This window comes from Brevibacillus halotolerans (assembly GCF_026891775.1).
GTDB classification, from domain to species: Bacteria; Bacillota; Bacilli; order Brevibacillales; family Brevibacillaceae; genus Brevibacillus_B; species Brevibacillus_B halotolerans.
Genome location: NZ_JAPTNK010000003.1, coordinates 173,015 through 288,357 on the forward strand (window position 1 = coordinate 173,015; position 115,343 = coordinate 288,357).

At 41.7% G+C, this 115,343-nt stretch carries 105 protein-coding genes, 5 tRNA genes and 3 riboswitches (1 of these 113 cut by a window edge); of the genes, 19 read left to right on the forward strand and 91 right to left on the reverse strand.

What is annotated here, in order from left to right:
- Nucleotides 1–11: 11 nt before the first annotated feature.
- The 10 genes from O0550_RS05725 to O0550_RS05770 form a co-directional block, all read right to left on the reverse strand.
- Nucleotides 12–785 carry a LolA family protein gene (locus tag O0550_RS05725; RefSeq protein ID WP_003340381.1) on the reverse strand — a complete coding sequence of 258 codons (774 nt, stop codon included), beginning with the start codon at nucleotides 783–785 and terminating at the stop codon, nucleotides 12–14.
- Between the two features lie 350 nt (nucleotides 786–1,135).
- Nucleotides 1,136–2,305 carry an FAD-dependent monooxygenase gene (locus O0550_RS05730; protein ID WP_258425797.1) on the reverse strand — a complete coding sequence of 390 codons (1,170 nt, stop codon included), beginning with the start codon at nucleotides 2,303–2,305 and terminating at the stop codon, nucleotides 1,136–1,138.
- A 316-nt stretch (nucleotides 2,306–2,621) separates the two neighbouring features.
- Nucleotides 2,622–3,011: a VOC family protein gene (locus O0550_RS05735; protein ID WP_096888357.1), complete on the reverse strand. Its 390-nt coding sequence runs from the start codon at nucleotides 3,009–3,011 to the stop codon at nucleotides 2,622–2,624.
- Nucleotides 3,012–3,477: 466 nt separating this feature from the next.
- Nucleotides 3,478–3,672, reverse strand: coding sequence for a hypothetical protein (locus O0550_RS05740; protein ID WP_003336111.1), 195 nt, complete (start codon nucleotides 3,670–3,672; stop codon nucleotides 3,478–3,480).
- Nucleotides 3,673–3,716: 44 nt separating this feature from the next.
- Nucleotides 3,717–3,950, reverse strand: a complete 234-nt coding sequence (locus O0550_RS05745) for a hypothetical protein (RefSeq protein WP_003340385.1) — start codon at nucleotides 3,948–3,950, stop codon at nucleotides 3,717–3,719.
- A gap of 410 nt (nucleotides 3,951–4,360) precedes the next feature.
- A complete protein-coding gene (locus O0550_RS05750) occupies nucleotides 4,361–4,540 on the reverse strand; it encodes a hypothetical protein (RefSeq protein ID WP_099421465.1) in 180 nt (59 codons plus the stop codon).
- Between the two features lie 128 nt (nucleotides 4,541–4,668).
- Nucleotides 4,669–5,379 carry a purine-nucleoside phosphorylase gene (gene deoD, locus O0550_RS05755; RefSeq protein ID WP_003336108.1) on the reverse strand — a complete coding sequence of 237 codons (711 nt, stop codon included), beginning with the start codon at nucleotides 5,377–5,379 and terminating at the stop codon, nucleotides 4,669–4,671.
- A gap of 109 nt (nucleotides 5,380–5,488) precedes the next feature.
- The gene (locus tag O0550_RS05760; RefSeq protein WP_258425798.1) at nucleotides 5,489–6,424 is read right to left on the reverse strand and encodes a S66 peptidase family protein; all 936 of its coding nucleotides are present in this window, start codon (nucleotides 6,422–6,424) and stop codon (nucleotides 5,489–5,491) included.
- A gap of 126 nt (nucleotides 6,425–6,550) precedes the next feature.
- A complete protein-coding gene (locus O0550_RS05765; protein WP_003340391.1) occupies nucleotides 6,551–7,618 on the reverse strand; it encodes an ATP-binding protein in 1,068 nt (355 codons plus the stop codon).
- Between the two features lie 259 nt (nucleotides 7,619–7,877).
- A complete protein-coding gene (locus O0550_RS05770; protein ID WP_003336105.1) occupies nucleotides 7,878–8,282 on the reverse strand; it encodes a DUF2203 domain-containing protein in 405 nt (134 codons plus the stop codon).
- A 191-nt stretch (nucleotides 8,283–8,473) separates the two neighbouring features.
- On the opposite strand from O0550_RS05770, the gene O0550_RS05775 reads away from it, so the two are divergent.
- Both O0550_RS05775 and O0550_RS05780 read left to right on the forward strand, forming a co-directional pair.
- Nucleotides 8,474–9,178, forward strand: a complete 705-nt coding sequence (locus O0550_RS05775) for a SprT-like domain-containing protein (protein WP_003340394.1) — start codon at nucleotides 8,474–8,476, stop codon at nucleotides 9,176–9,178.
- Between the two features lie 17 nt (nucleotides 9,179–9,195).
- The gene (locus tag O0550_RS05780) at nucleotides 9,196–9,504 is read left to right on the forward strand and encodes a hypothetical protein (RefSeq protein ID WP_181747780.1); all 309 of its coding nucleotides are present in this window, start codon (nucleotides 9,196–9,198) and stop codon (nucleotides 9,502–9,504) included.
- A 135-nt stretch (nucleotides 9,505–9,639) separates the two neighbouring features.
- On the opposite strand, the gene O0550_RS05785 is transcribed toward O0550_RS05780, so the two are convergent.
- Complete coding sequence (locus O0550_RS05785) at nucleotides 9,640–11,337, reverse strand: M3 family oligoendopeptidase (protein ID WP_258425799.1); 1,698 nt, start codon at nucleotides 11,335–11,337, stop codon at nucleotides 9,640–9,642.
- A gap of 328 nt (nucleotides 11,338–11,665) precedes the next feature.
- Between O0550_RS05785 and O0550_RS05790 the strand changes: the two genes are divergently transcribed.
- Both O0550_RS05790 and O0550_RS05795 read left to right on the forward strand, forming a co-directional pair.
- A complete protein-coding gene (locus O0550_RS05790; RefSeq protein ID WP_035318321.1) occupies nucleotides 11,666–12,664 on the forward strand; it encodes a BMP family ABC transporter substrate-binding protein in 999 nt (332 codons plus the stop codon).
- A 22-nt stretch (nucleotides 12,665–12,686) separates the two neighbouring features.
- On the forward strand, nucleotides 12,687–14,543 hold the full coding sequence (locus tag O0550_RS05795) for an ATP-binding protein (RefSeq protein WP_003340398.1): 1,857 nt from the start codon (nucleotides 12,687–12,689) through the stop codon (nucleotides 14,541–14,543).
- An 86-nt stretch (nucleotides 14,544–14,629) separates the two neighbouring features.
- On the opposite strand, the gene O0550_RS05800 is transcribed toward O0550_RS05795, so the two are convergent.
- Nucleotides 14,630–16,072 carry a nicotinate phosphoribosyltransferase gene (locus tag O0550_RS05800; protein WP_022586832.1) on the reverse strand — a complete coding sequence of 481 codons (1,443 nt, stop codon included), beginning with the start codon at nucleotides 16,070–16,072 and terminating at the stop codon, nucleotides 14,630–14,632.
- Between the two features lie 14 nt (nucleotides 16,073–16,086).
- Nucleotides 16,087–16,635, reverse strand: a complete 549-nt coding sequence (locus O0550_RS05805) for a cysteine hydrolase family protein (protein WP_022586831.1) — start codon at nucleotides 16,633–16,635, stop codon at nucleotides 16,087–16,089.
- Nucleotides 16,636–16,899: 264 nt separating this feature from the next.
- On the opposite strand from O0550_RS05805, the gene O0550_RS05810 reads away from it, so the two are divergent.
- On the forward strand, nucleotides 16,900–17,889 hold the full coding sequence (locus O0550_RS05810; RefSeq protein WP_258425800.1) for a phosphotransferase: 990 nt from the start codon (nucleotides 16,900–16,902) through the stop codon (nucleotides 17,887–17,889).
- An 80-nt stretch (nucleotides 17,890–17,969) separates the two neighbouring features.
- On the opposite strand, the gene dacB is transcribed toward O0550_RS05810, so the two are convergent.
- The 9 genes from dacB to O0550_RS05855 form a co-directional block, all read right to left on the reverse strand.
- Nucleotides 17,970–20,855 (reverse strand): D-alanyl-D-alanine carboxypeptidase/D-alanyl-D-alanine endopeptidase, encoded by a 2,886-nt coding sequence (gene dacB, locus O0550_RS05815; RefSeq protein ID WP_258425801.1) that lies wholly within the window; start codon nucleotides 20,853–20,855, stop codon nucleotides 17,970–17,972.
- Nucleotides 20,856–21,158: 303 nt separating this feature from the next.
- A complete protein-coding gene (locus tag O0550_RS05820) occupies nucleotides 21,159–21,791 on the reverse strand; it encodes an NUDIX hydrolase (protein WP_022586827.1) in 633 nt (210 codons plus the stop codon).
- A complete protein-coding gene (locus tag O0550_RS05825) occupies nucleotides 21,791–22,480 on the reverse strand; it encodes a metal-dependent hydrolase (RefSeq protein ID WP_022586826.1) in 690 nt (229 codons plus the stop codon). The genes O0550_RS05820 and O0550_RS05825 overlap by 1 nt, the downstream gene beginning before the upstream one ends.
- A gap of 130 nt (nucleotides 22,481–22,610) precedes the next feature.
- The gene (locus tag O0550_RS05830; protein ID WP_101668449.1) at nucleotides 22,611–24,455 is read right to left on the reverse strand and encodes an LTA synthase family protein; all 1,845 of its coding nucleotides are present in this window, start codon (nucleotides 24,453–24,455) and stop codon (nucleotides 22,611–22,613) included.
- Nucleotides 24,456–24,706: 251 nt separating this feature from the next.
- Nucleotides 24,707–26,524, reverse strand: coding sequence for a SpoIID/LytB domain-containing protein (locus O0550_RS05835; RefSeq protein ID WP_258425802.1), 1,818 nt, complete (start codon nucleotides 26,522–26,524; stop codon nucleotides 24,707–24,709).
- A gap of 386 nt (nucleotides 26,525–26,910) precedes the next feature.
- Nucleotides 26,911–27,114, reverse strand: a complete 204-nt coding sequence (locus tag O0550_RS05840; RefSeq protein WP_003340408.1) for a hypothetical protein — start codon at nucleotides 27,112–27,114, stop codon at nucleotides 26,911–26,913.
- 182 nt (nucleotides 27,115–27,296) lie between these two features.
- Complete coding sequence (locus tag O0550_RS05845) at nucleotides 27,297–28,271, reverse strand: PfkB family carbohydrate kinase (protein ID WP_003336088.1); 975 nt, start codon at nucleotides 28,269–28,271, stop codon at nucleotides 27,297–27,299.
- A gap of 277 nt (nucleotides 28,272–28,548) precedes the next feature.
- Complete coding sequence (locus O0550_RS05850) at nucleotides 28,549–28,731, reverse strand: hypothetical protein (protein WP_163245081.1); 183 nt, start codon at nucleotides 28,729–28,731, stop codon at nucleotides 28,549–28,551.
- A gap of 67 nt (nucleotides 28,732–28,798) precedes the next feature.
- Nucleotides 28,799–30,022 carry an alanyl-tRNA editing protein gene (locus tag O0550_RS05855; protein ID WP_258425803.1) on the reverse strand — a complete coding sequence of 408 codons (1,224 nt, stop codon included), beginning with the start codon at nucleotides 30,020–30,022 and terminating at the stop codon, nucleotides 28,799–28,801.
- Nucleotides 30,023–30,520: 498 nt separating this feature from the next.
- On the opposite strand from O0550_RS05855, the gene O0550_RS05860 reads away from it, so the two are divergent.
- Nucleotides 30,521–32,026: a class I adenylate-forming enzyme family protein gene (locus tag O0550_RS05860; protein WP_258425804.1), complete on the forward strand. Its 1,506-nt coding sequence runs from the start codon at nucleotides 30,521–30,523 to the stop codon at nucleotides 32,024–32,026.
- A gap of 759 nt (nucleotides 32,027–32,785) precedes the next feature.
- On the opposite strand, the gene O0550_RS05865 is transcribed toward O0550_RS05860, so the two are convergent.
- The 11 genes from O0550_RS05865 to O0550_RS05915 all read right to left on the reverse strand — a co-directional run bounded on the left by O0550_RS05865 (nucleotide 32,786) and on the right by O0550_RS05915 (nucleotide 44,187).
- Nucleotides 32,786–33,778: a C40 family peptidase gene (locus O0550_RS05865; RefSeq protein WP_258425805.1), complete on the reverse strand. Its 993-nt coding sequence runs from the start codon at nucleotides 33,776–33,778 to the stop codon at nucleotides 32,786–32,788.
- On the reverse strand, nucleotides 33,775–34,866 hold the full coding sequence (locus O0550_RS05870; RefSeq protein ID WP_258425806.1) for a dipeptide epimerase: 1,092 nt from the start codon (nucleotides 34,864–34,866) through the stop codon (nucleotides 33,775–33,777). Before O0550_RS05870 ends, O0550_RS05865 begins: the two co-directional genes overlap by 4 nt.
- 102 nt (nucleotides 34,867–34,968) lie before the next feature.
- Nucleotides 34,969–35,970: an ABC transporter permease gene (locus tag O0550_RS05875; protein WP_258425807.1), complete on the reverse strand. Its 1,002-nt coding sequence runs from the start codon at nucleotides 35,968–35,970 to the stop codon at nucleotides 34,969–34,971.
- Between the two features lies 1 nt (nucleotide 35,971).
- Nucleotides 35,972–37,465, reverse strand: coding sequence for a sugar ABC transporter ATP-binding protein (locus O0550_RS05880; protein WP_258425808.1), 1,494 nt, complete (start codon nucleotides 37,463–37,465; stop codon nucleotides 35,972–35,974).
- Between the two features lie 80 nt (nucleotides 37,466–37,545).
- Entirely contained in the window at nucleotides 37,546–38,619 is a 1,074-nt protein-coding gene (locus O0550_RS05885) for a sugar ABC transporter substrate-binding protein (protein WP_003340424.1), read from the reverse strand.
- 140 nt (nucleotides 38,620–38,759) lie between these two features.
- Nucleotides 38,760–38,870, reverse strand: a riboswitch (SAM riboswitch).
- Nucleotides 38,871–38,941: 71 nt separating this feature from the next.
- Nucleotides 38,942–40,162 (reverse strand): branched-chain amino acid ABC transporter substrate-binding protein, encoded by a 1,221-nt coding sequence (locus O0550_RS05890; RefSeq protein WP_258425809.1) that lies wholly within the window; start codon nucleotides 40,160–40,162, stop codon nucleotides 38,942–38,944.
- A 66-nt stretch (nucleotides 40,163–40,228) separates the two neighbouring features.
- Entirely contained in the window at nucleotides 40,229–41,026 is a 798-nt protein-coding gene (locus tag O0550_RS05895) for an ABC transporter ATP-binding protein (RefSeq protein ID WP_258425810.1), read from the reverse strand.
- A 5-nt stretch (nucleotides 41,027–41,031) separates the two neighbouring features.
- Nucleotides 41,032–41,943 carry an ABC transporter permease gene (locus O0550_RS05900; RefSeq protein WP_003336074.1) on the reverse strand — a complete coding sequence of 304 codons (912 nt, stop codon included), beginning with the start codon at nucleotides 41,941–41,943 and terminating at the stop codon, nucleotides 41,032–41,034.
- A 34-nt stretch (nucleotides 41,944–41,977) separates the two neighbouring features.
- Entirely contained in the window at nucleotides 41,978–42,976 is a 999-nt protein-coding gene (locus O0550_RS05905; RefSeq protein WP_276564934.1) for an ABC transporter substrate-binding protein, read from the reverse strand.
- A gap of 165 nt (nucleotides 42,977–43,141) precedes the next feature.
- The gene (locus O0550_RS05910) at nucleotides 43,142–43,465 is read right to left on the reverse strand and encodes a thioredoxin family protein (protein ID WP_035318329.1); all 324 of its coding nucleotides are present in this window, start codon (nucleotides 43,463–43,465) and stop codon (nucleotides 43,142–43,144) included.
- A 488-nt stretch (nucleotides 43,466–43,953) separates the two neighbouring features.
- A complete protein-coding gene (locus tag O0550_RS05915; RefSeq protein ID WP_003340437.1) occupies nucleotides 43,954–44,187 on the reverse strand; it encodes a hypothetical protein in 234 nt (77 codons plus the stop codon).
- 154 nt (nucleotides 44,188–44,341) lie between these two features.
- On the opposite strand from O0550_RS05915, the gene O0550_RS05920 reads away from it, so the two are divergent.
- Nucleotides 44,342–44,458 carry a YjcZ family sporulation protein gene (locus O0550_RS05920; protein ID WP_099421450.1) on the forward strand — a complete coding sequence of 39 codons (117 nt, stop codon included), beginning with the start codon at nucleotides 44,342–44,344 and terminating at the stop codon, nucleotides 44,456–44,458.
- A gap of 207 nt (nucleotides 44,459–44,665) precedes the next feature.
- Here the strand turns inward: O0550_RS05920 and O0550_RS05925 are convergent, their stop codons facing one another.
- Nucleotides 44,666–46,267, reverse strand: a complete 1,602-nt coding sequence (locus O0550_RS05925; protein WP_258425812.1) for an acetate--CoA ligase — start codon at nucleotides 46,265–46,267, stop codon at nucleotides 44,666–44,668.
- 165 nt (nucleotides 46,268–46,432) lie between these two features.
- On the opposite strand from O0550_RS05925, the gene O0550_RS05930 reads away from it, so the two are divergent.
- Nucleotides 46,433–47,830, forward strand: coding sequence for an amino acid permease (locus tag O0550_RS05930; protein WP_003340441.1), 1,398 nt, complete (start codon nucleotides 46,433–46,435; stop codon nucleotides 47,828–47,830).
- Nucleotides 47,831–47,956: 126 nt separating this feature from the next.
- Here the strand turns inward: O0550_RS05930 and O0550_RS05935 are convergent, their stop codons facing one another.
- From O0550_RS05935 to O0550_RS05965, 7 genes are all read right to left on the reverse strand, one after another.
- Nucleotides 47,957–48,292, reverse strand: coding sequence for a hypothetical protein (locus tag O0550_RS05935; protein ID WP_003340443.1), 336 nt, complete (start codon nucleotides 48,290–48,292; stop codon nucleotides 47,957–47,959).
- A gap of 17 nt (nucleotides 48,293–48,309) precedes the next feature.
- Nucleotides 48,310–49,440 (reverse strand): tRNA 2-thiouridine(34) synthase MnmA, encoded by a 1,131-nt coding sequence (gene mnmA, locus O0550_RS05940; RefSeq protein WP_258425813.1) that lies wholly within the window; start codon nucleotides 49,438–49,440, stop codon nucleotides 48,310–48,312.
- Between the two features lie 202 nt (nucleotides 49,441–49,642).
- Complete coding sequence (tlp, locus tag O0550_RS05945) at nucleotides 49,643–49,855, reverse strand: small acid-soluble spore protein Tlp (RefSeq protein ID WP_258425814.1); 213 nt, start codon at nucleotides 49,853–49,855, stop codon at nucleotides 49,643–49,645.
- A gap of 303 nt (nucleotides 49,856–50,158) precedes the next feature.
- The gene (locus O0550_RS05950; RefSeq protein WP_258425815.1) at nucleotides 50,159–51,346 is read right to left on the reverse strand and encodes a hypothetical protein; all 1,188 of its coding nucleotides are present in this window, start codon (nucleotides 51,344–51,346) and stop codon (nucleotides 50,159–50,161) included.
- A gap of 360 nt (nucleotides 51,347–51,706) precedes the next feature.
- Nucleotides 51,707–52,261: a DNA-3-methyladenine glycosylase I gene (locus O0550_RS05955; protein ID WP_258425816.1), complete on the reverse strand. Its 555-nt coding sequence runs from the start codon at nucleotides 52,259–52,261 to the stop codon at nucleotides 51,707–51,709.
- A 159-nt stretch (nucleotides 52,262–52,420) separates the two neighbouring features.
- Nucleotides 52,421–52,801 carry a RidA family protein gene (locus O0550_RS05960; RefSeq protein ID WP_022586805.1) on the reverse strand — a complete coding sequence of 127 codons (381 nt, stop codon included), beginning with the start codon at nucleotides 52,799–52,801 and terminating at the stop codon, nucleotides 52,421–52,423.
- A gap of 33 nt (nucleotides 52,802–52,834) precedes the next feature.
- Nucleotides 52,835–54,169 (reverse strand): CoA-disulfide reductase, encoded by a 1,335-nt coding sequence (locus tag O0550_RS05965; protein ID WP_258425817.1) that lies wholly within the window; start codon nucleotides 54,167–54,169, stop codon nucleotides 52,835–52,837.
- 199 nt (nucleotides 54,170–54,368) lie between these two features.
- On the opposite strand from O0550_RS05965, the gene O0550_RS05970 reads away from it, so the two are divergent.
- On the forward strand, nucleotides 54,369–55,073 hold the full coding sequence (locus O0550_RS05970) for a YjjG family noncanonical pyrimidine nucleotidase (RefSeq protein ID WP_258425818.1): 705 nt from the start codon (nucleotides 54,369–54,371) through the stop codon (nucleotides 55,071–55,073).
- 96 nt (nucleotides 55,074–55,169) lie between these two features.
- On the opposite strand, the gene O0550_RS05975 is transcribed toward O0550_RS05970, so the two are convergent.
- Together O0550_RS05975 and O0550_RS05980 are read right to left on the reverse strand one after the other, a co-directional pair.
- On the reverse strand, nucleotides 55,170–56,465 hold the full coding sequence (locus tag O0550_RS05975) for an L-cysteine desulfidase family protein (protein WP_258425819.1): 1,296 nt from the start codon (nucleotides 56,463–56,465) through the stop codon (nucleotides 55,170–55,172).
- Between the two features lie 17 nt (nucleotides 56,466–56,482).
- The gene (locus tag O0550_RS05980) at nucleotides 56,483–57,172 is read right to left on the reverse strand and encodes a helix-turn-helix transcriptional regulator (RefSeq protein WP_003340459.1); all 690 of its coding nucleotides are present in this window, start codon (nucleotides 57,170–57,172) and stop codon (nucleotides 56,483–56,485) included.
- A 274-nt stretch (nucleotides 57,173–57,446) separates the two neighbouring features.
- Between O0550_RS05980 and O0550_RS05985 the strand changes: the two genes are divergently transcribed.
- Nucleotides 57,447–58,472: an ABC transporter substrate-binding protein gene (locus O0550_RS05985; RefSeq protein ID WP_258425820.1), complete on the forward strand. Its 1,026-nt coding sequence runs from the start codon at nucleotides 57,447–57,449 to the stop codon at nucleotides 58,470–58,472.
- A 131-nt stretch (nucleotides 58,473–58,603) separates the two neighbouring features.
- Complete coding sequence (locus tag O0550_RS05990) at nucleotides 58,604–60,256, forward strand: AraC family transcriptional regulator (RefSeq protein ID WP_035318333.1); 1,653 nt, start codon at nucleotides 58,604–58,606, stop codon at nucleotides 60,254–60,256.
- A gap of 188 nt (nucleotides 60,257–60,444) precedes the next feature.
- Here the strand turns inward: O0550_RS05990 and O0550_RS05995 are convergent, their stop codons facing one another.
- The 23 genes from O0550_RS05995 to O0550_RS06105 all read right to left on the reverse strand — a co-directional run bounded on the left by O0550_RS05995 (nucleotide 60,445) and on the right by O0550_RS06105 (nucleotide 81,452).
- The gene (locus O0550_RS05995) at nucleotides 60,445–61,494 is read right to left on the reverse strand and encodes an NAD(P)/FAD-dependent oxidoreductase (RefSeq protein ID WP_258425821.1); all 1,050 of its coding nucleotides are present in this window, start codon (nucleotides 61,492–61,494) and stop codon (nucleotides 60,445–60,447) included.
- Between the two features lie 82 nt (nucleotides 61,495–61,576).
- Nucleotides 61,577–63,292 carry an ABC transporter ATP-binding protein gene (locus O0550_RS06000; RefSeq protein ID WP_258425934.1) on the reverse strand — a complete coding sequence of 572 codons (1,716 nt, stop codon included), beginning with the start codon at nucleotides 63,290–63,292 and terminating at the stop codon, nucleotides 61,577–61,579.
- Between the two features lie 57 nt (nucleotides 63,293–63,349).
- Nucleotides 63,350–64,384: a FecCD family ABC transporter permease gene (locus O0550_RS06005; RefSeq protein WP_258425822.1), complete on the reverse strand. Its 1,035-nt coding sequence runs from the start codon at nucleotides 64,382–64,384 to the stop codon at nucleotides 63,350–63,352.
- Nucleotides 64,385–64,387: 3 nt separating this feature from the next.
- Complete coding sequence (locus O0550_RS06010) at nucleotides 64,388–65,443, reverse strand: FecCD family ABC transporter permease (protein ID WP_101669476.1); 1,056 nt, start codon at nucleotides 65,441–65,443, stop codon at nucleotides 64,388–64,390.
- A 324-nt stretch (nucleotides 65,444–65,767) separates the two neighbouring features.
- Nucleotides 65,768–66,109 carry a DUF779 domain-containing protein gene (locus O0550_RS06015; RefSeq protein WP_003336047.1) on the reverse strand — a complete coding sequence of 114 codons (342 nt, stop codon included), beginning with the start codon at nucleotides 66,107–66,109 and terminating at the stop codon, nucleotides 65,768–65,770.
- A 48-nt stretch (nucleotides 66,110–66,157) separates the two neighbouring features.
- On the reverse strand, nucleotides 66,158–67,678 hold the full coding sequence (gene adh, locus O0550_RS06020; RefSeq protein ID WP_258425823.1) for an aldehyde dehydrogenase: 1,521 nt from the start codon (nucleotides 67,676–67,678) through the stop codon (nucleotides 66,158–66,160).
- A 179-nt stretch (nucleotides 67,679–67,857) separates the two neighbouring features.
- Nucleotides 67,858–68,550 carry a 4'-phosphopantetheinyl transferase family protein gene (locus O0550_RS06025; protein WP_258425824.1) on the reverse strand — a complete coding sequence of 231 codons (693 nt, stop codon included), beginning with the start codon at nucleotides 68,548–68,550 and terminating at the stop codon, nucleotides 67,858–67,860.
- Nucleotides 68,547–69,422: an SWIM zinc finger family protein gene (locus O0550_RS06030; RefSeq protein WP_258425825.1), complete on the reverse strand. Its 876-nt coding sequence runs from the start codon at nucleotides 69,420–69,422 to the stop codon at nucleotides 68,547–68,549. Before O0550_RS06030 ends, O0550_RS06025 begins: the two co-directional genes overlap by 4 nt.
- The gene (locus O0550_RS06035) at nucleotides 69,419–72,508 is read right to left on the reverse strand and encodes a DEAD/DEAH box helicase (protein WP_068792469.1); all 3,090 of its coding nucleotides are present in this window, start codon (nucleotides 72,506–72,508) and stop codon (nucleotides 69,419–69,421) included. The genes O0550_RS06030 and O0550_RS06035 overlap by 4 nt, the downstream gene beginning before the upstream one ends.
- A 63-nt stretch (nucleotides 72,509–72,571) precedes the next feature.
- Nucleotides 72,572–74,191 (reverse strand): ABC-F family ATP-binding cassette domain-containing protein, encoded by a 1,620-nt coding sequence (locus tag O0550_RS06040; protein WP_258425826.1) that lies wholly within the window; start codon nucleotides 74,189–74,191, stop codon nucleotides 72,572–72,574.
- Between the two features lie 263 nt (nucleotides 74,192–74,454).
- Nucleotides 74,455–76,134, reverse strand: coding sequence for a b(o/a)3-type cytochrome-c oxidase subunit 1 (locus O0550_RS06045; protein WP_003340488.1), 1,680 nt, complete (start codon nucleotides 76,132–76,134; stop codon nucleotides 74,455–74,457).
- 25 nt (nucleotides 76,135–76,159) lie between these two features.
- Nucleotides 76,160–76,627: a cytochrome c oxidase subunit II gene (locus O0550_RS06050; protein ID WP_003336039.1), complete on the reverse strand. Its 468-nt coding sequence runs from the start codon at nucleotides 76,625–76,627 to the stop codon at nucleotides 76,160–76,162.
- Nucleotides 76,628–76,662: 35 nt separating this feature from the next.
- A complete protein-coding gene (locus O0550_RS06055) occupies nucleotides 76,663–76,824 on the reverse strand; it encodes a cytochrome c oxidase subunit 2A (protein WP_003340491.1) in 162 nt (53 codons plus the stop codon).
- A gap of 373 nt (nucleotides 76,825–77,197) precedes the next feature.
- Nucleotides 77,198–77,277, reverse strand: a tRNA-Leu gene (locus O0550_RS06060).
- An 11-nt stretch (nucleotides 77,278–77,288) separates the two neighbouring features.
- Nucleotides 77,289–77,363, reverse strand: a tRNA-Gln gene (locus O0550_RS06065).
- 3 nt (nucleotides 77,364–77,366) lie between these two features.
- A tRNA-Tyr gene (locus tag O0550_RS06070) sits at nucleotides 77,367–77,451 on the reverse strand.
- A gap of 9 nt (nucleotides 77,452–77,460) precedes the next feature.
- A tRNA-Thr gene (locus O0550_RS06075) sits at nucleotides 77,461–77,536 on the reverse strand.
- A gap of 41 nt (nucleotides 77,537–77,577) precedes the next feature.
- Nucleotides 77,578–77,660, reverse strand: a tRNA-Leu gene (locus O0550_RS06080).
- Nucleotides 77,661–77,866: 206 nt separating this feature from the next.
- Nucleotides 77,867–78,181, reverse strand: coding sequence for an SCP2 sterol-binding domain-containing protein (locus tag O0550_RS06085; protein ID WP_181747837.1), 315 nt, complete (start codon nucleotides 78,179–78,181; stop codon nucleotides 77,867–77,869).
- A gap of 171 nt (nucleotides 78,182–78,352) precedes the next feature.
- Nucleotides 78,353–78,526, reverse strand: a complete 174-nt coding sequence (locus O0550_RS06090) for a YycC family protein (RefSeq protein ID WP_003336033.1) — start codon at nucleotides 78,524–78,526, stop codon at nucleotides 78,353–78,355.
- 57 nt (nucleotides 78,527–78,583) lie between these two features.
- The gene (locus O0550_RS06095) at nucleotides 78,584–79,153 is read right to left on the reverse strand and encodes a thioredoxin family protein (protein ID WP_258425827.1); all 570 of its coding nucleotides are present in this window, start codon (nucleotides 79,151–79,153) and stop codon (nucleotides 78,584–78,586) included.
- Nucleotides 79,154–79,305: 152 nt separating this feature from the next.
- Nucleotides 79,306–80,259, reverse strand: a complete 954-nt coding sequence (locus tag O0550_RS06100; RefSeq protein WP_003336031.1) for a Gfo/Idh/MocA family protein — start codon at nucleotides 80,257–80,259, stop codon at nucleotides 79,306–79,308.
- Nucleotides 80,260–80,357: 98 nt separating this feature from the next.
- Nucleotides 80,358–81,452, reverse strand: a complete 1,095-nt coding sequence (locus O0550_RS06105; protein ID WP_003336029.1) for a tetratricopeptide repeat-containing glycosyltransferase family 2 protein — start codon at nucleotides 81,450–81,452, stop codon at nucleotides 80,358–80,360.
- Nucleotides 81,453–81,600: 148 nt separating this feature from the next.
- On the opposite strand from O0550_RS06105, the gene O0550_RS06110 reads away from it, so the two are divergent.
- A complete protein-coding gene (locus tag O0550_RS06110) occupies nucleotides 81,601–82,695 on the forward strand; it encodes a CotH kinase family protein (protein WP_258425828.1) in 1,095 nt (364 codons plus the stop codon).
- A 59-nt stretch (nucleotides 82,696–82,754) separates the two neighbouring features.
- Here the strand turns inward: O0550_RS06110 and O0550_RS06115 are convergent, their stop codons facing one another.
- From O0550_RS06115 to O0550_RS06170, 12 genes are all read right to left on the reverse strand, one after another.
- On the reverse strand, nucleotides 82,755–83,402 hold the full coding sequence (locus tag O0550_RS06115; protein WP_181747842.1) for a TlpA family protein disulfide reductase: 648 nt from the start codon (nucleotides 83,400–83,402) through the stop codon (nucleotides 82,755–82,757).
- Nucleotides 83,403–83,418: 16 nt separating this feature from the next.
- Complete coding sequence (locus O0550_RS06120) at nucleotides 83,419–84,126, reverse strand: cytochrome c biogenesis CcdA family protein (RefSeq protein WP_003340508.1); 708 nt, start codon at nucleotides 84,124–84,126, stop codon at nucleotides 83,419–83,421.
- A gap of 307 nt (nucleotides 84,127–84,433) precedes the next feature.
- A complete protein-coding gene (locus O0550_RS06125) occupies nucleotides 84,434–86,200 on the reverse strand; it encodes an aromatic amino acid hydroxylase (protein WP_258425829.1) in 1,767 nt (588 codons plus the stop codon).
- A gap of 256 nt (nucleotides 86,201–86,456) precedes the next feature.
- Nucleotides 86,457–87,365, reverse strand: coding sequence for a hypothetical protein (locus O0550_RS06130; RefSeq protein WP_003340515.1), 909 nt, complete (start codon nucleotides 87,363–87,365; stop codon nucleotides 86,457–86,459).
- 109 nt (nucleotides 87,366–87,474) lie between these two features.
- Nucleotides 87,475–87,849: an ABC transporter substrate-binding protein gene (locus O0550_RS06135; protein ID WP_258425830.1), complete on the reverse strand. Its 375-nt coding sequence runs from the start codon at nucleotides 87,847–87,849 to the stop codon at nucleotides 87,475–87,477.
- Entirely contained in the window at nucleotides 87,837–88,169 is a 333-nt protein-coding gene (locus tag O0550_RS06140) for an ABC transporter permease (protein ID WP_258425831.1), read from the reverse strand. Before O0550_RS06140 ends, O0550_RS06135 begins: the two co-directional genes overlap by 13 nt.
- A 4-nt stretch (nucleotides 88,170–88,173) precedes the next feature.
- Nucleotides 88,174–88,863 carry a thiaminase II gene (gene tenA, locus O0550_RS06145; RefSeq protein WP_258425832.1) on the reverse strand — a complete coding sequence of 230 codons (690 nt, stop codon included), beginning with the start codon at nucleotides 88,861–88,863 and terminating at the stop codon, nucleotides 88,174–88,176.
- Nucleotides 88,864–88,890: 27 nt separating this feature from the next.
- Nucleotides 88,891–89,574 (reverse strand): thiamine phosphate synthase, encoded by a 684-nt coding sequence (gene thiE, locus O0550_RS06150; protein ID WP_258425833.1) that lies wholly within the window; start codon nucleotides 89,572–89,574, stop codon nucleotides 88,891–88,893.
- Nucleotides 89,571–90,347, reverse strand: coding sequence for a thiazole synthase (locus O0550_RS06155; RefSeq protein ID WP_258425834.1), 777 nt, complete (start codon nucleotides 90,345–90,347; stop codon nucleotides 89,571–89,573). Before O0550_RS06155 ends, thiE begins: the two co-directional genes overlap by 4 nt.
- A 3-nt stretch (nucleotides 90,348–90,350) precedes the next feature.
- On the reverse strand, nucleotides 90,351–90,566 hold the full coding sequence (thiS, locus tag O0550_RS06160; protein ID WP_258425835.1) for a sulfur carrier protein ThiS: 216 nt from the start codon (nucleotides 90,564–90,566) through the stop codon (nucleotides 90,351–90,353).
- Nucleotides 90,567–90,654: 88 nt separating this feature from the next.
- A complete protein-coding gene (locus tag O0550_RS06165; RefSeq protein ID WP_258425836.1) occupies nucleotides 90,655–91,449 on the reverse strand; it encodes a thiamine phosphate synthase in 795 nt (264 codons plus the stop codon).
- 209 nt (nucleotides 91,450–91,658) lie between these two features.
- Nucleotides 91,659–91,768: riboswitch (TPP riboswitch) on the reverse strand.
- A 116-nt stretch (nucleotides 91,769–91,884) separates the two neighbouring features.
- Nucleotides 91,885–92,241: a hypothetical protein gene (locus tag O0550_RS06170; protein ID WP_003336012.1), complete on the reverse strand. Its 357-nt coding sequence runs from the start codon at nucleotides 92,239–92,241 to the stop codon at nucleotides 91,885–91,887.
- Nucleotides 92,242–92,780: 539 nt separating this feature from the next.
- On the opposite strand from O0550_RS06170, the gene O0550_RS06175 reads away from it, so the two are divergent.
- From O0550_RS06175 to nadE, 3 genes are all read left to right on the forward strand, one after another.
- Nucleotides 92,781–93,374 carry a GNAT family N-acetyltransferase gene (locus O0550_RS06175; RefSeq protein ID WP_003336010.1) on the forward strand — a complete coding sequence of 198 codons (594 nt, stop codon included), beginning with the start codon at nucleotides 92,781–92,783 and terminating at the stop codon, nucleotides 93,372–93,374.
- A gap of 140 nt (nucleotides 93,375–93,514) precedes the next feature.
- A complete protein-coding gene (locus O0550_RS06180) occupies nucleotides 93,515–95,278 on the forward strand; it encodes a UbiD family decarboxylase (protein WP_258425837.1) in 1,764 nt (587 codons plus the stop codon).
- A 160-nt stretch (nucleotides 95,279–95,438) separates the two neighbouring features.
- Entirely contained in the window at nucleotides 95,439–96,266 is an 828-nt protein-coding gene (gene nadE / locus O0550_RS06185) for an NAD(+) synthase (protein ID WP_003340537.1), read from the forward strand.
- 194 nt (nucleotides 96,267–96,460) lie between these two features.
- Here the strand turns inward: nadE and lplA are convergent, their stop codons facing one another.
- The 11 genes from lplA to O0550_RS06240 all read right to left on the reverse strand — a co-directional run bounded on the left by lplA (nucleotide 96,461) and on the right by O0550_RS06240 (nucleotide 110,882).
- Complete coding sequence (gene lplA / locus O0550_RS06190) at nucleotides 96,461–97,462, reverse strand: lipoate--protein ligase (RefSeq protein ID WP_022586773.1); 1,002 nt, start codon at nucleotides 97,460–97,462, stop codon at nucleotides 96,461–96,463.
- 53 nt (nucleotides 97,463–97,515) lie between these two features.
- Nucleotides 97,516–98,421, reverse strand: coding sequence for a LysR family transcriptional regulator (locus O0550_RS06195; RefSeq protein WP_258425838.1), 906 nt, complete (start codon nucleotides 98,419–98,421; stop codon nucleotides 97,516–97,518).
- Between the two features lie 156 nt (nucleotides 98,422–98,577).
- Nucleotides 98,578–100,701 carry a WG repeat-containing protein gene (locus tag O0550_RS06200; RefSeq protein WP_258425839.1) on the reverse strand — a complete coding sequence of 708 codons (2,124 nt, stop codon included), beginning with the start codon at nucleotides 100,699–100,701 and terminating at the stop codon, nucleotides 98,578–98,580.
- A gap of 181 nt (nucleotides 100,702–100,882) precedes the next feature.
- A complete protein-coding gene (locus O0550_RS06205) occupies nucleotides 100,883–101,152 on the reverse strand; it encodes a WXG100 family type VII secretion target (RefSeq protein WP_003336004.1) in 270 nt (89 codons plus the stop codon).
- A 151-nt stretch (nucleotides 101,153–101,303) separates the two neighbouring features.
- A complete protein-coding gene (essC, locus tag O0550_RS06210) occupies nucleotides 101,304–105,515 on the reverse strand; it encodes a type VII secretion protein EssC (protein ID WP_258425840.1) in 4,212 nt (1,403 codons plus the stop codon).
- 26 nt (nucleotides 105,516–105,541) lie between these two features.
- Nucleotides 105,542–105,955, reverse strand: a complete 414-nt coding sequence (locus O0550_RS06215; protein WP_258425841.1) for a hypothetical protein — start codon at nucleotides 105,953–105,955, stop codon at nucleotides 105,542–105,544.
- A 14-nt stretch (nucleotides 105,956–105,969) separates the two neighbouring features.
- On the reverse strand, nucleotides 105,970–106,785 hold the full coding sequence (locus O0550_RS06220; protein WP_003340546.1) for a hypothetical protein: 816 nt from the start codon (nucleotides 106,783–106,785) through the stop codon (nucleotides 105,970–105,972).
- A gap of 27 nt (nucleotides 106,786–106,812) precedes the next feature.
- Nucleotides 106,813–107,697, reverse strand: a complete 885-nt coding sequence (locus tag O0550_RS06225) for a hypothetical protein (RefSeq protein ID WP_258425842.1) — start codon at nucleotides 107,695–107,697, stop codon at nucleotides 106,813–106,815.
- A gap of 16 nt (nucleotides 107,698–107,713) precedes the next feature.
- Entirely contained in the window at nucleotides 107,714–108,466 is a 753-nt protein-coding gene (locus tag O0550_RS06230; RefSeq protein ID WP_258425843.1) for a vWA domain-containing protein, read from the reverse strand.
- Between the two features lie 283 nt (nucleotides 108,467–108,749).
- Nucleotides 108,750–109,313, reverse strand: a complete 564-nt coding sequence (locus tag O0550_RS06235) for an ESX-1 secretion-associated protein (RefSeq protein WP_258425844.1) — start codon at nucleotides 109,311–109,313, stop codon at nucleotides 108,750–108,752.
- A gap of 261 nt (nucleotides 109,314–109,574) precedes the next feature.
- The gene (locus tag O0550_RS06240; RefSeq protein WP_096886739.1) at nucleotides 109,575–110,882 is read right to left on the reverse strand and encodes a Na+/H+ antiporter family protein; all 1,308 of its coding nucleotides are present in this window, start codon (nucleotides 110,880–110,882) and stop codon (nucleotides 109,575–109,577) included.
- A 241-nt stretch (nucleotides 110,883–111,123) separates the two neighbouring features.
- Nucleotides 111,124–111,234: riboswitch (TPP riboswitch) on the forward strand.
- A gap of 72 nt (nucleotides 111,235–111,306) precedes the next feature.
- Between O0550_RS06240 and O0550_RS06245 the strand changes: the two genes are divergently transcribed.
- From O0550_RS06245 to O0550_RS06260, 4 genes are read left to right on the forward strand one after another with little or no spacing between them, the layout of a single operon-like run.
- On the forward strand, nucleotides 111,307–112,335 hold the full coding sequence (locus O0550_RS06245) for an ABC transporter substrate-binding protein (protein WP_258425845.1): 1,029 nt from the start codon (nucleotides 111,307–111,309) through the stop codon (nucleotides 112,333–112,335).
- A gap of 32 nt (nucleotides 112,336–112,367) precedes the next feature.
- Nucleotides 112,368–112,664: an MTH1187 family thiamine-binding protein gene (locus O0550_RS06250; RefSeq protein WP_258425846.1), complete on the forward strand. Its 297-nt coding sequence runs from the start codon at nucleotides 112,368–112,370 to the stop codon at nucleotides 112,662–112,664.
- Nucleotides 112,661–113,431: an ABC transporter permease gene (locus tag O0550_RS06255; protein WP_096886742.1), complete on the forward strand. Its 771-nt coding sequence runs from the start codon at nucleotides 112,661–112,663 to the stop codon at nucleotides 113,429–113,431. Before O0550_RS06250 ends, O0550_RS06255 begins: the two co-directional genes overlap by 4 nt.
- A 45-nt stretch (nucleotides 113,432–113,476) precedes the next feature.
- On the forward strand, nucleotides 113,477–114,325 hold the full coding sequence (locus O0550_RS06260; RefSeq protein ID WP_138976937.1) for an ABC transporter ATP-binding protein: 849 nt from the start codon (nucleotides 113,477–113,479) through the stop codon (nucleotides 114,323–114,325).
- A gap of 86 nt (nucleotides 114,326–114,411) precedes the next feature.
- Here O0550_RS06260 and O0550_RS06265 read toward each other — a convergent pair whose 3' ends face one another.
- Together O0550_RS06265 and O0550_RS06270 are read right to left on the reverse strand one after the other, a co-directional pair.
- Complete coding sequence (locus tag O0550_RS06265) at nucleotides 114,412–114,984, reverse strand: isoprenylcysteine carboxyl methyltransferase family protein (protein ID WP_003340563.1); 573 nt, start codon at nucleotides 114,982–114,984, stop codon at nucleotides 114,412–114,414.
- Nucleotides 114,978–115,343 carry the final stretch of a type III polyketide synthase gene (locus O0550_RS06270; RefSeq protein ID WP_096886744.1) on the reverse strand. It continues 690 nt past the right edge of the window, so the window shows 366 of its 1,056 coding nt (coding positions 691–1,056); the start codon falls outside the window, past its right edge; the stop codon is at nucleotides 114,978–114,980. Before O0550_RS06270 ends, O0550_RS06265 begins: the two co-directional genes overlap by 7 nt.

Genomic DNA, 115,343 nt, shown 5'->3' on the forward strand with positions numbered 1-115,343 from the left:
AAATCTATGGGTTATTTTTGCGGGTCAAATTGCATATCCTTATACACCTTTACATCAGATGGTAAAGTAAGGGTAAATAATTCCTTTGTAAACGCAGGATAAAAATCTAATTTGGTTACTTCAGTGATCCCTTGTAAGCCAAAAACAGTTGTGATTGACTTCATAGCAACACCTGTATCTTTGTCCATCCACAACTCTACTTGAAGATCATCCTTCTGAGTAGGGATTGCCATGATATGATAGGTTGCACGATTGTTAATGGTTTCTTCGCCTAGAAATTGCAGTTTGTGGTTATTTTTTAATTCACGAAGATAAAAAACATCGTTATTTACCACTTTTTGATCAGGTGCAGCCGTAATTTCACTAGCAGATTTCGTCCCATCACGATAGCTAAGTGAGTATGTACCATTGAATAAATTATAAGTGACAACCCCTGTATGATCTTTCTCCTCAATCCGATATCCTCTGTCTAGCGGACTATACCATTCCTTCGCTGTGGAAGTAACGACCTTTCCTTGTTGCTCACGTTTCACAGTTATTTCTTTATATAGCGGAACCATTTCCATTTTTTTTAATAACTCTTCATATACCTGATCCATTGTGAGTTTACTATTTTTCACCTCTGGTAGGGATTCACTACCTGCTCTCGTCTGCCCAATCACTTTACCCGTTGCATCGTAAACATTGGTCTTCACATATTTATCATATACAGCTTCTTGTGCATACGCTCCTGTTGCTACAAGTGTTGCTCCTACTAAAACCACTGCGATCATTTTCTTTTTCATTTGAAAAATCCTCCCCTATTATAAAAACAAAAATCATTTTGTTATTTTTGTTAATTCATAGTCAAAACAATACTAGATTGCTACTCTATTAGCCCTTCAGCTTGTATGTAGCCATTTATTTTTGCTTGTTTCATAAGCTTTGACGGAGAGATTTGAGAAATGTTACATGACTCGAAAACTTTTTTATTCCCTTTTTGCCAGTAGAAAAATCCTACAGAAATGATGCCTTCTGTAGGTCTGCTCCTCTAATTTCTTATTCAGCCTGTCCCGAGAGGCTGATAAAAATGCTTCCATTCTTCAGAATTTGCAGGTTGTAGGGATCGGCACCTCAGCTCTATATCAACTCAATTTTACAACGTATTTTTGGTATTCTGCGGCTTTACGATGAAGAGATTTTTTAACACAGCATTCATAAGAAAAGGGGGGAAATATTTAAGAAGTGCTTTCTTAAAGTAGACCATTATCTGATTGTCCGATGAGGAGAAATGAGCTGCTTTGATTGACTTTTTCTGTGTTTTCTGAACGGCTTGTTTTAAATAGGATTCATAATTTTGAAATGCTTCATGATGTGTAGAGCAATTCATTAATTCCTCAACTAAATGATAGGCGCCTAGCATTGATTTTCCACCGCCGGTTCCCGACATAAATGTCATAGCATGGGCGGCATCTCCAACTAACACGATTCGTCCCTCGCTCCATTTTGATAGCTTAATGAGAGTCATTGTATCCTGAAAGATGGTAGAGGGATGATCAATTTGTTCAATAATATCCCGAACGCCCCACGTAATGTCTTTGCATAACGCTAGTAAAAATTCCTTGTTGTTTACATCTTTCAGTTGTTCGCGATATTTTTGCTTGTAGATAAACATTCCCCAAATATAGTCCGCATCCATACCGCATTGGACATAATAACCTGGCATTAATGACTCTAGTGTTTGGTTTGTATCCAAGTTTTTGATGAAGATCTCAGGCTTAGGGATCGTAAATACGGAAAATCCGACATCCAACTGTTCTTCAATTTGATTGTCCATCAGTAAATTCCTCGTTTGTGAATGGATGCCATCCGCCCCAAATACGTAATCAAAGGATTCTTCCTTTCCATCCTGAAAACATACCCGAACGCTTTCTTCGTTTTGTGTGAGAGACTGGATTGTCGTATTAAATCTAACATCAATTTGGTTTTTAATAGCTTCATAGAGGATGTTATGCAGAGAAAAACGATGTATCCCAATTGAGCCACCTTGTTGTATATGAAACTTTCTGAAGTCGATATTGCGCAGTTCACTTCCATCTGCCTGAACAAAACGCCGTGTCTCTATTACAACCCCACATTTTTTCACCTGTTCTAGTAAGCCTAGTTTACTTAAAACAAAAAGGGCATCACCGCGTAAACTAATGACCGAGCCTATCGATCGGAACGAACTAGCTTTCTCAATCACAACAGGTTGATGGCCATAAGATAAAAGACAATTAGCCAATGTTAACCCAGCAATCCCACTTCCTGAAATTAAAATTTTCAAGGGTCATTCACCTCCTCTATACATTATTGAAAATCATTATCATTTATTCTTGTCACATGAAAGATTGATGGCGAGAGTTCCTTTGTATGTAGCTAGAAAATTCAGCATCAGAGCATGTTTTTATAAAAAATGCCTGCTGAAACATATGTTTCTAACAGGCTTGCCTAATTCTACAAAGCATAGGCAGTATGCAGGCACCCGCGGAATGTCAAGTATGAAAAAGTTGAACATCTTGTTGTTCATCGCTGTTAGTGGTTGAATGCTTCGTTGTTACTGTTGTGGGAAGTTGAGTCAAGATGTCTTTAACTAAAATCTCTTACTCCGCCGCATTCATGAATACAATTCTCCATCCATCAGGATCTTCTATAGTAGTCCCTTTTTCTTTCCAATAAGGATTCTCTGGCTCAACTGGGTCATAGCCCATTGTCTGCAATCTAGTGGTAATTTTCTGAATTTCATTTATATCAGGCATGTAAAATACCAGCAGATTGTCTTTGGTTGGAGCTGGGCAAGGACTTCCGTTCACATGTCTGGTAAATTCTAAATGATATTCTGCATCAGGTAAGCCAAACATGATTCCATCATAGCCTTCATGGTTTTCAAAGCTCCCAATCCGTTTTAGCCCTATACCTGTTTCATAAAAGCTGATAACCTCTTCATATTTATCCGTTGGTCTTGCTATCCTTACTTGGACCCAGTTCTTCATTCTCATTCCCTCCCTCATATATTTACCCTTTCATTTGTTACTAAGAAGAGCAGATTTTACACGATCCTCCTTTTCATTTGGTAAATTTATATTTTTTTGAAAAAAATCCCAATAGATGACTTACAGACATTGTAAATAAAAATATTTATAAAGTCAATACATATTATACTTTTCAGATATTTTTGTTTAAAAACCTCCAAAACAAACCTTTCCTGCATGTTGTGGCTTTTGGTTGCGAAGCTCACTTTTGTGTTTTGAAATGATGGACAAGGTTATTTGAAATCACGCCTCGATAAATTGGTTCGGCAAGATTTTTCCGATCTAAAAAAACACCCGCCAACTGTGCGAGTGTTTCCAGCTTTATATTGCCCTGCATCTTTTATACTGCCAAGATAAAAACAGCTTCTATACGATGGCACCAATCGCTCTGATACGGGGGCATGTGATGTTGAATGTGTTTCAAGAGCTAGGGAATGGTTACGTAAGAAATATTTAACATAGGTACTTCTACATCCACGTACTCACTATAATCAGGACCATTTAGTATCCTGACCGTTACCGTAGCATTCGTCACCTCTCGCAGGATGCCATAAATAATCCGCTGTAGCACATGAATCTGTACCTCAAAGCCTATATATTCTTCTAGTTCTTTTCTAAACATGGCTGTACCCCTCTCTTACAAGAGAATATTTTTCATTGTTTTCGTTAGTCAGCTACTCGAACCGCTAACACTGCTGAATAGGGTACCAGCACAATATGATTGTTTGCATCAATCCCTCTCATAAAATCGCTTCCTACTTCTACTACAAAAATAACAATTTCACCTGCTGTTGTTGTAATATTCGTATCTACATTGTGGAACCTGTTGCATGCATTTCGCAAAGGAGGAATATAAGGATTGCCACCAAAAAATCTCCAAAAAAATCGACAAAGTCCCATTTTATAACTCCTCTCTATAACAAAATAATACTTACAATAAAAAATTTACAAATGTTTTCCATATACTAGTAATATATTTAAAGGTCAGTCCTTTGGAACCGTACAAGCATACAAGCCGTGAGCCTTTTTCCTGCACAAAAAAAAGACCCAGCTTCTGGGTCTCTATAAAATCCAAAGCCATCTAAAGCAGCTTAAACGGATCATGGCTATTTTATTTCTAGTATTTTTACCAAAGGCTGATCCACTGTCGATTCTAGCCCAAAGCCAACACATTAATCATGTGTATTTCTCCTGCTGAACATGTGCAATCCTTCAAGACTCATCCCATACTTGCTTCGGATTCGCTCCATAAAAGTAAAAAGCCCTATCTCTTTGGAAGATAAGGCTTCATTTTGTGGAATTTGAATAAGTTAACTACAGCCTTTTTGAATGTTAGTTAAACGCCGGTCGATGGTTACTAGTTGACTCCGAATCTTCGACAAACGGTTTTCAGTACTATCCAGTCGTTGATGAATGCCTAAAAGCCTGTGACGAATACGTTCCAATTGTTTCTCTGCACGCTCGGTTTGCTCTAATAATTGAGCTATCAACAATGACCATCTCCCTATTGAATTAAACTCCACAACCTGTTTGTAACCGTTTTAATGAAGTTTGAAACCTTTTTTCATAAAAAAATTGTCCCGCCTAATTCATAGGCAGGACAAGTAGAAGCAGTTACTTACGCTTCTGCAATAATAGCTTCCAATGCAACTTCAATCATTTGGTTAAAGGTGGTTTGACGCTCCATAGCTGTTGTTTCTTCACCTGTCAAAATATGATCACTCACTGTAAGGACAGACAATGCGCGAGCACCAAATTTAGCTGCGATTGTGTACAGAGCAGTTGTTTCCATTTCAACCGCTAGGACGCCGTATTCAGCCAATTTTGGCAAGCGAGCTGTATCATCATTATAGAACGAATCACTTGTAAATACGTTACCAACCCTAGTCGGCATGTTACGTTCAGTAGCTACGTCATATGCTTTTTTCAACAAGTCAAAGTTAGCTGTTGGTGCATAATCGATATTGTTAAAACGTACTTTGTTAACGGCAGAGTCAGAAGAGGAAGACATCGCAATGATAATATCTCTAACCTTTACGTCTTTTTGGATCGCACCGCATGTGCCTACGCGAACCAAATTTTTCACGCCATAAGAGTTAATTAATTCATGAACATAGATAGAAATGGATGGTACACCCATTCCAGTTCCCATAACAGACACGCGTTTTCCTTTATAAGTACCTGTAAATCCTAGCATACCGCGAACATTATTAAAGCACTCTGGGTTTTCCAAGAATGTTTCAGCAATGTATTTGGCACGCAACGGGTCACCTGGTAATAAGATAGATTCTGCAATTTGGCCTTCTTTAGCTTCGATATGTACACTCATGTTCGTGTCCCTCCAGTTATGTAAGAGATAGTTGGACGGGCATCAAAAGAGACGCCTTTCGTATTATACCCTATCCTTCTTACATATCATAGCTAAATTATCACAATCCTCATTCTATCGTTAAACTTTCCTCCACACAAAGTATTCCTTCATGAGCGTTAACAGTACCTCTCACGCCTAATGGCAGCGGGAGGTTAGTTGGATCGTGACCGATTTGCATATTAGCTAGCGTAGGTTTCTGAAAAGGAACAATGATTCTTTCAAAAACCTCCTCGACCGTAAAGCTTTCTTTCCCTTCTTTTGTGGCACAAGCCTCCCAGGAGCCTAAGATAATTGCGCTCGCATCGGAAAATTTACCTGCTAAAGCTAACTGAGTTAACATGCGATCCACTTGATATGGCTCTTCATCTATATCTTCTAAAAATAATATTTTATCAGTCGTATCAAGCTCGTATGCTGTTCCTAGCGTCGTACAAATTAAGCTAAGATTCCCGCCAACTATAGTGCCAGAAGCCGTACCTGGCACAAGGCAACGAGTAGCTATACCAGGTGGATTAACGATTTCACCCAACGGCTCTGCACAAAAGAATATCCGTTCTAAGTACTCTTTGGAAAGGGGATCAAAGCCATTAACCGGTTCTACTGCTGCCATGGGACCATGCAGAGTAGCTAAGCAAGCCTCCTGCATAAATGCCGTATGCAACGCTGTAATATCACTATAGCCAATAAATAGCTTCGGATTCTCTGCTATAATCGAGTAATCCAATAAGTCTAAAAGCTGTGGTGTACCATAGCCTCCTCGAAGACACCAAATCGCTCTCACCTCAGGATCACGAAACATCGCTTCCAGCTCACAAGCCCTATTTTCTGGTGTATCACTTAAATATCCACCAAAGGAACGATAGCTACTAGGCCCTACCTTAACACGCAATCCCATAGCTTCTACCTCGCATATCGCCTTCTCTACCCGATACCCCTCAACTGGACTTGCCGGCGCTATTAATCCAACGCAATCTCCAATTCGTAATGTACATCCTTTATTCATGTACGACTCCCCCTAGATGTCTGATGAAATTATTATTGTTCAAACTCATTTTCTATACGTATGAGCCGTATCAGGCCTTTTATCCCCGTTTCCTACCGAAAAATAACTGTGTCTTCAAAAAGATTTTTAGAAAGGATGAATGGGGAGGGCAACAGTGACAATCGTCCCTTCATTTTCCTGACTATGAATCATGATTCTTCCCTGATGCTGTTTCACTACTTGATAACACATAGTAAGTCCCAGTCCTGTTCCTTTTTCCTTCGTCGAATAAAAGGGTTCTCCTAATCGATGCAAGCGTTCTTCTTCAATCCCGATACCTTCATCCACGATTGCTATGCATACCTCTAGCTCGTTTACATACACTGTCAGAAAAATATCTCCCCCACCAGGCATTGACTCGGCTGCATTCATGAACAAGTGCAGTAAAACTCGCTTCATTAAATCTCGATCGCAGCTAATCAAGGGTATTTCTCCATAGAAATGAAACTCAATGTGGATATCTAGGAACAGGGATTGATTTTCTTCATAAAAAAGCTCTATTGCTTCCTCTACAAGACTTGGAAGATATAGATAGTCACGTTGTATTGGTTCAGGCAAAGACAACTGCATAAATCCATCAACAATCTGCTCGATTCGTTCGAATTCTCCTCCCATGATTTGCAGATACTTCTGTATCCTCTCATCTCTGTTTTCCATTTGCTTCTCCATTAATTTAAGAAAACCCTTTAAAGAAGTTAAGGGATTACGTAATTCATGAGCAATGGCAGCTGAGAGCTGACCTACTACCCATAGCTTCTCAGATTTACACTGCTTCTCTTCCACAAGCTTACGTTCTGTAATATTGCGTACAATCCCAACTACAAATTGAGTTGAGTTTGCATGCTGAATGGGATGTAGGGCAATTTCGTAAGTAGAGGTACCAAGCGGAGCGTTCAGACTTTCTTCATATTCGACCGTAGATTGCTGTTGTACGGCTTCAAAACATTTATCCACAGAAAAAAGCATTGCTTCTTCTTTGAAAGAGGCTTGTATGGGTTTTCCAACAACTTCATCATATTCATATCCAGTAGCTTCTAAAAATGCTTCATTTACCTGTAACACTACGAATTGCTGATCTGCCGTTACCTTTATCAAGAAGATAATGTCTTTTACTTGATTCATCAGAAATGAAAACGTGGCCAACTCAGTTTGCATTGTTTTCCCTCTCCAGCTTTACAATCCTTTATTGTCTACTAAAAAACATCCTCCTCTTACATTCGCCCCTGTATATCCATTTTCTTGCAATCAGCTTTCTCTAAACTGCAAAAACGGATTGCTAGTCTTGTGTCTATGAAAAGAACCGTAATCGAAAGCTATAAAAGAAAGGGACAAGCATTTTACCTCCGCTCATCCCTCGTTCGTTCGTATTATAAAAATGCTTCTGGCCATAGGCGAAAAAGAAGATGTGTAGAAGCTACGAGATTTTTCTTCTACCGAGAAAGCCTTCTTCCATCCCATGATAGTGGCTAACACTCCCCTCTCCTAGCTTCCAACAGAGGTATACCTCTACTCCATCTAGAATGGCCGGAAAATCCACTAACCCAAGCTCTATCTCTTTAACCTTCATGCCATGTCTTTCGATCGCTTCAGCATGCATGGAATACTCCATATGCAAAAACTCTATCTGACATTCTAATTCAAAAACCTCATGATCGGCAAAGTCATTAATCCCAATATGGTCAACATGACTTTTGACAATTTGCAAGCGGTGATATTTCTCAGAAATTTCGCGCTTTTGATCTCGTAAAAAGAGGAGTTCTTTTTCTAGAAACGGGATATATTGATTCGCTTCATCTAGACTAAAGTATTTCTTGCTCATACAGACTTTCTCCCTTCTACGTAATAATTTTACTTATAAATAACAACAGACTTATCACATTATTCATTTTTCTTCTAAACATTTTACATGAAAACGTCTTCTAATGTAATCCAAAGAACTGTAAATACCTGGTCTCTATATCTAGCTATTTTTTCTTGCCATCTTTGTTTTTCTCTCGCTACAATAGAGATATGAATAGTAAACAAAAACCAACTGCCCTCATGTTAAAATATTTATACGCCCACCTTTTTGTTGTGGACCCAAAACGTGAATTGGAGCTGGAGAAGCTCTCCTATCAGGACGTGTATGAATTTATTCAGCAAATAAAACGTTTCACAAAAGAAAAACAACAAACCTTATCACTCTCTGATAGCTTTCAAGAGCGAGCTATTTGGAGAATTGATACTTCTTCCTCCACGGAATTGTATCAAATTGGCAATCAATTAAGCCTTCATTATTTTGGCCGCCCTTGTAAGATTCCTATCGAATGGGATAAATCAGTAAAGGATGCTGCAGGAAGCTTTATATTTGAGCGAACCTATCAAAAGCCTATTAAAATTGTACAAAGCCTATGGCAATACAATCAATTTGGCGCCCAGCATGTCATCGCCACGCTCAAGCATGAGCTGGCTCATTACCATCTGTGCTTGCAAAACAAGCCCTTTGCGGATGGAACACCAGAGTTCGTAGCCGAATGTAAACGTATTGGAGCTCCCTTATTTGCGGTTAAAATGCTGGAAGGATTTCAGACATACTGCTCTGAGTGCGGCAGAAAGGCAGACATTTTAAAAAAAGCGCGTAAAAAAGATAAAAGCCCTTGCTGTAAAGCGGCACTCGTATGCAAAGAGTATGTCATTCGTTTGCCTGATGGACGTCTTGTCCAAGTAGAAGTGTAATGTAAAGGAGAAGGAAAATGAGCCGTAAAGAAATTGAGGACCAGATTATCCGACAATATCAGCATGATGAACATATGATGATTCTAGTCTTTGCACAATGGTGCATCAATCATGGACTTGATCCACATGAGCTATATCAGAGAGCGTATCCCAAGCAAGGTCAAAATCCATTGCTTGACCAAATCATGGAGTTGACCGTTCCCAAGGAAGAAGCCGGCACGATTGAAAATGATACACTGCTTGCTATGCTATCCATGTATGAAAATGATGATCTTGCTTTCGTGGTGAGTGAGGAGATAGAAAGACTAGTAGCACCTAAAAGCTAAGATCTGATTGATTACTTATAAGCAAAGCTTATTACTATGAGGTTAAAATCCTGAATGTGTGAAATGCGGATGATCGGGCGTACGTATTAGCTTGTCGCGTACACCCGATCTTTCTATTTATTCCCCGCTACATTCTTACATTTTTTCATAATCAGCTTGTTCTAACCAATCTACAATATCCTTAACCACTGAATCTAGACAGCCTGCTGTAAATGGGGAGCGCAGCTCTGCCAGCTCGACGATCTCCGTAAAGCTTTTGCTGCCTCCTACTTCGCAAATACGCAAGTAGTTTTTCCATGCTTGGTCTCGATCTTTATTTGCTAATTGCCAAAACTGGAAGGCACAAATTTGAGCAAGACCATAATCAATATAATAAAAGGGATACTTGAAAATATGGCGCTGTTGATGCCAGTAATTTCCACGCTCTAAATAATCATTTTCTTCAAAGTTGTAGTAAGGACGGTACTCCCGTTCTAGCTGCCTCCATGCTTGTTTACGATCCTCGGGGCTTGCTGTGTGGTTTTCGTAAACATAATGCTGGTATTCATCCACCATGCAAATATATAGAATGGAGGAAAGACTATCATGTACATGCTCATATTTAAATTTCTCGGCATCCTCTTTAAAAAAGAGAGACATCCATGGCCAGGTTAAAAATTCCATACTCATGGAATGAATCTCGGCTGATTCACTAGTTGGAAAGATGCATTCTGGCATGGGGATGTGCCTGCTAGAATATGCTTGGAAGGCATGACCTACCTCATGTGTTAGTACAACAACATCATGGGAAGTTCCATTAAAGTTGGCAAAAATAAACGGGACTTTTTGCTCCTGAAAATAGTCACAGTAGCCACCTGTTGCCTTGCCTTTTCTGCTATACACATCAAGCAAGCCTCTATCTACCATCATTTTGAAAAATTCGTTCGTCTCAGGAGATAGCTCCTTATACATTCTTTTTCCGTTTTCTAAGATCCATTCCGGCCCCCCTTTTGGGACTGGATTTCCAGAAGGAAACAACAAAGGATCATCATAATAAGTTAACGTCGAGACCCCAATGTGTTGTCGCTGACGTTCTTTAAGGCGGTTCACGGCTGGTACAATCTGCTTTTTCACTTGTTCACGGAATACGCTAACCATCTCTTGGTTATAGTCAATTCGTTGCATACGAGCATAGCCTAGCTCCACGAAGGATGGGAAGCCCAGCTTATGTGCGATAGTTGTTCTGATTTTAACAAGCTTGTCAAATATGTGGTCTAGTTCTGCTTCATGATCTTTCATATATTGATATTTTGCATCAATGGATTTTTTACGAATATCCCGATCGGTTGATTGCTGATATGGGCCTAGTTCGGGTAAGGATAGTTCCTTGCCATCAAATTCAACCTTAGCACTGGCTAGCAATTTTACATATTCGCTACAATATTTATTCTCCTCCTGCAAATCATAAAGAACATCTGGAGAGAAGGTGCTCATTTGCTTTTCTGCCAATGTAAAATAAACCTTCCCCCACTTTTGCTCATGCTTCTCTCTGTGGCGGGAATGTAAAATTGCACGATAGTATTCGTTCTTCCACTCATCAAAGTAAGGAACCTGCTCATCATAAAATTCTTGTTCTTTCTTATAAAAATCATCTTCCGTGTTTATGCAAAAACGATTGCTAGCGATGCTCCATGCGGTTAGGAATTTTCGCTGTAAGGCAAGTATAGTAGCTATGGCTGCTTCTTCTTGTTCATACGTACTTATTTCCGTAAAATTATTCAATTGTTCAGTAAATTCTTCTTTCAATTGGGACATATTAATTCGTTCATACGGAAAATCCTTAGATTGTAACATGCTGTGTTATCTCCCCCTTATTTAATTTGGATTCGGTTTTTAAAGAAAAACTCCTGCTTTTTTCTCAGATCATTTAAAATTCACTGTCATTACAAAATTTCATTTCAATATGTCTATTTTCCTGCTATATTTGTATCATTTAGCCTATCACTCGTTTTTATTACAATTTATACTTTCAGAGGATAAAATTTACTTATTTCAAAAAAACATATTTTATGTTATTAATATGTATGATTAAACCAAGCAGGAAATTGTTATTATTTGTCGAATCTTGCAAATGGGAACTAATGTTCAAATATGGTATATGTCACCTATGGGAGGAAATGAAGTGACCGAACAATCCAAGGGTTTCGTCTACATTATTGGAGCTTTGGTAATCTGGTTACTTTTGCTCCTAACCTTTCAGTTTCTATTAAATATGAAACAAATCCAAGGGTTCACACGAAAAAATGTAGCCGAACATCAAATTGCTTTACTTTTAGAGGGTCCTACTTTCGATCAAGCTTGGAATAGTGCAGCCCTGCAGACTATGTATAAGCTACAGGACAAGTATCATTTTGATCTAGAGATCGTTCAGGAAGTGGATAGACATAAAATTAAGGCAGTCGCATCCAATCTGGCAGAGTCAGGATATGATTTAATCATGGGTCACGGAATCGTTTTCTCTGAACCCTTTACAGAGGTAGCTGCCATGTATCCACATACAAGGTTTGTCACTCTTAATGGAACGGCCAGTCATCCAAATCAAACAGTCATTCAATTTGATATGGAACCAGCCGGTTATCTTATTGGCAAGCTGGCTACCCTGATGTCCAAAACGAAGACTGTAGGCTTTATCGTTGCAGATATGCCTAATGATAGGCCTCTTGCGAAGGGATTAGTGCGTGGAGTGAAAGAAACAGACCCTTCTGCAAAAGCTTTAATCAGGTTTATTCCAGATTACAATGATACAAAGGCCGCCGTCAAAGCCGCTCGGATTTTGATGACTGAGCATAAAGCTGATGTGATTTACTCTGCAGGTGATAGTATTAATTTACAAGTAATCAATGAGGTGCAAAAACAAAATGTCCTTGCTATTGGATATATTAGTGATCAGCGTTTCTTAGCGCCGAACCATGTAATTTCTAGCCTCGTGCAAGACGTAGAGCAAGTGTATACGACCTTAATTGAACAATATCTTCAAAAAAGACTTGAAAGTGGCACTGTATTGTATGGGCTTAATGAGAATGTAAATTGCTTGGGGCCTTATGGAAAGATGGTTCCTCTTTCCGTCCAACTAGAAATGAATCGTACCATAGAAAATCTAAAACGAGCCAATGCCCATTGATCATGGCTTAGGAGGGATATTAATGTCCCCTTTTCGCAACATGGGATTTCAGATGAAAATGATGTTAAGTTACTTTGTGATGATGCTTCTCATTGGCTCCGTTGCAATTCTGAATAGTTATCAGATCACCAAGGTAACCTCTGAGGAATCTCATTTAACGCAAAAGGTTGTTCCACAAACCAATGCTTTATTAGAACTAAAAAATCAATTGTATACGAAAATGTTTGCCTTACAAATGTATGTATCAACACGTGAACCGAACTATCTGGAAAAATATTATACCGTTTTTGAGATGCGAGATACGTTCACAATGTTGAAACGAAATGAGGAAAACAAGGAATTTTTCCAAATCATCGACCTGATTCATGAATTAGATCTTATTTTCCTAAATAAAGTTGATCCATTACTGAAAGCCAACAACGTAGACGCTGTTACCTTCGTCTTAACAACAGAGGTTGACCCTAAAATCGCTTACCTAGAGAAGTTCGTCAGTCTATCCTTACGAACGATTGAATCGAAAACATCAGAAGAAGTGCTAAACAGCAGCAAACGTCTAAAATTTTCACTCATTATTACATATACCATTTCGGTAGCCTCTATTTTGTTCGGCTTATTTTGTACCCTCTACTTCCGAAGAGAACTAATGCGCCCGATTCGCTCGCTCCTAAGACAGATGCGTGAGGTTTCGAATGGAACTTTTGGTCAGCAAATTACGTACAGTGTACGCGATGAATTTTATGAACTAGCACAAGAATGTAACAAGATGTCACGCAATATTTCTCTCCTTTTTCAACAAGGAGAACGCCAAAATCAAATTTTGGCCCAAGAGAAGCATGTTCGAGAGCAAATTCTTGATTCCTTGCCTGTAGGGATCATTACCCGCCATTTTGTTACTGGTGAGGTTTATATTAACCGCAAGGCCTTAGAATTAGTACAGCTAGATGAAGAATCATATCCGCGTACAGTGACTCCGCAAGTCTGGGTATCAAAAGATGATCCAAGCATGGATTGTAATTCCGTTTGGTTTGAGAATCAAAAAATGGAGCTATTACATAAAAATAACTCTCCTTTCCTTGGTCTCGTTTCCTACGTTCCTTTACGTGATAATGATCAAGGAAATATGGGGTGGATGGTTGTTTTATCCGACATTACCGAACAAGAACAGGTACAACAATATATTAACCAATCCGAAAAACTAGCCTTGGTCGGACAATTAGCTGCTGGTGCCGCTCATGAAATTCGTAACCCTCTAACAGTAATCTATGGATTTATTCAATTGCTACAACAAAAGCTAACAAAAGAAGAACGTAAAAAATATCACCTATCACTTGTCCTGCAAGAGATAGAGCGTGTGAACAAAATCGTTACGGAAATGTTACTTTTGTCAAAACCCTCAACACCTATAAATCGTGAAATTCCTGCCTTAGAGCTATTGAACTCTATTTTTACCTTAACGAAGGGGGAAGCTCTTCTGCATGGAATTGAAATGAAATTTATTTGTCCTCCAACCATTTCGCTTTATGTTGATCAGGAGCAAATGAAGCAAGTCTTATTAAATTTAATGAAAAATAGCATGGAGGCAATGCCACAGGGAGGACAACTAAAGGTTGTCTGCACGGAAACAACATCAGGCGTACGTATTCGCATTATTGATACCGGAAATGGTATCCCTGAAGAATATCTATCTCGTGTGATGGACCCTTTCTTCTCTGTAAAAGAAGGCGGGACTGGTTTAGGCCTGCCTATTACAATGCGCCTTGTGAGCAATCATGGTGGTGAAATGCAAATAGAAAGTAAACTAGGTAAAGGGACTACGATTACCATTGATCTTCCCCACCAACCTAAAAAGGCTGACCAATCAGACCATAATGAGCAGTAAGAAAATCATCACCAGCAGTTACCACCATGCACTTCAACAAATGAAGAGGGCGCTCGGTTAATCGAACGCCCTCTTATCTATTTCCATTATTTTTGTTTATGCTGCGAAATGAGATTCATTTTGGTGTCCCATACTAATTGACTTAAATCAACTGGGTACCTCTCCGGATTTAATTTACGCAGATATTCATCCCAGAACAGTTGATACTGTTGTTTATGATATTCTTTAGTCTCCTCAAGAGTAGGAGACTGATACACTAAGACTCCATCTTCATAGATCGTTTGCAACAATTCGATTGCCTCGTAGTTCTCCACAAATTTATGAAGGTAAACGTGAACTGGATCAAATAGCATAATACGCGGCAGGCCATGGACCTGTTCTTCTGCCATTGCAATATAATCTCCTTCAGCCTTACCCGTATCCTTGTTAATTACTCGATATACACGTTTGTTCCCTGGGGTCGTAATTTTTTCTGGATTTCCTGAGATTTTAATCGTCGGGATGTAGTGATCTTCTTCTTTCTTAGCTACCACCTTATATACTCCACCTAATGCAGGATTATCCTCTGCTGTGATGAGCTTGGTTCCCACACCCCACGTATCAATCTGAGCTCCTTGCATTTTTAGATTGAATATCACATTCTCATCTAAATCGTTGGATGCTATAATCGCAACCTCCGGAAAACCTGCATCGTCTAGCATCTTGCGGGCTTTTCTCGACAAATAAGCAATATCCCCACTATCTAGCCGAATACCTTTTAATTGCTTTCCTTCTTTGCGCAGCTTTTCTCCCACCTTTATGGCGTTCGGTACTCCGCTTTTTAACGTATCATATGTATCAACAAGCAAAACCACATTTTCCGGAAGAGCCTTTGCAAATTTCTCAAACGCTTCCTCCTCTGTAGCATGGTCCTGCACCCACGAATGCGCGTGCGTACCCTTTGTAGGAATTTTAAACAACATACCAGCCCGCATGTTTGATGTGGCATCAAAACCCGCCAAATAGGCCGCGCGTGCCCCCCATACGGCAGCGTCTGCTTCCTGTGCTCGTCTTGTTCCAAACTCCAGCAAAGTTTCATTTGGAGCGATTAAACGAATACGTGCCGCTTTTGTCGCGATTAAAATCTGGTAGTTGATAAAGTTTAGAATGGCGGTTTCAATTAATTGTGCTTCAAAGACACGAGCTTCTACCTGTATCAATGGCTCATTTGGGAAAATGATAGTTCCCTCAGCCATACAACGAAGCTGACCTGTAAAACGCAATTTTGCTAGCTCCTCTAAGAAAGCAGGCTCATAATTTTCTTCCTGCTCAGCCAAATACTCCAGCTCTTGTTTCGTAAAGTGCAGATTGTCAATATATTCAATAACCCGTTGTAATCCGGCAAACACAGCAAAGCCATTTCCAAAAGGAAGTTTTCGGAAATAAGCCTCAAAGACACGAATTTGATTGTGTGTACCATTTTTCCAATGAGCATACATCATGTTGATCTGATATTTGTCCGTATGTAACGTCAAATTCTCATAGTTCACAGCTGGCAGCTCCTTTATTTTGACACGACGGTAGCACCCATCGCATTCTTGAAGTGTTGCAAGGCCCATTGGTGCCCTGTAGCCGAAAAGCTTTGCACGGCATCCTCATGAATGACCACTTGATATCCACGGTTATAGGCATCAACTGCCGTATGAAGTACGCAAATATCCGTGCATACACCAGTCAAATGCACTTCCGTAATGCCTTTTGCCCGCAGGCGAATATCCAAGTCGGTTCCTGCAAAAGAACTGTATCTTGTTTTATCCATCCAGAAAATATGTTCTTTATTTTGTTCGTAAATCGTTTGAATCTCTCCATAAAGATCGCGGCCATGTGTTCCACGAATATTATGAGGAGGATATAATTTTGTCTCCGGATGGTCAGGATCATTCTCCTCATGAAGATCAACAGCCATGATAATCTCATCCCCGTTTTGCAGAAATTCTTCTATTAACGAACGTATGCGATTCTCAATAGCTTGTCCAGGTGCTCCGCATGTTAATGCTCCCTCGTCCGCCACAAAGTCAACCGTATAATCAATAACAACTAGTGCACGATTCATCAGCCACATCTCCTTCCCGAAGTCGGCTCTTCATGTAAATGTGGGCCGCTTTGCATTTATATGCATCATTGTATGATGAGGACATACCGTTGTCAAACCAAGAAAATAGCCTGTTTTCCTTTAGACAAGCACACCCCGGCTTCTAGTATCTGACACCCTAATTTTTGAGGCTTGGTTATGCAGATTCATGTAGGTACAGGTACACAACTTTTCAAATGTGTCATAGACTGAAAAGATAATGACATAGAGGATGTGAGCATTCTCATGAACAAGCTACTTGCCAATCAGGTTAAAAAGCATTTTGGCTTGACAGTACGTTCAAGTAAAAATTTAAGTAGAATTTCAACTGTGCATGTAAGTAAAATCATAACCGACCAAGGCATCTATCTTCTGAAAGGAAAGGAAGAGCAAGAGAGCCGTATGCGTTACATCCGTGCAGCTCAACAGCATCTGCATGAAAAAAAAATTTTGATCCCCCGTGAATATCTAACAGTAAACGGACGGCCATATTTCACATTCGAAAACAAACGATACATTTTACAGGAGTGGATTAAAGGAAAAAGTCCCACTGTTTCCTCCTTGGGAAACATTTTAAAGCTGGGTAAACTTATCGGTCGGTTTCATCACCGTTCCTTAGGATTTTCTCCCCCGGCTGACTGTAGAGCCATGGGGGCCTTAGACTGGGAAAATGAGTATCAAGCGGATAAAAGACGTATCGATCAGTGGTATAAGAAGCATCTACGTTCTGATTCTCCTAAAATCAAGTGGATTATACGTTATTGTAAACGGTTTAGCTCACGTGCCGAATGGGCCTATCAAAAGTTACTTGCTAACTCTTTTTATCACGAATGGAAATCGTACCCAGATGAACAGCATTATCTATGTCATGGCGATTATCATCCTCGAAACACCATGTTTCAGAAAAGCACTCCTTATCTCATCGACTGGGAAGATATCCGACACGATTTTGTTTCCAAGGATATTTCCCGTATGCACTTTATGATCATGCGCAAGCATAAAACCTTTTGTCCCTCACGCTTTGAGTCCTTTTTACAGGCGTATCAACAGCAAAATCCACTACAGTCTCATGAATTAGGGCTTCTTTATATTGACCTTTCATTTCCCCACATGTTTGAACGTTTTCTGCGAAAAAGCCTGTATAAGAAAATGAATACAAAAGAAGTGGCTTCATTTGTGAAGAATGAATGGAAAAAAACACTTTACATGTGCCGAAAAGCCAAGCTCTATTGCTGAGCTTGGCTACTCTTCGTTGCCCTTTTCAGCTTCTAAAAAAATTCGACCTCGATAGTAGAATTTCTTTAGAAGCCCTTTCGTTATTCTTGATAAGAAGCTAGTAATTCAAAGACTTTATCCTCCCATTTGCTCATTTTTTCTGGAGAACGGATATGTCCATTGAGAATAATCGTTACAGCTAGACGTTCATTCTTTTTCGTAGTAATATAGCCGCTTATGCTAGACACACCCTGTGATTGGCTACTCAATGCCCGCAGATTACCTTGAGCATCTGTGCGTTTTAACCTGTTTTTCAGTGTCCCATCCACACCAGCGATGGGTAGGGAGTTATAATATAATGGATATTCCTTTTGTCCAGCTAATGTAAGTAATGCATCGTTTAGTTGCCGAGCTGAAAGTAAATTATAGCGAGTCACTCCTGAAGCATCAAGAATGTCGTAGCTAGTATTTACCCCCCAGGCTTTTAGAATCTCCTGTGTAGCTGCTATCCCTGCCTCAGTCGTTCCCTTGCCAGCTTTGCTTGCCCCTATCGTTTTATTGACCATTTCTGCAATCAGGTGATCATCATTTTTATTTTGCAGGGTCAGGATATCTTGCAGTACCATGGATCGCACTTCACCTAACTTAATTGCCTCTCGTGTCACTTGTCCCAAAAGCACTTCACTAGTAGGCGATATCTTGATACCAGCATCCTTCATTTTCTGTAGAAATAATACTCCTGAATAAAGAGCCGGTTCCTCTACCGAAACAAGCTCCTTCCGCTCTTTGGTACTCATTGGCAATTCTCCAAGAAAATGAAAAATATTTTTAGATCGTTCTTTTTTCAACTGAAAGGTTTGCTGTGCTCCTTTACCGACAGTGGACGCCTTTTGATAGATGACAACGTAATTGGTTTTTGGCCACATATCAAAGATTACTGGATCGCCAATTTTTAATCCAGGCTTATAGGTAAGCTTTACTTTTCCAGCTTCACTTGTAAGAGCGCTGATTTTTGCAAGTTGCTTCTCCGTATCCCACGGCCAGCCCATACCTACTAACTGATGGTCAAAATAGCTCTGATCAACCAGAATATTGCCATTGACCTGTGTAATTCCTTTATCTAGTAAAAAACCAACTAATTGTTCTAATGTAGGCCCTTGCTCCTCATCATTTTGATGATCTGCACGTAGGGTTGGATCACCGTATCCTTTGACAATGATATCTCCCTCTACCACACCATTTGCATTCGCAGGTTTTGACAGGAATACTTCTGTCTTAAAAGAATAATTCTCTCCCAAGGTCAAAAGAGCCCCAATACTTGTAAGCTCCTTACTAATTGTTCCTGGTGTTAACAAACGATCCGCCTGATGCTCATACAATGTGGCTTTTGACCCTGTTCGGTCTAAGGAACTAACGATCATACTGCCATGCACATTGGCTAGGGCCGGATCTTCCCACAGCGGGTCAAGTAAGGCGCTTAGCTCATATGTCGCATTCGTTGATACTTCAGCAGGGAGTTCCGGTAGTATAGGATATTGGGCTAGCACAGTCCCAATCGAATCTTGCAGCTGAGTTGCAACCTTTGATTTATAAATTCCATTAATCATGATGGAGAAAGCTAGCTTATCGCCATTCGCAGCTGTAACATACCCCGATAAGCTGTTTACTCCGCCCATTGAGCCTGTTTTAGCTATTAGGGTATGAGCTGCTTTGGTCTCTCTCATACGGCTTTTTAATGTACCATCGATACCTGCAATAGGTAAACTCGCTTCAAATGCTTCTCGATACTCCTTCTTTTGCACATAGCGAAGGAGAGCAATCATTTGATTGGGTGTGATCAAATTAAGACGCGACAATCCTGATCCATCCACCTGCACATATGCTCCAGGAAATTTAGCTCCCCGTAGCACCTCAGCAATCGCCTCTGTACCGGTATGCCAGCTACCTTTCCCTTTTTTTATAGCTCCCAATGTCTTGGTTAGCATCTCTGCATAAAAATTATCACTATCTTTATTCAATTCCAGTATGATTTCTGATAGAGGCCGAGAGTAATGAGTCACTAGTGGTGTTCCTTTGACTAAGCTCTTTTTTTGAACCGATTTCTTGTCAACCAATAAGATCCCTTCTGACTGTAGGATAGACTGAAACATTTCACCGACATACAGTGCAGGGTCTTCCATGGTAACGTTTTCTTTATAAGGAATGGCATCTCTACCAATACTGCCCTTCATGATTAGTTGATTATGTCCAATCGTCCGTTCAACAGTGATCTGGGTCTCCCTGCTATCGGTCGTTGTGACAGACGAAATAACCTTTACGTACTCATTTATGGGTGTTATGCTAACAGTAGCTGGTTTACCGACCTCTTTTGCAGGCGTAATCACTAGTTCCATGCTATTTTTATGTAAGGATAATCCACTGATTTGTGCGCTATACGCATACACCTCGTCATCCCACATCCAAGCTGGCCCCAGACGTATATCATCGAAATAGCTTTCATCCACATACACCTTACCTTGAATCCCTGTGATCCCTTTTTGTTTCAATTCAGACGCTATTTGGTGAAAATCTGTTGTTTGTAAAGTTGGATCACCATAGCCTTTTATGATTACATCTCCTTGAAGTACACCGTTTTGTTCTATTTTTCCGTCAGTATATATTTCGGTTTTAAACTGATAATCAGCACCTAATTCCTCCAAAGCAGCAGCCGCAATAAACAGTTTCATATTAGATGCTGGAATAAAATTCTTATCTGCCTCATGCTGATATAGGAAGGCTTCCTTATTCAGATTGTATACAGAGATTCCTGCATACATCCCTTTGCTTACATCCTCATGCGAAAGCTTTTCAAGCAACGAATCTATCTGACGGCCAACCATGCTTGCTTCCATTTTGCTTGCCAATGCGGTGACAGGTGTGAATACCAACTGCATGAGAAGCACCACTGTAAGCACACAGCGTAGCGTAAGACTGTTTTTTCCCTTCATTGCTTTCCTCCTTCTTCTTTATAGAGTAAACAAAGCCAAGCGCTGCCATGCATGTGCAGAAAAAAACGACGACCATCCAAAAGAGAGGTACCCTTACCCTTAAATAAGCAAAAAAAGGGAAAACTAGAACCATAAATTGATAACATACAAGCCATTTCTTACGCTACTGATTCATCTTATAATTATTTTTCTTACTTTTCTGACATAACAAACCAAAGTAGACATGGTATTATAGGACACTGTCCCCTTATACCATGTCTTCCTTGGTTTTCCGCTCTGTTTCATTTGTCCTTATTGCGCAGATTACCTGCGAAAAAATTGTAAAAAATGCAGTAGAATCCGTGCAGTTAATCCCCAGATAATCCGGCCATCTGCTTCATAAAAATATTCAGGGAGCTTTCCATGTCTCCACTTATAATCTCGCCCATTGGCAATGAGATGATACGGGAAATCCTCCCCTGGCTCAAAGCGTAGATCAATGTCAAAGCGATCAGGTATCGTGTCCAAAAGCGTTCGTAACGAAACCGTAAAAACTTCTTCCACTTCATCTGGGTTAGGAGCTAGTTCAGAGATTTTCCTATGTATAAACCCAACATAAGGATAAATTAGTAAGCTTGAGGACAAGACTAAAATATCTAAATCTCCTGCATACATGATCTTATCAGGATCAAGCCCCAATTCTTCTGATGTTTCTCGTCTAGCTGCTTCCCATTCATTGTGATCGCTTTGCTCTATATGTCCACCTGGAAAACAAATTTCACCTGCCTGACTTCTTAACGTGGAAGCACGCTTCTCAAATAAAACAGACCACTCTCCATGTTCATCACGGATCAATGGAACAAGTACGGCAGTTCTACGTGATTCCTCCTGGCCTAAAATGCCACGCTGACGGGTGGATAGTTGGTTAACAACACTTTCTATCTGTTGGTCATTCATTATATCTCCCAGCTTTCTCCCGGCTGCATTACTTTGCCCTGTATGCCTTTTTTGGCTAACTCCTTAACAAAAGCATGTCCATCCTGTTTAATTGGCGGGAACGTATCAAAGTGAATTGGCACGACTGTTTTCGCTCTAGTCCATTCCGCGGCCAGTAAAGCATCTTCTGGTCCCATTGTAAAATGGTCACCTATTGGCAAGAAGGCAAGATCTGGTTGATGTAGCTCACCAATTAGTTTCATATCGCCAAAAAGCCCTGTATCTCCTGCATGGTAAAGGGTTTTACCTCCCATTTGGATGATCAGTCCAGCAGGCATTCCTGTATAAATAATCTGTTGTTCATCATTAAATACAATGCCTGTACTGTGAAATGCTTGCGTCATTTTTACATAGCCGAATGGTAGCTGAACTTTTCCTCCAATGTTAAAACCCACCGTTTTAGCACCTTTCCAGTTCAGGTATTGGGCCAGTTCTACCATACAATAAATCGTAGCATCATTTTGTTTCGCAATCTGTACCGCATCACCAATATGATCACCATGTCCATGCGTTAACAAAATGTAGTCTACTTTTATATCTTCTGGCTTACTTGTTGTTATAGGGTTTCCTGTCAAGAATGGATCAATAATGATGGAATGCTGACCATGAGTTAATTGTACACAAGAGTGTCCATGAAATTGAATGCGCATTATAACCCTCTTTTCATCTGTGTAATATCCATTATTATACACGAAAAAAAGCAAGCCTGTCCTTATTTGTTCCGCATATATAGCAAAAAGAGCCGTTTTAAAAACGGCCCTTCAGAGTGCTAATCCTTGATTAATCTCTCATTGGTAATTGATTCACATAAGCATCAGATATAGACAGAAGCTCTAGAGTCTCTTCATACATTTTTCTGTACGGTTCCAGATCCACAACAGCTTCATGTGTCTTGATATTCGTAGCAGAACCGTCTTCCAGACTCTGACCAGGAATAAACAAGATGTCATCATTAATAAAGGAACCGCTTGGCATATAGAAGCGTTCGCCCAGTACATTATGGGTCGTATTGAGCAAGTCTTGACCAAAATATGTCGTGTTTGAAAGATCAAGCCCAACTAAATTGGCGATAGTTGGCATAATATCGACTTGACCACCCATATTTTCCATCGTCTTGCCAGTTTCATTGCCTGGAACCTTAACAATTAGTGGAACCGTGAACGCATCCACTTTATCGTAAACATGTCCTGTCAGGCTCTCAATAATCGGTTTCCCATCTTTACCCTGATCATCTTGTGTAATGCCATAGTGATCACCATACAGAACAATAACTGTATTATCCCAGAGTCCATTTTGCTTCATTTTCGCAAATAAATCTCCTAGCTGCTTATCTACGTAATGCTGGGCCTGCATGTAATTACCTACATTTGTCCCTTCCCAAGCTGGTGGTAGTGCTAGTGTATTCTTCTCTTGCGGAATAACAAAAGGGTGATGTCCCGACAAGGTAATGATCTGAGAATAGAACGGTCGGTTCTGCTTTTGATACTCCTCCAATACCCCTAAGGTTTTATTGAATAAAATTTCGTCAGATGGTCCTAGTCCAACAATATCGTCATATCCAAAGAAATCGGTATCATAATATTTATCAAAGCCCAGTCCTGGATACATTACATCTCGATTCCAAAAATCTACCTTATTTACGTGAAAGGTCATACTCGCATAGCCTTGTTCCTTTAACATACGAGGCAAGCTTGGAATCTCTCTTTCTCCAAAAGAAACAGACATCGGTGAAGTTCCTACTGGATAAATTGAGGTGTTGCTAATAAATTCAGCATCCGAAGTGTTTCCTTGCCCCACCTGTTGGAAAAAGTGTGGGAAATAATAGCTTTCCTTAATCAAAGCATTAAGATTTGGCGTGATTTCAACACCGTTTATTTTTTTATGAAGCAAAAAGTTTTGGAAGGCCTCCATCTGAATAACCATCACGTTTTTGCCTTTTGCCGCTCCAAATAATTGCTTAGGCTGCTGTTTTTCACGTTCAGCCTTTAGTTCCTTAATACGTGCTATATATTCCTCATTCCACACTGGAACCTTCTGATCTTTCAAGAAGCTATTCACTTGAAAGGTAATTAAGCCTTGTTGCTGGGCTTTTTTTGTTTCGTTTTGAATGCCGGCTGTTCGCTCTGCTTTTACACCCTCAAAAGAGAACAGAACCACCACAGAACAAGCTGTCAAAATTAAACGCTTGACCAAAGTCATGTCCACCTGTGCTTGAACCGCATCTTGTTTTTTCTTTTTCACGGAGCGATACCAGAGTAAGAAAATAACTAGATCCAGATAAAGCACAAAATACTGTGGTTTAATTAATGTAAAAACACTAGAAGAAACGTCTTTTACCTGTCCGATTTGCATAAATGCTTGGTAGGTCATGATTTTTCCATAGTAGGAATAATACACAACGATCGCAAGCATAAAGCTAGACAGTAAAAAGTTAGCAATCGTATACATCAGTGTTTTTCGCTTATAAAAAAGCAAGGTAAAGATTACGACAATTAGCAAAACAGAGCTTGTTTCAGCCCAAAGCAAGTGAAAAGGGTTACGGTCATCGTAGATAAAAATTCTAAACCAAAAAAATTTAGATAGGAGTAACAGAGACGTTATCAGAGAATATTGTTTCCAATTCATTTTTTGTAAGCCTCTCTTTTAATCTATTATCGGCCGGTCTACCTAGTATGAGGCATTTCCGACCAAAATATCTTACCATAAACCTGCTAAAGTAGCACCTATCCTATAAAGAAATATGTTTGTCTGCGCCGGAAATTACTAAAGAGAATCTAATATTTCAAGCAATCAAGACTATAACAAAAGATGACCAAACGGCCATCTTTGTATGGTTAGGAATCATTTTACATAAGAGTTCAACAAAGTTTAACATTCTAAGATTGATATAAATTTACCAATTGGTGGTTAGGGTAGAAGGTTTGGAGAATTTGCTCCACAGGCAGCCCCAGCTTATCAAGTGTCGAGGCACCATATTGACTCATCCCCACGCCATGACCATTTCCGCCGCCATAAATGATGACATTTTGAAGATTGCCTTGCTCATTACGACTTACTTCAAAGGCAACAAAGCCGGATGGTAACAGGCTGTAGTTCTTCATTGCTAGTTTAGCGTCATAATGAGAGGAATCACCCGCGGTTCGATGAAGAATGACATCTCCACCACCGGTATAGGTCTTAGAAGGACGGAGTAAATAACGTACATTGTAATCCTTCACTACCTTAAAGGTACCATTACTTCCTTCCAAAATAAGCTCCTGAATGTTTCCATTCTCACCACGTTTGCTCACATAAAGATTATATAGGTCACCTACACCGCTAGAAGGAATGGCTCCCTTCACGAAATTCCCATCGCCATGACTGATAAATACTCCATTTGGATCAGCGGCAGCACGAGCAGCTAGATTTTTATTAATCGTATTTTGTAGCTCCCCTTTCGATAACTCAACCTTCCAGCGGAAAAATGGAGATTGGGAATCTACGCTCACGATTGATAAATCTTTGACAAACGAAAGCATATCTTCCTCACTTGAAATGGCTACTGGCAAAAAGCCTTGTTTCTTTTGAGATTCCATAACAAAGCTCTGTGGAATCAAATATGGTACACCGCTTCCTGGAAATTGTTGTGTAATCGGATCAGGCCAAATTTCATGACGACCTGCCACCACTCCAGCAGATGATGAAAAGTAGCGTGCATCAACTAGCTCATCCCGATACTTCATGATGAGACCTGCTGTTGCCTCTACTGCTCTCGTCACTTTCGCATTTTCTAGAGTATTGTTGTAAACCTGGCTCATCGTACTATCATCTACATGAAAGCCTTTTGCCGCATAACGATTACTGTAGTAGTCGTTTAGTGCATATGTACGGGCTGCGATTGCCTGTGCTTTTAATGCTTCATCCCCGAAGGATGCTGGCATCTCGCTTGGTACGACTTGAAGCAAATATTGCTCAAGCGACAATTCATTGATGATAGATAGCTTACCGAAGGACACAGATGGTTTAACTTCCAGCACACCTCGATATTTAGGTGTTCCTTGTGCTCGCTTGAGACTTAGCACCTCAGTCAATCCATCTTTATTATCAGCAGGTACTACATAAAGACGTTCCGACATAGAAACGAGCGTTTGATTATTAACGCTAACAGTTAAACTGTTTCCTTGATTCGTAATGTTTACAACTTGATTAGGTGCAACCTCAAACTGCTGATTCGTTCTTTTATCAATAAGGTACAAGCCCTCCGCTGACTTTGCTTGGAACGTAGTGTGATCAAGTGAACCAAAGCCTGTATTGTACAATCCTATGCGCATCCGATCGGCACGTGTTTCTCCCTCTAGGACCAACATATTGACTTGATTTTGTCCATTTACATAAACTCTGACATTTTCCGCACCGACACGCACATCTGCCAAAGATTTTGGAACAAGCGAATCGCCAGATAATTGATAAACTTGTGCCTCGTTTGCTAACGTAAGCAACCCCGACCGTTCCAATTCAATTGTTTTCTTTGTCGTATCCTTCACCAAAATTTTCTCGGTGAGATACGTTCCTTGATTCATTTGATCCATGGATCGGTATGCATCTTTGTTACTAGCCACAAGCACAGGGGCTTTTAGCTGGCTTGCCAAAGCACTCGGTGTGATGGCCGTTGACATGAGCACCACCAATGACAGGATCGAACTTGTTTTTTTCATGTTGTAGCTCCTTTCAGTTCCTATACAAGGCCCGTCCCTTTAAAAGGTCTTTATCAGGCAAGCATTTGCTACCCTTTGTGTTTTTTTTGGATAACTTTCCCTTCTATGTTTAGACTCAAGACATGCCAAATAGTTTCACTTAATTTGAAAAAAAATATTTTAAAAATGCTCAAATCCATATGTAATGCGTATATATAATCAAAAATAAGTTTCTATTTTTTAGTATTACTAAACTTTTAAAAGATAAATTTCATTCATTTTTTTGGATTTTTTCTACATTAAATTTTTCCGCTGCTTTTTTACGATTATGTTACTCCTATATAAAAAGGGTTGGGGAACCAGCAACACTATGCTGAAGCCCAACCCTGCTAACATTAAATATAAAGCTAGCCACGCTCATTTTGGGAAGAAAGCGTACTAGCATATAGCGAAAATACTTCACGAATAAACACATCTTTTCCAAAAGGTAACTGAGGAAATAAAAAAATGAGCTGATCTACCTGGTTTTTTACACGATAAGGAATGGAGAAATCATCAAGTATCTTTTTAATTTGACCCCCATCCTCCCAGCTTACTTGATAACCAATCATTGCTTTTACCTGCCTCCTAACGCTGTCCACGGCATTGCCTTTTTGCTAATCAGTATGCCTAATGGTTAGGAAGGAAATACGACAAATGGATTATATCGTAAATAATGCTCTTACCTGGTGACGAGCTATGAAAAAATGATGCTATAAAAAAAGAACTAACCACAAGGGTTAGTTCCTTATTCCTACGCCTGACCTACTAATTTATGCCGAAAAAGCAAGTCATGCATCTCTTGATTTTGTTCAATTTTCTCCATTAAGTCAGGGCAGATGCTTTCTGTTGACTCAATTGTCCATCCTGCTACTCTGGTACCGCATATAACCGCCTCTTGAAGAGTTAAACCAGTGGATAGCCCCATGACAATACCAGAGAAGTAAGCATCCCCAGCACCGCTGCAATCAACTAGATTCACAGGGAATACAGGCTGATGCCCTTTAGCTCCCGTCTTCTTGTCATAGAATACAGAGCCTTTCTCACCCAATGTAATAACCATTTGCTGTAATCCAGAATGCTTCATGTAGTCAGTAAGTACTGCTAATTGACCCGCAATTTCCATATTGGTAAAATCAATACCAAAAATTTTGTCCGCTTCATAATTATTACAAACAAAACAATCAAACTCATGTAGTAGCTCTGGATGCTCAAGCACGATTTCCATATTAGCTGGCAAACCATAGATTGGTTTGTTATGCTTTTTGGCTAAGCTCGTGATATGAGAAATGATCTCGTGATTTAAGTCCAACTCCGTAATAATATGTGAGGAGGCTTGAACAATCTCTTCTCCTCTATCCTTGATCAATTGTTCCATCTGTTTTAAATCTGGCATTTGAGAGATAGAGCCTTGTAATTCTCCAGTCTCATCCAAAATAACCATCCACATTCCCATTCCACCGTGCTTGGTATAATGAGAATAATCCGTACTTACATTTGCTGCTTTCAAACGATTCTCAACGTCTGGCCCCATACCGGTCGTCTCTAGTACCGATACAAAAGCGGTTGGACAGCCCGCTCTCCCAAGATTTTCAGCAATGTTACGTCCTACTCCGCCATGAACAAATTGGACATTCCCTAGATTCCGGTTTTTGGCCTCATATGCTTGAAACGGAAATCCTTTCACATCCATAAAAACTGTTCCTAGAACAGAGAGAAAAAGACTCATAATCACTAGACCCCTGTCTTTATATTGTTTTATGTCATTGATAACTAATCCATATGCCATTTACATTATTGTAATATTACCTTATTAGACAACATTCAACAATAGTTAAATGGCAAAACGGTTCGGCAATACCTGCTTATCGAAGAAAAACATGGTGCTACTGTATACAAATGAAATCCACGATTGCCATACGCTTTACCTTCAAAAGTAAAAGAGCGAACAAGAAACATTCCGCGTTTCTCCATTCGCTCATGCCAAGCTTTAATTGTTAGAATTCCTATGAGCCGCCTGTTCTTCTACGTTGATTGTTAGGCTTCTTGTTGTTTTGCGTCTTTAGTACTTTAGTTGATTGATTTCCTTTTTGAAAATCCTTGTCACTTGCCTGTTGTTTTTTCTGAGCTAGTCGTTGTTTCATCGCTTCAGCTAGACTAATTTTTTTTGGAGCTTGTTCTTCTGACATAAATTTACACCTTCTTCATCGAAAACTACTTTCTATTGTATAGCTTTTTATGAAAGCGTTCAATAACCTATTTTTCTAGCAAAACCTGTAATTCTTCTCGTGCATAGGTATGAATTTGGTCTGGGTTATAAGTAGAAGCTGCACCACCTTGGGCAATCAATGCATTCCCCCCACCCTTTCCTTCGATTCGTGGTAGAATACGCTTTACCCACGTGTTCATCTCAACATTTGCCTCTTTTCCACAAGCACAGACAAATTGCTGTTTCGTACCACCTGTGATCAAAAGAACAATTGCATTCGCTTCCTGCCCAGTTATAAGCTGTGCTATTTTTTGTAGCTCAGATAAGGGCCGCTCTTCATACCTTTGCGTAATCAACATTCTGTCAGCTAGTTGTTCTGCTTGACGAATCAGCATGTCCTTCTCATGGGAGAACAACGCTTCTTTTACTTGCAACAGCTCGTCAGCTAGTTCTTTTTGCTCCGTATGTAATCGTAAGAGGGCCTCCTGCAACCCAGCTTCATTTGTTTGTAGAAGACGGCTAACCTGTCTTAACAGGGCATGCTTATCATGCAATCGCTCTACTGTTCGTTTTCCTACTGTAAACTCTAAGCGAATATGCCCCTTATGCTTTTCCCACTGTAAAATAAGGATTGGACCTACTTCACCAGTGCGATTAGGATGCGTCCCTCCACAAGGATTGTAGTCAAAGTCAGGAATAATCACTAAACGAATATCTTCTTCAACAGTAGGTTTTTTACGTAACGGATATTGCTCCAGCTCTTCCTCATGGACAAAACGCGCGACGATATCACGATTCTCAAACACGATCTGATTTGCATAGGCTTCCACTTTTTTTGCCATCTCTTCGGTTAATTCTTTTATATTCAAATCAATGGTACAGGTTTCTTGTCCTAAATGAAAGCCGATGGTAGAGGCGCGATACTCCTCAGCAAAGGCTGCGGATAAAATATGTTGTCCTGCATGCTGCTGCATATGATCGAAGCGTCGATCCCAATCAATGCTCATCTGAATCTGTTTTTGGTCTGAATTGAGTGGGCTTTCTATTTGATGCCAGACCACGCCCTCTCTTTCTTCTACATCTAGTACCTTATGCTGCCCTATGTATCCTGTATCGTGTGGCTGACCCCCACCTGTTGGATAAAAGATGGTTTGATCAAACGCAACCCAGTTTTTCTGAAATTCATCGGTGACTTGGTGTAAGACGGTGGCTGTACATTCCCGCCAATAAGGATTTTGATAGTAGAGTTTGGTTGTCGCTGAAATTAACATGCTACTCACACCTCCGCCTCTATTATAGAGGGAACCATGTAAAAAGAGCAAAAGAAGCACAATATTCGGATAGCAAATCTATGAAAATAGTTCACAGCGATCCAAACGCTGATAATCTTTCATTACAAATATCTTAGTTATGTAAACCTTTGTTGAGGCCTTTTCCATACGTAGTTACTTTATAACTAAAGCATAAGGTACAATAAATGCAAATCTCAGCATGACTCACCAGTGAAATGGAACTTTACACAATGAAAACAAAAACAATCGGGAATTGTTGAACACGAAATACGAAAACAAGCTCAAAAATCATTTATTTATAAAGTATTTTCAGTCCAAAAAGCAGCGACATAATCTGTACAAGTCCGTTCGTATAAGGTAAAATTATACATAATAGACAAACATTTTAAATACAATTTGATACGTAAACAAAAGTAATCTATTTCAAAACTGTTCTTACATTACGACAAAAAAATAACTTGGAAATGAGGTTATCTGATGAATACCTTACACACAATGTTAAAAATTCGTGCTGAAAAAACACCTGATTTGGAAGCTCTTGTTGGTGGGTCCACTCGCTATTCATTTCAAATGTATAACGAAAGAGTCAATCAATTGGCACATTATTTATTGGAAAACGGTATACAAAAAGGTGATCGGGTAGCCATCATGTGTAAAAACAATCACCCTTTTCCGACCATCATGATGGCAGCATTATGCATAGGAGCAATCGTTGTCCCCTTAAATCTTACCTACTCCTCTTATGAATTAGAAGGCATCCTCAATACATCTAATCCGAAAATACTTTTCTATGACCAAGAATTTGCAAACGCACTTCCAAAAAAGGATCTACTCCCCACTTCGATATTAGTAGGCATAGGAATGGATACCTCAACAGCTTTTGAAGAAATCTTTAGTGGCAACTATCCTTCTTCGCCCCCTTCTGTAACCGTAAATGAAAACGATACAGCATTTTACTGCTTTACTTCAGGAACCACTGGCAATCCAAAAGCTTGCGAGCTCATCCATCGCACTTTCTCTGAATCATTTAATGAAATGCTTTCTTATCCCCATGCTTATCAAAATGAACGTTTTCTTGCCGTCCATCATCTCTACCATCTAAGTTCGATTAATAACATGCTATATAGTATCGTTGCTGGAAATACGCTGGTCTTTTTGCATGATTACGATCCCGTAAAAATTTGGGAGATGATTGATCAAGAAAACATTACGATGATGATTGCTTTCCCTTATATTTTTACCTATATGCTACAAGAATTTAAAAAAAGCCAAAGAAAAACAACATCACTAAAAACTGTCAGCACAGGAGGCACAAAGGTTCCTTCTACCTTAATTAAGCACTATCACGAATTAGAAATTACGATGTCAGTCACTTATGGATGCACGGAAGCTATCGGAGTTAGCTTCTATACTCCTGAAATGGGGCTGGAAAAAACCGAATCTGCCGGAAAGCTCCTGCCAAAAGTTGTATGTAAAATTATTCATCCCCAAACAGGCGAGGAGTTGCCTATTGGAGAAGTTGGGGAGATTGTAGTGAAAAGCCCTTATGTATTTAAAGGCTATTGGAATAATCCTGAAGCCACTAATCAGGTGCTGAGAGAAGGCTGGCTACATACTGGTGATAGCGGTAAATTTGATGAGGATGGTTTTTTATATATTATGGGTAGATATAAGGATGTTATTGTATCTGGTGGAAGAAATGTCTATCCCGATCAGGTAGAAGATGTCATCATGCAAATACCACAGGTTCTAGAAGCAGCAGTAGTCGCTGCTCCTGATGAAATGTTAGGTGAAATCCCACGCGCCTATATCGTGATGGAAGTCGGAAGTATCCTTTCGGAGGAAAACGTTATCGAATATTGTAAACAAAGACTCGCTCTTTATAAGATCCCTCAAATTAGATTCACTGATGCTCTACCGAAGAATAGCTTAGGAAAGGTGCTAAAACAAAGCTTACGAGAACGAGCACTTGTCATGGAATAACAGATTTGTCGTTTACAAGCAAGTAATCGTCTGCTTTGTTAAGAAGCTATTCAAGCGAAAAATAAACTGGCTTTTATAATAATTCATCCACTTATAAGCGATATGAATACCTTTTTGTATATAAAAAACTTGGAAACATGGAGAGTCTTCTCTTCTTGTTCCAAGTTTTTGTTTCTTTATGAGAGGAATGAGCTTCTTTTAGTCGGCAAACACTTTTCTAAGTATCCATTTTACAAATGTAGATTTTCTTAAAGAAGAGATTTTCATCTTTTAGGGCAAACTAATGAACACATTGTTACAAAAATGTGTTAAAATTGTGTTATTCTTAAGAAAGACACAAAAAATTCACTTGTTTTCTTTCGAGATTTTTACTTTTAAAGGGAGGTTCCAACATGTTCACACTCCTAATTTGTATTATTATTGTAGCCATTGGAGGCGGTTTCTTTTTGTTGGGTCAAAAAAGAAGCTCGTAAAGCATACACCATCTACGCTTCACGATCTTCTTTTTGGGGAGTAGGATTTCTTTTTGAAGCGATTATGGATACTCGTCAGGAATGTACAATTGGATCATTTTCTGATCCCACGAGCCATTCCCCTAAACGACTGCTTTCTGAAGAGCAGTTTTTTGCTCTGCTCTTTTTTTATAAGCAATCAAATCGTCCGATATATTGGGAAAGCTTCTAGATTATAGCCACACAGCAAAAAGACAGCCACGTAAATACCACTATCTGGCGGCATAACGCGGACTGTCTATTCTTTTTATTTATCGTCATGAATCAAAACAGGGCTTGTTAAATGCCAGTAGCGCCGAGCAATACATAGTTCCGGCTCGTATTCAGGATGTCCGGTAATTTCTAGCTCTTCTACACAACGTCCTGTCTTAGGAGCGTGAAGCATCCGTGTACCTCCCAGCGAGATGGCTACGTGATGAACAGCACCCTTCCCTTGTTCATAAGCAAAAAACAATAAGTCTCCTGGTTGTACCTTATCCAACGGTATCTCTTGCCCAAATGTAGCTTGATTGGATGCATCACGAGGAATTATTTTGCCAAATGCTTTATGCATGGAATAGGCAAACCCTGAACAATCATAGCCAAACGAAGAAGTCCCAGCCCACAGATAGGGCAGTCCAAGAAACTGCCTACCTGCGTGCACAATCAGCTCCCCTGAAACATCGCTCTTCTCTCCACGTGTACGGATAGACACATCTGCCTTTTGTAGCCACCGCTCCCCGATGGGGGTCTGTACCCGAACCCACATCTCTTCTTGTTCAACGACAGGCAATTCAGTTAGGTAGCTCAATTCAAGCTCAATTGCTTTAGAAGGAAGCTTAGCTTCCCCGGTAACGGGCCCTTCCTTTTCAACATACAAGCACGCCTTATTGACTTGTACGACGGCAATTAGCTCTTCCGGTGTGGAAACGGGCCAATTCACCAGAGCCAATTGGGCACGAGGCATCCAGCCTGGATAACCCTTCTTATTTTTTAGAGTAGGCTGGTCACTGACAAGGACTTTTACCCAATCCCCAGCCTCTTCCTCTACATGAACAATCGTTCCAAACAAAACCTGCGTCTGTGTCTTGTTTGCCTCACAAAGCTCCAGCCGTTCGTGATAGCCAAGAACACGCAACCACTCAGAGAGCTGTGCCGGATTTTGTAAGGCAGGCAGATCTAACTCGCGTGGTGATTCTGGAGACGTCCAAAGGGTTGCTACATTTACACTAACAACATACTGCTGTTCATATGTAATCATATGTGTTCTACCTCCAGCACATCAGTTATACCTAGTCCGGAAGCATCTGTTAGCTTCAGGCAACGCCCCTCATACACGACCCCACCTTTCACCGTATCATGCTGTAGCATTAATGGAGCATCGAAGTCAAAGCGAGTAATATTTTTCTTACTTGCGGCAAAATGAGCGGCTGCCGTGATACCCAAACGAGTCTCAATCATGCTCCCCACCATACATTCTACGCCACATAACTCTGCCAATTGATTAATTTGTTGAGCTTTATAGATTCCGCCTGCTTTCATTAATTTAATATTGATAAGATCAGCAGCCCGTGTGGTTAATACAGCATGCGCGTCCTTGGGACTAAATACACTTTCATCAGCCATGATCGGTGTATCCACATGATCTGTTACCAGCTTTAGACCTTCAATATCATGTGCTTTAACTGGCTGTTCCACCAATTCTATAGCCAATCCCATCTCTTCCATCTTGCGTATCGAGCGAATCGCTTCCTTGACCCCCCAGCCCTGATTAGCATCCAGTCTAATTTTGACCTGATTGCCTACACGGTTGCGAATTTCCTGAATACGAAGGATATCCTGTTCAATGTCATCTTTGCCTACCTTAATTTTTAGCGTATGAAATCCAGCCTGCAAATAGGAAACGGCGTCCTCTCCCATCTCTTGAGGGGAGTTCACACTAACCGTATAATCCGTCTCCATACTGTTTCGGAATCCTCCTAAAAACTGATACAACGGCATTTTGGCTTTTTGTGCTACTAAATCATATATAGCCATATCGACTGCTGCTTTTGCACTATAATTGCCTACCATACAGCTATGGAGCGTTTGAAAAATATCTTCATAATTAGACAAAGATTTTCCGACTAATTGTGGCCGGATGACATGCAGGATAGCCCCCTCAATGCTATCAAGACTATCACCAGTGATCACCACAGTTGCTGGGGCTTCTCCAAATCCATGACATCCAGTATCGGTCGACACCTTTACAATAATCGATTCTGAAGTAATTACCGTTCTCAAGGCTGTTTTAAAAGGTTTAATCAGCGGCACAAATTGACGTCTGATTTCTATGTCAGTAATATTCATGAGGAACCTCCAGTTATTGGAATTATGGAATACTTCAGTAAATTAGGCGTTAAAATAATAAACGTAGTATACCAAAATTATCTGGGTTCGCCCATTCAAACCTTACCTAAAACGACGTCTCATCTGATAGTACGTTGCTGCTAATGCAAAAATAAGTACAGTGCCCTTTACAATATCATGTGCATAGTAAGGCAAATTCAGCATGGTCAAAGCGTTCAGGAGTACACCGATCAGTACAGCACCTACAAAGGTCCCCCCGACATTTGGTTTGCCAGCTCCTAACACAGAATAGCCAACAAATGCTGCCGCAACCGCATCCATTAACAAAGGGGCACCTCCATCTACCTGCCCAGTCCCGATACGTGCCGTCATTAGAACTCCTGCCAAGCCACAAAAGAGTCCTGATAACAAATAAGCTAACACCCGATAGCGATCAACTGGAATTCCTGATAGACGAGCCGCTTCCTGATTGCCACCAACTGCATAGAGTAAGCGGCCAAAACGCGTATAATGCAGAAAAATATACACCAAGACAACAGCTACTAGCATGATAATCACTGAGATGGGAATGTTGGCTATCGTTCCTTGGCCAATTTTCAAAAAGGTTGGAGATATAACTCCTGGAGCTGTTGTCTGATCTGGCATAACCATGTTAGAAGTAATGGAATACCCCTTTGTATATACCAGATGAATTCCTTTCACAATGTAGAGAGCCGCTAAGGTAGCCAGCAAATCAGGAATCCTCACTTTTACTACCAGAAAAGCATTACATAATCCAATCAAACCTCCTATAACTATCGGTACCAAAACGGCTAACCACACGCTTTGTTCAAACCAGACCATGATAGAGGCTGACACGACAGAAGCTAGTGAGACAATAGAGCCTACTGACATGTCAAAGCCATTGACAATAAGAGTAAACGTAACTCCAATAGCAACAAGCGTGACGATAGAAATGGACTGTAAAATACCAGTAATATTGTTAAACGTGAAAAAATACTCATTTACAATGCTAAACAACACGATGATAATCGCAATAAAACCTAATGTTCCATATCGAAATAGAAGATGTAAAAGCTTATCTTTAGCTGTTCCTTGTGCCATACTACTGTCCTCCGCTCGCGTAATACATGATGGTTTCCACTGTTGCTTGTGATCGGCTTAGTTCTTTAACGAAGGACCCGTCGTACATGACCAAAATGCGATCTGCAATCCCTACAAGCTCCTCGAACTCACAAGAAAGATACACAATCCCTTTTCCATTTTTAGCTAAATTGCCGATGATTCTATAGATTTCTGATTTCGCTCCTACGTCAACACCCTTCGTCGGCTCATCGAGAATAAAGATATCGGCTTCCGTCGCCAGCCATTTCCCAATCACTACTTTTTGTTGATTTCCTCCACTTAATGAGCCAATAGGCAACTGCGGGTTAGCTACTTTGATCTGTAATGCTTGAATCAGCCCTTTTACAGCTTCATTTACTAACAGCGAGCGCAAGAAACCGAATCGACTATAGTTATGAAGGGTAGTCATTGTTAAATTAACAGCTACGGATTCTTCTGTCATGATGCCTTCTCGCCTACGCTCCTCGGGAATCAAGGCAATCCCCTCATCAACAGCTACTTTTGGCGATGTACATTTCAGCTTTTTCCCTCTTTTGTACACTTCTCCTGAGGTCAGTGGGTCAGCTCCAAATAGAACCCGAGCTAATTCCGACTTTCCTGCCCCCACAAGACCCGCAATCCCTACAATTTCACCTTCATGAACCGTAAAGGAAAGGTTGCGTACTTGTGATCCAGCCACTACATTTTTACACGTAAGCAACCGCTCTCCTATTTTGACCTGCTCTTTGGGATATTCCTGAGACAATGCCTTTCCTAGCATACTGGTAATAACCTCATGCGGATTGGTCTCTTTTGCCTGCTTGCACAAGACTAGCCCGCCGTCTCGTAAAACCGTAATTCGATCACTAATCTCAAAGACCTCTGGCATTCTATGAGAGATAAATACGATTCCAATCCCCTGTTCACGCAATTGTTTGATGATCTGGAACAACTGCACCGTTTCTGCTTGACTTAAAGGAGCAGTTGGTTCATCTAAAATAATAATCTTAGCCTTTTGAGCAATCGCCTTAGCTAAAAGCACCAACTGCTTTTCGGATAAAGTTAGTTCCTCGACCTTTTTTTGCACAGGTATATCGAGTCCTAGCCGCTTGAGTGCTTGGGCTGCTGTTTCCTCCAAGCTTCGCCAGTTAATAAAAGGAGAGCGTCCCCTCTCTACAAAGCCCTCCAGCAGAATATTCTCTGCTACGCTTCCGTATCCAATAAGTGCTGTATCCACTTCCTGATATACACATTGGATACCATGTGCCTTAGCGTCCTTCGGCTCGGTCAGATTAACTTCTTTTCCATCTATGAAAATTTGGCCAGCATCTAATGCATAAGCACCTGTCATGATTTTCATCAATGTACTCTTGCCCGCCCCATTTGCCCCAAGCAAAGCATGAACTTCACCAGGTCTCACAGTAAAATCCACGCCGCGTAAAGCTGGGACAGAGCGAAATGCTTTTTTGATCCCCTTCATCTCTAATGCTGTCAACGTGCCTCTCCCCTTTTATGGGCGGATTTTACAAGGGGTCTGGCAACCTCTATGCCAAACCCCATTCACCGCTGCCTTTCCTATTGACCCTGTGTGCTGGTGCCCCATTCCTTCACGTACTTGTTCAAATCTGCCATTTTCACAGGCTCCTTAGGCAATTGTTCACGTGTGATTAGCACAGGATTTAAGCTTACCTTATCTGGTACCTGCTCTCCCTTCAGCTTCTTAAATAAGTATCGTGCCTGTACCCGTCCAATATCAGAAGGGTCTACGGCTGCCGTGGCAATCCATGGTGAATTTTGGTCTTGTAGCATTTGCAAATCCTCATCGCTCATATCTATGCCGTATACCTTAATTTCATTGCGTCCAGCCTGCTGTATCGCGCGTGTCGCACCTTTAGCAAATTCATCCCAAGCAGTCCAAACTGCTGTGATATCTCCTTTGTTTGGATACTGCTTCAGAATCGCTTCCATTTGCGCTTGCGTATCAAGAGCCGTGTTAGCAGAAGCTGATCCGAATGCAGCAATTTCGTTAAAGCCTGAATTTTTGTCCATAAATGCCTTATAAGCGATTTGACGACGTTCCATTGGAGTAAAACCAGCTACCCATATCTTCACAATATTTCCTTTGCCACCTGTGTCTTGTGCCATTTTGTTTAGTGTTTGTTCAGCCAATTTGATATCATCTTGCTCTACTACTGTTACTCCCGGAATATCTAATCCTGTATCAAAAGCTACAATTGGAGTCTTTTGAGCCAAGGCCTTTTGAACACCTGGTGCTAAGCTATCTGCACGTCCATGATCCAGCAAAATGCCATCAAATTGTTGGGTAACAGCCGCGTCCACATGTGAAGCCATTTTAGCAAGGTCATTATCCCCGCTTAAAACTGTCAGTTCTCCCCCCAGCTTCTCTACCTCTTCCTTCACGCCTGCAATATATTGAGATGAAAACGAACCAATATTAAATTGCACCACCAGCGCAATTCGTTTTTTCTTATCTGTCGTAGGTTGATCCCCAGCAGTTTCACTACTTGATGCTGACACGTTATCGGCTTTTGATGTAGAGGTTACACCACAACCGCTTAGCACACTTCCTATTAGAAAGAATATTGCGAATAAATAGACGGAACCTTTGTTAATTAGACCTTTCATCATGTTTCTCCCCTTTTTCATTTATCTCTTTTTGTGAAAAAATGTACAATACTCATTGGTTCAGTCATAGCTGAGTACTACTCGATATAAAAAAGCCCCTTTTCCTAAGAAAAGAGGCTTGTGTATATGGAAACCCACTACGCCTCTTATCTCTCAGGTTTCCCTGCAGGAGGTAGCACCTTGATGTCTTGTTAAACAGACATTAGGTTGCCGGGCGTCATCGGGCCAGTCCCTCAGCCAACTCTTGATAAGAGAGTATTTTAAATTTTGTAACGTTTTTTCTTACAACAGATATTACACCTGGGTCCTTATCCATGTCAATAGATTATTTTGCTTCACCTTCAAATTTCTTTGAACCGCCTGCATAGGTATAAATAAACACCTGCGCATTCTTATTGTCACCTTTATCATCGAAAGAAACATGTACAAACTGTCCTTTAAAATCTTGTGTTTTGTGAATGGCTTCGAATACTTGAGCACGAGTTGGCTTTTTGTTTCCATTCGCTTTAGCCGCCTCCTCAATGCCATTGATAGCTACAGCCATGGCATCGTAGCCAAACGAGGTAAATATCCCCAGCTTTTTGCCTGTTGAGCCTTCAAATTCCTGTATCCATTTCTTCCCTTCTTCTGTTGCTCTTACGTCACCAACAGTGGAGGTAAACACGACACCCTCTGCTGCAGGTCCCGCAATTGTAAACATTTCAGCAGAATCAAGACCATCAGCACCCATAAACACACCGGTAAATCCTTTTTCCCGCAACTGCTTAATTAAAATTCCTGCCTCTGCATAATAACCGCCAAAATAGACCATTTCTGGCTTCTTCGCTAACACTTGGTTCACCACTGCACTATAGTCCTTCTCACCAGCAGTCAAGCCTTCAAAACCTAGAACGCTAACACCATCCTTCTCAAATTGCTTCTTTACTTCATTGGCTAAGCCTTGGCCGTACGCTTGTTTATCATGAATGACCATTGCATTTTTTACATTCAAGGTATTTTTTGCATAAATAGCCGCTTTTCTTCCTTGTTCGTCGTCGCGTGCACAAATACGATGTGCTACTTTTTTACCTCCCTCAGTAAATTCCGGCCCTGTTGTAGAAGGCGATACCATGACCAAACCAGCTTTTTCATAAGCTGTTACAGCAGACAAGGATGAACCCGTAGTCACGTGACCTACAACCGCTACTACGTCGTTGTCGTTAATCGCCATTTGGGCGTTAACAACACCTTGTTTAGGTTCTGCTTGGTCATCTAAAGGTTTTAATTCAACGTTAAGGCCTAAGTCTTGTAGTTCCTTCTGCTTTAATTTTAGTGCATATTCGGCACCTGCTTTGGCGGAGTCACCATAATCTGAAGCTGAACCTGAGAGCGGACCAACTAACGCAATCACAATCTTGTCTCCACCTGCTGCGCCACTTCCTCCCTCACTCCCCTTCTGCTGTGAAGTGCCTGATGTCGCATTATTCCCGCCAGCACACCCTGACAAAGCTGCTCCAGCCAATAAAATTGAAGATACGATTGCAAGTGATTTTTTATTTACTTTCATGTCTTGTCCCTCTTTCGCTTTTTTCTCAGTTGAATATTATGAATATTTAAAAATATGGAAGGCGGCTTATGCTAAAATGTATCGATCTTCTGAGAAAGCTTCTCCGCCTCTTGCCTCCTCAAACGCCTGTAGTAAGTCCTTTGTTGTCATTTGTGCTTTCGTCTCTTGGGGAAGGTCCAAAATAATCCTCCCTTCATGCATCATGAATAATCGATTTCCCATATGCAGGGCCTGTTCCATGTTATGAGTAACCATAAGCGTAGTCAATTTGTTTTCTTCCACTATTTTTTTGGTCAAATCAACAATTAACTGAGCCCGTTTTGGGTCCAAAGCAGCTGTGTGTTCGTCCAGCAGTAATAATTTAGGATTGATAAACGTAGCCATCAGCAAGCTCAACGCCTGACGTTGTCCACCAGATAGAAAGCCAACCTTGGTTTTCAAACGATTTTCTAATCCTTGGTCTAATATTTTCAGCTTCTCTTGAAAAAACGTTCTTTTTTTATTGGTTACACCCAGTGAAAGCGTACGGTGACGGCCACGAGAATAAGCGATAGCCAAGTTCTCCTCAATTGTCATCTGTGGAGCTGTACCTGCCATTGGGTCTTGAAATACTCGTCCAATCAAAGCGGCTCGCTTATGCTCCCCCTGTTTCGTTACATTCTGCTGATCAATAAAAATACTTCCTGTATCAGGTAGAATGCCACCAGATATCGTATTCATCAAAGTAGACTTTCCTGCACCATTGCTACCAATCACTGTCACAAAATCCCCATGTTCAAGTTTTAGATGTATGTTGCTAAGGGCAATCTTTTCATTTACGGTATTTTGATTAAACACCTTGGTTACATTGGTTATTTCTAACACGATCATTACCCTCCTTTCACCGTTCTGCCTATTTTCCAAACACCCTTCATGATGTTCGGTAAAATTAGGGCAATGATTACAATGATTGCCGTGATCAGCTTCATATCGGACGCAAGGAAACCCTGCCGCAGAGCAAACGCAATCACCAGTCGATACACGATGGAACCAAGAATGACTGCGAGCGTAAGTCGCATTATACTTTTTGTCCCAAACAGCACCTCCCCGATAATGACGGAAGCAAGTCCGATGACGATCATTCCAATTCCCATCCCTACATCAGCAAAGCCCTGATATTGCGCTACTAAAGCTCCAGAAGCAGCTACCAGCGCATTTGATAACGCCAGACCTATAATCGTAGTCGTATCTGTATTAGCCCCGAAGCTGCGGATCATCCGATCATTATCGCCTGTCGCTCGAATATCTAGTCCCAGGTCTGTATGCAAAAACCAGTCCAACATTAGCTTTACAATCAACACCATGATGAGAAATACAATAGAACTCGCTACTGAGACACCATAGATTTGAAAGTCAAATATGGAGACTGCCTGGGCTTTCGTATAGAGTGTTTCCTCTCGCAACAGTGGTATATTTGATTTTTTCCCCATGATCCGTAGATTGATTGAATATAATGCAATCATGGTTAAAATACCTGCCAGAAGGCCATTTATTTTTCCCTTTGTCGTCAGAACCCCAGTAAATACACCAGCAATCGCGCCACCTGCCATGGCAAGTGCGGTTGCTAAAAATGGATTCATTCCGTCTACAATAAGGGTAGCTGCAATAGCTCCTCCCATGGCAAAACTACCATCCACCGTTAAATCAGGAAAATTCAGAATTCTAAAGGTTAAAAAAACGCCCAGTACCATGACTGCGAAGAGTAGTCCTTGTTCAATTGCTCCAACGATTGCAATGTTCATTGTTTCCCCCTCTTTAACTCCCTCTGTCAATTGCTTATTGATCAAAGGTTTGTACAGCTTTGTCTATGAGATCCTGCGGTAATGATATGCCCATTTTTTCGGCTGCCTTTTTATTAATGACCAGCTTCATTTCCTTTTGGGATTCCACTGGCATATCGCCCACCTTACCCTCTCCCTTAAGAATTTTAGTAGCCATATCTCCTGTTTGCGCACCGAGCAGGCTATAATCAATACCAAAAGTAGTAATTGCCCCACTCTTTACGGAATTCTCTTCTCCAGCGACCACAGGAATTTTTTGTGCTTCCGCAACACTCACAACTGCTGAGATAGAGGCTACTACCATATTATCTGTTGGCACATAAAAGGAATCCACCTTACCTACCATAGACTCTGCAGCTTGCTTTACCTCAGTTGGATTTGTGATAGCAGCTTCTATGATCGTTAGCCCTAACTTTTGAGCTGCCTCTTTCGCTTTATCTACCTGCACTTTTGAATTGACTTCCCCAGAGTTATAGATTACACCTACATTTTTTGCATCGGCTTTTACTTTTTTAATCAATGATAATTGCTCTTCTACGGGATTCATGTCTGTGGTGCCAGATACATTGCCACCTGGTTTATCCATTGATTGAACTAATCCAGCACTTACTGGATCGGTCACTGCGGTAAACAGAATAGGGATATCTGTGGTAGTTTGTGCTACTGCTTGTACAGCAGGGGTGCCAATAGCAAGAATGAGATCAACCTTGTCGCCAGTAAATTTTTTGGCTATTTGAATCGCCGTATCCATATTCCCCTGTGCGGATTGTAGATCATATACCACCGTTTTATTTTCTTCAAAACCATTTGCCTTCATTTTGGCTATAAATCCATCCCTCGCAGCATCTAAAGCTGGATGTTCGATTATTTGCACAATTCCGACTTTAATGACTTTAGATTCATTTGTTGCAGATTGAGCTCCAGAATTTGCTCCGTTTTGATTGCTAGCTGGAGCTGTGCCAGTCTGACTACAGGCAGTTGCAATCAAAAACATTAGGATTGAAAATGCGGCCAAAACGAACCTTGCCTTACTTAATTTACCTTTCACACAGAATCCCCCTTTACCTTCTACAAGTAACGATATACGTAACTATGTTACCATTAATCATTTATATTTTGAAGAGTTAGAAAATTATTTTATCGGGCTTTTACCCGATTCCTATTGAAATATAGAAAGTGATTGTAGCCAAGAATATAGATCTGGTACGGATTCAAAGGCATACTTTCGTGCCACTTCTCTATCACGCTGGTAAATAATGAGACATGGGACACTGGTAATTTTCCAGTCTTGTGCCAGCTTTTTATGAGTATTAATATTTACTCGGTAAAACACTACTGAAGGAAAGAGCTGTTCTAGCATCGTCACCATCTGACTAGCAATTTGACAGGTTCCACACAGCGGCGTATACAGATAGAATATCGAGTATTCTGTGTGTAATAAATCCACTTGAATTACCTTTTGGGCATCGATGATCTCTTTCACGTTACCTCTCTTCCCCTCCTTGGCAGAATAAATTCCTGCTACTTGCATTTCTAAGTATACGCTAATCCAGCCATAACGCTTTGCAAAGATACTGGGTTGTATGTAGGATTTGCTCTTCTATTTATAGGGTTGTTTATTAATACTGGATCATTTCAGCAGTAATAACAATAGTTGGATTTCTGACAATGATATTTTATGACGAATAGAAAAAATGATAATACCCGTTCTCGTTTGGATTAAACGGAGCAAGAATATTGTTAGCCTAAAAATCAATGTGGTCACAACGTGGTTATCTGCCTTACATTGTTGTCACAAATCTGCTCTACTGCACTTCGTTTTGGTCTTTTCAAATAATAAAAGTACACCACTCCATAAATAAGTGGTGTACTTTTATTATTTCACAACATGATAGACAAGTTTTTACATGTAATAGCCACATGTACTACCACATGTCCTAAATATTATAGAATAAGAGTGGTTTTTCACGTTTACGGCAAAGAAATCAAGTCCAATAGCTTCTTGTTACGAGCTTCACGTTCGCTTTCTTCTGCCAAGTCGTATTTTTTAAGCGCATGAAACAGTTCGTTCAAAGTCGATTGAGGTAGCTCCTTTTGTAAAAATACATGTATCTGCTCTGCCAATGCTTTCGGTAAATAAGTCTGTTGATCCGCCCATTTTTGTAGGACATCCGCCTGACTGTGATCTAGCTTGCATTCCCCCATATTCATTGCCTCCTTCTTATTTTCCTATCCTTACCTTAACCTGTTTTCGCCCAAGCTTCCATCTTTTTGGGCGCAAAAATTTTATTTCCTCAATAACCATCCACCCATTTTTGACATATTGATATAGGGCAGAGACAAAGGAGGGTGATATAACATGTCAAGTATCTTTGGTGGTAATGGTTGTGGCGATTTCTCTTGTATCCTAGTGTTGTTTATTCTTTTGGTGATTATCAGTTGCTGCTGCTTCGATAATTGCAATTCTCGCTGCTAAGCACTGAGACACCCGAACTGGAAATGGTTTACCTCGTATAGGAGCTTATATATCACGGCAGACTTATAACCATCACTAATCCTAGGTAGCTATGAACCTAGCCATTTCCTAGGTGAGTTAGATCACCATCTCAATATGTGATTTACAGCGAAGTAAAAAGACGCCACATTAATGGCGTCTTTTTACATATTTCCTGTATTAATTTGTTCACTCTGACGACCTTTCATTTTGACGTAGCTCTAGCCTTCTGATTTTACCGGAAGTAGTTTTGGGCAACTCGCTGACAAACTGAATTTTACGTGGATATTTATATGGGGCGGTCAAGCTTTTTACATGCTCCTGTAATTGTGTAATCAATTCATCAGACGCTTCCACTCCTTGTTTTAATACAATAAAGGCTTTTACAACCTGTCCGCGATCAGGATCTGGACTAGCTACGGCTGCACATTCTGCAACTGCTTCATGCTTTACTAACGCATCCTCTACCTCAAACGGTCCAATCGTATAGCCAGACGAAATAATGATGTCATCAGAACGCCCCTCAAACCAAATATAGCCATCCTCGTCCTGTCGACCTTGATCCCCCGTTACATACCAGTCACCCCGAAACGCTCGCTGTGTCCGTATGGAATCATTCAAATACCCTTTAGATAAAGCAATCATTTTGCGATCGACTGCAATATCTCCCACTTTTCCTGCTTCCAATTCATTGCCTTCCTCGTCAATAATCGCGATTCGCACCGCTGGAGAAGGCCGTCCCATCGAGCCTGGACGCGGTTCCATACCAATAAATGTACCTACCAGCAAAGTATTTTCCGTTTGCCCGTATCCGTCTCGTACAGTCAGGTTGAAGGTCCTGCGAAACGTATCAATGACTTCACGATTTAAAGGCTCACCGGCTGAACAAGCAGAGCGCAAAGCGTTCATTTTATAATTTGCCAAATCAGGCATTTTCGCTATCAGCCTGTATTCCGTTGGAGTGGCACACATAACGGAAATGGGATATTTTTGTAACAGGGATAAATAGGTATCAGGTCTAAATTTCCCTTTATAGATAAAAGCGGTTGCACCCTTGCCTAATGTAGATACAAAAGGACTCCATATCCATTTTGCCCATCCAGGGCTTGCTGTGGCCCATACCAGATCATTTTCTTGAACGTCAAGCCAATAGGTAGCTGCGATAGCTAAATGAGCGAACGGCCAACCGTGAACATGCATAACACCTTTAGGCCCACCAGTCGTACCTGATGTGTAAGATAGGAAGGCAAGCTCATCCGATCCTGTCGCTACGCTTTCAGCTTCTTCTGCTACACCGACTAGGATATCAGTTAGCTCCTGCCATCCCTTCCTATGCTCCCCAACTGAAATAAAATAAGTTAGTGATTCACATTCCTCTCGAATATCATCAATTTCAGATAGTAGTTCCTTTGTAGCAATAATGGCTTTCGCCTTTGCATGGTTAGCACGATACGCAATATCCTTCCCCCTTAGCATTTCAGAGCCGGGTATCACGACAGCACCCATTTTTATCAGTGCTAAATAAATCCCATATGCTTCTATCCCCCGCGGCACTAATACAAGCACTTTATCATAGCAAGCAATTCCACAGCTTAGGAAAGCATTCATAAGCTTATTCATATAAATGCGTAATTGCTCGTAGGTAAGGATTTCTTCCTTTTCATCTTCTGAGACAATCACAAGTGCAGCTTTCTCTGGATGAAGAAGAGCATATCTCTCTACTTCAGATGCAAAGTTATACAGTGGCGGAATCTCAACCATTCCATGTTCTTGCAGCTTATCTGTTGACATGATAAATCCCTCCCTTAGATGTAACTGTTATTTAATAAGGAATTCTATTTATTTTCTGAAAATTCCTTTTTCTGAGACAAATATGTAAATATCCTGTTTGATTGCATAAATATTAATCATCTGCTATGATTTGTTCGTGTTTTTTGCAACATGGAGGGAACATCAATGACAACAAAAAAATGGGGAGCTTGGATGCTAACCGCCATTGTGGTAGGTAACATGGTAGGCTCAGGAATCTTTATGCTACCAGGTGCCTTAGCAAGAATAGCTAGCCCCTTGGCAGTCACCTTAGCATGGTTGCTTACCGGGTTTGGAGTCTTATTAATTGGGCTCGTCTTTGGTAATTTAGCAATTCGCCGACCTGATCTGACTGCAGGTCCACAGAGTTATGCCTCTGCCTTATTTCGAAATCAAAGACGGGGGAAAGTATTCGGTTTTACAATTGCTTGGGGTTATTGGGTGGCGAATTGGTCAGGAAATGTAGCGATTATCACAACATTTGCCGGATATCTTTCTACCTTTTTTCCTATCATGAAACAAACTAGTGTTTTATTTCAAATTGGCTCTTTTCCGGTTGAGACTGGGAAACTCATCACCTTTTTAGTCTGTACGATTTACCTATGGGGGACGCATTTCATTTTATGCCGTAACACTCTGGTAGCCGGTAGACTTAACTTCATGGCAACAGCCACAAAAGTGGTCGGATTTGTCTTTTTCATGGTTGCTGCTCTTTCTATTTTTCAATGGTCCATGATGGGGTCGTTTTATTATCCAATGCCAGAAGCCGGTTCTACAGTAGAGCATGGATTGCTTGAACAAGTCAATCTAGCGGCTATTTCAACGCTATGGGCATTTGTAGGAATCGAGTCTGCCTCCATTTTATCATCACGTGCTCGCTCCCAGCGAGATGTAAAAATAGCTACGATTCTTGGATTAGTAATTGTTGTCTGTATCTATGTTTTAATTACATTACTGACCATGGGTGTGCTCCCTGTCGAAGCACTGCGTCATTCAGATAAACCGCTAGCAGATGCACTCGTTGCTATTATGGGACCTGCCGGGGGCATTGTCTTAGCACTTCTAGCGATTTTTTCCCTAGTTGGGACAACGATTGGCTGGATTTTAGTTGGTTCGGAGGTATCCTATCAAGCGGCACAAGCAGGGATGTTTCCTAAAATCTTTGAAAAAACGAATCAGCATGGAAGCCCGGCTCAAGCCTTATTGATTACTAATTTGTGCACACAGCTCTTTGTTTTTTCCACCATTTCCAATACGATCGCAGGAGCCTTTACCTTTGTCATCACGGTAGCAACTCTTGCTTATCTGATCCCGTATATCGTATCTGCCCTCTTTCAATTGAAGCTGGTTTATACGGGAGAAACCTATCGTACTGGTGAAGCACGAGCTAGGTTATTGGATGGTTGCATTGGAATTTTAGCAACGCTCTATTCAATGTGGGTGATAAAAACAGGTATTGCGGATTTAGAAACCCTTTTACTGGGAATAGGACTTTTCTTTAGTGCTATTTTGATCTACCCTTTTGCTTTTAAGAAAGCGGTTTGATATAGTCCAGAACAATAGCTCAAGACTTCATCGTTATATAGAAAAAAGCAGGAAGGAGTTTGTGCTCCTTACCTGCTTTTTCTGATTATCCTCTTATGTTTAGCCACCCTTCGAATAGAAGTTGCCCTATTCCTTCTCCTCTGGATAAATCCACTCTTCTGGTTCACGAATAATAGACAGCTCATTAAAGGCTCGATAATAGGCAACATAGCTTTTATTGGCTTTTTGATATTCTACCTGATAAATCGTGTTACCCTTATTACTTTTGTCAAACGGGCTTTTTTCCAGCGGTATGACAGTGGCAGAAGTAAGCTGCCCGCCACGCTGGGCTATCGTCTGCTGGATTGTATCTATATTCGCGTCTTTTGCTTGTCTAAATCCGAGGAATGCCGCAATAACTGCTAGTACGCTTACAACCAAAAATCCGATGATCAGCAGTTTTGATTTCTTTGTACTGTCCATCCGGTTCCTCCTTGCGACTAAGCTTGTGCGTTTGCTTTTGCCGCTTCCTTCGCATCTATATATACCTTATCAATGGTACCGCCGCCCAAACATTCTTCTCCTTGATAAAAGACAACTGCCTGCCCAGGAGTTACTGCTTTTTGCGGTTCTGCAAATTCGACCTTGTAGATATCTTTTTCTATCCGCCGAACCGTAACCTGCTGATCCGGTTGACGATAACGGAATTTAGCCATGCAGGTAAATACTTCTTCTTTTGGTTCATCACTTACCCACTTCACTTGTTCAGCGATCAGGTACGATGAGTAAAGCCAAGGATGGTTTGAGCCTTGTCCAACAATGAGAACATTTCTCTCTAAATCCTTGTCAACAACAAACCAAGGTAGTCCTTCTCCTGCTCCTCCTCCAATGCCAAGGCCTTGTCGTTGTCCTAATGTGTAATACATTAAGCCATCATGGTTACCGATAACCTCGCCATCTGTAGTTTCAATTTTACCTGGTCTTGCAGGCAGATAATTTTGGAGGAACTCACGGAAATTACGTTCACCAATAAAGCAGATGCCTGTGCTGTCTTTTTTCTTAGCTGTAGCAAGTCCTGCTCGATCAGCAATTTCACGCACTTGTTTTTTAGGTAAATGACCAATCGGAAACAAGGTTTTAGCTAATTGATTCTGACCCAATTGATTCAAAAAGTAAGTTTGATCTTTATTTTCGTCAACGCCTCTTAGCAATTTATATTCACCATCACGTAGTTCCACACGCGCATAGTGACCCGTTGCTACATAGTCAACGCCCAAGTCCATGACCTTATTCAAGAATTCACCGAACTTAATTTCTCGGTTACACATTACATCTGGATTAGGTGTTCGTCCACTTTTATATTCATCTAAAAAATAAGAGAATACCTTCTCCATATATTCCTTCTCAAAATTAACTGTATAGTAAGGTATACCGATTTGGTCACATACACGGCGCACATCATGATAATCCTCTTCTGCTGTGCAATGACCAAATTCGTCCGTATCGTCCCAGTTCTTCATGAAGATGCCGATTACGTCGTAGCCTTGTTCTTTGAGAAGCAAAGCGGTCACGGAAGAGTCAACCCCACCGGACATCCCGACAACGACACGTGTATCTTCAGGTTTTTTCATGTTAAATCTCCTCTCTGCACCAACAAACTTCCTATTTCCATCATAACTGATATTCACAAAAAGAACGATTGAAAATAAGTTTATTATACTAAAAATAAAAAGGAAAGGGAAATGATATACAACTAAACGGAATTCTATATAAAAAGACCGCAGTACGCTTGGCACTAACGGTCACTCGATTACACAAAAGGGATATGTCTTCTTATTGCAGCTCGTCATCAATCTCGGAACTGAAAGCATCCATACTGTTTTCACGACGAGCATTTTTATTTTGTAGATCGGAACGCTCTTTCTTGGAGATTTCGTCTCCATGTGCTTTCAGGTAATCCTTTGTCTGACTAATATTTTGCTGTGTGTTTTCAATCATTTGTTTTAGCTTTGCAACATTGTCGGAACGATCGTCTGGTTTCGCCATAGATGTTCTCTCCTCCTAAATAAATTGCTAGAATATCATATATTTTTTTCCAAAAAGGAGATTTTATGCATATTAACAGGAAATAACTTTCTATCTTCATACCTGTTTTTAGGCTTAAAACGCCCGAATATTCGAATTTCAGACGCCCTACTTTGTTCTGTTATCACCCTCGTAGCCATATTGCCATCGGTTTTTACATCTTCGACTTCTTGTGGTTCAATCTATCACAAGCTTCTCCATTTCATCAAAAGGAGTCTGAAACCTCCGAAATGGCTTAGATCCAGATAATCTTAGCTTAGTTAACTAAACAGATTCGTTGGCTGCCTGCACCCAAGCCAAGCGCCTTTCATTTACTAGGCTATAATTATAATAATATAAACAATTTGCTCCCTCTTCTACCGCAGCCTTTACTTTCTCTATCAAAGCTCCCTTTGTTTTCGTTCGTTGATGGTGCAGAGAAAGCGCAACACCAATCTCCTGTTTGGCATCATGTAATTGTAGATTTTGAACTCCGTATCGCAGGGAGTCAGTCTGGTCACCATACATTAAAGGAACAAAGCGATCGACATGGGGGGCAAGATTACGTAACGACACTCCTTCTAAAAATGACTGGTTTACAGAGAACGGTGTCGAGGATGGAATGTAATCTATTTTTACCTGATAACGTCCTGCGATTTCATGCAAGCTAGCAATCAGGTCTGTAGTGATTTGTTCTCGGGATTGTTGATAGGCATACAATTCAGGATATGAGAGCATCAAATAAGCAATTTGGCTACCTTCTTCAGGGAGCGGTCCGTAATCTTTGGATAACATCGGTTGTAGCAAGCGTTTGGACAATTCTTGTACAGCATCTCCATCAATGCCTCTCTCCGTCGCAATTCGTTTACATGCCGGACAGAAGCAAAGCGAAAGTAACCATTGAGCCGCTTCACCTACATGCAACAAATTTATCTCATGATGGCCGCCATGCTTCATCATCATAAAAGAGGCTGCTTCTACCGTAATCCGATCTGGTTGAACCTGAATTAACGTATCCTCAAATAAAGCCTCTATATACTCCTTTACGTCTGGCTGAGCTGGACATAAGCTGTATGTAAATCTATCCCTCCATACATTTTGTACACATAATTCAGGAAATTGGGTACCTATTGCAGAATTATGCACCCCTACCCACCAGGTATGAAAGTGCATATTTTGCTTCCGACAGGCTTCCCTCATCCGTGGAAACAACTCCTCCTTCGCTAACGAGCGATGTACGACTGGCTGGACTCGACCATAGCGTGTCGGATCGGGCCTAAAAAATACCCCTGCGTGCGGCACTTGTAGAAACTGCTCTGTTTGGGATTGAAAAAACCGTCCCTGATGGTAGCTACTATTTAGTACCACCGTATCGCATCCTATTCTTTGCATATCAGATAAGATACGCTCTGTGCCGATTTCATAAACCGTCCATGCATACATAAACATCCCTTTTTGGATTGAAGTAGCCAACCTGCCTCCCCCATTTCGCTGATGTTCTTACTCTTGATCTTGAAAGTCTTTATACAGATTCATGCTGTCTGTAGTAGATTAAATGCCTTTTAGGAGCATATTTCAACCGAATCAAATGAGTGGCTAGTTTTTCCGCACTCTCACTCACTAGAAACAATGCCGTACTCCATTACACCTACTCCCGCCAGCTCTTCTCTATTCAACATATGCAAGTCCCCCTCTCTTCTTTCATTATAAAAGAGAACCTCTTATCAGAGTACGATTTGATCGAATTTTCACTAAATAGTTGCATCTGTTACTAGATGGATATGTGATTATCCATCCTAACAGGAAGTACGGCTTTCATTATTCTCTGGCCACTTACTTACGATAGCAATGACAGTCTACAACGTGATCATTTACCATTCCAACAGCCTGCATAAAGGCATAACAGATGGTAGAACCTACAAACTTAAACCCTCGCTTCTTCAGATCCTTACTTAGCCTGTCACTAATTTCTATAGTTACCGGAACGTCTTGTAGACTAGAAGGATGGTTTTGGATAGGATTTCCGTCTACAAATGACCATATGTATGCGCTAAACGATCCAAATTCATTTACAACATCAAAATAAGCCTTGGCATTGGTAATGACAGCCTGTATTTTAAGCTTATTTCTTACAATCCCTTCATTATTCATTAGTTCTGCTATTTTCTTGTCATCGTAGGCAATAATTTTTGATGGCTCGAATTGTTCAAAGGCTAGACGATAATTCTCTCTCTTTTTTAAAATGGTATACCAGCTAAGTCCCGCCTGAGCCCCTTCCAAATTTAAATATTCAAAGAGTAACCGATCATCATAGACTGGGACGCCCCATTCTTTGTCATGATAATCAATATACAAGGGGTCTTGATTTACCCAACCGCATCTATTCATCTGCTTTTCCTCCTTAATTATCACTCACCGAACAAATGTTCCTTTTCTGTAAACCTATCATATCGAATGTTAAACCTGTAAGCAAGATGTAATGCTAAAAAAGCACCCTTGCTCAAGATCTGCAAAGATGCTTTTCCTAATTAATCTACTACACTATCCTTACTCAACGACTGCAATCGCTTCAATCTCAACTAGTGCGCCTTTAGGCAAGGCAGCAACTTGTACGCAGCTACGTGCAGGAGCGTCTTGTTGGAAATATGTATGATAAGCCTCATTCACTTTAGCAAAGTCGTTCAAATCCTGAACAAATACAGTCGTTTTTACTACCTTCTCTAAGCTTGTCCCCGCTTCTTCTAAGATAGCCTGCAAATTTTTCATCGCTTGATGGGTCTGCTCTTCCACTGTTTCAAATAAGTCTGCCGTACCTGGCTTAAACCCTAATTGACCTGAAGTATACACCATGCCATTTACTTTAATTGCTTGTGAGTATGGTCCAATCGCTTGAGGTGCTTTTTCGGTATGAATAACTTGTCTGTTCATAATTGATCCTCCCCTAGATTTTCTTCTCTTTGCTTATTCTGCTACGTTCCCCGCTATATTAAGTACATCCCATGTTCGTGAAAACGGTGGAGAGTAACATAGATCAAGCATTCCTAACTCTTCTGTTGTCAGCTTGTTGTAAATAGCGGCTGCAAGCACATCAACTCGCAGGACAGCTCCTTGTTTCCCAACGATTTGTCCACCAAGAATGACCTTTGTCTCTGCATCATAAATCAGTTTAACATGAATGTCTACCTGACCAGGATAATAATTGGTCTGATTTTTGTCACGAATCAATATTGTGTTATAGGAGAGCCCTAGCTCCTTTGCTTCCTTTTCTGAAAGTCCTGTACGCCCCGCTTCCAAATCTAGTACCTTTATGCAGGCAGAGCCTAATGTTCCGGGAAAATAACTATTGAGACCCACTAGATTTTCGCCTACAATTCGCCCTAGTTTATTAGCTGTGGTAGCTAACGGAATGTAGACTTCTTGTTTTTTGACCAAATGATAGACCGTTGCACAATCCCCAGCAGCATAAACATCTGGAAGAGAAGTCTCTCCATGCCCATTAATGACAAGCGCGCCATTTTCCAGCATCCTAATCCCTGTATCTGTAAGAAACCCCGTGTTCGGACGCACACCAGTGGCTATCACGACAAGATCAGCCGGATATTGACCTTGATCCGTTATAACCCCCTCTACTTCTATTTCTCCGACAAACCCCTGCACACGTTCTTTTGTATGTAAAAGTACACCTTTACGAAGAATTTCATCAGTCATGATATCGGTGATTTCTTCATCAAATGTTTCAGGAAGAACTCGGCTATCTGCTTGAAATAACCTCACCTCTTTCCCTACATGCAGCATAGCTTCCACGACTTCCATTCCAATATAGCCCCCGCCGATGACCACTACTTGCTTGTTTTCAGGCTTCATGACCTTTTCTTTTAGAGCTACACCATCCTGCATACTTTTTAGCGTGAAAATGTTCACAAGGTCTTTGTTATCAAACGGTGGTATAACCGCAGACGCTCCTGTAGCAATCATAATCTTGTCATATTGATCATCAAACTCCAGGCCCGTTTTTAAAGACTTCACTCGGATGGTTTTGGACTGTGGATGTAGTGCCATCACCTGATGCTTCGTATGCACTATAATTCCCGAATCGGCAAATTGCTCCTTCGTACGGGCAATCATTTGATTGGGATTCTCAAAAAAATTTCCTACAAAATAGGGTAAACCACATGCGCCAAACGATACCTCTTCGGTCATTTCATAGACTACAATCTCTGCATCTGCATGGATTCGCTTTGCTTTCGCTGCTGCACTCATACCCGCTGCAACTCCACCAATAATGATAATTTTCATCCGCGGCTCTCCTTTTGTGTGTAATAGGTTCTTTATCTAGGCTCAAAGGGATTCTAACAGCTAGCATTGCCACCTAAGGTTGAGTGCATCCATGTATTTCTTTGTTCTACCCCTATATCTGGTAAGATGATTTTTTAAATACTGAAATAAAAAGTGCTATACTAAAAAAATACTGAATAAGAAAACGAGGGGAAATTTTTTGAAAAATTATCAAACCCTGTTATTTGATGTAGATGATACACTCCTAGACTTTGGTGCAGCAGAACACTCAGCCCTACAATTACTTTTTAAGGATCAAAACCTTCTTTTAACGCCTGAGATCGAAGCGCATTATCAGCACATAAATCAGGCTCTATGGAGAGCCTTTGAGGAAGGAAAAATAGGTCGAGATGAGGTCATAAACACACGCTTTTCCATTCTATTCAAGGAATATGATCAAGAGGTGGATGGAGTCTTATTGGAGCAGAGCTATCGCAGCTACTTAGAAGAGGGGCACCAGCTTATGAATGGGGCCTTGGAATTAATAACAAAGCTTCACAAGCATTATGACTTATATATTGTGACAAATGGTGTTTCCAAGACTCAGTATAGACGCTTACGTGATAGCGGATTATATCCACTATTTAAGGGTATTTATGTTTCGGAGGACACTGGGTTTCAGAAGCCTATGAAAGAATATTTTGATTATGTTTTTGCCCAAATCCCTAATTTCTCTGTTGAAAAAGGCTTACTGATCGGGGATTCTTTAAACGCGGATATAAAAGGCGGTCAGCTAGCCGGGCTTAACACATGCTGGTTCAATCCTGGCATAAAGCCAAATCATACGGAATTTGTGCCAACTTATCAAATCCAAAAGCTTGAAGAACTATATCAAATCGTTAGAATCAACTCGGCCATCCTCTAACTTTGATTCAAAACGAAATCTCTATACAATAAAAAACCTATCATGTAATCCATATCTTGTCACATTAACCACCTTAGATTACATGATAGGGCCTATTTATTTCTTTTGCTTCTTAACCATCATCTCTAGCATCAGCTCATCCATTTTACCTGAGCCTTCATTGCCTAGACGGCAGAAGTTGTCGATCGTTTTTTCTAAGCCATCATCAATAATTCCATTTGTTCCAGGTACCCCGATCCCCTGTGACGCTAACAAGGCAGATTGTACGGCTGCACCTGTACAAGTAGACACTTTCATTGCACAGCCTGCTTTAGCCCCATCACACAGCATACCTGTTACATTCCCAATCGTATTTTGAATGGCAAAAGAAATTTGATTAAGATTACCACCGAGTAGATACGTAATCGCCGCAGCCGCGCTAGCTCCCGCAACCGTTACTCCGCATAATGCAGATAATCTGCCGAATTTTGATTTAATCCAAATAGCTAATAAATGGCTAAAGGTAACGGCTCGAATCATCTGTTCATCGGATGATCCCAATTTATCTGCAACCGCAACCACTGGCATCGTTACGGAAATTCCCTGATTCCCACTGCCTGAATTCGACATTACAGGTAACATAATCCCAGCCATCCTTGCATCTGAACCTGCGGCTGTTACTGACATGGCATGCGTAATTAAGTCATCGGACAATAATCCCTTGGCAACATTATCCTTGAGGATTTTACCAACCTGTAATCCGTAGTTGTTTTTTAGTCCCTCCATGCAGATTGCTCGATTTAGCTCAATGCTTTGCTTGACCAGAGTCAACTCATCAAGAGACACTTCCATAACAAATTGATGGATACTATCTAGCGTGAGGGTATCACATATGTCTTTTTCTTGCTCGCCCTGCTCATGATAGTAGTCGCATTCCTTTTCAAATATAGTAGCTCCATTTACTTCAATCCGTCTGATTTCTGTATGCATATCTTCGATGATTACTTTGGCATAATCAGAGGACGAGTGGACAGTGACTTCAATATATAACTTTTTGGGCGTGTCTGCTAACTGAATCGTGACATTGCCAACTTTAACGAATTCAAGTGCCTGTTGTTCAAATTCGGGTCCTACATTCTTCAACACTTCTAGCTTTCGTTCATGATCGCCTGCCAAAGCACCCAATGCAGCCACAAAATCAATCCCGGTTTGTTTCATGCCAGGTATTCCAACTGCCATAGCATTTTTCATCACATTCGCACTAATTGTTACATCAATAGAGGTAATGGCGGCTTCCAGATAACTTTTGGCAACAGAGGCTGCCCAAGCAATAGCTACAGGCTCCGTACATCCAAGAGCAACAACCAATTCTTTTTCTAATAGCTGTACAATCTTTTTGCTCATATCTCTCATAGCCGTCTTCCTTTTCGTTAAAGTACATCCTTCTCTTCTTCCTTGATTTTTTGCAAGTACCGGTAAATAGTTGGTTCTGAGGATTTTAATTGCTTGGAAATCGCATGTACCCCGCCTTTTAACTGAAAAGCACCTTGATGGTACAATTTTTTCACAATCTCCATTTTCTCCTGTACCGTCATCCGCTCCGGTGGTGTTGGTAGATCCATCATCGTATGGTGGATCATACTAGCAAGTACATCCTCTGCCTGACCATGCAGATGCTCCGGCAGGTGTTCTGCATCTCTGCGTCCTGTATGCTCTACCTCTTGCGGTTGCTCTCCGATGTGTAAAAAGCTATCGATCCACTCTTTTGCTTTTTCAAAATGTTCCACATCCGAATTAACACACAGCACACCGATTAGCTCATTGGCTTGATTCTTAATAAAATAGCTCCATGAGCGAAAAACCTTCCCATTTTTACCGTATGCCTTATAGTTTGCAATAAATTCCTTTTTTAAATAGGTCTTATCCTGTAGTACCTGTAGCACCAGATTCGTCGGTGCGTCTCCTACTTTTCTTCCACTAATATGCCCATTCTCAATCGCGATAATAGAGGTTTCCTGCTGAGACAAGTCATGTAAAACTACCTCTGAATGCTTGCCAAGAATGGAGGCGATAAAGGAGACAAGTGGAACATACATCTGTAGAACTGCTGTATTCTGCATGCTGTATTTCTCCGTTTTCCATCATTGTTAGCGTTAAAAAAGATAATAAGATTTTATCATCACAATAATATTTTTTCTACATATTTTGATCCTCAAAACTGTTTGAACATGCTGTAAATACACTTCCCCTTCTCACTTTTGCACAAAATAAAATACGCATCTTAGGTTTATCCATTGAGTTACTATAAATCATCCTTTATGATTCTTTTAGTATATGATAATGATAATCATTACTTTCGAAATAATATGTACATATGCTGGAGGAACGTATATCATGATCCAAGTCCGAAAAAATATCGTAAATTTGTGTATGATTGCGATGATTGGAGCTGTTGCAGCGGGGTGTGGCGGCCCTTCGGAAGTGCAAAAAAGCAGTACAGAGCAACATTCGACGCAAATCAATCAAACAAATACACCACCTACCTCTTCTGATGTTACGAAGCAGGATACGAGAGGCACAACTGTTTCTACTCGAAAATTTACAGATTATAAGGGGCATTCTGTGGATATTCCTGTTGAACCACAACGCGTTATTTATCATGGAGAAACATTGAGTGATTTATTGGCCCTACAGATAAATGCTGTTGGTACATCCTCCAAATTCTTTTCAAACACCGTTTATGAAGATAAAGTCAAACAACATACTGTAGATGTTGGATTTCCGATCAATCTTGAAAAAGCGTTGGGTCTTGAACCAGACTTAATTATTCTTGCGAGTACAGACGAGCAGGAATACGCACAGCTTTCTAAAATCGCGCCTACAGTTATGTTCGATACCTTCGCACCGTTAGACGAGCGTATCACTTTATTAGGCAGTATCGTTGGGAAAGAGCAGCAAGCAAAAGAATGGCTGGCTGATTACCATGCCAAAGCTGATAAAATGTGGGATGAGCTGCACAAAAATGGGTTAGGAAATGACGAGACTGCTTCTGTGTTCACCTATTATCCCGGCAATCGGTTATTTGTTATGGCAAGTACAGGGCTTTCACAAGTGCTATACCAGCCAAATGGCTTTAAACCAACCGCACCAATTCAAGAAATTTTAAACAATAATACTGGATTTAAAGAAATTTCTATGGAGCTTCTGCCGAAATATGCCGGTAATCGGATTTTTATCCTCACTCCTATCGCTGATGAAGCAAAAAGATCTACAGAGGATTTACTACAATCAGCAATGTGGAAGGAGCTACCTGCCGTAAAACAGGGGCATGTCTATTCCCTTGACATCGTGAAATCAGGTAGTGACGCTTTAACAAGAGAATGGCTGGTAGAAAAATTACCTAAGCTACTAAAAAAATAAAGTGGTCCTCCTTAAAAGTATTTGAATAAAATACATGAAGAAGCTTTTCAAAGATGATTGAAAAGCTTCTTTTCTTTTTATACAATGAAACACAACTGATAATAATTATCACCAAAGAGGAGGAGAACAGAATGACTCAGCTTACATCTACTTGTGTTCCACTCCGTTCCTTGCTTTTTCATCTGTCAGCTATTGAGATGATTAGTAAGCCAGTAGGATGGAAGTCCGAAATGGAAACCTCTCATTATCATACCCTTTTCATTTTTAGTAAGGGAAAGGGCACCATACATATCGGCACGGACGTCTTTCAATTATTGCCTGAAAAATGCTATTCCCTTCCCCCAGGGAGTAAGGTTCAGATTGAAAATGGATACGATAGTGAAATTCAATTCTATCAGATTACGTTTACCGTAATTCAAATAGGTGAATCCCAGCATACCACTTATTCTGGCAACATTCTGCCTGACAAACAGGAAATAGCGGTATACCCATTCTCACGTTTACATCGTCTCGCCGAAGCGTTATATGCGGGAAACGGCCATTCTTCCGAGCTTGAATGGTTTAAACAGCATCTTTATTTTCAGGATTTGCTAGGCTTTCTGTTTGAACATACGCTTCATTATAATCAGTCGTTTCATTCCACTCTCTCGGTAGAAAACACGATTCATTATATGAAACAAAACTATATGAACAACATTACTGTTAAACAGCTTGCCCAGCTAGCTCATGTAGCTCCTTGGAAATACACAACGATCTTTCAGGAATTAACAGGGAAGAAACCACTAGACTTTTTAACCGAACTACGCATTAACCATTCGAAGGAATTATTAACTCATACCAACAGTCCCCTGCGCGATATTGCTTCCCAAGTCGGGTTCTCAGATGAGTATTATTTCAACCGTCGCTTTCGCCAAATGACGGGGATTGCTCCGAAGCAGTATGCTCTGATGATGCGGCGTGGGAAGGCTATTAAGGACTGGACAGGTCATGAGGTTAACATTCCCACGCATCCAAAACGCATCATTTATCATGGCGAAACATATGGGGATTTGCTAGCTTTAGGCGTGAAGGCTGTCGGTGGAGGTTATGTTTTAGTGGATCACCCCATCTATAAAGATCGGGGAATTGAGGTACAGGATATCGGCTTGCCTATTAATCCTGAAAAAACGATGGCTCTCAAGCCGGATTTGATTATTTTCGCTAATGCTGACGAAAATGAATATAAAAAAATTTCGCGGATTGCCCCTACGGTTACCTTTAATTCATTTGCACCACTTGCTGAACGTATTCAAACTCTCGGCAAAATATTAGATAAGAAGAAAGAGGCACAAAAATGGTTAGACTGGTATGATACAAAAGCTACTAGTATGTGGCAGCAGCTACGTTCAAAAATAACCCCCGGAGAAACCGCCTCCGTCTTTCTCTATGAACATGGCAAGCATTTGTATGTCATGGGGACTACAGGTCTTTCATCAGCACTTTATCATCCGCTAGGCTTTCAACCAGTACCCAAAATACAAGAAATCCTGGATTCAGGTTCAGGTTTTATGGAAATCTCGGAGGAAGACTTGCCACAATATGCTGGTGATCGGATTTTCATGCTTTTATCCACTAATTCAGAGTCTAGACAAGCTACAGCTGCATTAATGGACACCTCTTTATGGAAAAGGCTCCCGGCGGTTCGCAATGGATACGTATATTTGGCAGAAGCAGAGAGATGGAATTATGCAGATGCGATGACAAGAGAGTGGTTGCTTGAAACTCTCCCCCAGCTCATTGTGTAGTTAGCTCTAGTTTTTTAGCCGTATCATAAATCATACGAATTGACCTGATTGCTTAGCAGTACTTTTTTGTCGATACATCAAAAAGCAGATAGACACTCCCTATTGGTGTCTATCTGCTTTCTGTTTACAAGATGATTCAAATGTTTTCCCGTGTAACTATCCTCCAAGCATTGCTGAAAATTCAATTATCATACGTTGCGATAATTATCATCATCCAGTCCCAGTTGCTTGTTCTTTTCTTTAAAGCGAATATTGTGCGAAGAAACGTATGCCACTTTTGGTGCCTCTGGGTCTATATACAGCTTCGCACTGTTCAAAGCAAGTGCTCCATCCGTAAATGCCCCAGCAATTAGCCGAACTTTACTATCATAATTGATGAAATCACCAGCCGCAAAAATACCAGGTATATTGGTTTCCAGCTTTCCATTCACAACCGCCAGCTCATCCTTCATTTCTAGTCCCCATTCGACTAGCGGTCCATAATCACATTTGAGTCCATGATTAACGATCACAGCATCCACCTCGATACGCTCGGTCTCTTCTGTTTCCATATGAGTAATCGTTACCTGCTCTATGCTCTCTCCATTACTATGAAGCTGTGTAACTGCATAAGGTGTCCGGATATCGACAGAAGATTCTCTCATAATGGAAACGTTTTTTTCATGTCCTCCAAATTGATCACGTCTGTGGACAATCGTTACTTTTTCAGCAATTGGTTCTAATTCGTTCGCCCAGTCTACGGCAGAGTTACCGCCACCCGAAATAAGCACTCGCTTGCCTCGGAACACCTCTAATTCTTGAACGGTATAATGTAGGTTTGTGACCTCGTAACGGTCGGCTCCCTCAATCTCTAGCTTTTGCATGGTCAATATACCGTACCCAATTGCTAGAATAATGGTGCGCGTATGGTGCTTCTCACCAGTTGCAGCGGTAAGAATAAACGTTCCGTCTTCTTGGCGAGAAAGCCCCGTAATTTGTTGGCCTAGTACGATTGTTGGGTCGAATGTTCTAGCCTGCTGTTCCAATTGTCCGATTAATTTTTCACATAAAATCGGGGTCATACCACCAACATCCCAGATCATTTTCTCTGGATAAATGAGCATCCGCCCCCCAAGCTCCGGCTTTGCCTCGATCAATTTTGTTTTTAGATCACGCATACCACTGTAAAAAGCGGTATACATCCCAGCCGGGCCTCCTCCAATAATCGTTACATCATATAGCTCTAACTGTTCAGTCATATCCCTATCTCCAACCTTCTAGTCATTTTCATCCCACACATAAATCGGGTAGCAAACAGATATTGAAGAAATAATAGAATCTTTACGTTCCAAACTGTGCTTCATGCAGTCTACTGTATATGCCTCCCACCGATAGTAGCTGTTGGTGACTTCCCTGTTCGATAATTCCCTGATCCGCTACTACTACGATTCGATCAGCATTTTTAATCGTTGCTAAACGATGAGCAATCACTAGCGTAGTTCTTCCTTCTGACAGCTCGGTCAACGCCTGCTGAATAGCAACCTCCGTCTCCGTATCCAATGCAGAGGTGGCTTCGTCAAGAATTAGAATTGGTGGATTTTTTATAAAAATGCGGGCTATGGAGAGCCTTTGCTTCTGTCCTCCTGAAAGCTTAACACCCCTCTCTCCAATGGCCGTATCCAATCCATCTGGTTGAGCCAGAATAAATTCATCAAGCCTTGCTCTTTTAACTGCCTCCCATATCTCATCCTCTGTGGCATGCAGCTTTCCGTATAGGATATTTTCACGAATGGTCCCCGAAAATAGGAATACGTCCTGCTGTACAATCCCAATTTGTCTGCGTAAGGATTCTTGCTTAAGATCGCGAATGTCCACGTTGTCAATCACAATTCTTCCAGCTTGTACTTCATAAAAGCGCGGGAGTAAGCTGCACAGGGTTGTTTTCCCCGCCCCAGATGGCCCCACAAAGGCCACTGTCTCTCCCTTGTTAATGATTAACTGAACGTTATTTAGTACCTTTGTTTGATTCTCATACCCAAACGAAACATTTTCAAAACGGATTGCCTCTCTAAATGCACCCATTTCAACTGCATGCGGTGCATCCATGATGTCGGGTTCCGTATCTAGCAATTCAACGTACCGTTTGAATCCGGCAAATCCTTGCGGGTAACTCTCAATGATCGAGTTAATTTTCTCAATTGGTCGGAAAAAGACATTGGTTAAGAGCAAAAAGCCGATAAATTCACCGTACGTAAGTTCATTATTAATGACGTACCATGTGCCGCATACCATCACAAAAACTGTTATAAATCGCATCATCATATAACTAATCGATCCATTTTTGGCAATAAGCTTATAGGAGACTAGCTTCGTTACACGAAATCTACTATTATTTACGGCAAACTTCTTTCTCTCATGCTCCTCATTTGAAAAAGCTTTCACAACACGAATGCCACCAACATTGTCCTCTACTCGCGCATTAAAATCTCCAATATCAGTAAACAATTGGTGAATGGCTTCAGTCATTTTTTTGTTAAAGTAAACAACAAACCAAATAATGATCGGAATGACCACAAAGGTAAACACAGCCAGTTTCCAATGGATCAGTAACATTAACGTAAAGGAACCTATCAAGGTCATCAGCGCTATGAACAAATCTTCTGGTCCATGATGGGCCATCTCGCCAATTTGATTCATGTCATTGGTTAATCTCGACATCAGATGGCCTGTTTTGTTGTTATCAAAAAAACGAAATGACAGCTTCTGTATATGATCGAATAGTTTCTTACGCATATCGGTCTCAATGTTGATACCCAGCGTATGCCCCCAATAGTTCACAATATAGAGTAAAAAAGTATTCAAGGCATAAATGCCTAGCAAGCCAAGCGATGCCCATAAAATAATATCCCATTTCCCGCCTGGCAACAGATCGTCAACAAAATAATTAACTGCAAGTGGGAAACAAAGCTCTAATAAACCTGCAAAGACCGCGCATCCAAAGTCCAGCATAAACAATTTCTTATAAGGAACATAATAGGCAAAGAAACGTTTTATCATATTTTTCAATAGAGCCCCCTTCTTTGTCTTCATCACCAAAGTATGTAGATCGTCATGCTATGCTTTCGATCGCGCCAACAGATAGAGAAAATAAGGTGCTCCAATAACAGCTACCACAATTCCAGTCGGTATTTCTGATGGCTGTAGCATCCATCTTCCAATCGTATCTGCCGTGATGACAAGCAATGCTCCAGCTAGAGCTGCCGTGGGAATCAATATCTGATGTCGTGGACCAACCAATCTCCGTGCCAGATGCGGACCAATTAGCCCTACAAAGCCAATTCCCCCACTTACTGCGACACAAGAACCAGCAAGTCCGACTGCCGCAGCTATCAACGCTAGCTGTTCCCTTGACACAGATACGCCAAGTCCGACAGCAGCTTGCTCACCAAGGGTTAGCACGTTCATGACTCGTGCCTTATAGTACACGTATGGTAGTAATAGTAAAATCCACGGGAGTAAAGACAACACAAACTTCCAGTCAGTTCCCCATATACTCCCTGCTAACCATGTTGCTACAAACTGATATTTCTCCGGGCTGATTTTTAGTGTCAAAACGATCATGGCAGCACTTATCCCTGCAGCAACCGCAATCCCACTAAGTAACAGTCTCGTGGTTGAAAGCCCCTCATATCGCTTGTAGGCAAGTGAGTAGATAAGCGCCGCAGTCAAGCCTGCACCAATAAAAGCTAGAACAGGTAATAAAAAGATCGGCGCAGCTGCTGTTGTTGGGTAAAAAGAAATAAATAGCATTACCATTAAACCAGCACCCGCATTTATACCGAGAATACCAGGATCAGCTAATGCATTACGCGAGATTCCCTGCATCACACAGCCTGACACAGATAAGCCCGCCCCAATCAAGAGCGAAATCACGATACGTGGAAGGCGAAATTCAAACAGAATTAGATTCTGCTTATCTGTACCTGCTCCAAACAGCGTCTGTAGTAGCTCCAGTGGAGACAATCGGATAAATCCTGTATTCATACTGAAAATAAAGGCAATGACAATCAAAATGCTTAAGATAGCGATCGCCGTGAACCCATGTTTTGATTTAAGCCGTTCTGTTTTCGTAGCTGTTACACTTTGCATAGCTTACAGCTCCCTCCTTTCCTTACGTGCCAGATAGAGAAAGAACGGAACACCTATCAGGGCGATTAAGGCACCAAGCGGGGTCTCAAAGGGAGGGTTAATCATTCTAGCAGCTAAATCAGCGAATACCACTAGTAAACTTCCAAGTATAGCTGAGCATGGAATGATGTAGCGATAATCGACACCCACTATATAACGGGTTACATGAGGGATAATAAGCCCAACAAAACCTACCGCGCCGACGATCGACACCGCAGCACCTGCTAGAATCAATACAAGAAGAGTCCCCATCAGCTTTACCAAGAGAGTTTTCTGACCAAGTCCTCTTGCAACATCCTCACCTAGACTAAGCATGGTAATGGAACGCGATAAAGCAATCGCACCTATAATAGAAACAGCAATCCAAGGAAACATAATCTGAAGCTGTACCCACTTCGTCCCTGCCACGCCCCCAGCATACCAAAATGCTAAGTCCTGACCGATGCGAAAATATAGGGCAATCCCTTCGCTAAGTGCCGATAATAAGGCACTTAATGCTGCACCTGCTAACACAAGACGAACTGGTGTTAATCCCCCTTTAGCCAGCGAGCCAATCCCGTATACCATTCCGGCTCCTAAGCCTGCACCAAGAAACGACCACATGATCAAATACATAAATGGCAGACCTGGAAAGAAGGCAAAACAAAGTGCCAGAGCAAAACCAGCTCCAGCATTAATCCCCAACAAGCCAGAATCTGCTAATGGATTACGGGTCATTCCTTGCATAATTGCTCCTGCAACAGCGAAACAAGCCCCCACCATAGCTCCTCCAAGTACCCGTGGCAAGCGAAGCTCCTGGATGATCTGATGCTGGGTCATTTCTGGATTAAAAGCAAAAATAGATTCCCAGACAACGAAAAAATGAATATCGGCTGCCCCAAAGGAAACGGATAAAATAATTGCTAATACAAGCAAGCTCAAACCACCGATTATGATCAATGTAACTGCCCAAGGACGAGATCTCACATTGATGTGATCGAGCTCTGTAACTGCTTTACTTACATTGGCCTTTTGACTCATTCGTGCCACCTTTTCATCAATGTAATATGTAAATGGGTACTGATATGTACAAATGCATGACCAAATGGCTTCTTCCACGTGACCATGGGAAGAAACTCCTCCTGATCTTACAATTTAATGAAAGTGATTCTCATTTTCACTTTTATGATTATAGTCCACTAGCTTCCATAATGACAATGGACAAACTGAAGGATTTTTTTGTACAAAAAGAATCATCTGATATCTCATTCCAACAAAAAAAGACTCGATCGTTCATACGATCAAGCCTTTTACTATCTAAATCCTACTTACTAATCATTAGCATTTCTCTTTGTATAACAAATCCTATTCTTCTGTAAACAATCTAGAGCGTGTTAAAAATCTAACACCCTCTGGTCCCTCCAACGAAAACATTCCTCCGCGTCCAGGAACCACATCAATAATCAGTTGGGTGTGCTTCCAATATTCATACTGGGCTTCACTCATATAAAAAGGCGTATTTCCAATCTCTCCAAGCAGTACATCATGATCGCCGATTAATAGTTCCCCCACAGGATAACACATCGGAGAACTACCATCGCAACAGCCCCCAGATTGATGAAACAAGAGGGGACCATATTTGGCTGTAAGCTTTTCGATTAAAGCAAGCGCAGCTTCTGTTGCCAACACCTTTGGCTGCATTCCCATGATATCCCCTCATCTCATGTTGTTTGGCTATTCTTTTACCATGCTTGTTTAAAAGAACCCGAGTGCTTGGTCACTGTAGCTTACTAGGATATTTTTAGTTTGCTGATAATGTGCCAGCATCATTTTATGATTTTCGCGTCCGATTCCAGATACTTTATACCCGCCAAAGGCCGCATGTGCTGGATAGGCATGATAGCAATTCGTCCACACGCGTCCCACTTCAATAGAACGTCCAAAACGGTATGCTTGGTTGATATCCCGTGTCCATACACCTGCCCCTAGTCCATATAAAGTGTCATTTGCAATCGACAATGCTTCCTCAGGATCGGAGAATGTCGTCACGCTCACTACCGGGCCAAAAATCTCTTCTTGGAAGATTCTCATTCGATTGTGTCCTTTAAACACAGTCGGCTTAACATAATATCCTTCTTTCAACTCTCCTCCCAGCATATTTCGTTCTCCACCGATTAGACACTCTGCCCCTTCAGCTTTTCCTATTTCTAAATAGGACAGAATTTTTTCTACTTGCTCAAAGGAGGCCTGAGCACCAATCATCGTTTCTGTGTCCAATGGATTTCCTTGTTTGATAGAAGCTACCCGTGCAAGTGCTTTCTCCATAAATTGATCATAGATAGATTCCTGAATAAGCGCACGGGATGGGCATGTGCAAACCTCTCCTTGATTGAGCGCAAACAAGACAAATCCTTCAATTGCCTTGTTTAAAAACGCATCATCCTTTGCGCATACGTCTGCAAAGAATATATTTGGCGATTTACCACCTAACTCCAATGTCACAGGAATGATATTTTGTGAAGCATATTGCATGATCAGTCTTCCTGTAGTCGTTTCACCTGTAAACGCAACCTTAGCAATACGATTACTAGAGGCGAGCGGTTTACCTGCTTCTAACCCAAAACCATTGACCACATTAACTACCCCTGGAGGTAATAAATCACCGATTAATTCCATGAGCACTAGGATTGAGGCCGGTGTTTGCTCGGCTGGCTTGAGCACCACGCAATTACCTGCTGCGAGTGCCGGTGCTAGCTTCCATATAGCCATTAACAACGGGAAGTTCCAAGGTATAATTTGCCCAACTACACCAAGTGGCTCATGAAAATGATAGGCAACAGTGTCATGGTCAATTTGACTGATTGAGCTTTCCTGCGAGCGTAAACAACCTGCAAAATAACGGAAATGATCAACTCCAAGTGGAATATCTGCTGCTAGCGTTTCTCTCACAGGTTTTCCATTTTCCCATGTTTCAGCTACCGCAAGCATCTCTAGGTTAGCCTCTATTCGATCAGCTATCTTATTTAAAATGTTTGCGCGTTCTGCTGGAGAAGTACGGCCCCACGCTTCCTTCGCCGCATGAGCTGCATCAAGTGCAAGCTCAATATCTTCAGCACTCGATCTGGCTATTTCACAAAAGACTTTACCTGTAATGGGAGTAACATTTTCAAAATATTCTCCATGAGTAGGCGCTACCCATTTACCACCTATATAATTATCGTATCTACTTTTAAACGCTACCTTGGCTCCTGATTGATTCGGATTTGCATAAATCATGGGAAAACCTCCTTCATATCCTACAAATAGGGGTGATAGTTTTACCTTATGCTCAATATCTATAAATATTATCGTAATTTTCGAAACTTTGTAAACAAAAATAGAGAGTTTGAGACTTTATTCGACAAAAAAGGGTTATCCCATAAACATGTGATAACCCTTTCCTCTTGTTTTTCCATTTATGCTTGTAAGAGCTTGCTGGTCAACTCTTCTATTTCTACAATTGTAATTTCCTCACAAAATTGATCCTGCTTTGTACATACGGCAACTTTATACATCTCATCTACGTGATAGGCTCTACAATGATAACCAGTCGGTATGTTATCAGTGTATACCGTCGCTCTGTCTAAAGACTCCTGCTGAATCGTAAAAGAATCAAGCGGCAGTGAGAGTCCCTTCCCCACGGCTTTTATATAGCTTTCTTTATACGCCCAATAACTAAAAAAACCTTTTATTTGGTTCGCCTCAGGGAGCTGGAACAAATTCTGACGCTCTTGTTCAGAAAAAAATCGGTCAGCAATTTGTAGATTAATGGGTTTGATTTGTTGAACATCAATACCAATTGGACTGGCACTAAAAGCAGCAACTATCCAGCTAGCTGAATGCGACACATTAAATTCGCACGCACCTTCTCCCGTAACAAAGGGCTTTCCGTATGGATTGGTCTCATAGCGAATCTCTTCTGGCAAAATCCCCATTCGTTGAGCCAATTGCATCCGTACCAGCACCTCCCCAAGCAAGGAGCGCCATTTATCCTCCGTTTTAAGGTAACGATTTACTTTTTCCTGACGGTCCAACGGGAGCAGAGAGAGCAACTCCCGATACACCGCCTCTGAAAACGTATCGGGTACTTTTATCGCAAACACTTTCATGGCAAAGTAGCTATCTCCTCTCCAGCCTTCTTACTCACAACCCGATACACTTCTTGTAGGGCTCCAATCATCATGGCTTCTTTGCGGACGGCAAATGCAGGCGGTCCCCAGATTAGAAGCAATTGCTCAGGTAGTATATTTTCTTGCGTAAAAGAATTTGTCATCGCAGAAAAATGAGGGGCGGTCTGAAAAAAGGTGCCATGGTCAACCGCTCTGCGTAAAAACACAGCACCCACTTCCTCGTCTATACCTGTATGTAGCAATTCAGACGGATTGGTCGGCTCTGGTAGACTCGTAATTTCCTGTTGGCCCATTCCCTCTCCCGAATAGGCTTTACTGTGTGGCAACCACTGCTCCCGAAATCCACCTATAATATCACCACGCTGTAGCCCAAGAAATGCTAAAAATACAAATGGGTCCTCTTCCGCTTCAGCGAGCAGTTGATAATACAGAGCATATACATGTTTGCAATAACCAACCACATCTGGACAACTACAGTGAGCATTCCATTCCTCTAGTGAGTCTGGAAGAACCTCTATTTTTTGATCGGCGAAATGAGCAGCCATTTCCCCAGAAAATGTCCCGCCTAATAGCTGAGCTGTAAAAAGAGGCGACTGTCTGATTAAGTCCAATGCTTTTTCACGCCCTACATGCACCGTTTTTTTGGGGCTAAGTGAGACCGTGTAGTGCACCTGATTTGCCCCTGTCACTTTTGCTTTTATACCAGCCTCAACGGCTCTCCACTCTAATACTCCACCTTCTTTGGCTTTCGTACGTCCACGCTGATTTCGCTGTGCCCCACCTGCTTTTCGAATCAATTCCTTCAAGCGAGCGATCCACTCAATCTGTACGTTCGATTTTTGCGGCTTCACAACAAATCATCCTCCTCTTGGCAGATCAAATCCTCACGTAGCTCAAATAAGGAGTGTAGCTCATTTGCGGATAACTCGGTAATCCATTGTTCACCAGAGTGGATCACCTGCTCTGCCAATTCCCGCTTTGATTCCATTAACTGATCAATGCGCTCCTCTAGCGTTCCCTGACAAATTAATCGGTGGACATGTACATTTTTCTTTTGCCCAATGCGATATGCCCGATCGGTTGCCTGGTTTTCGACAGCAGGATTCCACCACCGATCAAAATGAATCACATGATTTGCTCTGGTTAGGTTAAGACCGACACCGCCAGCTTTTAATGACAAAATAAAGATTCGCGGTCCCATACCAGACTGAAAGCGATCTATCATATCATCACGGTCTTGTTTACTAATTCCTCCATGTAAGAAGAGAACCTCCTCTTGTAAAACCTCACGAAAATGCTTTGCAAGCATGCTCCCCATGTCTACATATTGCGTAAACAGCAACACGGCCTCCTGCTGTTCCATTATATCGTGAACAAGTTCGGTTACCCGCCGTACCTTACCAGAACGACGCTCTAAATGATCGGCAGACTGGTGTAAATAGAGGGCTGGATGGTCACAGATTTGTTTAAGATGGGTTAACGTAGCAAGAACATATCCACGACGTTGCATTCCTTCTACCGAATTGATTTTTTGCATCATATGATTAACGGCTGCTTGATACAAGCTAGCCTGTTCCTCTGACAGTGTGCAATACGTTTTGCTTTCAATTTTTTCTGGTAAATCCACAATAATGGTAGGGTCTGTTTTCAACCGCCGCAAAATAAAGGGCTTTACTAATTTTCGCAGAGATTCCATCCGCTCCTGCTCGCGATACCGTTCAATAGGCAACGTAAATTGTGTACGAAATTGCGTTAAAGTGCCTAAATAACCGGGATTTAAAAACTGGAAGATCGACCAAAGCTCACTTAGCCGATTTTCAATTGGTGTACCCGTCATCGCAATTCGATGCTGAGCATGTATTTTCATGGCGCTTCTCGCCTGTTTACTTTTACTGTTTTTGATATTCTGAGCCTCATCTAACACCAAATAGGACCATTTGATTTCCATTAAATCAGCTAAATCACGGTTGACTAAGGAATAAGATGTAATCACAACATCATGTTCAGCTACTTTTGCTTGCAGTTCATTTTGATGCAAGCGTTCTGGTCCATGGTGCGTATACACCCGTAGTGTTGGGGCAAATCTCTCTATCTCTTTACTCCAATTATTCATCAATGAGGTCGGGCACACGATTATAGCCGGTGCAGATAGCTTCTCCGCCATCAAAACTGTAATCATCTGAATGGTTTTTCCTAGACCCATATCATCTGCCAAACAGACGCCAAAGCCTAATTTGGACATAAGCTGAAGCCAAGCATACCCACGTTTTTGGTAAGGACGCAATACTCCTTGCAGTCCCATGGGGGTGTCAATATGATCTAAATTCTGTTCAAGTCGTCCATGTAATAAGTCATCAAGAGCTGTAGGAAGTTCGAAATCAACTACAGGGAGATCTTCCCATTCATCACTTGCTTCCATCTCAGCCATTAAGTAAAGCATATCATGCAGCGTGATTTCATCTTGCTCAGCCTGTTTTAAATATTGCAGCATCCGTTTAACCGATTCCTGATTTACCTCAGTCCACTCCCCGCGTAATTGGATAAAAGGGAGCTTTGAATCGGCAATTTTCTCCAGTTCGGCCAAGCTGATTTCCTGGTCACCTAAAGCTGCTTTCGCATCAAAACGAACGATTTCATGTAAGCCTAAACGATGAATAACAGCAGAGGAATCCGCTGCATAGAGTGAGTGATCCTGCTTAACTCTAAGCTTTAAGCCTAGTCGTTTGCGTCCACGCTTTACCCACCAAGAAGGTAATTGAACACCAACTCCTTCTGCCTGCAACCGTGGAGCTATCTCTTGTAAAAAATGAAAGGCCTCTTGCACAGGAAGCTGTATTTGCTCCACTAATGCTTGGCGTAGCGTTTCTTCTAACGCTGGCATTAGTATCGACGCGCATCCCAATTGCTCCAGCAAGAATTCTTGAGCCCTACCCAGATCCTTTCCGAAAAAGGCTGTAGCCTCACCAGACCCTAACCAGATATCCTTAGCTGAAATAAGCCGAGATGGTTCTGTGACAGGTTGTAGATACACATGCAATGTAAAAATGGACTCTTCTGCTTCTACTTCGATCTGCTGAGGTGGTTCCAGACGTAAGTATAGGCGCATTGCATACTGTCCCACACAATCCCGCTTGTTACGTCCTTCTCCTTTTGTCCACAAATCTACTTGCTGTTTAAAGCTTTGCAGCTCCTTCGTTGTACCCTCAATAGGCTCCGTTATCCGAGTTAGTAATCCCCGTAGCCATTGCAAGGAGAAATCTCCCTTCCCCTTGCTGAGCTGTTGTCGCAGCTCTTCGCTTTCCATATCCAGCCAGTCATGTATCGTAGTTTGTATTGCATTTTGTAAAAAATCCGCCTGAATGTTGTGCGGATCTGTCATAATGTCGCTTCCACCTGTCTTCTGTGGGTCATACGCTCGACAGATAGCCGGCATTGCAAGCGCCAAGGTGTGTGAAAATGTGCGCACTTCTTCCTTGGTCAAATCTACATCCCAAATAGCGTCTGCTTCTGCATAGCCGTACCGTTTTCCTTTACGTACCTTAACACCCGGCCGGATATTTGCATGCCATAGCATTTGCAGGGCAAATTGAGCTACCTTTTGGTAGTAATGCAAGCTATCACCTAGCAAAAAACCGCTATGCTGTAGCATTGCTTCGTCTGTTTGCCACAGGAATGGTAAAGCTTCCTTCATAGCTATACTTAGTCCATTAATCTGTTGTACCATCAATTTTGGCTTATTGGACGGGTAATACTCCCCTTGATCAAACCAATATGGAACTTGAAAGGTACGGATGCCCACTTTTCCAGACTTCATCAATTTCATCTGTTGTTCGGTCGACAATTGTTCCATCCAATTACTGACGGGTACAATCTCGCCGCCGCGCAAACAGAAAAGAAAAAAAGCATCTGGTAACCAGATACCGTGCAACGTCGTCATTGATGCCCTCCAGCTTTTAGTAAAAGGGTTAACCTTGATTGGTTAACCCTCTTTTCTTTTTCATTACTCGCTGTACAATTTTTCGCGAAGCTGTTTGATTTCTTCGCTTTCCAGATATTCATCGTATGTCATCATTTTATCAATGATACCATTTGGAGTAATCTCAATGATCCGGTTGGCAATGGTTTGAACAAACTGATGGTCATGAGAAACAAACAGCATCGTACCATCATATTCAATTAAACCATTATTTAATGCTGTAATAGATTCCAAATCCAAGTGGTTAGTAGGCTCATCTAATAGGAGAACATTTCCGCCCACCATCATCATTTTGGACAGCATGCAACGCACTTTCTCTCCACCGGACAAAACATTAGCTTTTTTCAGTGCTTCTTCGCCAGAGAACAGCATTCTGCCTAAGAAGCCGCGCAAGAATGTCTCGTCTTGATTTTTGGAGTATTGACGCAACCAATCAACCAAGGATAAATCGCATCCATCAAAGTACTCAGAGTTATCTTTCGGGAAATATGCCTGAGTGGTTGTAACACCCCAAGAGAATGTTCCACTGTCTGCTTCCATTTCACCCATTAAAATTTGGAACAAGGCTGTTTTTACGTGACCATTTGGGCCCACTAGCGCTATCTTATCACCCTTGTTGATAATAAGGTGTATATTTTCGAAAAGCTTTTCACCTTCAAGAGTCTTGGATAAGCCTTCTATTTCCAAAATATTTTTACCTGCTTCTCGCTCCGGCTTGAAGTTAATAAATGGATAACGGCGGCTGGAAGGCTTGATATCATCCAACGAAATTTTATCCAACATCTTCTTACGAGAGGTTGCTTGTTTTGATTTAGAAGCATTGGCGCTAAAGCGCGCAATAAAGCTTTCCAATTCTTTAATTTTCTCTTCTTTTTTCTTATTTTGCTCTCTCATTAACTTAAGAGCTAGCTGGCTAGATTCATACCAGAAATCGTAGTTCCCCACATACATTTGAATCTTACCAAAGTCAATATCAGCAATATGCGTACATACTTGGTTTAAGAAGTGACGGTCATGGGATACAACAATAACAGTATTTTCATAATTAGCTAAGAAGTTTTCTAGCCAACGAATGGATTCGATGTCCAAGTGGTTGGTAGGCTCATCGAGTAGAAGGATGTCTGGGTTACCAAACAATGCTTGTGCCAGCAAGACACGAACTTTCAGATTTCCGTCAAGCTCTAGCATTTTCTTATCATGGAATTCAGCAGGAATTCCCAGACCAATCAATAGAGCAGCGGCATCAGATTCTGCTTGCCAACCATTCAAGTCTTCGAATTCTCCTTCCAATTCAGACGCACGAATCCCGTCTGCTTCAGAGAAATCTTCTTTCATGTACAGAGCATTTTTCTCTTCCATGATATCACACAATCTTCTATGACCCATCATTACCGTTTTCAAGACTTCGCATTCATCGAACTCATAATGATTTTGCTTTAAAACGGCAAGACGTTCTCCAGGAGTTAAAATAACCTCTCCGTTGTTTGGTTCAATTTCGCCGGATAAAATCTTCAAAAATGTAGACTTACCAGCTCCATTTGCCCCAATTAATCCATAGCAGTTACCAGGTGTGAACTTGATATTTACATCTTCAAACAAAGCGCGTTTCCCATATCGCAGGGTAACACCATTTGTACTTATCATTCAATCTCATCCTTTAATATGCATTTTCTTCTTCAAACGTATATTTTACTACATTTACAAGTAAAAATTAACCCCTTGTATTTATTAACACCTGCCACAACAAATTATAGCTGATGTATCCTTGCTTTTTACAGCCCAAAACCCTCCATGCTCTGGGCCAAATTGATATGATCCACAGCCTTTTTTATTTTCTCATAATAAAAAACCATCTACACGCATACTCCTTTTTAGAAAAGGAAGCATACCGCAGATGGTTTTTATTTTTACCACGTGATAAACGGTTTTGATCCAGGTGGTGCATGATCAATCAATTGGTAGATCGGATATGCATAAGCAACGATAATCAAAAATACGGCGATACCCAGCCATAAAGACCAGCGCTCTAAAATTTTTGGAGTACGTTCCACTGATTCTTGGGATTCAGCAATTGGATAATCCTCCTCGCCTTTTGGTGCTTTAAAGATGAGATAAAATAAAATTCCTACCATCAGTATCCCTGCAAAGAATAGGATAGCACCGCCAAAGCCCATTAACTGTTGGGGAGGTATCCAGCTTAGAGCCTCCGCATTGTCAAAGTAAGTAGTGTAATCCGTACGGCGCGGCACACCCTGCAGCCCAAGATAGTGCATCGCACCTGACATGAGTAACATCCCAACCGACCACATGACTGCTTGTAAAATTCCTACACGATGCAAGGCAGGGGTCATTTTGCGCCCTGTTAAATTTGGCAATAACCAATACGTAATACCAAAGAAAGTGAGCGCAATGCTAGTTCCGACCGTTAAATGGAAGTGACCTGTAACCCAGATTGTATTATGCACCACTGCGTTCATCTGGTTACTCGCATTAATAATTCCACCTGCACCCGCTGGAATGAAAGCAAGCATCCCCAGCATAGGGGCAAAGAAACGCGCATCCTTCCAAGGCAATTTCGAAAACCAGCCAAACAAGCCCTTTGCACCCTTTTTACGTCCTGATGTTTCAAATACGGCAAATAGCGAAAATGCCGTCATAAGCGAAGGGAATACTACGGTTAAAGTCAAGATTACATGTAGCATTTTCCATTTATCTGAAATACCTGGCTCCATTAACTGGTGATGAAAGCCTACAGGAATGGAGAATAGAATAAGCAGAATAAAAGATAAACGTGCGAGCGAATCACTAAATACTTTACCACCGATTATTTTTGGAATATTAACATACCAGCAGACATAAGCAGGCATTAACCAGAAATAGACAAGTGGGTGACCAAAATACCAAAAGAGCGTACGGCTTAGCAGGACATTCACTTCTGGTACCCAGCCAAGAGACCATGGAATGAGCTGTAGCAAGACCTCTGCTGCCACCCCTAATGTTGCAATCTGCCACAAAATCATGGTAGAAACAGCCATGAATTGAAATAGGGGAGATGTTTTTCCCTTATTTGTTTTTCTCCAATGAATGTAATTCGCAAAAATCGAATATCCGCCCATCCAGCTACCTACGACTAGTAAGGCTGACCCAATATAGAACAGTGGAGACGCTTTCATTGGTGCATAGAATGTATACAGAACCGAGGCTTCATTGGATAGAATCGCTACTGTTGCCATCGCTGTACCCACCGTCATGAGAAGCCAACCAATCCAACCCAACTTTAAAGCTAAAGGTGTCAGCTTTCCCTCTGATGTGCGAGCACAACCTGAGATGAAAAATCCTATAATAAAGAATGTTGTAAAAACTAGACCCAATAATACCCCGTGTGCTGTTAAAACCTGATAATAGCCTAACCAAGATGGCAAGGTTATAACCCCGCCCCGTACCAGACCTTGAAGCAAGCCGCACAAAATGGCGATAGCAAAACCAATATACGCCACATAAATATGCGCCAACGAAAGTTTTGCAGCTGCGGCGTCTACTTTTACCACCGGTTGTGTTTTATGATATTCCTTTAATTGCGCTACCATACTTTATCGTCACTACCTTTCTGCATCACTTCACAACAATTGTAGCTGCCATTAACTGGTGACCAGCGCCACAATATTCATTACAGAGAATTAAGTACGTTCCTGGCTTGTCAAATGTGTGAGTGACTTCGCTGATGTGACCAGGTAACACCATGATGTTGACATTTGTTTTTGGTATCTCGAAGCCGTGTACCACGTCTTTGCTCGTTACGACAAATTTAACCTTGGCACCGACTGGAACTTCAATTTGATTAGGTTGGAAAGTAAAAATAAATGATGTCATGACAAGATCGTATTCATTATCACCAGTTTTATGAAGTCCTAGATTATCAAATGGGGCAGTTTCATCTACCTTTTTTGGGTCTATCATTTTCATATGGCTTGGCGGCATCATCCCCATTGCATAGGCATTGACAGACAAGACGATCAAAAACAGTACAAGCGTCGCGCCCCCAACCATCAGCCAAATTTTTTCAAAGCGGTGTAAATGCATAAAATACCCTCCCGTTCATTCCCTCTCTATACCAGCTACGCCCTGCTTAGAAAAATCCCAAATACAGCAAACCAAGTCACTGCGATAAACAGACCTACTAGAAAGACCGAAGCTAGCGTTCCTTTTAAATTTAGTTCGCCTTCCTGATGCTTCTCGTTCTCTGCCTTTTGATTCGGTTGAGTTTGGGAGCTGTTCATCCGATGACCTCCTCTCTTTTTCTTCCTTGTCATCCAGTTTTTCCTCAAAAAGGAATTTGCATTGTTTACGATTTGATTAAACCATTCCCACATTTGTAAAGGGTGTGAGATTCATCACTTTTAGCCCTTTAGAGCTATCTAGTTTTCGCCATTGTCAAGGTTTTGACAAAATTCTATTTATTTAAAAATCATCTTAGAAAAAAGAGTGTTTTTGTGAGAAAAATGATTACTTTTTATTTTCATAATTTTACATCTCATTTCTCGTTTATTACCTTTTATATATTCTCTTGTAGTCCAAGATTAGAAAATGATAATAGACAACGAAAAAAGCGTAATCTACGCATCTAACGTAAATTCCGCTTTTTTATTGTAGTGCCGGTAGAGGGACTTGAACCCCCACGGTTTCCCTCACGATTTTGAGTCGCGCGCGTCTGCCAATTCCGCCATACCGGCAAATATAAAGTTGGCTGGGGTACCAGGATTTGAACCTGGGAATGACGGAGTCAAAGTCCGTTGCCTTACCGCTTGGCTATACCCCAAAATGGTGGGGAGAGACGGATTCGAACCGCCGAACCCTGAGGGAGCAGATTTACAGTCTGCCGTGTTTAGCCACTTCACTATCTCCCCATAAAAAAATGGTGCCGGCGATAGGACTTGAACCCACAACCCCCTGATTACAAGTCAGGTGCTCTACCAATTGAGCTACACCGGCATTTTCATATTGAAAGCTTGTCTTTTCGTTATGTATGTAAATGGTGCGGGTGGAGGGACTTGAACCCCCACGGTCGCCCGCCAGAACCTAAATCTGGTGCGTCTGCCAATTCCGCCACACCCGCATGTGAGCTAAACGGTCAACAACGCGCTTTCTAGCTTGTTGTTTTTCTTCAGTACCGTTTCGGCTTTTTTAATATAGCATACACTTAAATTAAAAAGCAAGACTTTTTTATAAAAAATTTGATAGCCACAATTAATCTTTAAAAATTAACTGTAGCTATCCGTTTTTTATACCTATAAAAGCTGTGTATTTCATAACATTCTCTCATTAAGCAAATAAGCGCTGTAATTGTAAAGCTAGTGATATATCTCCCTTAATCTTTATTTTACCTAGCATAACAGCAGCAGTAGGATTCAATTGTTTTTGTAGGAGCTTTGCAAAATTGGTGTCAGATAGCTGGAGCGTGCATTGTGCCTGATTAGAGTTTCCTTCCGTTACTTGAACCTGATTGTCACAAAATCGAATCTGATAGGTACCTCCCCGTTCTCCACTTACATCAAATTGATAAACAGCCAACCATCCCTCAATGGTAGAAGGGTCTTGATTTATGCGATCAGCAAGTGTCTCCAATTCTTGCAACACGTGTGAACTCCCCCTTTCTCAGCCTGAGCCTATATTTTTCCTCATACTATCCTATTCAGTAAATATCCATTATATGCCATTTTCACTTTTTCTGAAATAGAAAAAAGATGCCTTGATAGGCATCTCTTGTAAGTGTAATCGCTTCTCGTCCAGACGAGCGTTTTTGACTACTTATTTCTCCTTGCTATCCGATTCTGTCTTTTGCTCTGAGACTTCCTGCTTTGAAATCTCCATTAGCTTTTGCATCAATATATGCTGAGGCATATGCATTAATCTTTCCAAGGGTACTCCAAGCTGTTCAGCCAACTTTACGGCTGTTTCTGCTGATATCTGTAAAGGTCTCATCTTTTCACCTCTTGCTGTCTTTATCAGTCTATCCCATTATACCACGCTCGACGCTAATCATTGTATCTGACGGAATAAATCGGATAATTCTTGCACAATGACCTGCTGGTAGCCAGTCCCCTCTCCATATTGGGCAAGCATTTCCTGACGAGCCACCATGATTTTGTCTTGATAATCGTGTGCCTCACGATCAGGGTTTTCCTGTTTAAACTCAGTCATAATTTTCTGAACATGCGCTGGACGTGGTCCCCATGTAGCAAGCACATCTGAGTCCTTGTTGCAAATAATCAACACCGGAATAGCTCGTCCTCCCATAGTTAGAAATTGATCCATCACATCCAGATGATCCTCCATGACTAATACTTCTACAGGTAAAGAAACAGCTTCTGCTACACGAAACAATACGGGTACATTCCGCACAACGTCTCCACACCATTCTGCACACAATAAGAAGGCTCGCAATCCCGCTTGCTGAACCGTGGCTGCTATTTGGGAATGCTCCTTTTCTGTTTCCCACGAAAATCGCTCATACCAGCCATAGAATTCCTCTTTATTTTTCTCCATTGTTTCCATGAATTGCTGCATGGTCATTCCTGTCCCTGTTTTCGAGTGCAAGTTAATCGCCATGATTGCTCCTCCTTTAGCATTGATTCTCTTCTGTTTCAATTCGCTAGGATGTGAGCATCTCCTCTTTGCGATCCTTTCTGTAAGTGTTAGAGATGATGCTTAACAGCAGCAAAAAAACCTGTGCACATTTGCTACAGGTTTTTTACAACAATTTATCCGGATAGATTTTGTTGGATTTGTTGGGAAATTTCTGTTGCCAGTTGCAATGCCTGCATACCTGACTCCGCTGAGACCAAAGTGGGCGTTTTCTTCGTGATGCTTTGTAAGAAATCTATTAGCTCTGCCCGTAGTGGCTCAATCCCAGGTACAATCACTTTTTCCAAAATGTTTTGCTGACTATAGCCATCACTTTGTTTTTCTAAGAAATTTGTAGAACGGGAAATGACCACTTTTTTATCGAGTAGATCAGCTTGAACAAACGCCTGTCTAGTTACTACTCGTAAGGTACGCACTTTTTCTTCCGTTAAATGACTAGCTGTGATTTGTGCGATAACTCCTGATTCGAATTGAAACAGTGCTACAGCATGTTTGATTGCTCCTTGATAAGATTGACCCACCGCATGCATCCTAGCTAATGCACCCGGCTGTAAATGCTGCAAAATATATATGTCATGAAGCATAGCATCCAATACCACATCAATTCCTTGAATACGTGGTTCCATCGGACTCATGCGGTGCATATCGATGGCGACAACCTCTTCACCCTCCAAAATAGAGCGTAACACCCCAATAGCAGGATTAAACAGCTCGATATGCCCCACCTGCAAATGTAACTGAGCTTCTTTGGCTCGATCAATCAACTCACTGGCTTCTGCTAAAGTCGCAGTGAGAGGTTTTTCCATCAGCATATGCACCCGATGACGAATACAAGCCATTCCTACCTCAAAATGAGCAGGTATTGGAACGGCTATACTGACTGCATCTACTTGGGCCAACAGTTCATCTAGGGTAAAAAACGAAAGTATATCATATTCCCGTGCGACCTCTTGCGCCCGTTTTTGGTCTGCATCGTAAACCCCTATCAATTGGCAATGATCGTTGAGCGAGGAGTAGACACGTACATGATGCTTGCCCATTACACCGGTTCCAATTACTCCTACCTTCACTCCACATCCCTTCTTTCCATCCAAAAACTTACAAATTCACTCAACTCTCACATTGTATGAAGTAGATGGAAAGAAGGTCACTTTTCCTGTGAAAGAAGTTAGCTACCTGACTCCTCCTTATTCAACAATCCCTCTATTAGCTTTTTATTGAATAAATATTTTGGATCATTTGGTCGATACTTCCCTACTTGTTCGTTATGCTCATAGGCTTTTTCATTTTGTCCAATGCGATTGTAGCAAACACATAATTGAATATGCGGAAGCCACGTCCAGCATGCTTCTGTAAAAAATCCCCAGCTATCCGGTCTTTTGACCTTAGTAGCTAGGTCATACCAAAAAATTGCTTTTAGATATTCCTTTTTGCCAAAAAAGATATGACCCAATCGGCAGCAAGCCTCAGCTCGTGGAGTATCATAAGAAAAAGCTTTGATTATATATTCTAATTCCTTCTCTTTATCCCCTAAGGCAACATAACAATCTGCGATCTTGTAGCACGCATTGATTTCATCCTCAATCCAGCCCTGTTTAGAATCGAGCATTTTGATATAATATTCAATCGCTTTTTCATGAAAAGAATGATCTCGCAGTTCATTTGCATAATAATACAAGTCCCTTATGGTAAATTCTTCCCCGCGCTCCAGCTTTTTTTCATAAATCCGCAAATTACGCGTCGAATACCCTTCGTGCTGATGAATCTTTTTATGAGTCACAGCAATATCACTGTCGATAATTTTTCCCCAAACAGCTAAATACTCGTGCACAGCACCAATCCATTGGAAATTATTGCTTCGTTTCACCAGACGGTTTCGGCGGAAAGACATAATAGGATTATCGAACTCATCAAAGGCAGTGTGATATTTCATGGTGACTGAGTCAACAGCCGGATCTAATGTTTCCTTCAAGGTTCGTAACCGTTCACGGTCGATCTCCAAGAGGAAATCATCTGCATCCAGATGCAAAATATATTCTTGTGTTGCTTTCGTAAAGGCAAAATTACGAGCGGCCGAGAAATCGTCAATCCATTCAAAGAAAAAAACGCGATCCGTATACTGTTTTGCAAGCTCTACAGTCCCATCAGTCGAGCCTGTATCAATAATATTGATTTCGTCTACCAGGTCCTTCACAGAATCCAAGCATCTCGCCAAACTATCTTCCTCATTTTTCACGATCATGCATAAACTAATTGTGATCATGCTGTCACCTCATGTCGCTAATTTTGCTCACTTTTGTATGTATATTTCCTGCAAATAAAAAGGTGAACTATTTCTTTATCTATTCTCAATAAAACATAGCGCCAAGAGCCCGTATTCCTCATAAGATAAAGCAGAAAGGAAGGGTTCTATGGAAATTCTGTCGCACGCCTTGCCACAGGTTTATTATGTAACTGTCTCAGATGAGGGTATTGCTTACTTGGATCAGCATATCAGAGCGGATGTTCGCATAGATGCTTTCCTCTCCATCCAGCAGAAAGCGTACCCCATTCAGCTTTCCTATCGAGGTGCCCATACACGAGAATTGGCGAAAAAGTCTTATACTCTCTATTTTTCTGATGACAACCGTTTTCAGGGACAACGCGAGGTTCATCTTAATGCTGAAATGCTGGACCCCTCGTTCATGCGAAATGCCTTGTCATTTGCCTTTTTTGAGCTCCTCGGTGTCTTATCGCCTGCTACTTCGTTTGTGGTGTTATGCAAAAATGGAGTTAGTGAAGGTCTTTATCTTCAATTAGAATCTGTCGATGAATTATTTTTACAAAGGCGTCAGCTACCACTAGGTCCAATTTTCTACGCTGTTAGTGGAAACGCTAATTTTTCCTTGTTAAGCCCCAAAACAGAGGAGGTAAAACCACGCCTAGACGCAGGGTATCGACGCAAATATGGCCAAGAGGAGGATATCCAGCTCCTCCAAGAATTGATTTATATCATAAATACAACGCCAAGAGCTGATTTTGAAGAAACCATTGCTCGATACCTTAATATCAGCCAATATCTAAGTTGGCTAGCAGGGGCTGTATGCACCCAAAATTTTGACGGTTTTATTCATAATTACGCTTTATATCGAAATTCGAGGACAGGTTTATTTGAGATTATTCCATGGGATTATGACGCCACCTGGGGGCGAGATTGTAATGGAAAAGAAATGGCCTATGATTTTGTTGATATAGACGGATACAATACCTTGAGCGCTCGTCTACTAGATACTTCTACATACAGACAGCTCTACAAAGATAGAATGGCAGAAATACTAAATTCCTGGTTTACTCCCGAATATATAGGCCCTCGAATCGAGTCTCTCCATCGCCTGCTACGTCCCTACCTCCAGATTGATCCACACAAAAAAGAAAAGCTCAACGTCTTTGACGCCGAGCCTGACTATATTTGTCGTTTTATTAACGATCGAAATCATTTTTTAAAAGGACAGCTTGATACTTTGTAAACATATATCGCTCTTCATTTCTTGTTAGGAAATCCTGCAATAGCAGTCTTTTAGCATCGTTATTTTTTTGCTTTGACTACTTTATCTAGCTCTGCCTGAAACACGCCCGGTTGAATCGATCCCATTACCTTATACGTAACAACCCCATTAGGATCAATAATAAAAGTCGTTGGGATAGCGAGGATTTGGTACTGCTTTGCTACTGTTTCATCTTGATCGAAGAGAATCGGCATCGTCAGCTTATAGGTATCTACAAATCCCTTGACGGAATCTAAATCATCCGTTTTGGTCAGATTAATTGCATAAAAATCTACGTTGCCTTTATTTTTTTCATATAACTTTTGTAAGTCAGCAGCTTCCATTCTACAAGGACCACACCAGCTTGCCCAGAAGTTCAGAACCAGTGGCTTCTGTCTTTGTCCCGAAAACTTGTATCTAGTTCCATCCATACTTGGAAGTTCAAAGGCAGGAGCTTTAGCCCCTTGCGCAATGGTTGGGTTGGCTTTTGGCTCTATCTGACTAGAGACCTCTTGTTGTACTTGAGTTTTGGTTGTCTCTTTCGCTTGATGCTGTTGCTGTGGTTCAGATTTTATAGACTGTCCCAATATTGGTTGCGGAGTAGGCAGCGATTTACTTTTGACCTCGCTTTGGTAAATCGCTCCTCCTCCCAGAACGAGCAAACTGAGAATGATAAAAACCTGCCGCATGCTTTATCCAGCTCCTTTATAAACTAGGCTGTCCAAAAATTTTAATTAAGTAGATAGAGATATCTGTTAGCTTATCAAAGTACAGCAAAATCCCGAAAAGAACCATGATTCCCCCGCCAATTTTCATTAATTTGTCCGAGTATTTCATGATCCAGCTTATCTTACTAATGAAGAAGGTCATCACGAAGAATGGCAGGGCAAACCCTATCGTATAGGCAAGCGTATAAGTAAGGGCACTCTCTGGGTTCACCATTCCAAGCGTAATGATCCCTGACAAGATCGGCCCTACACAGGGAGTCCAGCCAGCAGCATAGGTAATTCCCACCAAGATAGAACCAGTATACCCAAGCGGACGATTGTTTATGTCCTTCTTCCATGTTTTCATCATAAAATCAAACTTTAATACCCCTGTAATTACTAATCCCATAAAAATTAATAAAATAGCACCAAGTTGCCTAATCAAATCCTTTTTTGATGCAAATAAGCTACCAATCCATGAGGTTGACAATCCGAGCGCGATAAAGACAAGAGAGAAACCTAGAATAAAAAACAAGGTGTGTAACAATGCTTGTCGCTGAAATACAGCTTTTCCTTGTTTCATCTCTGAAACCGAAACCCCAGTAATATAAGATAAAAAGGATGGGTATAACGGCAAGCAACAAGGTGATATAAACGAGAGAAGTCCTGCTGCAAATGCTAGCCATACTGTAATTTGTGTATCCATAATTGGCCCCCATTTCCCAAAAGTCTTTTTCTGTTATGTATTCTAGTCCACAGATATTCATTCATGCTCCGTTCTGCATAACAGGTGAACGAAGTGTGACAAAACTCACAGCAGTACGTGAGTCATTCTTCTTCTATTTTATTTAGATAACTGACAAAATATCAATGACGTGAGAAGTCTTTATGAAAAGGTCATATATGCGATGACTTCAGCAAAGAACGAGACTGGATTCACAGTACCAAGAGGAACATTTGCATTCCAAAACTGAGACCGCCTGATAGGAAATCCCACCGGCGGTCTGATTTTCTTATTTATTTTCCAACAAAGACAGTCCATTCGCAATCAAAACAGCTAATTCATGATCAGCATCACCAATTGCTTTTATTTGGGCGTGAAGTCGCTGGCAGTCCGCTTCTGGGAAATGATGATTCATCATAATTTCTAAAATTTCCAATCGCAGTAGCCAATCGTTCGGATAAGAGGCATCTAGTTCTTGCCTAATAGCTTGCAGGCTCTCTGGCAGTTCCTCTTCAGCCCCTTCTTCTATCCGTAGGTTACGAACAATTTGATACAACTGCTGCTGTCTTTTTTGCACGTCTGTGTATATGGGACGACGGGTTTGGGTCTCTGAGGGTTGATGTGTACCCGATTGAAATTTTTCGCGGTCAGCAGCTCCTGCATAGACAGAGACGATCTCGGCTCCGACTGCCATATCGTAGGTCCCCCATTCTGCTTGGAACAGCATACGCTCTTGATAGCGTACACTACATTCATCGAATCCAATTAGCACCACTTTATCCTGCATACGATCAATATAGGAAACACGACCTACGACTTCAACTCCTGAAGCAAAGCATACCACCGTTTTTTTACCTACAACTAAGTCATAGGCTTCAAGTTCGGCATCGGTCCAATCCTCTAATGGCTTCTCGTTTCCTTTTATTTTTCCAATGGGGGAAGAAAATCCATGGCTATGATAGGATTTATCATGACCCACCAGCTCAATATCTTCAAACGCGAGGGCAGTAGGCCCTTCTGTCGCTAAATAAATCGCTTCCCCCTGATCATCCAAGATAAGATGATGTAGCGTGCCGCTTACCTGTAGACCAGAGCTGTACACACTAGTAGTGATTTGGCCACTATTGATTGCCTTATGCAAGCTTTCAGTGCCACCAAGATGCACGGCCATTCTCTCTTTCATTTCAAGCACCGCTTCAATTAATTGCTCAAAATCTCGACAAACAAACAATTGGGGCTGAGGCTTGGTGATATCAAAATCAGTTTCTATACAAGCATCGAGTGAAAACGGGATTTTTTTAACCCCATCTGTTAAGCAGCTCATGCTTTCCCCAACAGAGGACAATAGCCCTGCTCCATAGATTTGGGGCTGATCAACATCTCCAATTAAGCCGTATTCGACTGTCCACCAATAGAGACGGGATAATTGAGTAGCTTCTGAAACCTCCGTAACCGCCGCTGTTTTCCGAGCTAGGTCTTCTTCTGCTGCAAGCACTTGTTCTTCCGTCGCATTGATATCCTCTTTTACGATAGATAAATAGCGAATCGACTCATATAACTCATAATCTGCCCGTGATGAAATGGCTTTAGAACCAATTTCTCCAAAAATTTTCAGATAGTCACGATATTTCTCGTCTTTAATGATCGGGGCATGCCCGGCAGCTTCATGAATGATATCAGGTGCAGGTGTATAAGCCACATGATCGTAAGTACGAATGTCACAAGCGATTGGAAGGATTTGATGAGCCTGAAAGTCAAAAAAGGAGACGGCTGGTATAAAACCATCGATACTTACTGCTCCCCAACCAATTTCCGATAAACACCGATTCATTTCACGAATATTCGGTATTTTTTCGATACTGATACCAGATGCTTGCAAGCCATCTAAGTAAGCGGTATGGGCTCTTTTCCCTAGGAAATTATAATTCTGACGCATAACGTATCGCCAAACAGCTTGATCTATCGGTGTATACTTGTCATAGTCTTGGTCAACAACGAATTGCTTTAAATGAACAGGAATGTTGACCAATGAAAAATCAGATTCAATGTGGCTCATAACTTTATACCTCCCTCAGCAAAATAACGATATTCCGGAAATAGAAAGCGCTATCATTATAAGGTTTACTATAACATCTTTTGGTGGAAAATGGAGTAAAAAAGTTTGCCTATCAAACGCCCAATTCCTATGATACTGTAACGCAGCAAGGCATCTATGCTCGCATGTAAAATCAAGAACCCCAATCGATACATTCAGATTGGGGTTCTATTTGTTTTGTCGCAATCCATATGTTCCCTTTGCATGAATGCTTTCGTTATTCCTTAGAGGAACGTCGATTTTGTTGTTGCTCTAGCATTACATCCATCAATAAATGATCCTGCAATTGATCCATCGGGTCGATGGTTAGCAAGGCTGAGACAGCAGCAAGCGCCGCACGTACGGTCTGATAAGAAAAAAAGGCATCTCGCTCTTCTTCACTGTAGCTAGAAATATCAGCACTTTTAACCGGGTTAGGAAAATCCGCCTCCACTCCGGCCCTATCCATGACGACCAATGCCTGCTTAATCGCTAAAATCGCTGCGCTCACGCTTAACGAGTATTCCTTACGCAGATCTTCCCAAACCTCAAAAGCAGTGCGCTCTGTATGCTCTCCATTTAAGCGAGTTATCATGCCACGTTTCCTTCCCTCCTGCAATAGCCAATCGACTAAAATGTCTGGATGGGGTGGAAACGAGTAGTACTGCAATCGCATTTCTAGCTCTGTAGGAAAATGGCGGGCAAATCGAGCATCCTCCAGCTTGATCTCATATCGCCTTGACGGATGGTTGGGTACCATAACGTAGACAATTCCATCGCGAATTGCCGTGATTTGTAGCTTTGTCCGGGCTGGTATGCGGGCTTGTGGTGCCTTTTCCCGTCGATAATTACCTGGAATTAATTGCTCACCAAATAAATGATATTCTAAAGGTGCATCAATCCAAGGTATTGGTTCTCTTGTTTGGATTTGATACGTACCACTAAAAGTTATCCATTCGCTTGGTCGGTGCTGATAGCGAACCAATATCTGATGTTGCTCACACTCTGGCGCCACTTCTTCTTTATCTGCATCAACAGGATGGAGGCGATCATGTTGCAACATGAATCCATCTTCTATGTCTAAACGCTCCAGTAATTCGCGTCTGGATACTCGCTCATAGCCGATGTGATAGATGTTTTTTTTCAAAATGATGTACCCCCCATAATTACTCTTGTTCCTTGGAAATTCCATAGTGAACAGACTAGAAAAAGCGCCATGAATAGGCGCTTTCTCATTCATTTCCTCTTATTATACATTATTTTACTACTGGAAGAATCTCCTGAGCTGAGAAAGTCTTAGAAATGAGCTTCTTAGCAGCCATCCAGTCAATGACCTCCTGCCATTGGGCTGTATCCTGACTACCAAAAGGTTGACCCTTAGCATCCATCAAAGGAAGTAAGACCTTCAGGCTTTTGTGTTCAATCTCTCTATCTAAAGGTAATTCTGTGGCTTCATGCTGTAAAAGTGCTTCCAGTGCTTCTTTCGGATGAGAAGCAACATAAGCCTGCCCTTTTTGTATCGCTTGCTGGAAGCGTTCTAGCGCCTCCCGCTTTTTTACTGCCGTCTGATCACTTGTGACCAACACCAATTCATAATAGCTGGGTACACCATAATCAGTCAATCTAAACAAACGAACAGGTACATGATTTTTTTCATTTTCTCATTAAGATGCATGCATATGGCAATTCCTGTCCCTACGATTATAGAGATCACTAGTCCTAGCAGCGCTTCCTGTAATGTAATCCACAGATGTGTCGTAAATAACTGATAGCGTAGCTCCCAGAGCGCAACTGCAATAAGAGAAGGCGCTGGCAAAATGAATGCAGGTAGCTCAAGCAAGCGACAACTTGCTTCCCATAACAGGAGGAAAGTACCTACGGAAGCGAGAACCCATCCGATATGCCGATCTTTTTCCAGACCTCCTGCGTGAATTTTTGCCTCCCTTTCCATTACATTACGGCCATGTCTGTTCTAGATAAGCCATATCCCAAAATAAATACTCCATTTTGCAAGCAGCGATAAAATGCTGTTTCATCCGAGCAAGCTCCTGTTTGTTACTGTCACGGGCAATTTCATTAAGTACACCTTTCAGCCAGTCCGTGGAGTTGGCAAATTCATCAGAACTATACATCCGCACCCACTCGCCATACTGCGGATGATCGATTACCCCCGTTTTTTGTGCTAATCTTTTCCCAATTTCCTGATAGCTCCACATGCATGGAAGCAAAGCACTCAGTCCTTCTCCTAAGCTACCTTGGTGAGCGATCTGTAGCATATAGCTTGTATAGGCAAGCATGACGAATGATGGTTCGGCCGTTTCTAATTCACTTTGGGAAATGCCTAGTCGTTGAGCGTATCCCCGATGCAGGGACATCTCCTCTTGTAGTGTTGATGTCATGATTTGGGCAAATCGACCGCTCCAGTCTAAACGCGCTGTCTTAACGCTCGCAATCGCAAATAGTTTTGCATATTCCCGTAAAAAGAGATAATCCTGTTTCATGTAATGGATAAATGCAGAGATCGGTAAATTCCCATTAGCAATGCCAGTAATGAAAGGATGGAGATGCGTCTTTTCCCAAATCGGCTTTGCTTCTGCGTATAAAAGCTCTGTAAAAGAAGCGATTTCTATTTCTCGCGTATTCATCGGCGTACAGCCTCCTTTTATGCAAACTCATGTATAACTATGATTTTTATGAACATGGCAAATAAAATCCTGAACGGCTTTTTTGATATCAGGTGCTTGTGTAATAGCTGAAATGACCGCGATAGCATCGGCTCCATTTTTTCGCAAGCAACTTACATGTTCTGGCTTAATTCCACCTATAGCCACAATGGGGTACCCTCCTACAAATTTGCGAATAGCGGAAAGTCCATTGGGACCGATTGGCTCCCCAGCATCCGTTTTACTTTTCGATGTATACATAGGCCCTACCCCTAAATAATCAGCTCCATATGTAAGAGCGATTCGAGCTTCCTCTATATTGCCGGCTGATATTCCAATGATCATCTCAGGAGGAACTAATTGTTTAACCTGGGCAAACGGCATATCCTCATGTCCTACATGCACCCCGTCAGCCTGAACCTTGCAAGCCAAGCTCACATCATCATTAATCAGAAAAATGGCATCGTATGTATGACATAGCTTTTTCATACGGATCGCAATTTGCTCTCTTTGAATCACATCGCTGATGGAGCCAGCTCCTTTTTCTCGCCACTGAACGCATCCGACTCCCGCTTGAAGTGCCTCTGTCAAGATACGAAACATGTTTTCAACGGAGTTCCCGCAATCTTGACTACCTATTACTAAATAGATACTCCACTTTTGAGATAAAAGAGCGAGACGAGCCAGCTTCATGTCAGCATTCCTTCTATCGGACTACTAGCGGAAGCATAGCGTTTTCGAGGAATTCGTCCTGCTAAAAAGCCTTTTCGTCCAGCCTGAATCGCTAGCTTCATTGCTTCTGCCATTCGTATAGGGTCGTTTGCTAACGCAACTGCTGTATTTAATAATACGCCGTCTGCACCTAGCTCCATCGCTTGCGTCGCATCTGAGGGTGAACCAATTCCAGCATCTACAATGACGGGAACTGTCGCCTCTTCGATCATGATGCTAAGGTTCAGAGGATTAAGAATACCTTGACCAGAGCCAATTGGAGAGGCACCGGGCATTACAGCATGAACGCCTACTTCTTGTAGCTTTCGCGCGAGAATGGGATCGTCATTGGTGTAGGTTAAAACAGTGAAGCCTTCTTCCACCAATAAAGCAGATGCTCGCAGGGTTTCTATTGGATCGGGCAATAACGTTTTTTGATCTGCAATTACTTCTACTTTAATCATGTCGCATAATCCGCTCGCTTTTGCTAAACGTGCAATACGTACAGCCTCCTTTGCGGTGGTTGCTCCTGCTGTATTGGGGAGCAGTGTATACGCTGATAGGTCAAGCGATTCTAAAAAGGTAGGCTCGTTTCCTTTTTCCAAATTTAAACGGCGTACCGCAAATGTGATAATTTGCGCTTCAGAGATCGTTACTGCTGCTCGCTGGATTTCCAAATCACGAAATTTCCCGGTACCAATTAAAAAACGTGAGCTAAATTCATGCTCTCCAATTCGTAAAGTCGTATCCGTCATCGATTATCCTCCTCCAACAAAATGAACTATTTCTATGCGATCCCCATCCATTATGACTGTATGGGCATAGCTGGAACGATCAAGGATGATTTGATTGTGCTCAACAACCACTATTCTTTGCTCCAATCCATAATGAACAAGCAATTGCTCTACAGTCGTATCTTTTTCTACACTTGTTGCTTTCCCATTAACCTGAATCTGTACTGTGCTAGCGTGCAAAAACGGTCACCTCGTTTCTTGCGTGATTGTTTTTACGCCTATCTTTTCCAGCGTTTGGCGTAGCCTAAGCAAAAATCGAATAGAGTAGTTACTGGATAGCATTTTCTGCTGTTTTATCAAGCTGATCACGGTACTCTTTCATCCTTTCTTGCGGTTGTGCTGACTGCATGATCCCCGACATCACAGCAATACCCTCCGCTCCAGCCGCTATCACGTCCTTAACGCGATGCGGAGTTATGCCGCCTATCGCAAGTAGTGAGATACTAGGAGCTAACAGTTTCCGCATTCGCGTTACAAAGGGAAGACCACGCGGTTCTAGGCCGGGCTTACATTCCGTCACAAAGACATGCCCCGCTATCACAAAGGTTGGAGGACGGCTTGGTACGATATCATGTTCTGTCAATGAATCGTACTGGTCAGAGAGTTGTAACGATTGTACCGACAAGCATTCCTGATCGTTATGAACCGAACAACCCAGCAATTGGTGGGGGGCCAGCATACGACCTGCCAAGCTGGCATGCAAACTTTGCTGTCCAAGCTGTACACCGCCGCAATGATAAGCCATTGCTACATCCACACGGTCATTTACGATGATTCGATCCCTTGGAAAAACATCCGACAAGAGCCTGATCCATTCAGCTAATTCCCTTGCTGTCCGCTGCTTTTCCCGAATGTGTAGATAATCTACTCCTGCTTGGTCTGCCTTTTCAATAATGGGCAACACTTCTCTGAGAGTTTGACGCCCTGTGGTAATGAGATGAAGGGAGCGTGCTCGCAAAAATTCAACTCCTTTCGCAAAAACATTCGCATATGCCTTTTCTTGTTGTTTGAAACGAACCTCTATAGCTGACCGATCTAGTTGGGACCATTCATGGCCTGACATCAAAAAAGCCTCCGCTGTCTTTTCGGATAGTACCGAAATAGATAGCGGAGGCTAAGCTGAACTAGCTGTTCGTAAGCTGATAATCTTTAGTAGCTTACTGCTTTTTTGATCCATACTGTAAACGGCTACAGGTTGTTTTTTATAAAAAGAAAAACCACCCGTAGCGGATGGTTTCGTATGCATCTGAAAGAACAAAGTTATCTTCACTCTGTTCTCGGTTGCCCTCTTCCTCCGCCGGTATTAACCAGATCAGGTTCAACGGTCAGTAACGCATCGTGTTACAATCTCAGCCGACAGCTCGGCCCCCGCTCGGTACAAAGTTATAAAGTTTTGAATTCGCTTTTACAGTACCACGTCACTACTTATTTGTAAACAGATAGATTTTCTTTAGAAAAATTCTCGTTCATTGTTCACACCAGATCATTCTACCTCGTATCAGTGTGTAATCATTCCCTTATTCATTGCCTGCATACACTCTTCTAACCATCCCAGAGCCTTGGCCTGCTCCGGTACTTCTCTTACTTCCCGATATGCTTGTTCTACCAGCTTTTTTACTAAAAATAAACTGGAGAAATCTAACGCCATCACCACTTGTTTAGGCGGCTGCGTCTGTTCTTTTAAAGCCTCAACGCCATCTAATAAAATCGCCGCTGTCTTCTCAGCCACCTCATTTAGTTGCTCATGCTGTCTTAATTCATCGTAAAAACTATCATACAAACGGCACAAGATTAAAAATGCTTGTGTGCTAAGAACTACTTCGTTTGCATGTAGGTGCATCATTGAGTCTTCCACAAGTATGCCTCCGTCTCTTCCCATCTATCTGCCGTAGATTTATTTTTATTATAGCATGAATGTTTCCTCTAGGTGGCATTTTGCCCAGTTCTAGCCTTGCCATACTGTACATTGAATACAAATCAAAATAATCGTTCTATTACAAAAATAACATTTTCATGTATACAATCAAAATCCCCTTCTCTTTCTCTAGAAAGGGGACCTTGATGTTTTACACACATTTATGCTTTATGCGTATTTCCATTATCGCGAATGTTACTGTTTTGGTCATTGGTATCTAGCGTTTTCCCTCTGTTTTTCGCCTTATTTTTAGATTTGTTGTTCTTGCTGGACATGGTTTGACTCACCTCCCGATTGTTCGGCTTAGTTTCCCCGATGTGAGTGAAAGTTACACATGGAGGTGGATTTCTCTCCTCTAAATCATCCAGCTATCAACGTACAGCACTCCTAAAAAATGAGTTGCTTCTCTGCTGAATACCTTTTAATCTGATGATAGCAAAAAGGATTCAGAACTTTCACATAGATAGGTGGCCAATTACATGCTTGTTATTACTCCCATTCCACTACAAGGAACTTTTGTGGTACTCGAACCGCTACAGCCAGAACACGAAGCAGAGCTTCAGCAGGTCGGAAGCTTTCCCGAAATTTGGACCTTTTTACCGAAGGCAATGGTTACAAATGAGGACTGGAAAGCCTATTTTAAAAAAGCATACGATGCAAAGGATGCAGGAGTAGAATTTCCTTTTATCATTAGGGAACGTTCCTCCCAACGCATTATTGGTACTACGCGTTTTATGAATATTTCAAGTAAGGATGATCACTTAGAAATTGGTTCAACCTGGCTTACTCCACGCGTATGGAAATCAGGCGTGAATACGGAATGTAAATATTTGTTGCTAAGCCATTGCTTTGAACATCTCGGATGCGTTCGCGTTCAAATTAAAACCGATTCTCGCAACGAAAACTCACAACGAGCTATTCGGCGAATCGGGGCTACCTATGAGGGCACGCTCCGCAAGCATATGCGTCTGGCCAATGGTTATGTCCGTGATACTGCTATGTTTTCGATCATTGATTCAGAATGGCCTCAGGTAAAAGAGAAGCTGGCCCTTATGATGCAACGTTACTCATAGAAAAGTAAACCCTTCTTTGAAAAAAACCTCCCCATTTCGCTCATTTTATACAATCTTAGGCTAGATCAATGCAACCAGTTCGTGTACAGTTAAGAATAGAGATCAACAAGCGATGATAGATTATGAGGTGACCTCTTTTCATGCATACAAATTTACGAACTTTTATCCAACAGCTTCGCGATGAAGGACAATTATTGCAGATTGATACTCCTGTCGATCCCTATTTGGAATTGGCAGAAATTCATCGTCGAGTCATTGATGAACAAGGGCCAGCCCTTCTTTTTACAAATGTTAAAGGGAAAAGCTTCCCTATTGTAACCAATCTATTTGGAACCCGTGAACGGGTCGATATGGCATTCGGACCAAAGCCAGAAAAGATCATTCAGCAATTAGTAAGTAACATGGACAAGCTGATGCCCCCGAAGCTCTCTGCCCTTTGGGGATTACGTGATCCTTTATTAAGTGTCATGAAAACAGGTACGAAAAACGTATCGTTAAAAAATGCTCCTGTCGCTCAGGTACATACAACTGATGTCAATTTACATGAACTACCGGCTATTACTAGCTGGCATGAAGACGGGGGACCGTTTGTTACATTGCCACTTATCTACACAGAGCATCCCGTCAGTAAAGAACACAATCTGGGGATGTATCGTATTCAGCTATATGATGAAAATACTACGGGTATTCATTGGCAGATTCATAAAGGTGGTGGGTTCCACTATTATGAGGCAGAAAAACGTAACCGTGCTTTGCCGATAACCCTGACAGTTGGCGGACCACCTGCTTTGATTGTCTCTGCTATTGCTCCATTACCGGAGATGGTTCCGGAACTTATTTTCTCCTCTCTCTTAATGGGAGAAAAGCTAGGAATGACCGATGTAGATAATCATCCACATAAAATTATTTCGGAAGCAGAATTCGTGTTTGGCGGTATTGTCCCTCCGCATGTTCGCCGACCAGAGGGACCGTTTGGCGACCATTTTGGCTATTATTCCTTAGCTCACGACTTCCCTGTCTTCCATGTGCAGCAAATGTGGCGCAGGGAAGATGCCATCTATCCAGCTACGGTGGTTGGTAAGCCGCGCCAGGAGGATTTCTTTATTGGTGAATACCTGCAAAGTCTGCTGTCACCGCTTTTCCCTGTGGTCATGCCTGGAGTGAAGGCTCTTTGGACGTATGGGGAAACCGGCTTCCATGCATTAGCAGGAGCAATCGTACGCGAAAGCTACTATAAAGAAGCAATGGCCCATGCCTTTAGAATTCTAGGGGAAGGTCAGCTTACATTAACTAAGTTTTTGATGGTAACGGATGTGCATTGTGACCTATCGCAGTTCAGTAAGTTTTTAGAGATCGTGTTAGCTCGTTTCCAACCGGAACGTGATCTACTGATTGTCAACGATACCTCCAACGATACACTTGATTATACAGGACGCAAATTTAATCATGGTAGCAAAGGGGTAATGCTCGGCATTGGCGATCCTGTTCGTGACCTGCTACACACTTATAACGGGCCGGACATCCCGCGTTTTCCTCATGTAGAGGTTTTTTGCCCAGGCTGTCTCGTAATTTCAGGACCAAAATTTGAAGATGCCCCGCAAATAGGAGAAGATTTGATCGCTTATGCCAATGAACATGTCGCGGACTGGCCTATGATTTGTATCGTTGATGACGCTGCAATCTCTCGCAAGGAAAGCAGCTTCCTCTGGACAGTCTTTACGCGCTTTGATCCAGCAAACGATCTATATGCCAAATCAACTATCGTACGCAATAAAATCCGTTATGAGGGGCCATTAATCGTAGATGCTCGTATGAAGCCGTTCTATCCAGCAGAAGTCGAAACCCGTCCAGACATTGACAAACTGGTCAGCAGACGTTGGAAGGAATACTTTCCTCATCTGTAAGTAATAGTCCTTGTGTGCCGCTTCTAGATCGGCGTACAGGAAATAGACAACCTCCTACCTCAGATGAAAGAGGAAGGAGGTTTTTCTATTGCCAGATTTACTTTGCAAGGAAAATCCATATAATATAAAAGAAGATAGTCGGAGCAATGGAGGGATAAGCATGCGACAAAAACAAATTCAAGCGGAACTGGATGTGCAACCGACCATCGATCCGCAGCAAGAGATACGATCAAGAGTGGAATTTTTAAAACAATATCTGCTTGCAACGCACACCAAAGGGTATGTACTTGGAATTAGTGGTGGACAAGATTCTTCATTGGCAGGTCGTCTCGCCCAATTAGCCGTGGATGAGATTCGCCAAGAAACTGGTAAGGATTATAGCTTTATCGCTGTTCGATTGCCATATGGAGTTCAACAGGATGAAGATGATGCCCAGCGTGCGCTCGCTTTCATTAAGCCCGATCGCACGGTTACGGTTAATATAAAACCAGCTGTAGATGCTTCCGTACAAGCCTTTGAGGAAGCTACTGGAGAACAATTATCTCACTTTCTTAAAGGAAACATTAAAGCACGCGAACGTATGAAGGTTCAATATGATCTAGGCGCCCACTACCAACTATTAGTGATTGGAACAGACCATGCGGCTGAAGCGGTTACCGGCTTTTTCACTAAATTCGGAGATGGTGGTTGTGATGTAACACCTCTCACAGGCCTTAGCAAGCGTCAGGGTAAACAGTTATTACAAGCTCTTGGTGCAGAGGAATCTCTCTATGCCAAGATACCTACAGCAGATCTTGAGGATGATAAACCACTTTTACCTGATGAAACAGCGCTGGGCATGTCCTATGAGCAATTAGACGATTACTTGGAAGGGAAATCTGTTCCAAGCGAGATTGCTGAAAAAATTGATCAGCGTTACCTTCGTACAGCACACAAACGCCACCTTCCCGTTACGCCATTTGATACATGGTGGAAGGAACAAAAATAAAGCTTGTTACATAGCTAGGAGGGCAAACGATGCTTGCCCTATCCGAATACCTAAAGGCTTATGATGTAAGCAGGTTAGCAGATTGATGCTGCTAGCCTGCTTTTCATTTACAAAAACCAAAAACAAAAAAACAAGGCGAAATCATCACCTTGTTTTTTTATAACATGCATCCTGAATAGGAATGTCGTGATTTGCTATTCGTTGTCATGGTCAAAAAACAGCGTCAATAATTCCTCGACCGTAATAGCTCCAAAATAAGTTGGCAAATGAAGTGACTCCAAAACCTCACGGATCGCTTTCTTCTCCATCGGAATATCGGTAAGCTTTTGCTCAATATCAGATACTTCCCCTACTCCGAAGAAATCGCCATAAATTTTTGCGTGTTTGATTTTTCCCTTCTCCACATCAAGGCGAAGCTCAATCGTTCCTACCGGAAAACGTTTGGTTTGTTGGAAATTGCTCTTCGGTGATTTTCCATAATTCCACTCCCAATTTTGGTAGCGTTCCTTGGATAGCTCATGGATGTTTTTCCAATCCTCTTCAGTCAACACGTATTCACTTACTTCACCCTGAGCAAAGATGGAGTGTAAAATTTGTTGTTTAAACTCTTCGATAGTCATTGGTTTCTGTAAAAATTCTGTGATATTAGCAACTCTACTACGGATTGACTTGATACCCTTCGATTCAATTTTAGCAGCATTCACCTTCAGCGCTGCTACTACATTCTCCATTTCAGAGTCAAATAAGAGAGTACCGTGGCTAAACATGCGTCCCTTCGTGGAGTATTGAGCGTTGCCCGAAATTTTACGTTCACCGACTTGAATATCGTTTCGTCCGCTTAATTCAGCCTCTACTCCCATTTCCTTCAAAGCGAACACAACTGGTTCCGTAAACTTTTTAAAGTTATGAAAGGACTTGCCATCATCATTGGTAATAAAGCTAAAGTTTAGGTTACCTAAATCATGATAAACCGCACCACCACCTGATAAACGGCGGACAATGTGAATTTGATGCTCGTCCACATAATCCGCGTTAATTTCCTCGATCGTGTTTTGGTTTTTACCAATAATAATGGATGGCTCATTTATGTAAAACAACAGATAATCATCATCTGCCGGCAGGTGTTTTAAGGCATATTCCTCAATAGCTAGATTGATTCGTGGGTCTGTAATGCCTTGATTGTCAATGAATTTCATGTTGATGCCCTCCAGTGCCAGTTGTCAGTAAGAATGATTTTCACTCTATTATCTCATCTCTTACTCTGTTGCTCAAGCTCTGGAGATTGCAATATCATGTCTTCGAAAAATTGAGCCGCCCTACTTTTCGGTCTACCTTTTTTTGTAATGAGCGAAAAAAGACGTTTATGCGAATTTGAACTGATCGCAAGCGCTTTACATTCTTTCAAAAAAATCTCGCGTTTCGCAATCAAACCAGAAACAATTGACAGGCCAAGTCCGGCCATTACTGCCTCCTTAACTGCTTGGCTGCTACTAAACTCATAATAACGCTTTACTTGTATCCCCAGCTCTTGGATAATTTGATCACTTTGCTCACGTGTCCCTGACCCAGACTCCCGAAAAATCCATACTTGGTTCTCTAAGTCAGCCTGAGTTGCAACCTTTTTGCGTGCCAAAGAGTGGTCGTTTGGAACAAGCAGCACCAATTGATCCTCCATAAAAACCTGCACATCCACATCAGAGCTACTGATTGACCCTTCAATTAATCCTACATCGATTTTCTCATCGATTAACGCCTCAATGATTTCTCGAGTATTATTAATTTTTACCTGCGTCTGTACCTTTGGATACTCCTTGGTATACATAACCAATTGCTTAGGCAAGAAATACTCCCCAATCGTATAGCTTGCACCAAGGGAAAGGAGTCCGCTTACTTCTTGCTTGAGGGCTTGCAGCTCCAATCGGGTTTCATCTACGGCATAGAGAATCTGTTTAGCTTTCTGATAAAAAAGTTCTCCTGCTCTAGTCACCCTCACATGCTTTGGGGAACGAATAATAAAGCTAGTATCAAATTCTTCCTCTAAATTGCGAATATGTAGACTGACCGCGGGTTGCGACAGATTAAGCTCTTCAGCAGCACGGGAGAAGTTTTGCTTTTCTACTACTTTGACAAAAATTCGTAGGGAATCGAAATTCATGGATCAGAACTCCTCCTCTGGCTCGTTTATTCCTTCCTTATTCTTATCTCAGCACCAAATCCCCTTCTAAACGCGTCCAGAAGGGGATGGATAATCATTTTCTTATCGAGAATCGTGGCAACTAGTTTTAGGGCTATTAAAACCGGAACAGGGTGGCTACTGGGTATGCAATTCTATCCCCTGAGGATTAATGACTACATTCTCTCCGTCCTTTTTCACTGTAGCTTTTCCATTTTGAAAGCTAGAAGCCCAATCATAGGTTAATGCAATGACTACCTGACCTGTAGTATTCACGTAGCCAAATTTACCATTCTTCTTCACTACAGCAAAACCTTCCGAAAAAGGCATTGCATAATCATACTGATACTCGACCACGACATTAGCAGAGCCAGTTGAATCTAACTCAACAAAGCCCCACTTCCCTGCCCTTTCTCTAGGGATAAGAGTGGGATGTTTCGGCTTTGGAGTGCTTTTTTTCTGATTCACCTGTATCTTGTCTTTTTCTTGTGTATGTAACGTTACTTTAGTAGGTGACACCTGAGCTGGTTTTGTTTTGCCCTGCGCTACTTCCTTTACTTGTATATCTTTCTTGGTCTTTTCAGGCTTTATGCTAGTGGTTTTTTTAGGGGCTTGTTGCTCATTCGTCTGTTCCTTCTTTCCTTGAGCTGCTTGTCCTTTGGCATCGCGTTCAGCCTTCTGCTTCGCTAGCTGCTCCTCCTGTACGGCTATCTCCTGTAGGTTTTTAGCAGCCTTTAGTTGTTCCACAGCTTCTTTTTCCAAAGGTTCTCGCGCTTCCTTATCTTGTTTTTCCCCTTCCGGAGGTTTTGTTATCTCAATAGCATTGACTGTCTGCTTCTTATTTTGTTCATTACTCCACATAAGACCACCAACTGCTACGAGAAAAAAGGCAGCTGCCACCCCTACTCCAAGCGATTTTTTAGCCATGCTGTTTTTACGTTCCGCCTGCTTGGCAGGTGCCGATTTGGGTGATCTCTCCTCTGGGAGAGGCTTTGGTGTTTTTATTTTTGTTTCAAGCTCAGCGATTATCATCCATAAATCCTGGGCTAGAGCATGCTGGGGCTCTAGTTGCTTCTGCACAGCTCGATACATCTCTATTGCACGTTCCAGCTCTCCTTGTGCTTCCCACTGTTTAGCATGTTCTATTTTTTGGTAGATGGCAGGTAAATTTGCAAAGTCTCCCTGTGCGTTTTCTTCCGTTTTCAAGATTTCTGGAGCAGGCAATCGTTCTGTTTCTTTTCCGGAAAAAGGCATGTCCACTTGCGGTATGGAGATATGAATCGGTGGTTGATCGGCCATCTTCTGCTTTTCGAATCCTATCTGCCCTTCTTCCTGTACATCCATTAAAGCGAGTAACCATTCTCCAAAAGTTGGGCATTCATTTAGCTCCTTACTTTGCCAAGCACGATCAAGCAAGGAAGCAATCTCTGCCCCCCAATAATTACGAATAGAATCTATCAAAAGTGGATATCTTTTTGTGCTGTGAGGTATTTCTTCTGGATGGAAATAGCTTTCTCCCCAAGCGGCTTCTCTGACCGTTTCATCATACCAGCCTAATATCTCGGCTAGTAAAATAGCTCCAGAGAATCGATCTGCATATTTACTCCATAAGCCTAATGGAGAGGTTTGTGGCAGGGAATAGCCAGGAGATGCTGCAAATAAGACATCAGGACGCTCCAATCTCGGTCCATATAATTGCTCTACGTCTACCAGCTCTACATAAGAAAAGCCGTCTTCTACCTGATCCCTGACCAAACCTGGCAAAATCAAGTTGGGACCGGATAAATCACAATGAGCTAACCCTTGTTGTTCCATAGTTGATAAAACTTTAGCTAATGAACGTGCTGTAGTTAAGCTGTCTGCCCGGCTTAATGCCCGTTTATCTATAATAATATCCATCCAAGTAGGTCCTTCTATCCAGGGCATAACCACTGCATACATCAGATCGCGATGCTGACTTAATAGCTCTCCATGTTTCTGAGGTGTCAATATAACGCGGTCACATACAGATAGCCCTGGTAAACTAGCAAAGTCCCTGATTTGCTCAGAAAGATAAACCTGCTTTGGATCTTTATACTGCTGACGAAACACCTTTAATGCCTTCCACTTGGAATCTGCTTCTTTTCGAGGAATCATTTGATAGACAATTCCTTGACGCCCCTCCTGACCGTAAGGAACATGAGGAGCGACTGGATGCTCGCCGATTGTATATGTAGCATTGTGTAGATGAAGCTCTTCCTCTACTCTCGGCTGAAATACCATGAGAGCCTCCTCTCTTTCTTACCTTGTAGTATTCATATAATAAACATAGATGGTGGAACGCAAAAAAACATACAGGCGCGTTCAATGGATTTTTAACTATTGATTTTTGTCCTATGTAATCTCTCACTGAGAAAAGGACTAGGCTCTCTTTCCCACCTAGTCCTTTTCTGATTTTCTTGCTTTATTGAGAATCCGCCTGACGGAACTTCGTCGCAATTGCATGTAATTCATGTGATATACTTTCAAGCAACAGGACAAATCCAGTCATTTGCCTGTTCGCTTCCTGAAATTCCTGGAAGAATTTTTGTTTCGTCATCCCGTCCCACTGACCTTCCATTTGATGAATTTGTTGGTTCAGACGATCAATCACTTGCTGACTTTGTTCCTTGCTTTGTTGAAACTGGTTTGCTACTTCATCCACTTGATCAGGCGAAATTAAAATGCGTGACATGTTCTTTTTCCCCCCAAGTCGTTCACATTCTCTTTTGTCCTATTGTAGCCTAGAGTATTTTTAGAAACAATTCCCAATTTGTAAGGAAGCCGATTTAGAAAGAAACACCTATGTTCACTTATAGTTAAAAAGGACTTTTGCCCTTCAATTTTTAACAATAACTTTTATTTTGTGAATCTATCGGCCTACAAGCATCCTTCTGTACCCATTTTTGATTGATAGTGTGGATGAGCTCTTGTAGGGATCGCTCCTCGTTGAAAGGCATAGCTACCTTGACTCGATGATAACGCCTTTTAGCAAAGTAGCCCTGACCTGGTGGCAGCATTTTATTATAGGCAGCATGCGGATAATGACTAGCTTCCGTCGATGGGATTTTCAAGAAAGCCAAGTCATTAGCATCAATACTGCCAAATAAAAAGCCTGTTTGCATATTTTTAATCTCGGATAACCAATCGTTGCTACTATATGGAAAATCAGATGGCACCCCAGAGATAATCACATACAGATCGCGGCTTCTGCCTTGTCGAAGCAACTGAGTCAATTGATCCTTGATTTGATAATCTGTGATCTGCTTGAAAAATAAATCTGCATCATCAATTACCAGCAGAAGAGCTGGCTCTTTATGATTTTGGTCCTCTAATTTATCTGTTTTGATGGATTCAGCCTGATTGAACAATTCCTTGCACATCTGAGAAGAAGTCGATTGCTCTCTGTAAGATTGATTTTTTAGCTGATCATCATGGGTGTGGCGCATTTTTATTTTCGTACTTAGAGTAGTAAGCAATTCTGTAAGCTCGCTCTCTCTAGTGGCCGTCCCCTTTACGTGTGTTACGTGTTCTAGAGCTAGTAAGGATACGGAACTAGGTCGGAAGTCGATACAGTAAATTTCCAGATCTTGTGGAGACACTCGAGCGCATAGAGATAGTACCCATGTCATTAAAAAGGCGGTTTTTCCCCCTTCCATCGGACTCCCTACCACAAAATACGGGCCTTCTTTTACATCTACTTCAAACAAAGTTAAATCATCTACATATATACCTACAGGAACTCTAAATGAATTAGAAGGTGAGGATATGGAAATATCCGTTATACTAGAGAGAGAGGATTTATTAGGAATAACAGACTTGATAGCTAATAGCTCCTCTAGGAAAATAACCTCTGGTAGTGACAAAATTTCTTTTGGACGGTCCCCATTCCAAGCAATGCTCATCTGCTCCATTACATTGCGCAGTCGAACCGAGCGCTGCATGTCGTCGTTGCCCGCTATAGGTAAAGCAGTCTGAAACTCAAGTGGAGGCACTTGTCCTTTCACTAGTCCTCTTCCTTCTGATAAATGGACGGGTGGTTTTGTAGGACGCCCCACCGCAAAATAATAGTCGCTTGGATCAGATAGCTCAAAGGCAATTCCCAGAGAAAAGTTACCTCGTATTCTCTCCACAATATCTGTAATACGGTTAGCAGTCACAACGAAAGAAAGTCCTACGCTTCCCCCTTCTCTTACTAGCTGCTCTAGCTGTTCATTCTCATAGGAGTACTGATTTCGGAAGTTTAGATAGCCATCTATGCATACGACAATTCTAGGGACGGTCTTCCCCGTAGACATTTGGTACGCTCGAAGTGTTTTCACACCGCTATTTGCAAGTAGCTCTCGGCGTCTGCCTACCTCCTCAAGCAGATAACGAAATAAACGCTTGATTTTATCTGTTTCCTCATCCAAAATAACGGAGCCAACATGAGGCAAATACGAAAAGTCGCGTAGCGTTCGTCCAAAATCCAACAAATAAAAATGAAGGTGTTCTGGAGAATAACGAGTAGCCAGGGATAATAGTAAGGTTTGTAAAAATGTAGTCTTTCCTGTTCCCGGCATCCCATAAATAGGTAAATGCCCTTCCTCTAGTGATAGTAGCAATGGCTCCTGTCGCTGCTGTGCCACATCGTCTACTAAGCCTACAATGGCAGATAGACCCGGGGCATTGGCTCTCCATTCCTTACCATTCCAACCGTATGTACACTCTGAAATATCCTCTAAAGCAAGCTGTTTGGGCAAAGGAGGAAGCCACGGACCAGATAATCGGCTGACCCCTTCTCTCTCTGCTATGCTTGCCAGATATTCCATTAGGACCTGAAGCTGCTTCTTTTGCTTTCTCGTTTGATCTGTGTTTAGCTCTTCTTTTATCTCACATTTCGTACGTTTTCCACTTAATGAAACCTCGTAAATCTCCGGTTCTTTTTGATTTCGCGTCTGCTCTGCCAGATATGGTGCGCCACTCCAGGCAAACTGGACCAAATCAAATTCCTCATTGCTCCCCACCTGTAAGTAGCCACGCCCCGGCGTTGTTATCCATGCTGCATCCGGTATCTTTAGCATTTCCCGGCTATCTGCATCATCCTGAACTCTAAGACAAATACGAAAACGGGCATTACTCCAAATCTTATCATCTACGACACCGCCAGGCTTTTGCGTAGCTAGGATTACATGCACGCCTAACGTTCTACCAATGGTTGCAATTGATATTAGTTCATTCATAAACTCCGGCTGCTCTTTTTTTAGTTGAGCAAACTCATCAATAATAATAACCAAATGAGGTAGCGGATGAGTCATCCGCCATGTCGTTTCATAATACTCATCAATGTGCTGAAGGTCTCCAGCTTCATTTAAAATTTTTTGCCGACGGATTAACTCAGCGCGTAACGAAACCATCGCTCTTTCTACGAGCTGATCATCCAGATTGGTGATGGAGCCGACCAAATGCGGTAAATCTCTAAACGTGTTAGACATTCCCCCGCCTTTATAGTCAATCAATAGAAAAGTCATCTCATGAGGATGATAATGAACGGCTATTGAGGCAACAATGGATTGAATAGCCTCGCTTTTTCCTGAACCTGTCGTGCCAGCCATTAATCCATGCGGACCATGCCCACGCCGTTCTATTTTGTCATGTATATTCAACAGGACTTTTTTTCCACCTGTTCGCACTCCCACTGGAACTGGCAAGGATTGCGGAAACCGATTCGCCTGCCAAAGTGCAGTTACATCCAAATCTTCTATTTTTTCAATCCCCAAAAGCTCAAATAACGATAGTCGCTGTGGAATTTCTGCTGATGTAGAGCGCTTAACCTTTACACCTGCCATCATTCGCGCAGCATGCTCCGCTTTATCTAATGGGAGATCGTCTATAGTACATGCAAATTCTCCCTCTTCTAGACCAGTCACATCCCCTGTCACCGTTTCTTTACAAACACCGCGATCGCCCTGTATTTCCACAATCAATTGACACTGCATAGGCAACGAATCTTTCCTATCCGCCAGTAAAATCGTACATGCTCCCATTGCTTCAGCCTCTTTTAAAAGTAAGGGCAAAATAGGCTCGTCCTCAATTAGATGGGGCGCTGACAGAATAAACACCCAGCAAGGTACCTCTGCCTCTTTACGAAAATCAGTAGCCCTCGTCATTTTCCGCCGGTTTAGCTGACTGTACAAAACGTCGAGTAGTTGGTGAGCGCTTCCTTTTTCCTGAGCAACGAATCGCATCGTCTGTTCATCATCCCAAGTATGCGGCAGCCAGCGTAGCCATTTCCATTGCTCTTCTTCCCACTCTGGATAAAAGGCAGCGATTTTCACCTCATCTGGTGAGTGATGTGTCGCCATCTGCAATACCATCACTCTGATCGCATTTAGAATAGCCTCCTGCTCACCGACCACGCCTATGACTTTCGATTGATACAGGGGTAGTTGAATAGGAACCGACTCAACTCTTTCAAAGGCTTGAGCCAACGCCTGGGCTTCCTCAATCAAAGGCTCTGTCTCATAGCCTTCCTGTTTGGGCGCTATAATCTGATAGATAGCTGGCAGCGTTCCTAGTCCCAAACGCAACTGTAAAAAATCCTCATCACGTGCAGAACGCTCCCATAGCGAACTGCTTCTCTCCTCTATCCGCTGTATACACTCCCAAACAGACGGATTCAATTCGTGCATAATGGCTTGCTGTTCCATTTGTAACTCTTTTAATTCTCTTTTGTGTTTCTCTAATTGCTCCTGGTACTGAATGGTTCGTGTTTCTGCCTGTCTACGATATTTTCTCTTGTTATGCAGATAGGTAAACACCGGAACTGTGTATGAAATAATCATGGTGCTCATAAAAATCATTTGAAACACAAAAAAATTCTTGTTTCCCGTATTCATTCTCGATCCCATATATAAATAAGCAAAAAGCGAAATCCCCGTAATAATAATGGGGATTAAGATAGAAATGATGGAGAAAGCGGGTGGTTGGGGAACAAGAGGAGGTCGATGGATTTCTACTGTTTGCTTGGGTAATGTACGCTTTAAGCGCGGTGATCGCTGAAAATAATCATAGGCCATTCCTGCTCCCCCTCCCCTGTATTCGTTTATAAGGTTTTCCACACATACCCTTTTAGCTCGCTCTTGTTTTTGTCTTTTTTCTCATTTGCTGGATGTACATGCCCAGATTCAGATAATGGTTGTTGATATAATGAGCGCCAACCTTCAATTGTTTGGCCCTCCCCACCAGTAGAAAAGCTACGCTGTACTCTCAAATATGCCCCGGACTTGACACCTAACTCAGACAATGTGGAGTCTGACGAAAGGATTTTCCATTCATGTTCTCCCACTTTCATTTCTAGCAGATATCTTGCATCAGTCCCTCTATGGGGATCACAGACTTTTACCATGCAAGAGACCTTTTCGGCAATCATTTGACAAGGGAAATGAGTCGGTAATTCAAAGTCTGGCCACTTACTTTTATCAGCATTTGTTACAATTGTCACAATGATTTTATCCATTTCTCCACCATTTTTTAGATCGTCTGAGCGACCAGCTTTTCTAAAATGATTTCCTGCAAAATTTCATCCATTTCCATATGAGAGCTGGGAGAAATGCATACCCAATCCTCTCGTTCCTTCACAAATAAACGAATCAGCCAATTGGCAATACTAGAGGTCAGAAACGTCATGCCATTTAAGCTCCATTCATTTTGATGCCATGACATTGTAATTAGTTGTCCCTCGCACCATTGAGCTTTCAAGGACTGAGCAAAAGCCTCTGCTGCATCCTGATGGCACTGATAATCCTTTAAGGTGGCACAAATCTCATCAATTGAGGCGGTTTCTACCATTCCTCTGATCTGTTGAAAAATGGCATTTGGTAGTTCAATAGAGGGAACTACTACTTTTTCCTCAGCGTTTTTTCTGATTCGATTACACATTGTTTTACTGGCTTCTAAGGGGTTACCTAAGGCTAGTAGCTCATATACGTTTTTACCGCCTACTGCTGCTATTTTTTCCACTACAACTTCTCGGTCAAAATGAAAATACCCCTCATAATCTTCTCTATGTTTATCCGTGTAACGAAAATAACAGCACGTTGTGGCATGTCCGCACGGAGCTACAAGGGAATTTACCATCTCATCTATGTACAAGCCTGTTTCATCTTCAAAAATATACCCTTTGTGTAATAGCTCTGTCTTTATTAGGTCCCATTCCTCTTGCAAGTCTTCTGTTAGATACCCAGCATAAGGCTCTGCTATACCTAGTACTTGATCAGCACCAGTTAGGCATGCTAAAAAGTATAGCTGTTTATCCGTGATTGAAATAGTTTCAATCGGATTTTTCATACTAGCCTCCTTACAATGCTATTGATTTTATCGCGTAAGCCAAGCGAACCACTCTCTTTTGTGTCCCGCCTTATCGTATGGGATAAACGAGTCTGTCTGATTCCAGCTAACATCCATTAACGCTATATCATCACTAAGCGGACTGTCACCCGCTTGAAGAATCATGGACTGTAGCTCGTTGTCTGTCGGGAGCGGATAGCATTTATCTAATGTGGCTAAGCCATCTGTATAGGCTATCATTCGTGTAAAGCGATGTTGTCCAGCTAAACTGGATTGAAATAAATGAGGCTTTCCTCCCACAGGTCCATGTAACGTTGACCAGCGCTCTTGTGTAGTAAATGTTCCTTGTAAGCATTCCGTTATTTCAAGCTCTTGGTTAAATAATCGTAACCGTAAATCCCCCTGCCAAGCGAACAGGATTCTTCCATTAGGAAAGGAATGCGAGGGTAGATCAATGCGCCCGCAAATGTACATGGCTTCACTTCCATGTGTCCGCTTCGATTCTAATACATCACGTAGCAAGCCTGTAATTCTTGAAGGTATCGGATGATTATCTATGATTCTACTCGTTACAGCGGTTAACGATTGTAGATGTATATCCAACTGTTGTAGAAGGAACTCCTCTCGCTCCTCTTTCTCAAAGAGATCGGAAGCAAGCCAATCTAGTAGCCCGTCTCCTAGCATTTTGGCCGCAAGCTCCCCACAGTAAGAGAGCGATACGCCATCACACAATGCAAATAAAAAAGACTGCTCGTTTCTGGCAAACGTAAGATAATCCTGCCCCTTCTCCTGAGCATGTTGCGTTTCCAAAGCCCGGGCGTACGCATATCTCCAGACAAAATGGTCCTCTTCTCTTGTTACAGACTGCTCTGTGTGTTGATGTATGTTTTTATAACGATAGGCTAATTTCACATTGCATCACCTGTCTTTAACGGACGGGGGTTGCTGCCGACATTTGAAACCCTAAAGACACCAATTCTGGACTGGTAGCCGGAAACATAAGCAAGGCACCCTTTTTTAATTGATACATGGACTCACTCATCATCTCACGATAGCTCTCCGGTAAGACAGAGGACATGGAACGCAGCCTATTGGCATGTTCATCTCTTAAAATTGTATCTGGCATGATTCCGTCCCAGCGCTTCACATCGACAAGCTCTTGATCATGCAGCTCTTCGGAAATAAAAATGTTTTCTACAAGCACATGTCCATCAGGAACAGCCATTTGCATAATTCGTTTGACAATGGGCTCCGGATCTTCACCAGTCGCAGCACCATCTGTCATATGACAGATCAAAGGGGCCGGAGAATCTTGTAGAAACGGGAGCTCTTCTAGCAATAATTTTTCAACTTGTTTAAATGCTTTAGCCATATCTGTCAATCTACGCGGACTTATTTCAGGTAGCTTCCCCAAACGGGCTACCTCATCTATTCCTCGAATTCCATCCAATAAATCATATACTTCATCGCTGTATGCTAACATTGCGATGCGATAGCGTGGGGACATCCGAGTTCCCTTTGTCGAACGAAAAATCATCTGTCGAATGGCAGCAGATAATGCTTCCATCACTACATCAATCCTACGTTTATCTCCCATAGGCAGACACATGGAACCACTCACATCAATCAGGTAAATGATAAGAGCAGGGGTTCGATGTGTCGCTGGTAACTCATAGGTCATAATCGACTCTCCTTATGCTCCTGTTGCAGAGAACCACGGTAGAAGCGCTTGACTTTAAGCCACCGTGATCTTATTTGGAATATGAAGGGTTTTATGTGTTCCCTTCTTTCAACGCTTCCCAAAGGAGATTCCCCCCCTTTTTGATCATTACTTATACTACTTTCCAAGCGGCTCTGATTGCTACTACAGGACGATAAGCATTCGCTCAGCTAAAAGGCCTGCGTAACCTTACTGGTGTAATAAAGATCAAAAACTCGCCTTCCTCCCTAGCAGAACAATCGCTTTAGGACCTCGGAATTTTTTCACTTACTTTAACCAATCCAGATACAGAAGGCTGAACCTGATCATCTTCATTTGTACCCTCGCTATATCCATCATGTATAGAAGTATCAAGAAATTGTATATTTTCACGGACAAATTGAAAACGTGCCATTGGCAGCTCTTCCGTGCTGCCCAATGTAGCTAAATGACGTTGCATATCCTGCTGTGGAAAAAAGCGTGAAGAGCTTGTTAATCCCAGTACAGCTCCCTGCTCTCTCAATTGATGTCGAACCTGCTCTATTGTCATCGTTAACCGCTCTGCACTTTCTCTATCAACTTGTTGAAAGCGTTCCGCAGATTCGACGAGACGCTTAGCTAAATCGTTGGAGTGTGCTTGCAGTTGCTCCATGAGGGCACGGACAGCACGCCAATTATCCTCTAGCTGTGTGTGTTGCCCAATTTCCCAGCTTAGACTTTCCATTGCATGATGCAAACGTCCTTCTATTTCATTCCACTCCTGTGCAGCTCGTTTGTATTCGTGACCCAATTCTTGCAACAGATGCGGATGTACTAGTATTCGCGACATCTCTTATCCCCTCTGATTTACTCATACTCGTTCTAACAGGTAATACGAAATTTCATTACTCTTGACCTTGGAAATGAATCATGATGCTCACTTAAACAAGATTTCTGGAACAAATTCAGGGATTTTCCCTATCTTTTTAGATTTACAGAACCAGGAACTTCATACTAGAGTAATTGGTCCTGTTTTTTTCGTTACGTATAGGTATATAGATACAAAAAAAGTCTTTTTCACTGAAAAAGACTCCCTATCATTTGATGAGAATTACAGAGTAAAGGCAGCTAGCAGTCCAAATATAAATAAGGGTATATTATAATGAAGAAATGTAGGTACGCATGTATCCCAGATATGATGATGTTGCCCATCTGCATTCAATCCTGAGGTAGGCCCTAGCGTGCTATCGGAAGCTGGAGATCCTGCATCCCCCAAAGCTCCGGCTGTACCAATTAACGCCGCTGTCGCAAGTACAGAGAAGCCCAGTCCAGCACAAAGCGGTACAAAGATAGCAGTAATGATTGGGACCGTACCAAATGAAGAACCTATTCCTATGGTGATCACTAAACCGATTAATAGCATAATCACACTAGCTAAAAAACGATTTTGACCGAAATATTCCACTCCAGAAGCTACTAGCTGCTGAACAGCTCCTGTCTCTTTCAACACAGTAGCATAACCAGAGGCAAGGAGGATAACAAAGGCGATAAATCCCATCATAGCAACACCGCGCTGCACCACCTCGTCCCCCAAATTCCACGGCACCACTCGGAAAATAAATAAACAAACAATTCCTGTAAGCGAACCAATAATGAGTGATTTCGTCAATAATTGCACGGTTAATGCTAAGAGAATGGCTACGAGGGTGAATGCATGTCGTTTGGTAAAACGTAATTCTTTCTTCTCGTTATCCTGGTCAGTATCTGTAGCGATAATTTGGTATGTTCTGGGTTTACGATAGCTAATGAATAGTGCCACCAATAACCCTACGATCATACCAATCCCTGGAATAAGCATTGCTTTTGGAAAATCGGTTACTGCAATTGACATCCCAGCCTTCCCCATTTCAGATACAACAATCTGATGATAGATCAGCCCAAAGCCCGCTGGAAGCATAATATAGGGTGCTTGCAAGCCAAATGTTAACGCACAAGCAACAGCACGACGATCAATTTGCATTTTAGTAAACAAGCTCACCAAGGGTGGGATTAGAATAGGTATAAAGGCAATATGCACAGGTACTGCATTTTGCGACAAACAAGCTGCTGTAGCAATGGACATCAGTAAAATACCACGTTTTCCACGCAATACCACCAATAATTTTTTTACTAATAAGGCTGTAATATCAGACTTAGCGATCATCACAGCAAACATCCCAAGTAAAATATAACTGAGCGCTGTTTCTAACTGTCCGCTCATCCCCTGCACCATCATCTGGATGGTGTCAGTTATGGAACCACCGGCAACCAGCCCTGCGGTGATGGAAGCGGCGATCAAGCCAAAAATGACATTTAATCGCAACAGCGACAGTATAACAATTACGATCACCGAAAGTATAACTCCATTAAATAATAGCATATCGTTCACCTACGCTTTAGTATATTAGCTAACTAAAGTTATAACATAGTAAAGTGTTTGTGACAAGCGCTTTTATAGCTCGAAATACAGCGCATCTCCTTCTCAAAATCATTGCAGGTACCTGAGTAAAACGCCGAATTTTTTCACAATGATCAAAACGAACAGGATCAATCATTGAATTGTATTCTTTATAGACAAACGTTCCATTTGAGTATATGATGACAGTAATGATAACAACTGCAAAACGCTTCGGGGAGCTGGAATTGGCCGGCTGAGAGTGTATTCCTTATAATACTGACCCATAACCTGATCTGGATAATGCCAGCGTAGGGAAGTAAGCTTCTGATATCTTCTTACATGAACGCTTCCAAGACAGGTTGCGTTTTTTTGTTGTCTACCAAACAACATGGAGGTTTCGGGATTTATGAGAACTAGTAAACGCTTACCTGCTACTTTACTTTCTGGATTGCTCGTGCTCGCTCTATCAGCTTGCGGACAATCTGCTACACCGGATACACCAAGCGACAAAAAGACACCTGAAGCAGCACCTGCAAAAACCCACAGTAAAGTCGTCCTTGACTGGACACCTAATACCAATCACACCGGATTATATGTCGCTCTTGAAAAAGGCTACTACGCCGAGCAAGGGCTGGATATAGAGATCGTTCAGCCTGGCATGAACGGAGCTGATACCATGGTGGCCACCGGTGAAATTCCATTTGGAGTAAGCTATCAGGAGGGTGTCACGCAAGCACGAACTCAAAATGTCCCTATCGTATCGCTTGCCGCTGTCATTCAGCATAATACTTCTGGTTTTGCTTCACCAGTAAGCAAGAAGATTTTGTCTCCCAAAGATTTTGAAGGAAAAACCTACGGGGGCTATGGGGCTCCAAGTGAAAGAGCGGTTTTACAATCTCTGATGAGCATAGAAAAAGCTGATATCAATAAGCTAAACATGATTAATGTAGGCGAAGCAGATTACTTCACTGCTGTAAAACGCGATATTGACTTCGCTTGGATTTTTTACGCGTGGACGGGCATTGAGGCAGAGTTGCGAAACGAGCCAATTAACATGATATACGTTAATAAATATTCGGATAAACTAGATTATTATACCCCTGTTCTCATTACGAATGAAAAAATGATTCAAGAAAAGCCAGAGATTGTTAAAGCCTTCATGGCAGCAACCTCCAAGGGATATCAATATGCTGGTAAGCATCCGGAAGAAGCGGCTAGCATCCTCCTTAAGCATGTTCCCGATTTGGATGAAAAATTGGTAAAAGCGAGCCAAAAATGGTTAAGTCCACGTTATCAGGATGATGCTCCTCGTTGGGGAGAACAGAAACGCGATGTTTGGCAAGGCTACTCCGACTGGATGGTGGAACATCACTTATTAGAAAAACCACTGGATGTCGACAAAGCATTTACCAACGACTTTTTACCGAAATCATAAACGCGGCATATCACATAGAGGAGCGATTACAGATGGCAAATGCCTTAGTTAGCATTCAAATTATCCCTACCACCCCTCAAGGTGAGGGAGTCATTCCCTTTGTAGACAAAGCAATTGAAGTCATTTCGCAATCAGGAGTAAAATATTTCGTTAGCCCGTTAGAGACCACGATGGAAGGCGAGTTGGAAGAACTGCTTGCTATCGTAAAAAAGATGAATGATGTCATGGTTGAGGTTGGTTGCCCGTCCGTAATCTCCCAAGTCAAAATTTATCACCGTGCTGATGGGCTAGCTTCGATGGATGCATTGACGGAGAAATATCGTCCATGAATAACAATCGTCGTCTATATAAAACAGGATGGCCGCCCGTTCTCGCGGTCTTCCTGTTTCTCTTTATATGGCAGCTTGCGACTTTTATCTGGAAACCCGAAGCGTGGTTTTTACCAAGTCCCCTTGCTATTTTCCAAGAAGGCTGGAATCAAGCGCCGCAACTTACACAACACCTATGGGCTACTTTACAAATCACCCTATTAGGCTTTGCAATTGGGAGTACAACGGGTCTTATTCTTGCCTTTTTATTACATGTAACTCCACCTGTGAAGGCCGCCTTGTATCCATTACTCATCCTAAGCCAAAACATACCGACCATTATTTTAGCTCCTCTCTTGATGATCTGGTTTGGCTTTGGGTTATTGCCAAAAATGATTTTGATTACGCTGGTCTGCTTTTTTCCCGTCACTTTATCTACCATGACGGGACTGGCGCAAACCGATCCTCAAATCAAACGATATATGCTAATGCTTGGAGCAACTCGCCAACAAATTTTCTGGAAGCTAGAGTTACCTCATTCACTTGCCTCCATGTTTTCTGGACTAAAAATCTCGGCAACCTACAGTGTGATGGGAGCCGTCATTGCTGAATGGTTAGGGTCGCAAAAAGGGTTAGGCGTCTACATGCTTATGGCAAAGGCTTCCTTTCGTGCTGATCGGGTTTTTGTCACGATGTTTCTTATTGTAATTGTCAGTTGCTTGCTCTTTGGCTTGATTCGTCTTTTAGAACGCTGGGCGCTCCGATGGCAATCGAATAAGCGAGACTAGCCAGTAGCTACAATATAAGGTCAATAAAAAAGGGGGTGAGCAAGAGTGAGTAATGGAATTCACACATCTCATACTATGAAGTTGACTACAGAAAGTAATCTAGCGTCTACATCAGCAACAACATCTGCGTCTTCTTCTCCCTCTGCACTTGTCGTTGAACAAGTTTCGCACTCCTTTACAGAGTCGGGGGTCACTATTGATGTACTTCAGCAGATATCTTTAGAAGTAAAAAAAGGAGAGTTTGTTTCCTTAATCGGACCATCTGGAAGCGGAAAAAGCACGCTATTTCATATCATTGGCGGTCTTATCTCACCAATACACGGTAGCATTTCGATTGAAGGCAAACAGGCCACGGGCAAAACAGGTCATATTAGCTATATGCCGCAATCCTCTAGCTTACTTCCCTGGCGCACAATAGAGGAAAATGTGGGATTAGCCTTAGAAATAGAGGGTGTGCCTCGTAAAGAAACGCTAAAGTTGGCTCGGGAATGGCTCCCGCGGGTTGGTTTAGGCGGATATGAAAAAGCGTATCCCCACATGCTTTCAGGGGGAATGCAGCAAAGAGTCGCTTTCTTGCGCGCCTTGTTAAGCAGACAAGAACTCATCTGCTTGGACGAGCCCTTTGGGGCCTTGGATGCACTTAGCCGTACTGACATGCAGAATTGGTTGTTATCTATTTGGGAAAAGCATAAACGCTCCGTTCTTTTAATAACACATAGCATTGATGAAGCTATCTTTTTATCCGATAGAATCTATGTGCTCACTGCAAAACCAGCTCGAATTGCTGCTACAATTTCTGTACCATTCGAACGACCGCGTCAGGAAAAAATGCTGCTATCTTCAGAGTTTCTCCTTGTGAAGGAACAAATCTTGACGTTGCTACGTCACTCATAGGCAAACATAGATTAGCGTCAAAATAAAACTCGGCTATAGGAACGCACATCTGCGATAAGCCGAGTTTTATTTTTTGACAGACCCGATTAGTCTTTTTGTTTTCTCAGCGGAATGAATCTTCCTTTTTCCTTCATCCACGCTTCATATTTATATGCCTTTTGCAATGCTTCCTCCTCTGCTGTAATCCGCACGCTTAATATGATGGCCTGAGCAACTGTAAAGATTACTGCTGTTTTCCAAGCACCAAATGTAAGCGGAAGCATTCCTCCCTCGATTAATACGACCAGATAGTTTGGATGCCGGATGTAGCGATACGGGCCATGTACCACTGGCTTTTTACCTTCTAATACAAAGATCCTTGTATTCCAATAATAACCCAAGCTTCGCATGCTCCAGATTCTTAATAGCTGAGCGAGACAAAATATGCAAAACGGCCAAAAATAAAACGGGATTGAAACAGTGGATACATGAAGCAGTACCTCGCTAATCAAGCTGACAAAAAAAACAACATGTAAGCTCACGATCCACTTGTAATGCCCGGCAGCTACCTCATAACCCCCCGCTTCCTTTATATACCGCGCATTTCTTCTTGCTATTACCAGCTCAGTACAGCGTTGGTAAATCACGATCATAATCACCAGCAAAAAAATAGTTACCATTCCAGCAACACCTGCTCACAAGAAAACCCCGGCCCAAGGGCTAAAAGCAATCCGATTTCCCCTGGCTGATGTTCTTCTCTCAGCTCTCTTTCTAGCACAAAGAGGACGGTACAAGAAGACATATTCCCATGATCTCGTAGTACCTCTTTGGCATGGCGCAATCTATCTGATGGTACTTGCAGAGCCTGCTCGTAGGCTTGCAGAATCTTACTTCCCCCTGGATGAGCGATTATGCGATCAACGCTACAATAATCCCTTCCTTCTCTTTTCAGGAAGCTCTCCATCTCTGGCTTCATTTTATCTTTTATGAGTGTCGGAATGTCTTTAGAGAAGACTACCCGCAAGCCTTCTTCCCTTAC

Bases quoted from the DNA above. Each gene is read 5' to 3' on its own strand.
- O0550_RS05725 (WP_003340381.1), bottom strand. From the start codon at position 785: ATGAAAAAGAAAATGATCGCAGTGGTTTTAGTAGGAGCAACACTTGTA.
- O0550_RS05735 (WP_096888357.1), bottom strand. From the start codon at position 3,011: ATGAAGAACTGGGTCCAAGTAAGGATAGCAAGACCAACGGATAAATAT.
- O0550_RS05740 (WP_003336111.1), bottom strand. From the start codon at position 3,672: ATGTTTAGAAAAGAACTAGAAGAATATATAGGCTTTGAGGTACAGATT.
- O0550_RS05745 (WP_003340385.1), bottom strand. From the start codon at position 3,950: ATGGGACTTTGTCGATTTTTTTGGAGATTTTTTGGTGGCAATCCTTAT.
- deoD (WP_003336108.1), bottom strand. From the start codon at position 5,379: ATGAGTGTACATATCGAAGCTAAAGAAGGCCAAATTGCAGAATCTATC.
- O0550_RS05760 (WP_258425798.1), bottom strand. From the start codon at position 6,424: ATGAATAAAGGATGTACATTACGAATTGGAGATTGCGTTGGATTAATA.
- O0550_RS05765 (WP_003340391.1), bottom strand. From the start codon at position 7,618: ATGCAAACTGAGTTGGCCACGTTTTCATTTCTGATGAATCAAGTAAAA.
- O0550_RS05770 (WP_003336105.1), bottom strand. From the start codon at position 8,282: ATGAGCAAGAAATACTTTAGTCTAGATGAAGCGAATCAATATATCCCG.
- O0550_RS05775 (WP_003340394.1), top strand. From the start codon at position 8,474: ATGAATAGTAAACAAAAACCAACTGCCCTCATGTTAAAATATTTATAC.
- O0550_RS05780 (WP_181747780.1), top strand. From the start codon at position 9,196: ATGAGCCGTAAAGAAATTGAGGACCAGATTATCCGACAATATCAGCAT.
- O0550_RS05785 (WP_258425799.1), bottom strand. From the start codon at position 11,337: ATGTTACAATCTAAGGATTTTCCGTATGAACGAATTAATATGTCCCAA.
- O0550_RS05795 (WP_003340398.1), top strand. From the start codon at position 12,687: ATGTCCCCTTTTCGCAACATGGGATTTCAGATGAAAATGATGTTAAGT.
- O0550_RS05805 (WP_022586831.1), bottom strand. From the start codon at position 16,635: ATGAATCGTGCACTAGTTGTTATTGATTATACGGTTGACTTTGTGGCG.
- O0550_RS05810 (WP_258425800.1), top strand. From the start codon at position 16,900: ATGAACAAGCTACTTGCCAATCAGGTTAAAAAGCATTTTGGCTTGACA.
- dacB (WP_258425801.1), bottom strand. From the start codon at position 20,855: ATGAAGGGAAAAAACAGTCTTACGCTACGCTGTGTGCTTACAGTGGTG.
- O0550_RS05820 (WP_022586827.1), bottom strand. From the start codon at position 21,791: ATGAATGACCAACAGATAGAAAGTGTTGTTAACCAACTATCCACCCGT.
- O0550_RS05825 (WP_022586826.1), bottom strand. From the start codon at position 22,480: ATGCGCATTCAATTTCATGGACACTCTTGTGTACAATTAACTCATGGT.
- O0550_RS05830 (WP_101668449.1), bottom strand. From the start codon at position 24,455: ATGAATTGGAAACAATATTCTCTGATAACGTCTCTGTTACTCCTATCT.
- O0550_RS05835 (WP_258425802.1), bottom strand. From the start codon at position 26,524: ATGAAAAAAACAAGTTCGATCCTGTCATTGGTGGTGCTCATGTCAACG.
- O0550_RS05840 (WP_003340408.1), bottom strand. From the start codon at position 27,114: ATGATTGGTTATCAAGTAAGCTGGGAGGATGGGGGTCAAATTAAAAAG.
- O0550_RS05845 (WP_003336088.1), bottom strand. From the start codon at position 28,271: ATGAGTCTTTTTCTCTCTGTTCTAGGAACAGTTTTTATGGATGTGAAA.
- O0550_RS05850 (WP_163245081.1), bottom strand. From the start codon at position 28,731: ATGTCAGAAGAACAAGCTCCAAAAAAAATTAGTCTAGCTGAAGCGATG.
- O0550_RS05855 (WP_258425803.1), bottom strand. From the start codon at position 30,022: ATGTTAATTTCAGCGACAACCAAACTCTACTATCAAAATCCTTATTGG.
- O0550_RS05860 (WP_258425804.1), top strand. From the start codon at position 30,521: ATGAATACCTTACACACAATGTTAAAAATTCGTGCTGAAAAAACACCT.
- O0550_RS05865 (WP_258425805.1), bottom strand. From the start codon at position 33,778: ATGATTACATATGAACAGCAGTATGTTGTTAGTGTAAATGTAGCAACC.
- O0550_RS05870 (WP_258425806.1), bottom strand. From the start codon at position 34,866: ATGAATATTACTGACATAGAAATCAGACGTCAATTTGTGCCGCTGATT.
- O0550_RS05875 (WP_258425807.1), bottom strand. From the start codon at position 35,970: ATGGCACAAGGAACAGCTAAAGATAAGCTTTTACATCTTCTATTTCGA.
- O0550_RS05885 (WP_003340424.1), bottom strand. From the start codon at position 38,619: ATGATGAAAGGTCTAATTAACAAAGGTTCCGTCTATTTATTCGCAATA.
- O0550_RS05890 (WP_258425809.1), bottom strand. From the start codon at position 40,162: ATGAAAGTAAATAAAAAATCACTTGCAATCGTATCTTCAATTTTATTG.
- O0550_RS05900 (WP_003336074.1), bottom strand. From the start codon at position 41,943: ATGAACATTGCAATCGTTGGAGCAATTGAACAAGGACTACTCTTCGCA.
- O0550_RS05905 (WP_276564934.1), bottom strand. From the start codon at position 42,976: ATGTTTTTGATTGCAACTGCCTGTAGTCAGACTGGCACAGCTCCAGCT.
- O0550_RS05915 (WP_003340437.1), bottom strand. From the start codon at position 44,187: ATGGGGGAATGCAAGCTAGATCACAGTCAGGCGGATGTCCTACAAAAA.
- O0550_RS05920 (WP_099421450.1), top strand. From the start codon at position 44,342: ATGTCAAGTATCTTTGGTGGTAATGGTTGTGGCGATTTCTCTTGTATC.
- O0550_RS05925 (WP_258425812.1), bottom strand. From the start codon at position 46,267: ATGTCAACAGATAAGCTGCAAGAACATGGAATGGTTGAGATTCCGCCA.
- O0550_RS05930 (WP_003340441.1), top strand. From the start codon at position 46,433: ATGACAACAAAAAAATGGGGAGCTTGGATGCTAACCGCCATTGTGGTA.
- O0550_RS05935 (WP_003340443.1), bottom strand. From the start codon at position 48,292: ATGGACAGTACAAAGAAATCAAAACTGCTGATCATCGGATTTTTGGTT.
- mnmA (WP_258425813.1), bottom strand. From the start codon at position 49,440: ATGAAAAAACCTGAAGATACACGTGTCGTTGTCGGGATGTCCGGTGGG.
- tlp (WP_258425814.1), bottom strand. From the start codon at position 49,855: ATGGCGAAACCAGACGATCGTTCCGACAATGTTGCAAAGCTAAAACAA.
- O0550_RS05955 (WP_258425816.1), bottom strand. From the start codon at position 52,261: ATGAATAGATGCGGTTGGGTAAATCAAGACCCCTTGTATATTGATTAT.
- O0550_RS05960 (WP_022586805.1), bottom strand. From the start codon at position 52,801: ATGAACAGACAAGTTATTCATACCGAAAAAGCACCTCAAGCGATTGGA.
- O0550_RS05965 (WP_258425817.1), bottom strand. From the start codon at position 54,169: ATGAAAATTATCATTATTGGTGGAGTTGCAGCGGGTATGAGTGCAGCA.
- O0550_RS05975 (WP_258425819.1), bottom strand. From the start codon at position 56,465: ATGAGAGATATGAGCAAAAAGATTGTACAGCTATTAGAAAAAGAATTG.
- O0550_RS05980 (WP_003340459.1), bottom strand. From the start codon at position 57,172: ATGCAGAATACAGCAGTTCTACAGATGTATGTTCCACTTGTCTCCTTT.
- O0550_RS05985 (WP_258425820.1), top strand. From the start codon at position 57,447: ATGATCCAAGTCCGAAAAAATATCGTAAATTTGTGTATGATTGCGATG.
- O0550_RS05990 (WP_035318333.1), top strand. From the start codon at position 58,604: ATGACTCAGCTTACATCTACTTGTGTTCCACTCCGTTCCTTGCTTTTT.
- O0550_RS05995 (WP_258425821.1), bottom strand. From the start codon at position 61,494: ATGACTGAACAGTTAGAGCTATATGATGTAACGATTATTGGAGGAGGC.
- O0550_RS06000 (WP_258425934.1), bottom strand. From the start codon at position 63,292: ATGATAAAACGTTTCTTTGCCTATTATGTTCCTTATAAGAAATTGTTT.
- O0550_RS06005 (WP_258425822.1), bottom strand. From the start codon at position 64,384: ATGCAAAGTGTAACAGCTACGAAAACAGAACGGCTTAAATCAAAACAT.
- O0550_RS06010 (WP_101669476.1), bottom strand. From the start codon at position 65,443: ATGAGTCAAAAGGCCAATGTAAGTAAAGCAGTTACAGAGCTCGATCAC.
- O0550_RS06015 (WP_003336047.1), bottom strand. From the start codon at position 66,109: ATGGGAATGCAGCCAAAGGTGTTGGCAACAGAAGCTGCGCTTGCTTTA.
- adh (WP_258425823.1), bottom strand. From the start codon at position 67,678: ATGATTTATGCAAATCCGAATCAATCAGGAGCCAAGGTAGCGTTTAAA.
- O0550_RS06025 (WP_258425824.1), bottom strand. From the start codon at position 68,550: ATGAAAGTGTTTGCGATAAAAGTACCCGATACGTTTTCAGAGGCGGTG.
- O0550_RS06035 (WP_068792469.1), bottom strand. From the start codon at position 72,508: ATGACGACGTTGCACGGTATCTGGTTACCAGATGCTTTTTTTCTTTTC.
- O0550_RS06040 (WP_258425826.1), bottom strand. From the start codon at position 74,191: ATGATAAGTACAAATGGTGTTACCCTGCGATATGGGAAACGCGCTTTG.
- O0550_RS06045 (WP_003340488.1), bottom strand. From the start codon at position 76,134: ATGGTAGCGCAATTAAAGGAATATCATAAAACACAACCGGTGGTAAAA.
- O0550_RS06050 (WP_003336039.1), bottom strand. From the start codon at position 76,627: ATGCATTTACACCGCTTTGAAAAAATTTGGCTGATGGTTGGGGGCGCG.
- O0550_RS06055 (WP_003340491.1), bottom strand. From the start codon at position 76,824: ATGAACAGCTCCCAAACTCAACCGAATCAAAAGGCAGAGAACGAGAAG.
- O0550_RS06090 (WP_003336033.1), bottom strand. From the start codon at position 78,526: ATGAGACCTTTACAGATATCAGCAGAAACAGCCGTAAAGTTGGCTGAA.
- O0550_RS06095 (WP_258425827.1), bottom strand. From the start codon at position 79,153: ATGGCGATTAACTTGCACTCGAAAACAGGGACAGGAATGACCATGCAG.
- O0550_RS06105 (WP_003336029.1), bottom strand. From the start codon at position 81,452: ATGATCACAATTAGTTTATGCATGATCGTGAAAAATGAGGAAGATAGT.
- O0550_RS06110 (WP_258425828.1), top strand. From the start codon at position 81,601: ATGGAAATTCTGTCGCACGCCTTGCCACAGGTTTATTATGTAACTGTC.
- O0550_RS06115 (WP_181747842.1), bottom strand. From the start codon at position 83,402: ATGCGGCAGGTTTTTATCATTCTCAGTTTGCTCGTTCTGGGAGGAGGA.
- O0550_RS06120 (WP_003340508.1), bottom strand. From the start codon at position 84,126: ATGGATACACAAATTACAGTATGGCTAGCATTTGCAGCAGGACTTCTC.
- O0550_RS06125 (WP_258425829.1), bottom strand. From the start codon at position 86,200: ATGAGCCACATTGAATCTGATTTTTCATTGGTCAACATTCCTGTTCAT.
- O0550_RS06140 (WP_258425831.1), bottom strand. From the start codon at position 88,169: ATGGAAAGGGAGGCAAAAATTCACGCAGGAGGTCTGGAAAAAGATCGG.
- tenA (WP_258425832.1), bottom strand. From the start codon at position 88,863: ATGAATACGCGAGAAATAGAAATCGCTTCTTTTACAGAGCTTTTATAC.
- thiE (WP_258425833.1), bottom strand. From the start codon at position 89,574: ATGAAGCTGGCTCGTCTCGCTCTTTTATCTCAAAAGTGGAGTATCTAT.
- O0550_RS06155 (WP_258425834.1), bottom strand. From the start codon at position 90,347: ATGACGGATACGACTTTACGAATTGGAGAGCATGAATTTAGCTCACGT.
- O0550_RS06165 (WP_258425836.1), bottom strand. From the start codon at position 91,449: ATGTCAGGCCATGAATGGTCCCAACTAGATCGGTCAGCTATAGAGGTT.
- O0550_RS06175 (WP_003336010.1), top strand. From the start codon at position 92,781: ATGCTTGTTATTACTCCCATTCCACTACAAGGAACTTTTGTGGTACTC.
- O0550_RS06180 (WP_258425837.1), top strand. From the start codon at position 93,515: ATGCATACAAATTTACGAACTTTTATCCAACAGCTTCGCGATGAAGGA.
- nadE (WP_003340537.1), top strand. From the start codon at position 95,439: ATGCGACAAAAACAAATTCAAGCGGAACTGGATGTGCAACCGACCATC.
- lplA (WP_022586773.1), bottom strand. From the start codon at position 97,462: ATGAAATTCATTGACAATCAAGGCATTACAGACCCACGAATCAATCTA.
- O0550_RS06195 (WP_258425838.1), bottom strand. From the start codon at position 98,421: ATGAATTTCGATTCCCTACGAATTTTTGTCAAAGTAGTAGAAAAGCAA.
- O0550_RS06200 (WP_258425839.1), bottom strand. From the start codon at position 100,701: ATGGTATTTCAGCCGAGAGTAGAGGAAGAGCTTCATCTACACAATGCT.
- O0550_RS06205 (WP_003336004.1), bottom strand. From the start codon at position 101,152: ATGTCACGCATTTTAATTTCGCCTGATCAAGTGGATGAAGTAGCAAAC.
- essC (WP_258425840.1), bottom strand. From the start codon at position 105,515: ATGGCCTATGATTATTTTCAGCGATCACCGCGCTTAAAGCGTACATTA.
- O0550_RS06215 (WP_258425841.1), bottom strand. From the start codon at position 105,955: ATGGATAAAATCATTGTGACAATTGTAACAAATGCTGATAAAAGTAAG.
- O0550_RS06220 (WP_003340546.1), bottom strand. From the start codon at position 106,785: ATGAAAAATCCGATTGAAACTATTTCAATCACGGATAAACAGCTATAC.
- O0550_RS06230 (WP_258425843.1), bottom strand. From the start codon at position 108,466: ATGACCTATGAGTTACCAGCGACACATCGAACCCCTGCTCTTATCATT.
- O0550_RS06235 (WP_258425844.1), bottom strand. From the start codon at position 109,313: ATGTCGCGAATACTAGTACATCCGCATCTGTTGCAAGAATTGGGTCAC.
- O0550_RS06240 (WP_096886739.1), bottom strand. From the start codon at position 110,882: ATGCTATTATTTAATGGAGTTATACTTTCGGTGATCGTAATTGTTATA.
- O0550_RS06245 (WP_258425845.1), top strand. From the start codon at position 111,307: ATGAGAACTAGTAAACGCTTACCTGCTACTTTACTTTCTGGATTGCTC.
- O0550_RS06250 (WP_258425846.1), top strand. From the start codon at position 112,368: ATGGCAAATGCCTTAGTTAGCATTCAAATTATCCCTACCACCCCTCAA.
- O0550_RS06255 (WP_096886742.1), top strand. From the start codon at position 112,661: ATGAATAACAATCGTCGTCTATATAAAACAGGATGGCCGCCCGTTCTC.
- O0550_RS06265 (WP_003340563.1), bottom strand. From the start codon at position 114,984: ATGGTAACTATTTTTTTGCTGGTGATTATGATCGTGATTTACCAACGC.